The 115343-nt window shown below is 72.2% G+C and carries 100 protein-coding genes, 1 tRNA gene and 2 pseudogenes; 65 read left to right on the forward strand and 38 right to left on the reverse strand.

The window, feature by feature from the left end:
* Positions 1-236: 236 nt before the first annotated feature.
* Positions 237-1289, reverse strand: coding sequence for an Rv2578c family radical SAM protein (locus BA175_RS03015; protein ID WP_069169622.1), 1053 nt, complete (start codon positions 1287-1289; stop codon positions 237-239).
* A 148-nt stretch (positions 1290-1437) separates the two neighbouring features.
* On the opposite strand from BA175_RS03015, the gene BA175_RS03020 reads away from it, so the two are divergent.
* Positions 1438-1881, forward strand: coding sequence for an SRPBCC family protein (locus tag BA175_RS03020; protein ID WP_069169623.1), 444 nt, complete (start codon positions 1438-1440; stop codon positions 1879-1881).
* A gap of 200 nt (positions 1882-2081) precedes the next feature.
* Positions 2082-4529: an MFS transporter gene (locus BA175_RS03025; protein ID WP_069169624.1), complete on the forward strand. Its 2448-nt coding sequence runs from the start codon at positions 2082-2084 to the stop codon at positions 4527-4529.
* A 169-nt stretch (positions 4530-4698) separates the two neighbouring features.
* Here the strand turns inward: BA175_RS03025 and BA175_RS03030 are convergent, their stop codons facing one another.
* Positions 4699-5589 (reverse strand): LysR family transcriptional regulator, encoded by an 891-nt coding sequence (locus BA175_RS03030; protein WP_069169625.1) that lies wholly within the window; start codon positions 5587-5589, stop codon positions 4699-4701.
* Positions 5590-5719: 130 nt separating this feature from the next.
* Here BA175_RS03030 and BA175_RS03035 point away from each other — a divergent pair, with 130 nt between their 5' ends.
* The 9 genes from BA175_RS03035 (at position 5720) to BA175_RS03075 (ending at position 17893) form a co-directional block, all read left to right on the forward strand.
* The gene (locus tag BA175_RS03035; RefSeq protein WP_069169626.1) at positions 5720-6721 is read left to right on the forward strand and encodes an aldo/keto reductase; all 1002 of its coding nucleotides are present in this window, start codon (positions 5720-5722) and stop codon (positions 6719-6721) included.
* Between the two features lie 188 nt (positions 6722-6909).
* Positions 6910-7743 carry a M55 family metallopeptidase gene (locus BA175_RS03040; protein ID WP_069169627.1) on the forward strand — a complete coding sequence of 278 codons (834 nt, stop codon included), beginning with the start codon at positions 6910-6912 and terminating at the stop codon, positions 7741-7743.
* Complete coding sequence (locus BA175_RS03045) at positions 7736-9079, forward strand: M20/M25/M40 family metallo-hydrolase (RefSeq protein WP_069169628.1); 1344 nt, start codon at positions 7736-7738, stop codon at positions 9077-9079. Before BA175_RS03040 ends, BA175_RS03045 begins: the two co-directional genes overlap by 8 nt.
* Positions 9080-9098: 19 nt before the next feature.
* Positions 9099-11099, forward strand: a complete 2001-nt coding sequence (locus tag BA175_RS03050) for a S9 family peptidase (RefSeq protein ID WP_069169629.1) — start codon at positions 9099-9101, stop codon at positions 11097-11099.
* Complete coding sequence (locus BA175_RS03055) at positions 11096-12040, forward strand: S66 peptidase family protein (protein WP_069169630.1); 945 nt, start codon at positions 11096-11098, stop codon at positions 12038-12040. The genes BA175_RS03050 and BA175_RS03055 overlap by 4 nt, the downstream gene beginning before the upstream one ends.
* 215 nt (positions 12041-12255) lie before the next feature.
* Entirely contained in the window at positions 12256-14037 is a 1782-nt protein-coding gene (locus BA175_RS03060) for a CocE/NonD family hydrolase (protein WP_069170302.1), read from the forward strand.
* 114 nt (positions 14038-14151) lie between these two features.
* Positions 14152-14724, forward strand: coding sequence for a dihydrofolate reductase family protein (locus BA175_RS03065; protein WP_069169631.1), 573 nt, complete (start codon positions 14152-14154; stop codon positions 14722-14724).
* A 105-nt stretch (positions 14725-14829) separates the two neighbouring features.
* Positions 14830-15396, forward strand: a complete 567-nt coding sequence (locus BA175_RS03070; protein ID WP_069169632.1) for a GNAT family N-acetyltransferase — start codon at positions 14830-14832, stop codon at positions 15394-15396.
* 232 nt (positions 15397-15628) lie between these two features.
* A complete protein-coding gene (locus tag BA175_RS03075) occupies positions 15629-17893 on the forward strand; it encodes an N-acetylmuramoyl-L-alanine amidase (protein ID WP_438947315.1) in 2265 nt (754 codons plus the stop codon).
* A gap of 86 nt (positions 17894-17979) precedes the next feature.
* Here BA175_RS03075 and BA175_RS03080 read toward each other — a convergent pair whose 3' ends face one another.
* The 3 genes from BA175_RS03080 to BA175_RS03090 all read right to left on the reverse strand — a co-directional run bounded on the left by BA175_RS03080 (position 17980) and on the right by BA175_RS03090 (position 20825).
* Positions 17980-18333 carry a VOC family protein gene (locus tag BA175_RS03080; protein WP_069170304.1) on the reverse strand — a complete coding sequence of 118 codons (354 nt, stop codon included), beginning with the start codon at positions 18331-18333 and terminating at the stop codon, positions 17980-17982.
* Positions 18334-18414: 81 nt separating this feature from the next.
* The gene (locus tag BA175_RS03085) at positions 18415-19224 is read right to left on the reverse strand and encodes a methyltransferase domain-containing protein (protein WP_069169633.1); all 810 of its coding nucleotides are present in this window, start codon (positions 19222-19224) and stop codon (positions 18415-18417) included.
* Between the two features lie 104 nt (positions 19225-19328).
* On the reverse strand, positions 19329-20825 hold the full coding sequence (locus tag BA175_RS03090) for a bifunctional phosphatase PAP2/diacylglycerol kinase family protein (RefSeq protein WP_069169634.1): 1497 nt from the start codon (positions 20823-20825) through the stop codon (positions 19329-19331).
* Between the two features lie 213 nt (positions 20826-21038).
* Between BA175_RS03090 and BA175_RS03095 the strand changes: the two genes are divergently transcribed.
* From BA175_RS03095 to BA175_RS03110, 4 genes are all read left to right on the forward strand, one after another.
* A complete protein-coding gene (locus BA175_RS03095) occupies positions 21039-21812 on the forward strand; it encodes an IclR family transcriptional regulator (protein WP_069169635.1) in 774 nt (257 codons plus the stop codon).
* A complete protein-coding gene (locus BA175_RS03100; RefSeq protein WP_069169636.1) occupies positions 21809-22657 on the forward strand; it encodes an SMP-30/gluconolactonase/LRE family protein in 849 nt (282 codons plus the stop codon). The genes BA175_RS03095 and BA175_RS03100 overlap by 4 nt, the downstream gene beginning before the upstream one ends.
* A 97-nt stretch (positions 22658-22754) precedes the next feature.
* A complete protein-coding gene (locus BA175_RS03105) occupies positions 22755-23993 on the forward strand; it encodes an aminotransferase class I/II-fold pyridoxal phosphate-dependent enzyme (protein ID WP_069169637.1) in 1239 nt (412 codons plus the stop codon).
* 13 nt (positions 23994-24006) lie between these two features.
* The gene (locus tag BA175_RS03110; protein ID WP_217493207.1) at positions 24007-25047 is read left to right on the forward strand and encodes an MBL fold metallo-hydrolase; all 1041 of its coding nucleotides are present in this window, start codon (positions 24007-24009) and stop codon (positions 25045-25047) included.
* A 152-nt stretch (positions 25048-25199) separates the two neighbouring features.
* On the opposite strand, the gene BA175_RS03115 is transcribed toward BA175_RS03110, so the two are convergent.
* Together BA175_RS03115 and BA175_RS03120 are read right to left on the reverse strand one after the other, a co-directional pair.
* Positions 25200-25820: a DedA family protein gene (locus BA175_RS03115; RefSeq protein WP_069169639.1), complete on the reverse strand. Its 621-nt coding sequence runs from the start codon at positions 25818-25820 to the stop codon at positions 25200-25202.
* Positions 25817-26593 carry an MBL fold metallo-hydrolase gene (locus tag BA175_RS03120; protein ID WP_069169640.1) on the reverse strand — a complete coding sequence of 259 codons (777 nt, stop codon included), beginning with the start codon at positions 26591-26593 and terminating at the stop codon, positions 25817-25819. The genes BA175_RS03115 and BA175_RS03120 overlap by 4 nt, the downstream gene beginning before the upstream one ends.
* Before the next feature lie 179 nt (positions 26594-26772).
* Here BA175_RS03120 and BA175_RS03125 point away from each other — a divergent pair, with 179 nt between their 5' ends.
* The gene (locus BA175_RS03125; protein ID WP_069169641.1) at positions 26773-27195 is read left to right on the forward strand and encodes a hypothetical protein; all 423 of its coding nucleotides are present in this window, start codon (positions 26773-26775) and stop codon (positions 27193-27195) included.
* Between the two features lie 83 nt (positions 27196-27278).
* Complete coding sequence (locus BA175_RS03130) at positions 27279-29603, forward strand: phage holin family protein (RefSeq protein ID WP_217493208.1); 2325 nt, start codon at positions 27279-27281, stop codon at positions 29601-29603.
* An 11-nt stretch (positions 29604-29614) separates the two neighbouring features.
* Here the strand turns inward: BA175_RS03130 and BA175_RS03135 are convergent, their stop codons facing one another.
* Positions 29615-30667 (reverse strand): LacI family DNA-binding transcriptional regulator, encoded by a 1053-nt coding sequence (locus tag BA175_RS03135; protein WP_069169642.1) that lies wholly within the window; start codon positions 30665-30667, stop codon positions 29615-29617.
* Positions 30668-30806: 139 nt separating this feature from the next.
* On the opposite strand from BA175_RS03135, the gene ligA reads away from it, so the two are divergent.
* The 4 genes from ligA to secD all read left to right on the forward strand — a co-directional run bounded on the left by ligA (position 30807) and on the right by secD (position 36938).
* Positions 30807-32909, forward strand: coding sequence for an NAD-dependent DNA ligase LigA (ligA, locus tag BA175_RS03140; protein WP_069169643.1), 2103 nt, complete (start codon positions 30807-30809; stop codon positions 32907-32909).
* Between the two features lie 190 nt (positions 32910-33099).
* Positions 33100-33939 (forward strand): rod shape-determining protein, encoded by an 840-nt coding sequence (locus BA175_RS03145; protein WP_069169644.1) that lies wholly within the window; start codon positions 33100-33102, stop codon positions 33937-33939.
* Between the two features lie 68 nt (positions 33940-34007).
* Positions 34008-34589: a hypothetical protein gene (locus BA175_RS03150; protein WP_069169645.1), complete on the forward strand. Its 582-nt coding sequence runs from the start codon at positions 34008-34010 to the stop codon at positions 34587-34589.
* Positions 34590-34625: 36 nt separating this feature from the next.
* Entirely contained in the window at positions 34626-36938 is a 2313-nt protein-coding gene (gene secD / locus BA175_RS03155; RefSeq protein ID WP_069169646.1) for a protein translocase subunit SecD, read from the forward strand.
* A gap of 88 nt (positions 36939-37026) precedes the next feature.
* On the opposite strand, the gene BA175_RS03160 is transcribed toward secD, so the two are convergent.
* Complete coding sequence (locus BA175_RS03160; RefSeq protein ID WP_069169647.1) at positions 37027-37836, reverse strand: helix-turn-helix domain-containing protein; 810 nt, start codon at positions 37834-37836, stop codon at positions 37027-37029.
* Positions 37837-37895: 59 nt separating this feature from the next.
* Between BA175_RS03160 and BA175_RS03165 the strand changes: the two genes are divergently transcribed.
* Entirely contained in the window at positions 37896-38201 is a 306-nt protein-coding gene (locus BA175_RS03165; protein ID WP_069169648.1) for a 4a-hydroxytetrahydrobiopterin dehydratase, read from the forward strand.
* A gap of 395 nt (positions 38202-38596) precedes the next feature.
* Here BA175_RS03165 and BA175_RS03170 read toward each other — a convergent pair whose 3' ends face one another.
* From BA175_RS03170 to BA175_RS03180, 3 genes are all read right to left on the reverse strand, one after another.
* Positions 38597-39430 carry an aldo/keto reductase gene (locus BA175_RS03170; RefSeq protein WP_069169649.1) on the reverse strand — a complete coding sequence of 278 codons (834 nt, stop codon included), beginning with the start codon at positions 39428-39430 and terminating at the stop codon, positions 38597-38599.
* Between the two features lie 135 nt (positions 39431-39565).
* Positions 39566-41365: an AMP-dependent synthetase/ligase gene (locus tag BA175_RS03175; RefSeq protein ID WP_069170305.1), complete on the reverse strand. Its 1800-nt coding sequence runs from the start codon at positions 41363-41365 to the stop codon at positions 39566-39568.
* Between the two features lie 229 nt (positions 41366-41594).
* Positions 41595-42494, reverse strand: a complete 900-nt coding sequence (locus tag BA175_RS03180) for a LysR substrate-binding domain-containing protein (RefSeq protein ID WP_069169650.1) — start codon at positions 42492-42494, stop codon at positions 41595-41597.
* Between the two features lie 179 nt (positions 42495-42673).
* On the opposite strand from BA175_RS03180, the gene BA175_RS03185 reads away from it, so the two are divergent.
* The 3 genes from BA175_RS03185 (at position 42674) to BA175_RS03195 (ending at position 45130) form a co-directional block, all read left to right on the forward strand.
* Entirely contained in the window at positions 42674-43705 is a 1032-nt protein-coding gene (locus BA175_RS03185; RefSeq protein ID WP_069169651.1) for a bile acid:sodium symporter family protein, read from the forward strand.
* A gap of 393 nt (positions 43706-44098) precedes the next feature.
* Complete coding sequence (locus BA175_RS03190; RefSeq protein WP_069169652.1) at positions 44099-44635, forward strand: DUF2231 domain-containing protein; 537 nt, start codon at positions 44099-44101, stop codon at positions 44633-44635.
* A 162-nt stretch (positions 44636-44797) separates the two neighbouring features.
* On the forward strand, positions 44798-45130 hold the full coding sequence (locus tag BA175_RS03195; protein WP_069169653.1) for a hypothetical protein: 333 nt from the start codon (positions 44798-44800) through the stop codon (positions 45128-45130).
* A 150-nt stretch (positions 45131-45280) separates the two neighbouring features.
* On the opposite strand, the gene BA175_RS03200 is transcribed toward BA175_RS03195, so the two are convergent.
* Positions 45281-46279 carry an NADP-dependent oxidoreductase gene (locus tag BA175_RS03200; protein ID WP_069169654.1) on the reverse strand — a complete coding sequence of 333 codons (999 nt, stop codon included), beginning with the start codon at positions 46277-46279 and terminating at the stop codon, positions 45281-45283.
* Positions 46280-46403: 124 nt separating this feature from the next.
* Here BA175_RS03200 and BA175_RS03205 point away from each other — a divergent pair, with 124 nt between their 5' ends.
* Positions 46404-47276, forward strand: a complete 873-nt coding sequence (locus tag BA175_RS03205) for a LysR family transcriptional regulator (RefSeq protein WP_069169655.1) — start codon at positions 46404-46406, stop codon at positions 47274-47276.
* 67 nt (positions 47277-47343) lie between these two features.
* Here BA175_RS03205 and BA175_RS03210 read toward each other — a convergent pair whose 3' ends face one another.
* Both BA175_RS03210 and BA175_RS03215 read right to left on the reverse strand, forming a co-directional pair.
* Complete coding sequence (locus BA175_RS03210; RefSeq protein ID WP_069169656.1) at positions 47344-47625, reverse strand: hypothetical protein; 282 nt, start codon at positions 47623-47625, stop codon at positions 47344-47346.
* Positions 47615-47908 (reverse strand): hypothetical protein, encoded by a 294-nt coding sequence (locus BA175_RS03215; protein WP_069170306.1) that lies wholly within the window; start codon positions 47906-47908, stop codon positions 47615-47617. The genes BA175_RS03210 and BA175_RS03215 overlap by 11 nt, the downstream gene beginning before the upstream one ends.
* A gap of 176 nt (positions 47909-48084) precedes the next feature.
* On the opposite strand from BA175_RS03215, the gene BA175_RS03220 reads away from it, so the two are divergent.
* Positions 48085-48912 carry a helix-turn-helix domain-containing protein gene (locus BA175_RS03220; protein ID WP_069169657.1) on the forward strand — a complete coding sequence of 276 codons (828 nt, stop codon included), beginning with the start codon at positions 48085-48087 and terminating at the stop codon, positions 48910-48912.
* The gene (locus BA175_RS03225) at positions 48909-49118 is read left to right on the forward strand and encodes a DUF397 domain-containing protein (protein WP_069169658.1); all 210 of its coding nucleotides are present in this window, start codon (positions 48909-48911) and stop codon (positions 49116-49118) included. Before BA175_RS03220 ends, BA175_RS03225 begins: the two co-directional genes overlap by 4 nt.
* Before the next feature lie 94 nt (positions 49119-49212).
* On the opposite strand, the gene BA175_RS03230 is transcribed toward BA175_RS03225, so the two are convergent.
* Positions 49213-50088, reverse strand: a complete 876-nt coding sequence (locus BA175_RS03230; protein ID WP_069169659.1) for an NAD(P)-dependent oxidoreductase — start codon at positions 50086-50088, stop codon at positions 49213-49215.
* A gap of 122 nt (positions 50089-50210) precedes the next feature.
* On the opposite strand from BA175_RS03230, the gene BA175_RS03235 reads away from it, so the two are divergent.
* Positions 50211-50591 (forward strand): winged helix-turn-helix transcriptional regulator, encoded by a 381-nt coding sequence (locus tag BA175_RS03235; RefSeq protein ID WP_069169660.1) that lies wholly within the window; start codon positions 50211-50213, stop codon positions 50589-50591.
* 145 nt (positions 50592-50736) lie between these two features.
* Here BA175_RS03235 and BA175_RS03240 read toward each other — a convergent pair whose 3' ends face one another.
* Together BA175_RS03240 and BA175_RS03245 are read right to left on the reverse strand one after the other, a co-directional pair.
* A complete protein-coding gene (locus tag BA175_RS03240) occupies positions 50737-51021 on the reverse strand; it encodes a hypothetical protein (RefSeq protein WP_069169661.1) in 285 nt (94 codons plus the stop codon).
* Positions 51022-51421: 400 nt separating this feature from the next.
* Complete coding sequence (locus tag BA175_RS03245) at positions 51422-52006, reverse strand: DinB family protein (protein WP_069169662.1); 585 nt, start codon at positions 52004-52006, stop codon at positions 51422-51424.
* A gap of 159 nt (positions 52007-52165) precedes the next feature.
* On the opposite strand from BA175_RS03245, the pseudogene BA175_RS31365 reads away from it, so the two are divergent.
* Positions 52166-53171, forward strand: a pseudogene (locus tag BA175_RS31365) (site-specific integrase).
* 24 nt (positions 53172-53195) lie between these two features.
* Here the strand turns inward: BA175_RS31365 and BA175_RS03255 are convergent.
* The gene (locus BA175_RS03255; protein ID WP_069169663.1) at positions 53196-54188 is read right to left on the reverse strand and encodes a GlxA family transcriptional regulator; all 993 of its coding nucleotides are present in this window, start codon (positions 54186-54188) and stop codon (positions 53196-53198) included.
* Between the two features lie 52 nt (positions 54189-54240).
* Here BA175_RS03255 and BA175_RS03260 point away from each other — a divergent pair, with 52 nt between their 5' ends.
* Positions 54241-54636, forward strand: coding sequence for a cupin domain-containing protein (locus BA175_RS03260; protein WP_069169664.1), 396 nt, complete (start codon positions 54241-54243; stop codon positions 54634-54636).
* A gap of 85 nt (positions 54637-54721) precedes the next feature.
* On the opposite strand, the gene BA175_RS03265 is transcribed toward BA175_RS03260, so the two are convergent.
* Together BA175_RS03265 and fdhD are read right to left on the reverse strand one after the other, a co-directional pair.
* On the reverse strand, positions 54722-55261 hold the full coding sequence (locus tag BA175_RS03265; RefSeq protein WP_069170307.1) for a hypothetical protein: 540 nt from the start codon (positions 55259-55261) through the stop codon (positions 54722-54724).
* 400 nt (positions 55262-55661) lie between these two features.
* Positions 55662-56510, reverse strand: coding sequence for a formate dehydrogenase accessory sulfurtransferase FdhD (fdhD, locus tag BA175_RS03270; protein ID WP_069169665.1), 849 nt, complete (start codon positions 56508-56510; stop codon positions 55662-55664).
* A gap of 428 nt (positions 56511-56938) precedes the next feature.
* On the opposite strand from fdhD, the gene BA175_RS03275 reads away from it, so the two are divergent.
* The 17 genes from BA175_RS03275 (at position 56939) to BA175_RS03355 (ending at position 79162) form a co-directional block, all read left to right on the forward strand.
* Positions 56939-57889 carry a beta-ketoacyl-ACP synthase III gene (locus tag BA175_RS03275; RefSeq protein WP_069169666.1) on the forward strand — a complete coding sequence of 317 codons (951 nt, stop codon included), beginning with the start codon at positions 56939-56941 and terminating at the stop codon, positions 57887-57889.
* A gap of 623 nt (positions 57890-58512) precedes the next feature.
* Positions 58513-59694 carry an ROK family transcriptional regulator gene (locus tag BA175_RS03280; protein ID WP_069169667.1) on the forward strand — a complete coding sequence of 394 codons (1182 nt, stop codon included), beginning with the start codon at positions 58513-58515 and terminating at the stop codon, positions 59692-59694.
* A 328-nt stretch (positions 59695-60022) separates the two neighbouring features.
* A complete protein-coding gene (locus tag BA175_RS03285) occupies positions 60023-61543 on the forward strand; it encodes a sugar ABC transporter ATP-binding protein (RefSeq protein WP_069169668.1) in 1521 nt (506 codons plus the stop codon).
* Positions 61540-62580: an ABC transporter permease gene (locus BA175_RS03290; protein WP_069169669.1), complete on the forward strand. Its 1041-nt coding sequence runs from the start codon at positions 61540-61542 to the stop codon at positions 62578-62580. Before BA175_RS03285 ends, BA175_RS03290 begins: the two co-directional genes overlap by 4 nt.
* Before the next feature lie 53 nt (positions 62581-62633).
* Positions 62634-63671 carry a substrate-binding domain-containing protein gene (locus tag BA175_RS03295; RefSeq protein ID WP_069169670.1) on the forward strand — a complete coding sequence of 346 codons (1038 nt, stop codon included), beginning with the start codon at positions 62634-62636 and terminating at the stop codon, positions 63669-63671.
* Between the two features lie 47 nt (positions 63672-63718).
* Positions 63719-64951 (forward strand): Gfo/Idh/MocA family protein, encoded by a 1233-nt coding sequence (locus BA175_RS03300; protein WP_069169671.1) that lies wholly within the window; start codon positions 63719-63721, stop codon positions 64949-64951.
* 12 nt (positions 64952-64963) lie between these two features.
* Positions 64964-65968 (forward strand): sugar phosphate isomerase/epimerase family protein, encoded by a 1005-nt coding sequence (locus tag BA175_RS03305; protein ID WP_069169672.1) that lies wholly within the window; start codon positions 64964-64966, stop codon positions 65966-65968.
* 679 nt (positions 65969-66647) lie between these two features.
* Positions 66648-70358, forward strand: coding sequence for a ThuA domain-containing protein (locus BA175_RS03310; RefSeq protein WP_069169673.1), 3711 nt, complete (start codon positions 66648-66650; stop codon positions 70356-70358).
* A gap of 91 nt (positions 70359-70449) precedes the next feature.
* Positions 70450-71568: an inositol-3-phosphate synthase gene (locus tag BA175_RS03315; protein ID WP_069169674.1), complete on the forward strand. Its 1119-nt coding sequence runs from the start codon at positions 70450-70452 to the stop codon at positions 71566-71568.
* A gap of 32 nt (positions 71569-71600) precedes the next feature.
* Positions 71601-72815: an SCO3242 family prenyltransferase gene (locus tag BA175_RS03320; protein ID WP_175420758.1), complete on the forward strand. Its 1215-nt coding sequence runs from the start codon at positions 71601-71603 to the stop codon at positions 72813-72815.
* Positions 72812-73675, forward strand: a complete 864-nt coding sequence (locus tag BA175_RS03325) for a sugar phosphate isomerase/epimerase family protein (protein WP_069169676.1) — start codon at positions 72812-72814, stop codon at positions 73673-73675. Before BA175_RS03320 ends, BA175_RS03325 begins: the two co-directional genes overlap by 4 nt.
* The gene (locus BA175_RS03330) at positions 73669-74292 is read left to right on the forward strand and encodes an EboA domain-containing protein (RefSeq protein ID WP_069169677.1); all 624 of its coding nucleotides are present in this window, start codon (positions 73669-73671) and stop codon (positions 74290-74292) included. Before BA175_RS03325 ends, BA175_RS03330 begins: the two co-directional genes overlap by 7 nt.
* Positions 74292-75140: a TatD family hydrolase gene (locus BA175_RS03335; RefSeq protein ID WP_069169678.1), complete on the forward strand. Its 849-nt coding sequence runs from the start codon at positions 74292-74294 to the stop codon at positions 75138-75140. The genes BA175_RS03330 and BA175_RS03335 overlap by 1 nt, the downstream gene beginning before the upstream one ends.
* 3 nt (positions 75141-75143) lie before the next feature.
* Entirely contained in the window at positions 75144-76319 is a 1176-nt protein-coding gene (gene eboE, locus BA175_RS03340; protein ID WP_069169679.1) for a metabolite traffic protein EboE, read from the forward strand.
* Positions 76316-77704: a nucleotide pyrophosphatase/phosphodiesterase family protein gene (locus tag BA175_RS03345; protein ID WP_069169680.1), complete on the forward strand. Its 1389-nt coding sequence runs from the start codon at positions 76316-76318 to the stop codon at positions 77702-77704. Before eboE ends, BA175_RS03345 begins: the two co-directional genes overlap by 4 nt.
* A 41-nt stretch (positions 77705-77745) precedes the next feature.
* Positions 77746-78810, forward strand: coding sequence for a sugar phosphate isomerase/epimerase family protein (locus BA175_RS03350; RefSeq protein WP_069170308.1), 1065 nt, complete (start codon positions 77746-77748; stop codon positions 78808-78810).
* A 264-nt stretch (positions 78811-79074) separates the two neighbouring features.
* Positions 79075-79162: transfer RNA gene (locus tag BA175_RS03355), tRNA-Leu, on the forward strand.
* 128 nt (positions 79163-79290) lie between these two features.
* Here the strand turns inward: BA175_RS03355 and BA175_RS03360 are convergent.
* The 3 genes from BA175_RS03360 to BA175_RS03365 form a co-directional block, all read right to left on the reverse strand.
* On the reverse strand, positions 79291-80778 hold the full coding sequence (locus tag BA175_RS03360; protein ID WP_069169681.1) for a SulP family inorganic anion transporter: 1488 nt from the start codon (positions 80776-80778) through the stop codon (positions 79291-79293).
* A gap of 8 nt (positions 80779-80786) precedes the next feature.
* The gene (locus BA175_RS32080; RefSeq protein WP_302622477.1) at positions 80787-80912 is read right to left on the reverse strand and encodes a hypothetical protein; all 126 of its coding nucleotides are present in this window, start codon (positions 80910-80912) and stop codon (positions 80787-80789) included.
* Between the two features lie 251 nt (positions 80913-81163).
* Positions 81164-81616: a hypothetical protein gene (locus BA175_RS03365; RefSeq protein ID WP_139131365.1), complete on the reverse strand. Its 453-nt coding sequence runs from the start codon at positions 81614-81616 to the stop codon at positions 81164-81166.
* An 851-nt stretch (positions 81617-82467) separates the two neighbouring features.
* Here BA175_RS03365 and BA175_RS03370 point away from each other — a divergent pair.
* The 8 genes from BA175_RS03370 to BA175_RS03405 all read left to right on the forward strand — a co-directional run bounded on the left by BA175_RS03370 (position 82468) and on the right by BA175_RS03405 (position 91676).
* Positions 82468-83493, forward strand: coding sequence for a LacI family DNA-binding transcriptional regulator (locus BA175_RS03370; RefSeq protein ID WP_069169683.1), 1026 nt, complete (start codon positions 82468-82470; stop codon positions 83491-83493).
* The gene (locus BA175_RS03375) at positions 83490-85028 is read left to right on the forward strand and encodes a sugar ABC transporter ATP-binding protein (RefSeq protein ID WP_069169684.1); all 1539 of its coding nucleotides are present in this window, start codon (positions 83490-83492) and stop codon (positions 85026-85028) included. The genes BA175_RS03370 and BA175_RS03375 overlap by 4 nt, the downstream gene beginning before the upstream one ends.
* Positions 85018-86982 (forward strand): ABC transporter permease/substrate-binding protein, encoded by a 1965-nt coding sequence (locus BA175_RS03380; RefSeq protein ID WP_069169685.1) that lies wholly within the window; start codon positions 85018-85020, stop codon positions 86980-86982. The genes BA175_RS03375 and BA175_RS03380 overlap by 11 nt, the downstream gene beginning before the upstream one ends.
* A 32-nt stretch (positions 86983-87014) precedes the next feature.
* The gene (locus BA175_RS03385; RefSeq protein ID WP_069169686.1) at positions 87015-87944 is read left to right on the forward strand and encodes a ribokinase; all 930 of its coding nucleotides are present in this window, start codon (positions 87015-87017) and stop codon (positions 87942-87944) included.
* Entirely contained in the window at positions 87941-88330 is a 390-nt protein-coding gene (gene rbsD, locus BA175_RS03390) for a D-ribose pyranase (protein WP_069169687.1), read from the forward strand. Before BA175_RS03385 ends, rbsD begins: the two co-directional genes overlap by 4 nt.
* A gap of 345 nt (positions 88331-88675) precedes the next feature.
* A complete protein-coding gene (locus BA175_RS03395; RefSeq protein WP_069169688.1) occupies positions 88676-89686 on the forward strand; it encodes a questin oxidase family protein in 1011 nt (336 codons plus the stop codon).
* A gap of 254 nt (positions 89687-89940) precedes the next feature.
* Complete coding sequence (locus BA175_RS03400; protein ID WP_069169689.1) at positions 89941-90879, forward strand: ATP-grasp domain-containing protein; 939 nt, start codon at positions 89941-89943, stop codon at positions 90877-90879.
* Complete coding sequence (locus BA175_RS03405) at positions 90876-91676, forward strand: ATP-grasp domain-containing protein (RefSeq protein WP_069169690.1); 801 nt, start codon at positions 90876-90878, stop codon at positions 91674-91676. The genes BA175_RS03400 and BA175_RS03405 overlap by 4 nt, the downstream gene beginning before the upstream one ends.
* On the opposite strand, the gene BA175_RS03410 is transcribed toward BA175_RS03405, so the two are convergent.
* The 5 genes from BA175_RS03410 to BA175_RS03430 all read right to left on the reverse strand — a co-directional run bounded on the left by BA175_RS03410 (position 91651) and on the right by BA175_RS03430 (position 96075).
* Complete coding sequence (locus BA175_RS03410; protein ID WP_069169691.1) at positions 91651-92307, reverse strand: class F sortase; 657 nt, start codon at positions 92305-92307, stop codon at positions 91651-91653. The two genes, BA175_RS03405 and BA175_RS03410, sit on opposite strands and share 26 nt — an antisense overlap.
* 79 nt (positions 92308-92386) lie before the next feature.
* Positions 92387-92740, reverse strand: a complete 354-nt coding sequence (locus BA175_RS03415; RefSeq protein ID WP_069169692.1) for an LPXTG cell wall anchor domain-containing protein — start codon at positions 92738-92740, stop codon at positions 92387-92389.
* A 101-nt stretch (positions 92741-92841) separates the two neighbouring features.
* Positions 92842-94884, reverse strand: a complete 2043-nt coding sequence (locus BA175_RS03420; protein ID WP_069169693.1) for a sensor histidine kinase — start codon at positions 94882-94884, stop codon at positions 92842-92844.
* Positions 94868-95578, reverse strand: a complete 711-nt coding sequence (locus tag BA175_RS03425) for a response regulator transcription factor (protein WP_175420759.1) — start codon at positions 95576-95578, stop codon at positions 94868-94870. The genes BA175_RS03420 and BA175_RS03425 overlap by 17 nt, the downstream gene beginning before the upstream one ends.
* The gene (locus tag BA175_RS03430) at positions 95578-96075 is read right to left on the reverse strand and encodes a hypothetical protein (RefSeq protein WP_438947307.1); all 498 of its coding nucleotides are present in this window, start codon (positions 96073-96075) and stop codon (positions 95578-95580) included. The genes BA175_RS03425 and BA175_RS03430 overlap by 1 nt, the downstream gene beginning before the upstream one ends.
* 231 nt (positions 96076-96306) lie before the next feature.
* Here BA175_RS03430 and BA175_RS03435 point away from each other — a divergent pair, with 231 nt between their 5' ends.
* Positions 96307-96816, forward strand: coding sequence for a DinB family protein (locus BA175_RS03435; protein WP_069169695.1), 510 nt, complete (start codon positions 96307-96309; stop codon positions 96814-96816).
* Positions 96817-96846: 30 nt separating this feature from the next.
* Here the strand turns inward: BA175_RS03435 and BA175_RS03440 are convergent, their stop codons facing one another.
* On the reverse strand, positions 96847-97044 hold the full coding sequence (locus BA175_RS03440; protein WP_069169696.1) for a hypothetical protein: 198 nt from the start codon (positions 97042-97044) through the stop codon (positions 96847-96849).
* A 321-nt stretch (positions 97045-97365) separates the two neighbouring features.
* On the opposite strand from BA175_RS03440, the gene BA175_RS03445 reads away from it, so the two are divergent.
* Positions 97366-98985 (forward strand): hypothetical protein, encoded by a 1620-nt coding sequence (locus BA175_RS03445; protein WP_254667799.1) that lies wholly within the window; start codon positions 97366-97368, stop codon positions 98983-98985.
* 332 nt (positions 98986-99317) lie between these two features.
* Here the strand turns inward: BA175_RS03445 and BA175_RS03450 are convergent, their stop codons facing one another.
* Positions 99318-99959, reverse strand: coding sequence for a YceI family protein (locus BA175_RS03450; protein WP_069169697.1), 642 nt, complete (start codon positions 99957-99959; stop codon positions 99318-99320).
* Positions 99960-100336: 377 nt separating this feature from the next.
* On the reverse strand, positions 100337-101227 hold the full coding sequence (locus BA175_RS03455) for a septum formation family protein (protein ID WP_069169698.1): 891 nt from the start codon (positions 101225-101227) through the stop codon (positions 100337-100339).
* Between the two features lie 512 nt (positions 101228-101739).
* Between BA175_RS03455 and BA175_RS03460 the strand changes: the two genes are divergently transcribed.
* Positions 101740-102132 carry a hypothetical protein gene (locus tag BA175_RS03460; RefSeq protein ID WP_069169699.1) on the forward strand — a complete coding sequence of 131 codons (393 nt, stop codon included), beginning with the start codon at positions 101740-101742 and terminating at the stop codon, positions 102130-102132.
* 273 nt (positions 102133-102405) lie between these two features.
* Here the strand turns inward: BA175_RS03460 and BA175_RS03465 are convergent, their stop codons facing one another.
* Positions 102406-103314, reverse strand: coding sequence for a hypothetical protein (locus tag BA175_RS03465; RefSeq protein WP_069169700.1), 909 nt, complete (start codon positions 103312-103314; stop codon positions 102406-102408).
* A gap of 750 nt (positions 103315-104064) precedes the next feature.
* On the opposite strand from BA175_RS03465, the gene BA175_RS03470 reads away from it, so the two are divergent.
* The 3 genes from BA175_RS03470 to BA175_RS03480 all read left to right on the forward strand — a co-directional run bounded on the left by BA175_RS03470 (position 104065) and on the right by BA175_RS03480 (position 107875).
* A complete protein-coding gene (locus BA175_RS03470; protein ID WP_069169701.1) occupies positions 104065-104664 on the forward strand; it encodes a hypothetical protein in 600 nt (199 codons plus the stop codon).
* A gap of 914 nt (positions 104665-105578) precedes the next feature.
* Entirely contained in the window at positions 105579-106847 is a 1269-nt protein-coding gene (locus BA175_RS03475; protein ID WP_069169702.1) for an SDH family Clp fold serine proteinase, read from the forward strand.
* The gene (locus tag BA175_RS03480) at positions 106847-107875 is read left to right on the forward strand and encodes a hypothetical protein (protein ID WP_069169703.1); all 1029 of its coding nucleotides are present in this window, start codon (positions 106847-106849) and stop codon (positions 107873-107875) included. Before BA175_RS03475 ends, BA175_RS03480 begins: the two co-directional genes overlap by 1 nt.
* A gap of 87 nt (positions 107876-107962) precedes the next feature.
* Here BA175_RS03480 and BA175_RS03485 read toward each other — a convergent pair whose 3' ends face one another.
* Both BA175_RS03485 and BA175_RS03490 read right to left on the reverse strand, forming a co-directional pair.
* Positions 107963-108544: a GNAT family N-acetyltransferase gene (locus BA175_RS03485; protein ID WP_069169704.1), complete on the reverse strand. Its 582-nt coding sequence runs from the start codon at positions 108542-108544 to the stop codon at positions 107963-107965.
* Positions 108545-109040: 496 nt separating this feature from the next.
* A complete protein-coding gene (locus BA175_RS03490; RefSeq protein WP_069169705.1) occupies positions 109041-110177 on the reverse strand; it encodes an FUSC family protein in 1137 nt (378 codons plus the stop codon).
* 275 nt (positions 110178-110452) lie between these two features.
* On the opposite strand from BA175_RS03490, the pseudogene BA175_RS03495 reads away from it, so the two are divergent.
* Positions 110453-110804: pseudogene (locus BA175_RS03495) on the forward strand (IS5/IS1182 family transposase); the annotation flags it as partial.
* Positions 110805-110813: 9 nt separating this feature from the next.
* Here BA175_RS03495 and BA175_RS03500 read toward each other — a convergent pair.
* Positions 110814-111329 (reverse strand): DinB family protein, encoded by a 516-nt coding sequence (locus tag BA175_RS03500; protein WP_069169706.1) that lies wholly within the window; start codon positions 111327-111329, stop codon positions 110814-110816.
* Positions 111330-111407: 78 nt separating this feature from the next.
* Here BA175_RS03500 and BA175_RS03505 point away from each other — a divergent pair, with 78 nt between their 5' ends.
* Positions 111408-111611: a DUF397 domain-containing protein gene (locus BA175_RS03505; RefSeq protein ID WP_175420732.1), complete on the forward strand. Its 204-nt coding sequence runs from the start codon at positions 111408-111410 to the stop codon at positions 111609-111611.
* 235 nt (positions 111612-111846) lie between these two features.
* On the opposite strand, the gene BA175_RS03510 is transcribed toward BA175_RS03505, so the two are convergent.
* A complete protein-coding gene (locus tag BA175_RS03510) occupies positions 111847-112113 on the reverse strand; it encodes a hypothetical protein (protein ID WP_069169707.1) in 267 nt (88 codons plus the stop codon).
* Positions 112114-112350: 237 nt separating this feature from the next.
* On the opposite strand from BA175_RS03510, the gene BA175_RS03515 reads away from it, so the two are divergent.
* Positions 112351-113970: a M4 family metallopeptidase gene (locus tag BA175_RS03515; protein WP_069169708.1), complete on the forward strand. Its 1620-nt coding sequence runs from the start codon at positions 112351-112353 to the stop codon at positions 113968-113970.
* A 192-nt stretch (positions 113971-114162) separates the two neighbouring features.
* Here the strand turns inward: BA175_RS03515 and BA175_RS03520 are convergent, their stop codons facing one another.
* Positions 114163-115020 (reverse strand): glycoside hydrolase family 16 protein, encoded by an 858-nt coding sequence (locus BA175_RS03520; RefSeq protein ID WP_069169709.1) that lies wholly within the window; start codon positions 115018-115020, stop codon positions 114163-114165.
* Positions 115021-115343: the final 323 nt, after the last annotated feature.

Genomic DNA, 115343 nt, shown 5'->3' on the forward strand with positions numbered 1-115343 from the left:
GAGGATGTGGGGGCGTGGGGGCGCAGGGGGCGGGGGGCGGGGGTGCGAAATGCGCGGAGACGGAGGACGTACGGGGTGCGGAGGCGCAGGACGTACGGGGTGCGGAGGTGCAGGACGTACAGGACGCGCGGAGGTGCGGCACGGGTGGACACGCGGAGGTGGCAGGCTGACACCCGGACTCCGACCGGCCGACGCGCCCCGCAGCGGGATGACGCCCCGTCAGCACAAGGCCGCACTCAGAGCAGGGTCAGCTGCGTGGGCCTCCGGTCTTCGCCCTCCGGCGCCGGGGTCCTTCCCGGTACGGCGATCCGCCGGGACTCGCCCCGGTGCGCGGGGCCGATGCCGAACTCGGCGGCCAGCTCGTGCACCCGTCGCGTGATGCGGCGTTGGTACCAGGTGGGGGCGTACGCCCCGTCCGCGTACATCCGCTCGTAGCGCCGCACCAGGTGCGGGTGGTGCCGGCCGAGCCACTGCATGTACCACTCGCGGGCGCCGGGCCGCAGGTGCAGTACCAGGGGCGTCACCGAGGCCGCGCCGGCGGCGGCGATGGCCTGGACCGTGGCGCGCAGCTGCTCGGGACCGTCGCCGAGGAAGGGGACGACCGGAGCCATGAGCACCGAGCAGTCGATCCCCTGGCCCGCCAGGGCGCGGACGACGTCCAGGCGGCGCTCGGGGGAGGGAGTGCCCGGCTCCACGGTGCGCCACAGCTCGCGGTCCGTGAAGCCCACGGAGACGGAGATGCCGACCTCGGTGACCTCGGCCGCCTGCCGCAGCAGGTCCAGGTCGCGCAGGATCAGGGTGCCCTTCGTCAGGATCGAGAAGGGGTTCGCGTGGTCCCGCAACGCCTCGATGATCCCGGGCATGAGCCGATAGCGGCCCTCTGCCCGCTGGTAGCAGTCGACGTTGGTGCCCATCGCGATGTGCGCGCCCTGCCACCGTGGGGAGGCGAGATGGCGGTTCAGCAGCTCACCGGCGTTGATCTTGACCACGATCTGCGAGTCGAAGCCGAGGCCGGTGTCCAGGTCCAGATAGCTGTGCGTCTTGCGGGCGAAGCAGTACACGCAGGCGTGTGAACAGCCCCGGTACGGGTTCACGGTCCACTCGAACGGCATCCGCGAGGCGCCGGGCACCCGGTTCACGATCGAGCGGGCCCGGACCTCGTGGAAAGTGATCCCCCGGAACTCAGGGGTGTCGAAGGTGCGCGTGGTCACCGCGTCCGCGGCGAAGAGCGCGCCGGGCTCGGGTTTCGCGCTCTGTGCGGTATTTTCTGCCAGGTTGTCCCAGCGCATGGACGCCTCCTCGGTAGTGCTGCGCCGAGAATAGAACATCTGTTCCCTTGATCGTGCGTGCCGGGATGCCGGCCCCGATTTTGAGGGGCCCTGCCCGAGGTGGTTGGCTCAGCGGCACCCGGAACAACCGAGTGCTGGAGGAGCAGGCATGGCGCAGGTCGAGGCCACGACGGAGCGGATCATCGCGGCGGACGCAGAGACGGTGTTCGACGCGCTGGCCGACTACAAGGAGGTCCGGGGCAAGGTGCTGCCCGGCCACTTCAGCGAGTACGAGGTGCGCGAGGGCGGGGACGGCGAGGGCAGTCTCGTCCATTGGAAGCTCCAAGCCACCAGCAAGCGCGTCCGTGACTGCCTGCTCGAGGTCACCGAGCCGTCCGAGGGCCGACTCGTGGAGAAGGACCGCAACTCCTCGATGGTCACCACCTGGACCGTCACGCCGGCCGGTGAGGGCAGGTCCCGGGTGGTCGTACTGACCGTGTGGAACGGGGCGGGCGGCATCGGCGGGTTCTTCGAGAAGACCTTCGCGCCCAAGGGGCTCGGCCGGATCTACGACGAACTCCTGCGGAACCTCGCCGCCGAGGTCGAGAAGTAACGCTGCTCCGCCCGCTGTTGGCGTCACGGCCGGCCTCACCGGAACGGGTGGTTTTCCGGGACGGCCGGTTGTGCGCCGCAACGCCTCCCACCGGCGCATAAGCCCTCGGTGCGCGCCGTGTGCGCGCCCGTTCTCGTTTGCCCCGCCTTGCCGCCGGGTGCGACAAATGTGCGGCGCAGGTGCGACGAGGGGAGCGTCACGTGGTGGGTGGGATCACTCTGGTGAAGGACGGGCCGGACGGTCCGGGAGGTGTCACGGCCGCGCCCGCACCTCCGTCGCCACCGGACGTACCGACCGCCGCACCGTCCGCCTCCCCACCCGAGGAGGTCACTCCCCGCCGGGTCCGGCTGGTCTTCCTCGGGCTGATGCTCACCCTGCTGCTCGCCGCGCTCGACCAGATGATCGTCGCCACCGCTCTGCCGAAGATCGTCGGCGAGCTGCACGGCCTGGACAAGATGTCCTGGGCGGTCACCGCCTATCTGCTCGCCTCGACGATCGGTCTGCCGCTCTACGGGAAGCTCGGTGACCTCTTCGGACGAAAAGGCGTCTTCCAGTTCGCGATCGTCGTCTTCGTCATCGGCTCCGCCCTGGCGGGCTGGTCGCGCACCATGGACGAACTCATCGCCTTCCGGGCCGTCCAGGGCATCGGCGGCGGCGGACTCATGATCGGCGTCCAGGCGATCATCGCCGACATCGTCCCGGCCAGGGAGCGAGGCCGCTACATGGGCCTCATCGGGGCGGTCTTCGGGCTCGCCTCGGTGGCCGGCCCGCTCCTCGGCGGCTTCTTCACCGACCACGCCTCCTGGCGCTGGTGCTTCTACATCAACGTGCCGTTCGGCCTCGCCACCCTGGCCGTCATCGCGCTCGTACTGAAACTGCCGAAGCCCGCCGTCCGCCCGCGCCTCGACGTACTGGGAGCCCTGCTGCTGGCCGTCGCGTCCACCTGCCTGGTGTTGCTGACCAGCTGGGGCGGGACGGAGTACGCCTGGACCTCCCGGACCGTTCTTGGGCTCGCCGCCGGTGCTGCCGGAACCACTCTGCTCTTCCTCGCCGTCGAGCACCGGGCCGCCGAACCCCTCATCCCCCTGCGGCTGTTCCGCGACTCCGTCTTCAACGTCACCTCGCTGGTGGGCGCGGTCGTCGGGGTCGCGCTCTTCGGGGCGGCCAGCTATCTGCCGACCTACCTCCAGATGGTCGAGGGTGTGTCCGCCACCGAGTCGGGGCTGCTGATGCTGCCCATGATGGGCGGCATCGTCCTCTCGTCCGTCGTCTCCGGACAGCTCGTCTCGCGTACGGGCCGCTACCGCCTCTACCCGCTGGTGGGCGGAGCCGTGTCGGCCGTCGGCATGTGGCTGCTCTCCCTCCTCGACACCGCCACCTCGGCGCTGCAGTACGGCGTCTGGCAGGCCGTCCTGGGCATCGGGATCGGCCTCGTCATGTCCATCCTGGTGCTGGCCGTGCAGAACTCCGTACGCCCCTCGGACCTCGGTACCGCCACCAGTGCCCACAACTACTTCCGGCAGATCGGCGGCAGCGTCGGCGCCGCGATCTTCGGAACCCTGTTCGCGGGACGCCTCGCGGACGCCCTGGAGGTGCGGCTCCCGTCCGGCGCGGACCTGCCCGACCCGGAGTCGATCACCCCGCAACTGGTCCATGCCATGGAGCCGGCGCTGCGTGACGCCTACATCCAGGCGTACGCCGACGCCATGCCGCGGATCTTCCTGTACCTCGTGCCGGTGCTCCTGCTCGGCCTGTTCCTCGCCTTCTTCCTCAAGGAGAAACCGCTGGTGTCCCACCACACCCCCCATCCCGCCGCCGAGCCGTCCGCGACGCACACGGCGATCCCGGCGGCGCGTGTCGACGCGGGTCCCCCGAACCCCGCCCACCTCCCGGGGGTCCCGGTCCGCGGGAGCGTCCAGCACTCCGACGGCACCACGGTGGGCAGGGCCGCGCTGACCCTCATCGACGGACAGGGACAGCAGGTCGGACGGGGGGCCAGCGGCGCCGACGGGCGGTACGCGCTGAGCGCTCCCGGCACCGGCTCGTACGTGCTGATCGCCGCCGCGGGCGGCCACCAGCCGCAGGCGGTCAGCGTCACCGTCGGGGAACGGCCCGTGGACCTCGACGTCGTGCTCGGTGGGGCGGGACGGCTGGCCGGCGCGGTCGTCACACCGGACGGTGCTCCGGTGCGGGACGCCGCCGTCACCCTCACCGACGTGCGCGGCGAGGTCGTCGCGACCACCCGCTCCGGGCGGGAGGGCGGCTACGTGATCGCGGAACTCGTGGCGGGGGAGTACACCCTGGCTGCCAGTGCCCCGGCCTTCCGCCCCGCCGCCCTGCCCGTCAGTGTGCAGGCGGCCCGCGAGACGCGGCAGGACATCGAACTGGCCGGCGGCGCCGTCCTGCGCGGAGTCGTAAGGGCCCCCGGCGGACGGGCGGTGGAGGACGCCCGGGTCACCCTGCTGGACGCGGCCGGCAACGTGGTCGACACCCTGACCACCGGGCCCGACGGGGCGTTCCGCTTCGTGGACCTGTCGACGGGCGAGTACACCGTCATCGCGGCCGGATACCCGCCGGTCGCCACCGTGCTCCAGGTCCCGGGAGGGGGGCGCACCGAACGGGATCTCCAGCTGGGGCACGAGGACTGAGCCCCCGCCGTCACGGCGGCGTGCGGGCCGGGTCGGCGCACCCGCTCCGCATGCCGCGGGCCGTGCCCGGGAGGGTGCGAGGACGGCTGTGGACCCGTACGGCCGGCTCGTACGGGAGCTCCGCGGGCGGTGGCCGGCTCCCCGGCCTCGGCGGAGAGGGCGGCCGGTCTCAGCCCGGCAGAGCCTCCCGTACCAGCGCCAGCAGCGCCCTGGCCCCCGGGCTCATGGCCCCGGCCGGCGGCAGGACCACCACGCTCTCGTACGCCGGGGCGTGCGCGCCGAGCTCCACCGCCACCAGGCCCGCGGCCTCCGGCTTGCGCGTGAAGTGGCGCGGCACCACGGCGATGCCGAGGCCCTCGTGCACCAGCTCCAGCAGGCTGTGCACGTCGTTGACCTCCAGCGCCACCGTGCGGCGCACCCCGGCTGCGGCGCACGCCTCGTCCGCCGCACGCCGCGGGCCCCAGTCCGGGTGGAAGTCGATGAACGGCTCGCCCCGCAGAGCGGCCCACGCGACCCGCGGCCCCTCCCGGGCCATGCGGTGGTCCGGCCCGCAGAGGACGACCATCTCCTCCCGCGCCAGTGGCAGCAGCTCACCCCGCCACTCCGGCGGGCTGACGGTGGCCGCGAACGCGAGGTCCAGGCGCCCGCCGGCCACCCCCTCCAGCAGGCTGGACGTCCCCTCCTGCCGCAGCCGGATCTCCATGTGCGGGTGCTTCCGGTGGAAGGCCGCGAGCAGCCGTGCCGGGCTGACACCGGCCACACACTGCTCCACCCCCAGCGTCAGCGTGCCCCGCAGCAGCCCCCGGACGGCGTCGACGGCGTCCCGGGCCGCCCGCGCCCCGGCCAGCGTGCGCTCCGCCTCCACCAGCAGGGCCTGTCCCGCCTCCGTCAGCCGTACCGTGCGGGTGGTGCGGCTGAACAGAGGCGTCCCCAGCTCGTGCTCCAGCGCCCGTACGGACGCCGACAGCCCGGACTGGGACACGGCGAGACGCTCCGCGGCACGGGTGAAGTGCCGTTCCCCGGCCACGGCGACGAAGTGCTCCAGCTGACGCAGTTCCATGATTGAGCAATCTAGGCGATGAATCCCAGCGGAATCTCCTGTTGGACCGCTGGATCGTTCTCCGCCAGGGTGGGGGAAGGCGCACCGGATCCGGCGCGTTCTCCGGCCCCCTCTCCCGCGGAGTGCTCGCATGTACGTTCCGTCCCCCGACCGCTACACCGCCATGCCCTACCGGCGCACCGGCCGCAGTGGCCTGCTGCTTCCCGCGCTGTCGCTCGGTCTCTGGCACAACTTCGGAGGCGACCGGACGCCCGAGACCCAGGCCGCGATCCTGCGCAGGGCCTTCGACCTGGGCATCACCCACTTCGACCTGGCCAACAACTACGGCCCGCCGCCCGGGGCCGCCGAGACCGCCATGGGCCGCGCCCTCAGGACGGACTTCGCCCACCTCAGGGACGAGATCGTCATCTCCACCAAGGCGGGCTACCACATGTGGGAGGGCCCCTACGGCGAGTGGGGCTCCCGCAAGAGCCTGCGCGCGTCCCTGGACCGGAGCCTGACCCGGCTCGGACTCGACTACGTCGACATCTTCTACTCGCACCGCTTCGACCCCGACACCCCGCTCGAGGAGACGATGGGCGCGCTCGACACGGCGGTGCGCCAGGGCAAGGCCCTCTACGCCGGAGTCTCCAACTACTCGGCCGAGCAGACGCGCGAGGCCGCCCGGATCCTGAACGAGCTGGGCACCCCCCTCCTGATCCACCAGCCGCGTTACTCGATGCTGGACCGCTGGGTCGAGGACGGCCTCCTGGACACCCTGGACGAGCTGGGCACCGGCTCCATCGCCTACTCGCCGCTGGAGCAGGGCATCCTCTCCGACCGCTATCTGGGCGGCATTCCGGACGGTTCGCGGGCGGCGGGCGCGAGCCCCTTCCTCTCGGCCGACGCGGTCACTCCCGAACTGGTGGACCGCCTGGGCGCGTTGAACGCACTGGCACGCGAGCGCGGCCAGTCGCTGGCCCAGATGGCCCTGGCCTGGGTGCTGCGCGGCGGCCGGGTCACCTCCGCGGTCGTCGGCGCGAGCAGCGTCGCCCAGCTGGAGAACAGTGTGGCCGCGGTAGGCAACCTGGAGTTCGCCGAGGAGGAGCTCGCCCGGATCGAGGAGACGGTGAAGGGCACCGCCCGCTCCTGACCCCCGGCTCGGGGCGCAGCCCCTCCGCCGTACGCGTGCTTCGGCGGACGGCACCACCGGACTGGACCAGTGACAGATCTCCGGGGCTCTGGTCCGGTGCTGCCCCGGCGCGTACGGTGAGGCGGCACGATGATCCTCTTCCCGCCCGCGGGCCGGGGAGCGACCGACCAGCGACAGGACCGCGCACCGTGAAGATCCTCGTCAGCGCCGACATGGAGGGCGCCACCGGAGTGACCTGGCCGGCCGACGTGCTGCCCGGCACCCCGCAGTGGGAGCGCTGCCGCTCCCTGTTCACCTCCGACGTGAACGCGGCGGCACTCGGCTTCTTCGACGGGGGCGCCGACGAGGTGCTCGTCAACGAGGCCCACTGGAGCATGCGCAACCTGCTCCTGGAGCGGCTCGACGACCGTGTCCAGATGCTCACCGGCAAGCACAAGTCGCTCTCCATGGTCGAGGGCATCCAGCACGGTGACGTCGACGCCGTCGCCTTCGTCGGCTACCACACCGGCGCCGGCACCGAGGGCGTGCTCGCCCACACCTACCTCGCCAACTCCATCACCGGCGTCTGGCTGAACGGCGTGCGCGCGAGCGAGGGCCTGCTGAACGCCCATGTGGCGGCGGAGTACGGCGTACCCGTGGTCCTGGTCACCGGAGACGATGCGACCTGCAAGGACGCCGACACCTACGCGCCGGACGCCCGAAAGGTCGCGGTCAAGGACCACGTCTCGCGCTACGCGGCCGTCTGCCGTACGCCCGCCAGGACCGCGGCCGACATCCGGGCCGCCGCCGCGGAAGCGGCCGCGCTCGCCGTACGGCACACCCCCGTGACGGGCGACTCCTTCACGATCGAGCTGGAGTTCGATGCCGAGCATCTCGCGGCGGCCGCGACGGTCGTCCCCGGCGTGGCGCCGACCGGTGAGCGGCGCGTCGCCTATACCAGCGGGACCATGTACGACGGAATCCGCACGTTCAAGGCGGTGACGACGATCGTGTCGTCCGCCGTGGAGGAGCAGTATGGCTGAGGCGCCCCCCCTGCCCGGACCGGTCGACGACCGGGCACTCGACGAAGCGGTGACGTTCACCTCCGAACTGATCCGCATCGACACCACCAACCACGGCGACGGCAGCTGCCGTGAGCGGCCGGCCGCGGAGTACGTCGCCGAGCGGCTGGCGGGCGCGGGGCTCGACCCCGTTCTGCTGGAGCGCACCCCCGGACGGACCAACGTCGTCGCGCGCATCCCCGGCAGCGACCCCGCCGCCGACGCCCTCCTCGTCCACGGCCACCTGGACGTGGTTCCCGCCGAGGCCTCCGACTGGACGGTGCACCCCTTCTCGGGCGAGGTGCGGGACGGCGTCGTGTGGGGACGCGGCGCCGTCGACATGAAGAACATGGACGCGATGGTGCTCGCCGTCGTCCGCGCCTGGGCACGCGCCGGTGTCCGCCCGCGCCGCGACATCGTCATCGCGTACACCGCCGACGAGGAGGCGAGCGCGGACGACGGCTCCGGCTTCCTCGCCGACGCCCACCCCGGACTCTTCGAGGGGTGCACGGAGGGCATCAGCGAGTCTGGGGCCTTCACCTTCCACGCCGGCCCGGGGATGTCGCTCTACCCCATCGCCGCGGGCGAACGCGGCACGGGCTGGCTCACGTTGTCCGCCGAGGGCAGGACGGGGCACGGCTCCAAGGTGAACAGGGCCAACGCCGTCACCAGGATCGCCGCCGCCGTCGCCCGGATCGGCGCGTACGAGTGGCCGGTGCGCCTCACCCCGACCGTGCGGGCCGCCCTCACCGAGATCGCGGCCCTCCACCGCATCCCCGTCGACCTCGACGCACCCGGTCTCGACGTGGACGAGTTGCTGGGCAAGCTCGGCCCCGCCGCCGACCTCGTCGCGCCGACCGTCCGCAACAGCTCCAACCCGACGATGCTGGAAGCCGGTTACAAGGTCAACGTCATCCCCGGCCGGGCCACCGCCCACATCGACGGCCGGATGGTTCCCGGCGGCGAGGAAGAGTTCCGCGAGACCCTGGACCGGCTGACCGGCCCGGGCGTCACCTGGGAGTACCACCACCGCGAGGTTCCCCTGGAGGCGCCGGTCGACTCACCGACGTACGCGAAGATGTGTGCCGCGGTCGAGCTGTTCGACCCGGGCGCCCACGCCGTCCCGTACTGCATGTCGGGAGGCACGGACGCCAAGCAGTTCTCCCGCCTCGGCATCACCGGCTACGGCTTCTCCCCGCTGAAGCTGCCGCCCGGCTTCGACTACCAGGCGCTGTTCCACGGCGTCGACGAGCGGGTCCCCGTCGACGCCCTGCACTTCGGCGTCCGGGTCCTGGACCACTTCCTGCGCAGCGCCTGACCCACGGGGGGAATCGACGATGGTGACCACAGCGGCGTACGGCACATGGCCCTCACCGATCGACGCGGCGCTCGCGGCCGCACACGACGGGCGGCCCGAGTTCGTCGGCAGTGTCGGTGACGAGGTGTGGTGGACGGAACCGCGCCCCGCCGAGGGGGGCCGCCGTGCCCTGGTGCGGTGCCGGGCCGACGGCACCACCGCCTCCGTGCTCCCGGAGCCGTGGAACCCGCGCAGCCGCGTCATCGAGTACGGTGGCGCGCCGTGGGCCGCCGTCGCGCGTGAGGAGGGCGGGCCGCTCGTCGTCTTCGTGCACCACGCCGACCAGCGGCTGTACGCCTACGCGCCGGACGGGCCCGACGAACCGTGGCCGCTCACCCCGGTCTCGGCCACCGGCGGCGGACTGCGCTGGGTCGATCCGCAGCTGCGGCCCGGACGCGACGAGGTGTGGTGCGTCCTGGAGGAGTTCACCGGCGAGGCACCCACCGACGTACGGCGGGTGATCGCCGCGGTACCGCTGGACGGCTCGGCGGCCGACGACCGGGGCGCCCTGCGTGAACTCAGCGACGACCGGCACCGGTTCGTCACCGGGGCCAGACTCTCCCACGACGGCCGCCGCGCCGCCTGGATCGCGTGGGACCACCCCCGGATGCCGTGGGACGGCACCGTCGTGATGATCGCCGAGGTGACCCCCGAGGGCTCCTTCACCGCCGTGCGGCCACTCGTCGGTGACACCGGCGAATCGGTCGTCCAGGTGGAGTGGGACCGGGACGGCTCGCTGGTGTTCGTCTCCGACATCAACGGCTGGTGGGAACTCCAGCGCGTCAGGCCCGACGCCGTCGCCGGCGCCGTCGTGCCCAGCACCCGGCTCTGCTCCGGCCGGGCCGAGGAGTTCGGCGGGCCGCTGTGGAGGATCGGCCTGCGCTGGTTCCACCTGCTCGACAACGGCCTGATCGCCGTCGTCCACGGCCGCGGCACCACCGCGCTCGGCGTCCTCGATCCCGAGACCGGCGAACTCGTCGACGCGGTCGGCCCTTGGACCGCGTGGGCCGAGACGCTCGCCGTGCACGACACCAGGGTCTTCGGTATCGCCGCGAGCCCCCGCACCTCCTTCGAGGTGGTGGAGCTGGACACCGCGACCGGTCACACCCGGACCATCGGCGCACCCCACAAGGACGTGGTCGATCCCGCCTACTACCCCGAGCCGCGGACCCGGACCTTCAGCGGCCCGGACGGCCGGGACATCCACGCCCATGTGTACCCGCCGCACCACCCCGAGCGGACCGGCCCGGACGGAGAACTGCCGCCGTACGCCGTCTGGGTGCACGGCGGGCCCACCGGCCGCTCCGCGGTCGTCCTCGACCTGGAGATCGCCTACTTCACCTCACGCGGGATCGGGGTCGTCGCGGTCGACTACGGCGGCTCGACCGGCCACGGCCGCGCCTACCGCGAACGGCTCCGCGGGCAGTGGGGCGTCGTCGACGTCGAGGACTGCGCGGCCGTCGCCCTGGCCCTGGCCGCGGAGGGCTCCGCCGACCGTGACCGGCTGGCGATCCGGGGCGGCAGCGCGGGCGGCTGGACCGCCGCCGCCTCCCTGACCGCCACCGACGTGTACGCCTGCGGGGCGATCAGCTACCCGATCCTGGACCTGGAAGGGTGGGCGACCGGAGAGACGCACGACTTCGAGTCGCAGTACCTGGAGTCGCTCGTCGGCCCGCTCGCCGAGGTGCCCGAGCGCTACCGGGAACGCTCGCCCATCCACCACACCGACCGGCTGACCGCCCCGTTCGTCCTGCTCCAGGGACTGGACGACCCGATCTGCCCCCCGGCCCAGTGCGAACGGTTCATCGCGGCGATCCAGGGGCGCGGCATTCCGCACGCCTACCTCGCCTTCGAGGGTGAGAGTCACGGGTTCCGCCGCGCGGACACCCTGGTGCGCGTGCTGGAGGCCGAACTCTCCCTGTACGCACAGACGTTCGGCATCGCCCGCGCCGACGTGCCCCGGCTGGAGCTGACGGAGTGAGCCTGGTGGCCCTCGCCCGCCCGGCCAGACTGCGGCCCGGGGCCCGGGTCGCCGTCGTCGCGCCCAGCGGCCCCGTACCCGCCGACCGCCTGGCGAGCGGGCTGGACCTGCTGCGCGGCTGGGACCTCGACCCGGTGGCCGGCTCCCACGTCCTGGACGTGCACCCGTCGCTCGACTACCTCGCCGGTACGGACGAGGCCCGTGCCCGGGACCTCCAGGACGCCTGGTGCGACCCGTCGGTGGACGCGGTGCTGTGCGCCAGGGGAGGCTACGGCGCGCACCGCATGGTCGACCTCCTGGACTGGGCCGCGATCCGGGAGGCCGGACCCAAGGTGTTCGTCGGCTACAGCGACATCACCGTGCTGCACGAGGCGTTCGCGCTGCGGGCGGGGTTCTCGACCCTGCACGGGCCCATGGCCGCCACCGAGGTCTTCCTCAAGGACGGGGACACGCAGGAGGCACTGCGCTCCACCCTGTTCGAGCCCGAGTCGGTGCGCACGCTCGGCCTGGACACGGCGGCCGCCCTGGTGCCCGGCACCGCCCGGGGGATCACGTACGGGGGCTGCGTGAGCCTGCTCGCCGCCGACGCGGGTACGCCGTACGCGCGCACCTCGGCGCGGGGCGGGCTGCTGGTGATCGAGGACGTCACGGAGGACCCGTACCGGCTCGACGGCATCCTCACCCGGCTGCTGCGCAGGGGCGCGTTCGACGGGATAACCGGTGTCGTCTGCGGCTCGTGGGCGCAGTGCGGACCGTACGAGCAGGTGCGGGCGGTGCTCGCCGACCGGCTCGGCGGGCTCGGGGTGCCGGTGGTCGAGGAGCTGGGTTTCGGTCACGGCCCCACGGCGCTGACGGTCCCGCTGGGCGTGCCGGCGGTGCTGGACGCGCCGGCGGACGGCGGCCGCTGCACGCTCACCGTCGAGGTGCCCGCCCTGGTGTGAGGCGCGGGAGCAGGCCGCACGGCACCCCCGGACCCCGGTGCGGGCCGTGGGGGCGAAACGCCGTTGCCGCACGGCCCGGGTGGCGGCCCGTCGGGAAACGCCCGTCCGCGCGTTGACAGCGGTATGACCTGTGTCACAGCATGGTCCGGCCCGGTCCTTACTAGTCGGTAAGGTTCCTCGGTACGGAGGTCCATGTGTCGCGTGCTGTCTCCAGGATCCGCAGTCCCCTCACCCTCCTGGCCGGGGCGGCGCTCCTGACCCCCCTGGCCCTGCTGGGCGCCACGGCCGCGTCGGCGGCGTCCGGATACACCGTCACCCCGCTGGAGTTCACGGTCCGGGCCGGGGACCGCACGTGCACCGTCGACGCGGACCTCTACCGGCCGGACGGCGTCGACGCCGAGCACCCCGCCCCGGCGGTCCTGGCGACCAACGGCTTCGGCGGCAGCAAGGCCGACGGGTCCACCGACGCGCTCGGCAGAGCCTTCGCCTCCAGCGGCTACGTCGGACTCGTCTACTCCGGCCTGGGCTTCGGCGGCTCCGGCTGCCTCATCACGCTCGACGACCCCGCCACCGACGGCAGGGCGGCCTCCGCGCTCGTCGACTTCCTCGCCGGGACCCGCCCCGCCGACGACGGAACCACGGCCGACTTCGTGAGCGACGACGGCCCGGGGGACCCCCGGGTGGGCATGATCGGCGGGTCGTACGGCGGCGCCGTCCAGCTGGCCACCGCCTCCGTCGACCACCGGGTCGACGCACTCGTCCCGCTCATCACCTGGAACGACCTGGCGTACTCGCTCGCCCCCAACGCCGCCGGAGCGTCCCGGGGGGTCTCCTCGGACACCGCCGGTGTCTTCAAGTGGCAGTGGACCAACGGCTTCTACCTGATGGGCGAGGCCCAGCCGCTCCTGGCCCCGAGCCTGGACCCGTCCCGCTTCGGCAACCCCGCCTGCCTCCACTTCGCCCCCCGGGCCTGCGACACCATCCGCTTCCTGAACTCAGGCCGCTTTCCGGCCGGCAGGACCGGCGCCGTGCTGTCGTACGCGCGCAGCGTCTCGCCCGTCTCGTACCTGTCCGGCGTCACCGCCCCCACCCTGCTCGTCCAGGGCCAGGCCGACAGCCTGTTCACCCTCAACGAGGCCACCGCCACCTACCGGACGCTCAAGGCGCGGGGCACGACGACGAAGATGATCTGGCAGGCCTGGGGACACAGCGGCGGCCAGGTGCCGGGCGAACTCGACCTGTCCGCAGGCAATCTGAGGACCAGCTACACGGGGCAGCGGATCCTCGGCTGGTTCGACCGCTACCTCCGCCACGTCCCGGACGCCGACACCGGCCCCGACTTCGCCTACTACCGTGACTGGGCGGCCGGTTACGGCACCGCCACCGGTGTACCGGCCCTGTCGCGGACGATGTACCTCTCCGGTGACGGCACCCTGGTGGACAGCAGGGCGAAGGTCGTCCGGGGCAGCCGTCGGTACACGAACGGGCTCCTGCCGACCAGTCACTCCGAGAGCTCGCTCGCGGGCATCGTCGGCCTGACCGACCCCGCGCCGTACGACACCAAGGGCACCCACCTCGGCTGGACCAGCGCTCCGCTCACCGAGCCGCTGGACGTCGTGGGCGCGCCGAAGGCCACCCTGAAGGTCCTCTCGCCGAAGGCGGAGCGGGTCCGGAACAGCGGTGACGCCGCGGACAAGCTGGTCCTGTTCGCCAAGGTGTACGACGTGGCGCCCGACGGCACCCGGACGCTGGTGAACCGCCTGGTCGCGCCGGTACGCGTCCCCGACGTCACCCGCCCCTTCACCGTGGAACTCCCGGCCGTCGTCCACCGGTACGCGACGGGCCACCGGCTGAAGTTCGTGATCGCCGCCAGTGACACGGCGTACTTCGGCAACCGGGGCGTCAAGCCGGTCACGGTGGTCAGCGCCCCGCAGGACACGGGTGTGCTGGAACTGCCCGCCGTCGGCCGGGCGGCGCGGAACGCCGCCGGCCGATGAGTTTCCCGGGGTTGCGCGGTCAGTCGGTGATAGTGGGTGTCCTCCGGTCGCGAGCCGGCCGGAGGACACCGGCCGAACCTGCCGAAACCGGCCCGACAGCCCAGGAGAGACCTCATGCGCACCCTGATCAGCACCGCCTTCATCTCGCTCGACGGTGTCGTGGAAGCGCCCGGCGGTGAGCCCGGCTACCGGAACGCGGGGTGGACCTTCAAGGACGTGGAGTTCCTCCCCGAGGCCTTCGACATCAAGGGCCGGGAGCAGAAGGAGGCGACCGCGATGCTCATGGGCAGAGTCAGCTACGAGGCGTTCAGCGCCGTCTGGCCCGGCATGGAGGACTTCGCCGACTACAAGGTGATGCCGAAGTACGTCGTCTCCACCACTCTCACCGGGGACGACCTGGTCACGGACTGGGGCGGGACCACCATCCTGCGCTCGCTCGACGAGGTAGCCGCGCTGAAGGAGACCGAGGGCGGCCCCGTCATCGTCCACGGCAGCGCCACGCTCAACCGCGGCCTCTCCGACGCCGGCCTGATCGACCGCTACCACCTGCTCGTCTTCCCGCTTCTGCTCGGTGCGGGCAAGCGGCTGTTCAGCGCCACGGACAAGGACACGCAGAAGCTGAAGCTGGTCGAGCACGAGGCGTACGCCAACGGCCTGCAGAAGAACGTCTTCGACGTGGTCCGCTGAGGGCCGCCCGAATACCGGCTGCGCGTGACGGTCCGGCGCCGCTAAGGTGGCGCCCTCGATGTGCACGGCCGTCAGCGCCTGCAGCCGAGAGCGAGGTGGGGCGCCGTGAGTGACCTGTGGACCGGCGGACGGGTACGCCTGCGAGGGGTGGAGCCCGGGGACTGGGAGGGCTTTCGCGACCTCGCCCGGCACACCCCCGACGTCCGCACCTCCGACCTGGTCGAGCCCCCGCGCTCCGCCGAGGCATTCCGCGCCTGGACCGCGGACCGGGCCGTACGTCCGCCCGGGGGTGAGGCGTTCCGCCTGGTGATCGAGGTGCTGGCCGACCAGGCCTTCGCGGGGACCGTCACAGTCGGGGAGACCGACAGCCGGGCGGGACGCTTCCGCACGGGTGTGGCGATCGCCCGGGAGCACCGCCGCAGGGGATACGCGGCCGAGGCGACCGGCCTCGTCCTCACCTACATGTTCGCCGAACAGCGGCTCAACAAGTGCGAGGTGGAGGTCCACGCCTTCAACGACGCCTCCCTCGCCCTGTACCGCGGGCTGGGCTTCGTCGAGGAGGGACGACTGCGCCAGCACGAGTTCCTCGCCGGCGCGTACCACGACGTGGTGCTGCTCGGCATCACCGCGGCGGAGCACTGGGCCACCCATCCACGTCCGTCGGTGCGGTGATCCGCGCGTCACCGCACCGCTTGGGGCCCGCCGGCGGTGTGAGGTGCGTCACCTGAAGCGGCCGAAAAGGTATTCCCTACCCGTCTTTCATGAACTCACACCCAATTCTCGGGACCAGCTGAGCGTGCGCACGGCCGGCGGTGTACGTTCTGGCGGAACCTGTGAGGTACGTGCTCCGTGTGGGGCCGCAGGGTGACGGAACGAGGGGTGGGGCTGCGTGAAGCGGCATCGGATATGGGGTACGGCTGCGGCCGTGGTGACCGGGCTGACCGGCGTCCTGATCTTTCAGGGTGCGACCGGCGGAGCGGACGGCGGTACCGGTGACGGCGGCGGGCGGAAGCCGGTCGCCTCGCACGCGTCCACCGCGCAGCTGCGGACCACCGGCGACGGTTCGGGTGCCTCGCTGGGCCGCCGCGACGCGGAACGGTTCAGCATGCTGGGCCTGACGTGGACGGATCCCGGTGCCCATGTAGCGGGGCGGGTCGAGGTGCGTACCCGCGCCCTGGATACCCGGAAGTGGTCGCCGTGGCTGCGGCTGGACGGGAACAGCGGCCAGGGCGAGAACGGGGCCGCCCGCGGTGGCACCGAGCCGGCCTGGGTGGGGCCGTCCGACGGAGTCGAGGCCCGTGTCGTCTCGGACAGGGGAACGTCGGCGGGACTGCCCGCCGGTCTGCGGCTGGACATGGTCGACCCGGGGACCGGCGGGGCCGGCGGTGTCGAGCCCGCGGCCTTCGCGGTCGAGGCGACGGACGAGCCGACCACCGAGCCCTCGGTCTCCACCGAGCCCCAGCCCGAGATCACGTCGGACCCCCCGGTCACCCCCGACCCGGAGCCGACCACCGAGCAGCCGGTGAGCGAGTCGCCCTCCGCCTCCGAGTCCCCTTCCACGGACCCGGGCACACCGTCCGCCTCGCCCTCGCCGTCCGTCACCGTGACGCCGACGCCCACCGACACGGCTCCCCCCGCCCCGCCGAGCACCATGCCCCGGCCGCCCATCACCTCCCGGGCCGGCTGGGGGGCCGACGAGTCGATCAGCCCCGAGGAGCCGGGCTACCTGCCGGGCGGGAAGATCAAGGCGGTGGTGGTCCACCACACCGCCGAGTCCAACGCCTACACGTGTGCCGAGGCGCCGGCGGTGGTGCGCGGCATCTACGCCTACCACGTCAAGCAACTGGGCTGGAAGGACATCGGGTACAACTTCCTCGTCGACAAGTGCGGCACCGTCTACGAGGGCCGCAAGGGCGGCGTCGACCGCCCGGTCCAGGGCGCCCACGCCTACGGTTTCAACGCCGAGACCGTCGGCATCTCCGTCCTCGGGACCTACACCGACGCCGCACCTCCGCAGGCCGCCCTGCTGTCCGTCGCCCGCATCGCGGCATGGAAGCTGGGGCAGTACGGCGTGGACCCCGCGGGCACCACCACGCTGACCGCGGGTGACGTGGGCACCAACTACTTCCGCAAGAGCTGGGCCAAGGGCGCCCAGCTGTCCTTCCCGGTCATCCACGGTCACCGGGACGGGTACAACACGCAGTGCCCCGGCGACGCGTTCTACAACCAGCTCGCCACCGTCCGCACCCTGGCGGCCGGGCCCGTCACCGGTCTGAGCGTCAAATCCCTGACCGGCGCGGGTAGTTCGGGCGGGAAGTACTACACCAAGGCAGGGATCACGGTGAACTGGTCCGCCACCACCCCGTCCGTCCTGATCAAGCAGTACGCACTGCTGGTCGACGGCAAGGCGGTGGCCACCACCAGCGGCACGACGACCTCGGCCACGGCGTCGCTCGCCGTCGGCACCCACACCGTGGCCGTACGCGCCACGCACCTCTCGGGCAGGGCGACCACCAGCACGGCGGTCACCGTGATCGCGGAGACCACCGTCCCCGCCTTCACCGTCAAGCCGTCCCTCGCCCTTCGCGCCGGCACCGTGAACACCGCCGCCGTACCCGTGAAGCTGAGCTGGAAGGCGACCGACGGCGCGGCTCTCAAGGAAGTGCGGCTGGCCTCCCCGGCGAAGACCTACGGCCCCACCACCACCAGTGCCTCGCACACGGCCGCGTCGGCCGTCGCCACGACGTGGAAGCTGACCGCCTACGACTACGCGGGGAACGCCGCCTCCGCCTCGGTCTCCGGCACCCCGGTGATCCTCCAGGAGAGCTCGGCCGTCAAGTCCGGTACCTGGGCGGCCAAGTCGTCGAGCAGCTACCTGGGCGGGAAGTCCTACTCCAGCTCCTCGAAGAACGCCTCGCTGACCTGGACGTTCACCGGCCGATCGGCCGCCTGGGTCGTCTCGCGTGCCTCGACCTCAGGACAGGCGTACGTCTACGTCGACGGAGCCAAGGTGGCGACCGTCGACCTCAGGTCGGCCACCACCAAGTACCGGGACGCGCTGTGGACCAAGACCTGGAGCAGCAGCGCCAAGCACACGGTCAAGGTCGTCGTGGTCGGTACCTCGGGCCGGCCCACCGTCACCACCGACGGCCTGGTCTACCTCAAGTAGAGGACGGCCCCCGGCCCCGGCGTGACGCCGGCGGCCGGGGGGCCGCGTGCGCCCCGGGCAGGCCGGCCCGGGCCCGGTCGCGCCGGTCAGGCCGGGACGTTCCGGTCGACGTACTCGAAGACCGAACCGTCCGGGTGCAGCGCGATCAGGTTGCGGCCGGCCGGAGTGGGGACCGGGCCGGCGATGACCCTCGCGCCCACCCGGGTCAGGGCGGCGTGGGCCTCGTCGACGTCCTTGACGGCGATCGTCGCCGTGACCTTGCGCAGCACCTCCAACTCCGATTCCGGGCCGCTCATCAGGAGAAAGCAGCCGATCGCGGCGACCGAGACCCCGCCGCGCTCGAAGCGCAGCGCCGGAGTGCTGGTCAGGCCCTCGTAGAAGGCCACCGAGGCCTCCAGGTCGTCGACGCAGATGCGCAGCGTGGTTCCCAGGATGTCCATGTCCACAGGGTAGTTGGCGGTCCGCCGCCATGTGATCGATTCCCTCCCCGGGCCCGTACGGAACTCCGCGGCCCGGCGGTGTCAGGCCCGGCAGAGCACCTCACCGTGGGGCACCATGAACCACCCGTCGGGCTCCTCGCCCCAGGCGCGCCAGGCGTCCGCGACCTCCGTGAGCACTGCGGCGTCCGCGTGCCCGCCGTCCACCGCCGACCTCGCGTACGCCGACGTCGTCGTACGGTCCGCCCAGAGGCCGCTCCACCAGGCACGGTCCGCAGGGGTGGCGAAGCACCAGACGGCCGCGCTCGGCGTGATGTCGGTGAACCCGGCCCGCCGCGCCCAGGACAGCAGCCGCCGGCCCGCGTCGGGCTCACCGCCGTTGGCGCGGGCGACCCTGCCGTACAGCTCCTGCCACCGGGTCAGTCCGGCGGTCTCCGGATACCAGGTCATCGCCGCGTAGTCGCTGTCACGCGCCGCGACGACGCCACCGGGCCGGCACACGCGCCGCATCTCGCGCAGCGCTCCCACCGGGTCGCCCACGTGCTGCAGGACCTGATGGGCGTGGACCACGTCGAAGGAGTCGTCGGGGAAGTCCAGTGCCTGGACGTCCCCGACGGCGAACTCGACGTTGTCCACGCCGCGTCCGGAGGCGACCCCGGCCGCCCGGTCCAGGACGCCGCGCCCGGTGTCCACGCCGGTCACCCGGCCCGGGGACACGAGCTCCGCGAGGTCGGCCGTGATGGTCCCCGGCCCGCAGCCGACGTCCAGGACCGCCTGGCCGGGGCGGAGGCGGGGGAGCAGGTAGGCGGCCGAGTTGGCGGCGGTCCGCCACTCGTGGGAGCGCAGCACCGACTCGTGGTGCCCGTGGGTGTAGACGGCGGATTCCTTCGGCATGGCCGGGCGTCCTCTCTGACCTCAGTCGCAAGCGGGAGGACGACAGTACGCCGCGATGTCGCATCATGAGATACGCATCTCATCATGCAGGACCAGCGAGTGGCTCAGATCGGCATCGGACAGTAGACCGTGAGGGCCTCCGGCAGCTTGTCGATCACCAGGTCGCCCTCGCAGTGGGCCACCTCACCGTCGTACGCGTACGGAGTGCCCGGGGCGAGGCCGGAGATCCGCACCCTGCGCCGCCGTACCGCCGCGTGGACGGGTGACCGGGTCAGTGGGCCCGCGACGGCTGCCGCCAGGAGACGGAGTCCTGGCGTCCGGCCGCCGTGCACCACCCGCACGTCCAGCAGCCCGTCTGCCAGGTTGTGCCGGCGGCCGGGTGCGGGGCCCACCCGCTGGAAGAGTCCGTTGCCCACGAAGAGCAGCCACAACGGCCGTGTCCTCCCTTGGAGTTCGGCGGTCAGAGGGCGTGAACCGCGCAGTGCCTCGGCTGCGGCCAGGACCCCTGCGGGCCAGCCGCCGATCCGGGGGGCCCAGTGCTCCCGGGTCCGTACGAGCTCCGGGTACACCCCGAGGCTGAACGCGTTGAGGAAGTAGCCGTCCGCCCCTTCCGGCCCCCGTGGGCCCGGCCGGAAGCGGCCCAGGTCGGCGCGTACCGCGTCGCCCGCGGTGAGGGCCCTCGCCGTGTCCTGCACCGTCTCGATGCCGAGGTCGTACGCGAAGTGGTTGAGGGTCCCGCCGGGGAACACGGCGAGCGGCAGGCGGTGGGTGGCGGCTACGGCCGCCGCCATGTTGACGGTCCCGTCGCCCCCGCAGACGCCGAGCGCACTGCCCCGGCCCGCCGCCTCCTCCATGCATGCGGCCAGGTCGGCCGGGGCGCACTCCACCACCTCGGCCAGGGGGAGCGTGTCGCGGATCACGGCCGCTGTCGCCGTCGCGGAGCCCGACTTCTGGTTGACGACGACCACGAGGCCCCGCCCGGCGGGCAGGGCCGGGGCCTCGCCCGGGGGCCGGCCCGGGGCGGGCAGCTGGCCGCGCGTCGGTACGACCCCGCGCAGCGCGAACGCCGCACCGACGCCGAGCGCCGCTCCGGCCAGCACGTCGCTCGGGTAGTGGACCCCGGTGTAGACGCGGGACGCCGCCACGGCGGCCGCCACCGGCGCCACGACCGCGCCCCAGCCCTTGGACTCCAGGGCGACACCGGTGGCGAACGCGGCCGCCGACGCGGCGTGGCCGGAGGGGAAGGAGGTGGTGAACGGCTGCCGCTTCAGCTGCCGTATCACCGGCACCATGTCCAGTATCGGCCGCTCCCTGCGGACCGCCCCCTTGCCCACCGTGTTGATGGCGACGGAGGCGACGGCCAGTGAGGCCACCCCGCGCAGTGCCGCCCGGCGGGACCGTGCGCTGCCGCCCAGCGCCGCCATACCCGCTGCCGCCCCGAACCACAGCAGGCCGTGATTGGCGCTGCGGCTCAGCCGGGGCAGGACGGGCGCGGCGCCGGGCCAGTGTCTTTCCGCCACGCTGCGGAACGCGGCGAGATCGCGCCCGTGGAGCCAGGCGCGCAGGCGGCCCGGGAAGGGATGGGTGCTCGTAGTCGGCATGGGACAGCGAATACCCTGACGCGGGGCCGTGAATCAGGAGGCGCGCCCACCGGGCCTCGGTGAAAGCGTGAAAAATCGTCTTACGCGGGTCGAAGCGCCTGTGTCCTGCCGCACCAGTACGTCACGGACGTTGCCCGGACAAGTGCCAGCCGGTTAGCCTGCGTTCGTGATTCCGGTCATTGACCGGAGTGTCGAACAGAATGGTGGGCGAACATGGGGCGACTCGTCCCCGCGGTGACCAGGGCGCTGGACGTGCTCGAACTCTTCCTCCAGGGCGAGGGCACTCTCTCCGCCCCCGAGGTCACCCGCGCACTGCAACTGCCACGGACCACCGTCCACGAACTGCTCACCACCCTCGCGGCCCGGTCCTACCTGGTCACCGTTCCGGGGCAGCCGGGCCGCTACCGTCTCGGCGTACGCACCTACCAGCTCGGCAGCCGCTACGCGGAGCAGCTCGACCTGGCGGCCGAGGGGCAGCAGGTGGCCCGCGAGGTCGCGGAGACGTGCGGCGAGACGGTCCACGTGGCGATCCTGGAGGACACCGAGGTCATCTACATCGCCAAGGTGGACTCCACCCACGCGGTCCGCATGGTCTCGGCCGCCGGCCGCAAGCTTCCCGCCCACTGCACCTCCGTGGGCAAGCTGCTGCTGGCCGCGCTCCCGGAGACGGAGCTCGACGCCCGCCTCGACGGACGTGAACTCGTCGCGATGACCGACAACAGCCTCACCGACGCGGCCGAGCTGCGGGCCGCGCTCGCCGTCGTCCGCGAGCGCGGCATAGCGGTCGAGCACCGCGAGTCGAACCCGGACGTGAGCTGTGTGGCGGCGCCGGTCCGCGACCGGTCCGGACGCGTCGTCGCCGCGCTCTCCATCTCCGTACCCATGATCCGCTGGAGCGAGGAGCGCGAGGCGGAGCTCGCCCGGCTCGCCGCGGGAGGCGCCGACGCGCTGTCCGGCCGGCTCGGACACCACGGGGGTCAGGGATGACCCCCGTCTGGGAGGTGGCCGTCCGTGAGCGGGCGGAGCTCGGCGAGGGCCCTACCTGGGATCCGGCGACCGGGCGGCTGATCTGGGTGGACATCCTGTCCGCCCGTGTCCACACGTACGACCCGGCCACCGGGCGCCGTACGGTCATGGCGACCGAGCAGCACGTCGGCGCCGCCAAGCCCCGTGCGTCCGGCGGTCTCGTCGTCACCCTGCGGGACGGCACCGGGCTGTACGACGCGGACGGCGCCTTCTCGTGGCTGGTCCACGAGCCCGTCCCCGGCCGGCGGGGCAACGACGCGGCCGTGGCGCCGGACGGCGCGCTCTGGGCCGGCACCATGCGCTACGACGAGCGCCAGGGCGGCGGCAGCCTCTCCCGCGTCGCCCCGGACGGCACGGTGGCGGTCCTGCCGGACGCGGTGACGGTCAGCAACGGCACCGGCTGGAGCCCGGACGGCACGCTCATGTACTACATCGACACCCCGACGCGGCGGATCGACGTGTTCGACGTGGACGGCCCGCGCGTCGCCGGCCGCCGCCCCTTCGTCACCGTCGAGCCGGGCCACGGATGGCCCGACGGACTGACGGTGGACGCCGACGGCTGCGTCTGGGTCGCCTTCTGGGACGGTGCCGCGGTGCGGCGCTACACTCCCGACGGCCGGCCGGACCGGGTCGTGGAGCTGCCGGTGCGGCGCCCCACCGCGTGCGCGTTCGGCGGTCCGGGCCTGCGCGACCTGTACGTCTCCACCGCGCGGACCGGGCTGGACGCCCCTCATCCGCTGTCGGGCTCCCTGCTGGTGGTGCCGGACGCGGGGTACGGCCTGCCGGGGACGCCGTTCGCGGGATGACCTTCCGCAGGGCCGGTCCCCCGGGTGCGGGGGCACTCCGCCGCGAACCTCCGTATAAAGGGGCCTGGGGGTGTCGGCAGGCGGAGGAGGGCCCCGGATGCGGTCGAGCGAGCGGAAGCGGTCCCGTCCGGCCCCGGAGAACCACGGCCCGGTCCGCTACGGTCCCCCGGCGCCCGACCCCGGTCTCCCCGTGCTGCCCGAGCTCGCGGGCGTCCTGGCCGCGTCGGCGTCCCGCCCCCGGCCCGAGCCCCCGGGGGGCGGGACGGCCCTGCGGGAGGCGGCCCGCACCTACTGGCGCAGGCGCGGTCTGCCGTGCGCCCCGCACGACGTCGCCGCCGCCCCGGGCGCCCAGCCCCTCCTGCTCGCACTCGTCGCCGCGCACGGCGGGGACGTGCTCATGCCCCGGCCCTGCCCCGCCTCCTGGATACCCCAGGCCCGACTCCTCGGCAGGCCCGCGTACCAGGTGCCGACCCCGGCGGAGTGCGGCGGAGTCCCCGATCCGTACGCGCTGCTGGAGACCGTGCGCCGCGTGCGTGCCGAGGGCGGAAGGCCCCGGCTGCTCCTGCTCTCGGTGGCCGACGACCCGACCGCGACCGTCGCACCGCCGGAGCTGGTCAGGGAGGCCTGCGAGGCCGCGGTCGCCGAGGGGCTGCACATCGTCAGCGACGAGACCTGGCGCGACACCCTGCACCGCCCCGAGGAAACCGTCGTGTTCAGCCCCGCCGAGATGTGCCCCGACGACGTCACCGTCCTCACCGATCTGGCCGGTTCGCTGACCCCGTCCGCCTGGCCGGCCGCCGTGGCGCGCTTCCCCGCCACCCGGCGCGCCGCCGCCCACCGGGCCCGGGTGCTCGACATCCTCACCGCCCTCGGCGCCCTCGTCGCGGAACCGGTCGCCCGTGCCGCCGCCCACGCGCTGGCCGAACCGGAGGCCGTCACCACCCGCAGCAGGCAGGCCGCCGCCCTCCACGCCCACGTCGCCTCCGCCGCCCACCGGGCCGTACTCGCCTCCGGCGCGCTGGCCAGGCCCCCGCAGGCGGGGCGCCACCTCTACGCCGACCTCGCCCCGCTCCGCACCCGGCTGACCGCCCTGGGTGTCACGGACTCCATGGAACTGGAGGAGTACCTCTCGGGCCGCCTCGGCGCGCCCGTCCCCGGCGGGCACCGGTTCGGGGACGAACTGGGCGCGCTCCGGGTGCGGCTGGGCACCGGGCCGCTGCTGGGCTCGACCCCTCAGGAGCAGACGGAGTCCCTCACTGCGGTGGAGCCCCTGGAATTGCCGCATGTCGCACGAGCCCTGAGCATCTTCGCAGGAGCCTTCGACGCACTCCGATGACGGGAGCCCCTCGATGACGGAACAGACCGAGCGCCCGCCCGCCGGTGCCGGCCCGGCACTCACCGGCCGTCCCGTCGACGCGCCCCGCCCGCTCGGTGAACTCCGAGCCTGGCCCCGCAGCTTCGCGGACCGGCTCACCGCCCCGCTCCCGGGTGTCAGGGGCATGACCCGCCTGGCCCGTGAGCGCGCCCTGCGGCCCAACACCGAAGGTCTCCGGGGCATCCACCGCCTGCCGTACGCCCCCGCCCCCCTGCCCGCCGCGGGCGAGGACACCCTGGCCGTCACCTGGGCCGGACACGCCAGCTGGATCGTCCGTGCCGGTGGGCTCACCGTCCTCACCGACCCCGTCTGGTCGCGCCGCATCCTCGGCACCCCGGCCAGGATCACCCCGGTAGGCGTCGCCTGGGAGGAACTGCCCCCGGTGGACGCGGTCCTCATCAGCCACAACCACTACGACCACCTGGACGCCCCCACACTCCGCAGGCTTCCCCGGGACACCCCGTTGTTCGTCCCCGCCGGGGTCGGACGCTGGTGCCGGCGCCGCCGTTTCACCTGCGTCACCGAACTCGACTGGTGGGAGTCGGTGGAACTGGACGGCGTCCGGTTCGACTTCGTGCCCTCCCACCACTGGTCCAAACGCACCCTGCTGGACACCTGCCGCTCCCTGTGGGGCGGCTGGGTGATCGGCGACCGGTGGGGGCGGCGGATCTACTTCGCCGGGGACACCGGCTACGGCCACTGGTTCCGGGAGATCGGCCACCGCTATCCCGGACTCGACCTCGCCATGCTCCCCATCGGGGCGTACGAGCCGCGCTGGTGGCTCTCGGACGTGCACACCGACCCCGAGGAAGCCGTGCAGGCCTACGAGGACCTGGGCGCCCGTGCGATGGCGCCGATGCACTGGGCGACGTTCCTGCTGTCCGCCGAACCCGTCCTCGAACCCCTGACCCGGCTCCGAACCGCCTGGCGCCGGGCCGGTCACCCGCGCGGGAGCCTGTGGGACCTGCCGGTCGGCGGCTCCCGCGTCCTGGGCGCCCGAGAGCCTGTCGGGTGACCCGCGAAGGAGCGGCCGCGCCCCGGTACGTACGCCCCCGCCTGGCGTAGGCCCGCGGCTCCGCCACGCGGGCTACCGGCGCCCGGGACCGCACCCGACGGACCGCGTCCGCCTCCCGCCCGCAGGCCGCCCGACGGGCCCGGGAGGCCGGATCAGTGCGCGAAGCACGTCCGCAGACGCCGCCAGAGCGCGGGTGTCCCGCTGATCAGCAGCGCCAGGAGGACCGCCGCGACCACCCCCTGCCAGGGTTCCGGGAAGAGCGAACCGCCCAGGATCCCGATCAGCTGATACGTCGCCGCCCACGCCAGACACGCGGGCACGTCACCCTGGGCGAACCGCCGCAGAGGCATCCGGCCGAGGAGACAGGCCAGCATCACCGGTATCCGCCCGGCCGGCACGAGCCGGGACAGCACCAGCACCGCCGTGCCGTGTTCCTCCAGCTTGTGCCGCGCCTGCGCGAGACGGTCCGGAGCGGCCCGGCGGGTGATGGCCTGCAGCCACTTAGAGCCGTTCGTCGACCGCACCCCGCGCTGCCCCAGCCAGTACAGGCACAGGTCGCCGAGGAACGCGGCGCCCGAGGCCACCCCGAACTCCACGAGCAGGGCGAACGGTGACATCCGGTGGAGCGCCACCACGGCGGCCGAACTCACCAGCGCCCCCGTCGGTATCACCGGCACCAGGGAACCCAGTGCCACGAGCAGGAACAGCGACGGATAGCCCACGGCCTGCTGGGTCGACTCCGTCGGCAGTTGCCGTACCCACTCCTGTATCACCTACGGGCCTCCGGTCTCACCTGTTCGCCGTGGCCCAGCAGGTGGACCGCCACCTCCGGTGCCACCCGCGCCGCGTGCCGGACGAACTCGTCGCCCGGCGCATGGAACTCGTGCGGCCGGACCGCGTCCATCCCGATCGGCCAGTACGTGCCGTAGTGCACCGGCACCGCCGAGCGCGGGGCCAGCAGCGCCAGCACCCGGGCGGCGCGCGCCGCGTCCAGATGGTGGTGGCCCAGGTACGGGCCCCAGCCGCCGACCGGGAGCAGGGCCACGTCCACCGGCCCGACCGCCTCGGCCATGCCGTCGAACAGCCCGGTGTCCCCGGCGAAGTACGTGCGCGTCCCGCCCTCGACCACGTACCCCAGGGCGGGGACCCGGTGGGGGCCCACAGGGAGGCGCCGGCCGTCGTGCAGGGCCGTGACGGCCCGGACCAGCACCCCGCCGACGCGCACCTCGTCGCCCGGGCCGACCTCGGCGATCCTCAGCCCCCGCACCCGGCGCAGCACCCGCAGGCCCGGTACCGCCCCGGGCGCGCCCCTGGGCACGATCAGCAGGCTGCCGGGAGCGAGACGGGCCAGGGAGGGCAGATGCAGGTGGTCGGAGTGGAGATGGGAGATCAGGACGGCGTCGGCGACCGCGGCCTCGGGAGGTGGCACGTCGCCCCTGCGGCGGCGCAGATGCGCGAACCGCCTCACGAACAGCGGGTCTGTCAGGAGTCTGGTCCCGGAGTCCTCGATCGTGCAGGTGGCATGGCCCCACCACGTGACCTCCACGGTCCCGCCTCCTCGCCCGTTCCGCCGCCGTCACCCGTACGCGTACGAGCGTAGGTGCTCCGCGCCCCCGGCACGCCGGTGCACTCCTTTCCGCCGGTTCCGGTGCGGGCACGCGTGGTCACGGAGGGCTATCGGCCCGGTATCGTCGGGCCCAGTGTCCGAACGCGGGGGGAGGGGCCATGGGGGACGTCGACGTCGACGGCGGCGTACGGGTGGCGGCCATCGCCAGTCTCACACCGCTGGAGGAGCTCGACGAGGACCCCTTCCTCGTCGACACCCGCGGCCAGCACGCCATGTGCGCACGCTGGGCCGCCGACCGGGGGTACGTGGTCACCCGGCAGTTGCGCGTCTACGCCCTGCGCACCGACCACCACGCCCTGTGGGCCGACGTCGACGAGGGAGAGGTCGAGCTCTTCCTGGCGCCCAACGACCGGGTGCTCGCCCGGGCCCTCCTCTCCGCGGCGGACTTCGCGGCGGAGTGCGAGCGGCGCGGCGTACGGCTGGAGCTCGCCGGGCTCGAGGAGCCCGCCTACACCGCGCGCGACAAGGCGGGTGTCCACCGCAGGCTGTCCATGCCCACCGCGGGGTACGACGGTTCCTGACCCCCGCCGGGCGCCGGGGGCGGCTGTGACAGGGTGGACGCGGGCCCACGACGACACCCGGGCCCGGACGTGAGGTGGACGGCGTGGTTGACGGGCGATGGCGTACGGCGGGAAGGACCCTCCTGCGCGTGGTCGCGGTGTGGGCGGTCTCCACGCTCACGATGCTGGCGCTCGCCGGGATCCTGCCCGACTTCCAGCTCCAGTCCGACGACGGTGACAGCGTCACGAGGACCGCGTTCACCGCGGCCTGGGGAGCGGGCGCCTTCGGTCTGCTCTCCGCAGTGGTGTGGCCCGTCCTCGTCAGGGCGCTGCTCGTCGTCCCCGCCCTGGTCCTCGGCGCCCTCGTCTTCTTCCTCAACGGTTCCCTGCTGCTGATAGCGCTGCGGCTCATCCCGGACGGACGCGGGGCCGCCGGCCCGGAGAACGCCGTCGTCGTGGCGGCCGTCATGTCCGCCGTCGCCTCGGCCACCTCCACCGCCCTCGCGGTCCGCGACGACGACGCCTACCGGCGGAGGCTCTCCCGCCTGGCAGACCGCCGCCGCCGGCGCGAGGGGACACCGGGAACCGCGGACGGCGGGCGCGGCGGACCGCCCGGAATCGTGTTCGTGCAGCTCGACGGCGTGGGTCACGACGTCCTCGTGCGGGCGGCCGAAGCCGGCATCATGCCGACCGTGGCGGCCCGGCTGTCCGACGGGGCGGGCCACCGGCTCACGCCGTGGACCACCGACTGGTCCAGCCAGACCGGCGCCAGTCAGCTCGGCATCCTGCACGGCACCACCTTCGACGTGCCCGCCTTCCGCTGGTACGAGAAGGAGACCGGCACCCTGATGGTCTCCAGCAGGCCGGCCAGCGCGCTGGAACTCCAGCGCCGGGCCGTCGCCCGCACCCACGACGGCGGCCTGCTCACCATGGACGGGGCGAGCCGGGGCAACCTCTTCAGCGGCGGCGCCGACCAGCTCGCCCTCGTCCTGTCGATGGCCGCCCGGCGCGGCAAGGGGCGGCGCTCGCGCGCCGGGTACTTCGCCTACTTCTCCGACCCGGCCAACGCCGTCCGCACGGCCGTGTCGTTCGTCGCCGAGGTGATCCGCGAGATCGGCCAGTCCACCGCGGCCCGGGCGAGGAGGGTGTCACCCCGGGTCAAACGCGGCGGGCTGTACCCCTTCATCAGGGCCTTCGCGACCGTCGTCGAACGTGACGTGGTGGTCTCCGCGGTGATCGGCGACATGTTCGCGGGGCGCACGGCTGTCTACGCCGACCTCGTGGCCTACGACGAGGTCGCGCACCACTCCGGCCCCCACAGCAGGGACGCCGAGAAGGTCCTGCGGCGCCTGGACCGCTCGCTGGGCCTCATCACGAAGGTCGCCGACCACACTCCCCGTACCTACCGGATCGTGCTGCTCTCCGACCACGGGCAGAGCCCGGGGGAGACCTTCGCCGGGCGCTACGGGCTCACCCTCGAGGACCTCGTACGGGCGGGCTGCGGGCTGCCCGTACCCCGCAGGGCACAGCGCACCCGCAGCGCCTCCGAGGCACGGGACGCCGTGCGGATCGCCCTGCACCGGCCCGTCGGCGACCGGGAGGCGGAACACCCCGCCACGCCGTCGGACCCGGTGGTGCTGGCCTCGGGCAACCTCGGGCTGCTGTCCTTCCCGGACATCGCGGGACGGGCCTCGCGCGAGGAGCTCGACCGCCGCCACCCCGCGCTGCTCAGCACCCTCGCCGGCCACCCGGGCATCGGCTTCCTGCTCGTGGGCAGCGAGCGGCACGGTTCCGTGGTGCTGGGGCGCGGCACCGAGGTCCCGGTGTCGGAACTGCGGGACGGGGAGGGCCCGCTCGCCGGCTACGGGCCGGGGGCGGCCGAGGCCGTGCGGCGCACCGACGGCTTCCCGCACGTCGCCGACGTCATGGTCAATTCGATGTACGACCCCGACACCGGATGCGTGCACGCCTTCGAGGAGCAGATCGGTTCGCACGGGGGGCTCGGGGGCGCGCAGTCCCGGCCCTTCCTGCTGTCGCCGCGCACGCTGACGGACCCGCTGGACGCCGTGGCTGCGGATGCCGCGTCCGGGACGCCGGCATCGGCCGGGCTGGTGGGTGCCGAGAGCGTGCACCGGGTGCTGGCGCGCTGGCTACGGGAGCTCTCCGGGCCCCAGGTACCGCTGCTGACCGAGGGCTACGGGAGCGCCGGGCCGGCGGACGAGCCCTTTCCGGGCGTTGCCGGGGGCAGTACCGGGCGGGAGGGCGCGGTGGCGCCGGGGGAGGACGCGCCGCCGGAGGGTGCTGTTCCGCCGGGCATGGGAGACGCCGCTCCGGGTGCGGGCGGCGCGGTGCCGTCGCCGGGCGGGAGCGATGCGGTGCCGGGTCAGGGTGCGGGTGCGGGCGGCGTCGGGCCGGGTGCCCGCGGCTGAGGGGCGACGCCTCATGCGGACGCGCGCCGCACCAGGGTCGGCGGGAAGACGGCGGACCGCGCGGGTCCGCCCGGTCCGCCGATCTGCTCCAGGAGGAGTCGGGCCATCTCCGCAGCCATCTCCTCCACGGGCTGCCGCACGGTCGTCAGGGGAGGATCACAGGCCACCGCCGCACTGCTGTCGTCGAAGCCGACGACAGCAACGTCCGAGGGCACCTCCCGGCCTGCCCGCAGCAGGACGGGCAGGGCTCCCAGCGCCATCAGGTCCGAGGCGACGAACACCGCGTCCAGGTCCGGCCGTTCCCGCAGCAGGTGCCGCATCGCCGAGGCCCCGCCCGCCTGGGTGAAGTCGCCCTCCGCGGTCACCACGTCCCGGACGCCGTGCCCGGTCAGCGCGTCCAGGAAGCCGGTCAGCCGTGCCCGCCCCGCAGGAACGTCCTGCGGCCCCGCGACCGTGCCGAAGCGGCGGCGCCCCAGGGAGACCAGATGGTCGGCGGCGAGCCGCGCCCCCGCACGCTGGTCGGCCTCCACACAGGTCAGCGGCGTGGGATCCCGCGGCCGGGCGGCCAGCACCGCCGGCAGCCGGGTCTCCCGGAGGAGGCCGGGCAACGGGTCCTCACCGTGCGACGAGATCAGCACCACCCCGTCGACGTGCCCCTGGCGCAGGTAGGAGAGCAGCTGGTTGCGGGAGGCCTCGTCGTCGGCCAGCATCAACACCATCTGGACGCCGGCCGGGCGCAGCACGTCGAGCAGTCCCGCGACCACGCGGCCGAAGTGCGGGTCGGAGAACATCCGGCCGACGAACGGCTCGGTTTCCGGGCGCCGTTCACGCTCGGACACCACGAGCGCGATCGAGTCGGTCCGCCGGGTCACCAGCGAGCGGGCCGCCCGGTTGGGGACGTAGCCCGTGGTGGCGACCGCCTCCTCCACGACCCGGCGCAGGGCCGGATCGACCGTCGGCGCGCCATTGATCACCCGGGAGACCGTGGCGCGGGAGACGCCCGCCACCGCGGCCACGTCCTCCAGGGTCGCCGGGCGCAGGGGCGGCGGCACGTCGACAGGCATGGAGTCTTTATACCGGTGCTCCGCGAGGTGCGTGGAAGGTTCCGGCACGTCAGCGCCCTGCCCTCCGGCCGGCGCCGGCGCCGGCCGGAGGCGTGCGGGGCAGGGGGCGTTGTCAGTGGTGGGCGGCAGGATGGTCGCCATGACGACGAACTCAGCTGTTGTGCTCGCCGACGCCGCCGCCTACGCCGCCGCGGTGGACCAGGCGACGCAGGCCGCCGCCGCGTACTACGCCACGGGCGAGAGCACCCTCGACGACGACGCGTACGACCGGCTGGCGCGGGCCATCGCCGCCTACGAGCAGGAGCACCCCCAGGACACGCTGGCCGCCTCCCCGACGGGGAAGGTCGCGGGCGGGGCCGCGGTGGGGGACGTGCCGCACACGGTGCCGATGCTGTCGCTGGACAACGTCTTCTCCGCCGAGCAGTTCGTCACCTGGACCGCCTCCGTCGAGCGCCGGATCGGCAGACCCGTCACGATCTGGAGCGTGGAGCCCAAGCTCGACGGTCTGGCCGTCGCCGCGCGCTACCGCCGGGGGCGCCTCGAACAGCTGATCACCCGCGGTGACGGGACGGCCGGGGAGGACGTCTCGCACGCCATCGGTACGGTGACGGGACTTCCCGGGCAGCTGAGCATTCCGGCCACCCTGGAGGTGCGCGGCGAGATTCTCATGACCGACGAGCAGTTCGAGCAGGCCAACACGGTGCGTACGCAGCACGGCGGCGCCCCCTTCGCCAACCCGCGCAACGGTGCGGCGGGCACCCTGCGCGCCAAGGACCGGCCCTACCGCGTCGAGATGACCTTCTTCGCCTACGGTGCCCTCGCCCTGCCCGATTCCGGCGAGCTGACCGCCACCCTGGCCGAACTCCCGCACAGCGAGGCCCTGGAGTACGTCGCCGGGCTCGGTGTCCACACCGCGGCGGACACCGCTGTGGCGCCGCGCACCGTCTCCACGGCCGAGGAGGTGCAGGCCCGTGTCGAGGAGATCGCCGCGTTGCGCGCCTCGCTGCCCTTCGGGATCGACGGCATCGTGATCAAGGCGGACCTCGCGGCCGACCAGGCCGACGCGGGTTCCGGCACACGGGCACCCCGCTGGGCCATCGCGTACAAACTCCCGGCCGTGGAGAAGGTCACCCGGCTCCTGGACGTCGAGTGGAACGTCGGCAGGACGGGCATCATCGCACCGCGCGCCGTGCTGGAGCCCGTGGAGATAGACGGATCCACCGTCGGTTACGCGACGCTGCACAACCCGGCCGACATCACGCGCCGCGATCTGCGCCTGGGCGACCAGGTGATGGTCTACAAGGCGGGCGACATCATCCCCCGTATCGAGGCGCCCGTCGTGCACCTGCGGACCGGGGCCGAGAAGCCGATCGAGTTCCCGGAGTCCTGCCCCCGGTGCGGCTCGGAGATCGACACGAGCGAGCAGCGCTGGCGCTGCACCCGGGGCCGCGACTGCCGCCTGGTCGCCTCCGTCTCGTATGCTGCGGGCCGCGACCAGCTGGACATCGAGGGCCTCGGCGGCACCAGGGTCGTCCAACTCGTCGAGGCGGGCCTCGTCCGGGACTTCGCCGACCTCTTCACCCTGGAGCGGGAGCAGTTGCTCTCCCTGGAGCGGATGGGGGAGACCTCCACAGACAACCTGCTCGCGGCCATCCGGACGGCCCGCGAGCGCCCGCTCTCCCGCGTCTTCTGCGCCCTCGGCGTACGCGGCACCGGACGGTCCATGTCACGGCGTATCGCCCGCTACTTCGCGACGATGGACCGGATCGTCGCCGCTGACACCGAGACGCTGCAGCAGGTCGACGGCATCGGCAAGGAGAAGGCGGCGGGGGTCGTCACGGAGCTGGCCGAACTGGCCCCGCTGATCGCCAAGCTGGTGGCGGCCGGGGTCAACATGACGGAGCCCGGTGCCACTCCGCCGCCGGTGGCCGGGGCCGAGCGCGAGGACGGCGAGGACACCGCCGGGGAGCGGACGGCAGGGCTGCCCCTGGACGGCATGACCGTGGTCGTCACCGGCGCCATGACCGGCGCCCTGGAGAAGCTTTCGCGCAACGAGATGAACGAACTCATCGAGCGCGCCGGCGGGAAGGCCTCCTCCAGCGTCTCCAAGCGCACGAGTCTGCTGGTCGCCGGGGAGAAGGCCGGATCCAAGCGGACCAAGGCCGAGGACCTGGGCGTCACGATCACCGCGCCGGACGCGTTCGCGGAGCTGATCTCCGCCTACCTGACTCCCCAGGTGTGACCGGGACGGGCGGCCGGGGGGTGAGGGGCAGCGAAGAACCGGCCGGCGCCACGCCGGGACCGAACCTTGGAATCGTCGAGGGAGTGGCTTTCCTATGCCCGATATTGCATAGTGAGGGTTCGGTCATGCCTCGCTATCAGCGGGTCATTGAGTGGTGAACGGCCGCGACGGCGGGCCGGGGCGAGGGGCTATGCGTTCTCTGCGTGACGGACAGCGGCGCAGCCGGCCCGTTCACCCGGTGCGGGGCGGACACACCGGTGAGGCGCGCCACCACGGGACGCCGCGCGGACTTGCCATCGACCTGGGCAGCTCGGCGGCCCGTGCCTGGGTCCCCGGCCGAGGGCTCGTCGCCGGCTCCCCCTGGGACGACGGCACCGGCAGGCCGGTCCGGCGCGGCCGCATCGTCGATCCGGAAGCCTGCGGCAGACTGCTCCGGCACCTCGCCGACAGCACACTGGGCGAGGACCGCCACGGCAGCGTGATCGTCCTCAGCCACCCGGTCCTGGCCGGGCCGGAACACCGCGGCCTCGCGAGACAACTCCTCGCCGCGCTCGGCCCGTCCGGCGTGGTGGTCCTCAACAGCGCCCGGGCAGCCGCGGCGAGTGCCGGGCCCGGGTCCGGAGGACCGCTGCTCGTGGTCGACATGGGCGCCGAGCTGACCGAGGTCACTCTGCTCGTCGACGGGATGGTCGCCGACGCCCGTCAGGCCGAGACGGGCCTGAGCGATCTCGAACCGGCCGCGCTGCCCACCGAACTCGTCCGGAACGTGCTCGATATGATCATGGACATGTGGCGGCAGGACAAGCACGGAGCGGTACGCGGCGCGCTGCGCCGGGGCCCCGTGCTCACCGGAGGGGGCGCGCTGCGCCCCGATGTCACCCACCGCATCGCGGGACGTCTCGGTGTCCGGGTGCACCTCGGCGAGGACCCGTCGACCGCCGTCGTACGGGGCGCCGGGCTGATCCTGGACGCCGTGCTGCACTCCGCCGGTGCGCGCACGGTGTCCGCCCTCCTCGGCCGGCCGAGGTGAGCCCCCTCCCGGGGGCACCCCGGGGGAACGCGCCCCCACGGGGGCGGCCGGACACACCGCGGCACCGGGTGCGCGACGTCCTCGCGACGTTGCTGCTCGCCGTCCTCACCGTCGTGGGCGGCGCACCCGCCGCCGCGGACGCCGTGCCCCCGCCGCGGGTGTTCACCGGGCACACGCCCGCATCTGTCACCTCTCCCGCCCCTGCCCCGGCACCGGCGACGGACGCCGTCCGGCGCGCCGAGGGCTCCGGCGTGCAGGCCCTCCCCGCCATCGCCCCACCGACCCCCTCGGTCTCCGCGCCACCGCGCCCTCCGGGTCTTCTGCCGGAGGCAGGCGTGCCCGAGGCGGCCCGGGTGGACGGTGCCGGGTGGTGGGCGGAGGCCGTTCCCGTTCCCGCCCCCCGGGCGGGTGCCGGCCGCCCGCACGCGCCGCACCACTTCCCCCCGCCCGCCCATGGCGCGCTGCCGCCCCGCACGCCCGGCCTGCTCGTACCGACCACCGTCCACCGGGGGCCGGCGGGCGCCGCCGTCCTCGTACCCGGCCGCACCGGGGCGGCGCTGCCCGGTGTGCGCGGTCCTCCCGGGTGCGGGGCCGGTCAGCCGGCCCCGCACCGGTCCTGCTCCACAGACCCGTCGTCCCGCGTCCTCTGAGAGGAGGGCGGACGGCGCCCTCCCGGAGGAATCCCCATGACTCGCGCCACCACGGTGCGGGCGGTTCTGGCTGCCGCCGTACTGCTCGTCTCCGTGTTCATCACGTTGACCATGTCACCCAGACTCGGCCTGGACCTCCAAGGGGGCACCCGCATGGTGCTCCAGGCCAAGGACTCGGACACCGCGAAGGCGGACCGGGCCGCCACCGACCGCACCCTCGAGGTGCTCCGCCGGCGCATCGACTCGCTCGGTGTCGCCGAACCGACCCTGACCCGTTCCGGTGAGGACCGGATCATCGTCGAACTGCCCGACGTACAGGACCCGCGCGAGGCCGCCGACGTCCTCGGCAGGACCGCTCAGCTCACCTTCCACGCGGTCCGGGGACCGGGGACGGAGCAGAAGCCGGAAGGGGCCACGGAGAAGGACGGACCGACACTCCCCGACGAACAGGGCGGTCTGCTCTCCCTGGGCCCGGTGGCCCTCTCCGGCGCGGGTGTGAAGGACGCCTCGGCGACCTTCGACGCCCAGCAGGGCGCGGGATGGACCGTCTCGCTCGACTTCCACAAGGACGCCGGCAAGAAGTGGACGGCGCTGACCGGGGAAGCCGCCTGCAGCCCGGCCGGTGACGAACGGCGCCGGGTCGCGATCGTCCTCGACGGCAAGGTCATCTCCTCGCCCCAGGTCGATCCGTCGATCGGCTGCAAGGCCGGCCTGCCCTCCGGGTCCACCCAGATCACCGGCTCCTTCAGCGCCGAGGAAGCCCGCGATCTCGCCCTTCTCATCGAGGGGGGTGCCCTCCCCGTACCCGTGGAGATCGTCGAGCAGCGGACCGTGGGCCCGACACTGGGTGCCGCCGCCATCGACGCCAGTGCCAGGGCCGCCCTCATCGGCGCCGCGGCCACCGCCCTCTTCATCACTTTCATGTACCGGCTCTTCGGCGGTCTCGCCGCCCTCGCCCTGGCCGCGTACGGGGTGATCTCCTACGCCGCGCTCGTCGTCCTCGGTGTCACCCTGACCCTGCCCGGCCTCGCCGGGTTCGTCCTCGCGATCGGTATGGCGGTCGATGCGAACGTCCTCGTGTTCGAACGGGCCCGCGAGGAGAGCGCGGCCCACCCCCAGCGGTCGCTGCGCTCCGCGCTGACCGCCGGGTTCCGCAACGCCTGGAGTGCGGTCGCCGACTCCAACGTCACCACCCTCATCGCCGCCGGCCTGCTCTTCTTCCTCGGTTCCGGACCGGTCAAGGGCTTCGGTGTGACCCTCGCCATCGGTGTCCTCGCCTCGATGTTCTCGGCGCTGGTCATCGCCCGCGCGCTCACCGAGACGGCGACGTACTCCCGCTTCGTACGCGACTACCGGGGCGTCAACGGCATCGCCCGGCCGGGACGCATCCGTACCTGGCTGACCGCGAGGGATCCGCAGCTGTTCCGGTCGCCGCGCCGCTGGCTGCTGGTCTCGGCCGCCCTCGTCGCCGTCGCCGTCCTGGGCATCGCCCTGCGCGGAGTCAACCTGGGGGTGGAGTTCACCGGGGGCCGGCTCGTCGAGTACTCCACCAGCCGCCCCGTGGACGTCGACACGGCCCGTGAGACCATCGCCGCCGCCGGATTCGGCGACGCGGAGGTCACCACCGCGGGTGAGAGCGACCTTTCCGTACGGACCGGGAAACTGGACAACGACGGGGAGCACGCCCTGCGGTCCGCCCTCGCCGCGGAAGGCGGTGAGACCACCAAGGTGCGCGACGAGCTGATCGGGCCCAGCCTCGGCGACGAGCTGCGGCGCAACGCCCTGATCGCGCTGGCCGTCGCCGTGTTCGTCCAACTCGCCTACCTGGCGGCCCGGTTCCGGTGGACGTTCGCCGTGGCCTCGGTCGGGGCGCTGGTCCACGACGTCGTCATCCTGGTCGGCGCGTTCGCCTGGCTCGGGCGCCCCGTCGACGGGATCTTCCTGGCCGCCCTGCTCACCGTCATCGGTTACTCCGTCAACGACTCGGTCGTCGTCTTCGACCGCGTACGGGAACTGTGGGCCAGGAGCCCGCGCACCCCCGTCGCCGACGTGGCCAACCGCGCCGTACTGCAGACCGTGCCGCGCACCGTCAACACCGGCATGGGCGCCCTGTTCATCCTGATCGCCCTCGCGGTGCTGGGCGGCGACTCGCTCGCCGACTTCGCCCTGGCCCTGCTCATCGGTATCTGCGTGGGCACGTACTCCTCGGTCATGACCGCCGTCCCGGGTGCGCTCGTCCTGGAGAGGAGCCGCAAGGCCCCGCCCCCGGCCCGGAAACGGGGGCCGCGGCGTGCGCCCGGGTCCCCGCGGGCGCCCCGGGACCCGCTCGACAACGGCGCGCGCGTGTAGCGCGCCCCGGTCTCCGGGCCGGCCGGGACCCCGGCCGGCCCGGGGCGGACCGTCCGCCGCGGGGTGGTGGGCCGCCGGGCCCCGCCCGTCACGGCATGAGCGTGTGCAGGTGCTCCGCGGTGGCCCGGTCGGCCGGAAGGAACGTCTCGATGGCCAGCTCCGCCACGGTGACGTCCATCGGCGTGTTGAAGGTCGCGATGGACGAGAGGAAGGAGAGCTCACGCCCGCGGTGGGCGATCCGCAGGGGCAGCGCGAGCGAGGGCAGCCCCCCGCCCGCTCCGGTGGCCGGCCGGTCCTGCGGCGGGCCGGGGGCGGGGTAGGCCGCCACCTCGTCGTAGAGGGAGCGCAGTTCGGGGGAGCGGTGCAGGGCGATCTGCCGTTCCATCTGCGCGAGCAGATCGGCGCGCCACTCCGGCAGGTTGAGGATGCGCGGGGCCAGGCCCCCGGGATGCAGCGTGATCCGCATGGCGTTCAGCGGCGGGGTGAGAAGCTCCGGCGACACGCCTTCCAGCAGCAGCCGCATCCCCTGGTTCGCGGCCACCACGGTGTAGGTGGCGTCGACGACCAGGGCCGGATAGGGCTCGTACCCCTGCAGCAGGCGCTCCAGCGCCGCGCGTACGGCGTCCATCGCCGGATCGTCGAGTGCCGTCTCCCCGAAGCGGGGCGCGTAACCGGCCACCACCAGCAGCGCGTTGCGTTCCCGGACCGGGATGTCCAGGTGCTCGGCCAGCCGCAGGATCATCTCCTCGCTGGGGCGCGCACGGCCCGTCTCGACGAACGAGATGTGCCGGGCCGAGGAGTCCGCGCGCAGGGCCAGTTCCAGCTGGCTGATCCGTCGTTGCTCCCGCCAGCCGCGCAGCAGCGGCCCTACCCCCGTGTCGAGCGCGACAGTCGTCATACGGAGACCGTAGCGTCACGGGCACCGCTGTTCACACCGACCCAGACAGGAGCCGCCTGATGGCCGCTGAACCGCTGTCCGCGCACGACATCGAGACCGCGCTGCGCGACCTGCCCGGCTGGCAGGTGGAGGGGGACCGGATCACCCGGACCTACCGGCTCCCCTCGCACTTCGCCGCGGCCGCGCTGACCGTCCACGTCGCGCGGATCCAGGACGAGATCGACCACCACTCCGACCTGACGCTGGGGTACAACACCGTGCGCCTGGCGGTGAACTCGCACGACGCGGGGGGCAAGGTGACGAGCAAGGACCTGGGGCTCGCCGGCCGGGTGGAGGCGATCGCCGCCGGGCACGGCGCCGAGTAAGGGCTGTCCCGCACTTCCCGGCGGGCGCGCGACGACAGCTACGGCACCTCGCCGCGTTGTCGGGACGGCCCCGTACATCCCGTATGCGGACGTCCCTCCGCCGTGCGATGCCCCGCATCCGACGCCGTGCGCCGATCCACCGGGAAGAGCGGGACAGCCTCAGCCAAGCACCCCCGTGACGTCGGACTGCGGGCGATCGGCTGCCCGGGGACGTGGCTGTCGCACCGCCTCCGCGTACGCGGAAAGGGTGCACCCGCCCCGCCCTCGCCACGGCCTCGGTGGCGGGGAACCGCGGTCGTCCGCCGGGCAGGTGGCATCGGACGGGTGGTGGCGGTGAGCCCCCGCCGCACGGGGAGGACGGGCTCACCCGGGGCGGAGGCTCCGTGCCGCGCCCGTCAGGCGCCGGCGTCGAACGTGGCCGGGTCGGCGCCGATGCGCTTGCCCTCGTCGAGGGCCGCGAACGCGGCCAGGTCGTCGGCGTCCAGCTCGAACCCGAACACGTCCAGGTTCTCCACGATCCGTGACGGCGTCACGGACTTCGGGATCGCGACATGCCCGGTCTGCAGGTGCCAGCGCAGCACCACCTGGGCCGGGGTCCGGCCGTGCTTGTGGGCGATCGCCCCGACGGTCGGGCCGCCCAGCCCCTTGCCCTGCCCCAGCGGCGACCAGGCCTCGGTGACGATGCCGTGCCGGGCGTGGAAGGCACGGGCCTCCGCCTGCTGGAACTGCGGGTGCAGCTCGATCTGGTTGACCGCGGGGACGATGGACGTCTCGCCCATCAGCCGCTCCAGATGAGAGGGCAGGAAGTTCGACACACCGATGGACTTCGCCCGGCCGTCGGCGTGGATCCTCTCGAGGGCCTTGTACGTGTCGACGTAGGCGTCCTTGACCGGCAGCGGCCAGTGGATGAGGTAGAGGTCGACGTAGTCCAGGCCCAGCTTGTCCAGCGAGGCGTCGAAGGCGCGCAGCGTGGAGTCGAAGCCCTGGTCGGCGTTCCACAGCTTGGTGGTGACGAACAGTTCCCCGCGCGGCACACCGGAGGCGGCGACGGCCTTGCCGGTGCCCGCCTCGTTCCCGTAGATCGCGGCGGTGTCGATGCTCCGGTACCCGGACTCGATGGCCGTGGTCACGGCCGTCGTCGCCTCGTCGTCCGGCACCTGCCAGACACCGAAGCCGAGCTGCGGCATCTCGAGGCCGTTGTTCAGGGTGATGGAGGGGACCTTGCTCACGAGCGGTCGATCCTTACGTCGTCGGTTGCTACTCCCCACGCCAACGATCGGCGAAGCCCGCACATTCCCGCCCACGGGCAGGTTCCGGATAGGAGGCGGGAACCCTCCTGCGCCGTCCGCGAAGACGCCGGGTACTCAGCGGTAGAGCGCGTCGATCTCGGCGGCGTACGCCGTCTCGATCGCCTTCCGCTTCAGTTTCAGCGACGGTGTGAGCAGCCCGTGCTCCTCCGTGAACGGGTGGGCCAGGATACGGAACGTCCGGATGGACTCGGCCTGCGAGACGGCCGTGTTCGCGGCCACCACCGCCCGGCGCACCTCCATCTCCAGATCGGGGTCGCGCACCAGGGCCGCGGCTCGCATCGGCGTCCTGCCCTGCATGATCAGCCAGTGGTCGACCGACTCCTGATCGACGGTGACGAGCGCGGAGATGTACGGCCGGTCGTTGCCCACGACGACGCACTGCGCCACCAGCGGATGCGCGCGCACCCGTTCCTCCAGTGCGGCCGGGGACACGCTCTTGCCGCCGGACGTCACCAGGATCTCCTTCTTGCGCCCCGTGATCGTCAGGTACCCGTCCTCGTCGAGGGAGCCCAGGTCACCGGTGGCCAGCCAGCCGTCCCGCAGCACGGCGGCGGTGGCCTCGGGGTCGCCCAGGTATCCGGAGAAGACGTTCGCGCCGTGCACCCAGACCTCCCCGTCCTGCGCGATGTGCACGGTCGAACCCGGGATCGGCCGGCCCACGGTGCCGTAGCGGGTGCGCTCGGGCGGATTGGCCGTCGCCGCGGCGGTCGTCTCGGTGAGGCCGTACCCCTCGTAGACCGCGACGCCCGCCCCGGCGAAGAACAGGCCGAGCCGCCGTTCCATGCCGGAACCGCCCGACATCGCGTGCCGCACCCGGCCGCCCATCGCGTCGCGGACCTTCTTGTAGACCAGCTTGTCGAAGAACTGGTGCTGCATGCGCAGCCCCGCGGAAGGACCGGGCCCGGTACCGAAGGACCGCTCCTCCAGCGCCTCCGCGTACTTCACCGCGATGTCGACGGCCTTGTCGAACGGTCCCGCGCGGCCCTCCGCCTCGGCCCTGCGCCGCGCGCCGTCGAAGACCTTCTCGAAGATGTACGGCACCGCCAGGATGAACGTGGGCCGGAAGGTCACCAGATCCGGCATCAGCGCCCTCGCCGACAGCTCCGGCTGGTGGCCGAGCTTGACCCGGCCCCGCAGCGCCGCGATCTCCACCATGCGGCCGAAGACATGGGCCAGCGGCAGGAAGAGCAGCGTGGCGGCCTCCTCGCCCGGCTTGGCGTGGAACACCGGGTGCCAGCGGCCGACCATGGTGTCGGCTTCGAACATGAAGTGGGCGTGCGTGATCACGCAGCCCTTTGGGCGGCCGGTGGTGCCCGAGGTGTAGATGACGGTCGCCACCGACTCGGGTGTCACCGCGCGCCGGTGCCGGTGCACCACCTCGTCGTCGATCGGGGCCCCCGCCTCGACGAGCTCGGACACGGCGTCCGCGTCCAGTTGCCAGAGCCGTTCGAGCTGCGGCAGCCGGTCGATGACCGAGCCGATCGTCATCGCGTGGTCCTCGTGCTCGACCATGACGGCCGAGACCTGGGCGTCGTGCAGCATCCACAGGACCTGTTCGGCCGACGACGTCGGGTAGACCGGCACCGACTGGGCGCCCACCGTCCACAGCGCGAAGTCGAAGAGCGTCCATTCGTAGCGCGTACGGGACATGAGGGCGACCCGGTCGCCGAACCTGACGCCGTGCGCGATCAGCCCCTTGGCGAGGGCCAGGACCTCGTCGCGGAAGGTGGCGGCGGAGACGTCCCGCCACTGTCCGTCCGCGTCCTTGCGGCCCAGGGCGACCCGGTGCGGATCGTCCTCGGCGTGGTCGAAGACGGCATCGGCGAGACCACCGACGTGAGGGGCGGCGGCCAGGGGTGGGACAGTGAACTCGCGCAATGACCTGCTCCTTGTGGCGCTCCGCACAGCGCCGCGACGCTACCCCACGTGGGGCGGCCGCGGGAGGGTCCGAAGTCTCCGGAAAACATCACATCCGCACAGGCCGGCCACGGAATACCGGCCCAGATGGGCAAGGCCCGGGCACGGTTCTGACTTTCGGGTAAGTAAGCGGCGCCGGAATCTCCACCGAATCTGTACGCGGCTCTTACCCCTGCCCACGCTCCGGGGGCGGGGACCCGGTGGTCCCGCGGTGCAGCCGGTCGGCGCCGGCGAGGACGGCCGCCGCCAGAGCGTCGGCCGCCTCTTTCGCGGCGTCCCCGCGCCTCCCGTGCAGGAGGACGAAGTCCACGTCACCGAGGTCGGGCAGCCCCGCCCTGGCGGACACCGGGACGAGCCCGGGAGGGATGAGCCCCCGGGTGTGCGCCATCACGCCCAGTCCGGCGCGGGCCGCCGCCACGAGGCCGCTCAGGCTCGTACTCGTGCACGCGAACCGCCAGGACCGGCCGTGCTCCTCCAGCACGTCCAGGGCACGGGCCCGGGTGATGCCGGGAGGCGGGAAGGCGATCAACGGCAGTGGACGTTCCGGATCGACGTGCAGCCGCGGGGCCCCGATCCAGACCAGCGCGTCCCGCCACACCAGCTCGCCGTGCGTGTCCCCGCTCCGCCGCTTGGCCAGCAACAGATCGAGTCGGCCCGCCGCGAGGCGCCGGTGCAGCGTGCCGGACAGCTCCACGGTCAGTTCCAGGTCGACCTCGGGGTGCTCGCGCCGGAAGGACTCCAGGATCTCCGGCAACCGGGTCAGGACGAAGTCCTCGGAGGCCCCGAAGCGCAGTCGCCCGCGCAGCCGCGTCCCGGCGAAGAACGCCGCCGCCCGCTCCTGGGCCTGCAGGATCGTGCGGGCGAACCCGAGCATGGCCTCGCCGTCCTCCGTGAGGTCCACCCGGTGCGTGTCCCGGCTGAACAGCTGCCGGCCCGCCTCGGCCTCCAGGCGGCGCACGTGCTGGCTGACCGTGGACTGCCGGACGCCGAGGCGGCGCGCGGCCTGGGTGAAGCTCAGCGTCTGGGCCACGGCGAGGAAGGTACGGAGCTGGACCGGGTCGTACACGGGTGCAGGCTATCCCGCGCCGGCGCGCTCATCACGTTTCGCGATGGCAGTCAGAGCGGTGTACCGGATTCCCGATCGCCTCCCTCAGGAGCACGATGGGCAGGGCATGGACCACGCCGCGAGCAGGGCACGACCCGCCGAGGGCAAGGGCACGACCCCGCCGAGAGAGCACGGAGCACATGAGCCGCCGCATCACCCGCCGCATCCCGAAGCCGCCGTCCTGGCTGCCGGTCGACCCGTACCTCCTGGCGCTGATCGGTACGGTGGTGCTCGCCGCCCTGCTGCCCGCCTCCGGCGCCGGTGCCGACCTGGCCGGCGGCGCGTCCACCGGGGCGGTCGGCCTCCTCTTCCTCCTGTACGGGGCACGCCTGTCCACCGCCGAGGCACTGGACGGGCTGAAGCACTGGCGGCTCCACCTCACCGTTGTGGCCTGCACCTTCGTGGCGTTCCCCCTCCTGGGTCTCGCGAGCCGGGGGCTCGTCCCGTACGTGTTGACCCCGCAGCTCCAGGACGGCTTCCTCTTCCTCTGTCTGGTCCCCTCGACGATCCAGTCGTCGATCGCCTTCACCTCGATCGCCCGAGGCAACGTCCCTGCGGCGATCTGCGCCGGCTCCTTCTCCAGCCTCGCCGGCATCCTGCTCACCCCTCTGCTGGCCGCACTCCTGCTCGGGGGCAGTGCGGGAGGCTTCTCGGCGGACGCGCTGGTGAAGATCGTCCTCCAGCTGCTGGCACCCTTCCTCGCCGGGCAGCTGCTGCGCCGCTGGGTGGGCGGCTTCGTCGCCCGGCACCGCAAGGCCCTGGGGTACGTGGACCGCGGTTCGATCCTGCTCGTCGTCTACACGGCGTTCAGCGAGGGCATGGTCGCCGGCGTGTGGCACCAGGTCACCCCGCTCCGCCTCGGCGCGCTCCTCGCCGCCGAGGCCGTACTGCTCGCCCTCATGCTCGCGCTGAGCTGGTACGGGGCGAAGCGGCTCGGCTTCGGGCGGGGAGACCGGATCGCCATCCAGTTCGCCGGATCGAAGAAGAGCCTCGCGGCGGGGCTCCCCATGGCCAGCGTCCTGTTCGGCGCCCACGCGAGCCTCGCGGTGCTGCCGCTCATGCTCTTCCACCAGATGCAGCTGATGGTCTGCGCGGTGATCGCCAAGCGCCGCTCCCGCGACCCCCTGCCGGCTGCCCCGGCCCGGGGCGCCCCGGCGGAGGCGCTGAGCTGAGCGGTGCGGTGCGGGCCGGGTGAGGAACCGTCGGGTGCGCCCGGATCTCCGGCCACCTGCCCCACTGGGCTCCCCGGACCGTTCGTCCGTCGGTACCGGGCCGCCCGGAGGGCCGTCACACAGTCGGCGGATCGGCACACATCAGGGCACCGCCCGCGAGGCAGCCGCGCCGACGGCGGGAGAAGCGTGGAGGGGGCGGGAGAGGCGGCCGTGAAGGGGGGCGGCGGTGGTCGGATGCGTACCTCCACGTGCCGTCGCGGGGTTTACGCCTCTGCGTCGGTCAGGAAGAAAGCTGACGGTGAGCGGCCCCGCTTTCCCGTACGGCAGGTGCGGCGCCCTCATGTCGGTACGGGCAGGGCTGTCGTGACCCGCGTCTTCCGAAGGAGTTGCCCGATGGGCCCCACACAGATCAACGGAGTCCCCGCACATCCCTTTCTCGTCCACTTCGTGGTGGTGCTGGTGCCGCTTGCCGCGCTGGCTGTGGTGGCGTGTGCGTTGTTCCCGCAGGTGATGCGGAGATTCGGTCTCGCCCTGCCCGTTCTGGCGCTGGTGGCTCTCATCGCGGTCCCTCTCGCCACCAACGCGGGGGAGTGGCTGCAGGAACGTGTGGACGAGAACGCTCGCGTGGAACAGCACACGGAGATGGGTGAGGATCTCCTGCCCTGGGCTGTGGGCCTGTTCGTCGTGGCCACAGCACTCTGGGCGGCCTACCGCTGGGCGTTCCTGCCCTCCGCCGTGGGTGCCGAGGGGCGGCGCGGCACGGGCAGGAAGCCCAGCCCGTGGTGGCGGGTCGCCGCGATCGTGCTCTCGCTCGTCGTGGCAGGTGGAGCGGTCGTGCAGGTCTACCGCATCGGCGACTCGGGTGCGAAGGCGACATGGGGGGCCGGCGGGTCCTCTCGGCCCGGCGTCCCGGCTGTCACGAACGCGTGACGGCCGGGAACCGCGATGCGGACGCCCTCGACCGTCCCTGCCGTGCCCGGGAGAGCGACGCCGAGGCCGCCGCTTGGAGCCGGCCTTTGCGTGTCCGTTGCGAGCAGTACGATAAAAAAAGCGTCCATATGGCTAAAAACGGACATTGGAGGTGGGTTGACGGTGGAACCCGATCGCATCGATCGCATCGTTGCCGTGCTGCGCGCGCGGGGTGTCATGGCCCACCGTGCCGACGAGGGTGTGGACGAGTTCGGAATCCGTGTCGTCATCCCTGACGGCAGCGAGGCGCTGTGGTCGGTGGGCGCGGGCGGGCTCGATGCCCAGGTGCTGCGCGACGGCGTCCTCATGGGCTTCGTCCCACACATTCCGGACTCCGAGATGTTCACCGAGTCGCAGACGGTCGAAGCGATCGCCGCTACGCGTTACTCCGAAGAGGCGCTGCATCCCGCAAGCCGCCTGGATCCGGAGGCGGGCCCGGAAGGCGAGGGTACGTAACCCCGCAGTGCGCCGGGGCGTGCCGCACGGGTACCACCGCAGTGCGGAGCGCGTCCGCGTGAACCGGGGGACGGTCAGGTGGCGACCGGCGTTGCGTACCCCGGGGGTGGCGGTGATGCGCGGCGGCCCGCTCCCGCCGGAGCCCGGCGATCACGGGACCACCGTCAGCACGATCTTGCCCTGGATGTGCCCCTGCGCGGCTCGCGCGTGTGCGCTGCCCGCCTCGGGCAGCGGGTACGTACTGTCCACCCCGACCCGGAGCGTCCCCTCGTCGAACAGGCGTCCGATCTCGGCAAGCTGGGGGCCGTGGGACCGCACCTGGATGGTGGAGACCGTGACGCCCAGACGCGCCGTCTCTTCCGGGTCGTACCGGGCGAAGAACACCGGAAGCAGGGTGCCACCGCGCTTGAGCACGGCGAGGAAGCGTGAGCTGTCCGGGCCGCCGACGGTGTCGATCACCAGGTCGACATCGCAGACCACGTCCGCGGCCCGCGTCCTGGTGTAGTCGATGAACTCGTCGGCACCGAGCGTGCGCAGAAACCGTTCATGCCGGCCCGAGGCCACCGCGATGACGTGTGCCCCCTTCCATTTCGCCAGCTGCACCGCGAAGTGACCCACTCCACCGGCGGCCCCGTTGACCAGCACGGTCATCCCCGGCGTGATCGGCACCGGCCGGTGGAGCTGCCCGGTGAAGGGGGACGGCACCTCGTGGCCACGTTCGACGAGGTACTGCCAGGCCGTGAGCACGGCCATCGGCGCGCCCGCCGCCCGCACGTGGTCGACACCGGCAGGCTTCGGCGCCAGGTCCGAAGCAGGCGCGGCCACGTACTCGGCGTACGTCCGGCCGTCGAACCCGGGGAACCGCAGCATGCCGAAGACCTCGTCGCCCACGGCGAACGCGGTCACGTCCGGAGCGACCGCCCGGACCACGCCCGACATGTCCGTCCCGGGGGTCAGGGGGTACTCCAGCGTGGGCCTCAGCTCGGCCGGCATGACCTTCATCCCCTCACGCAGGTACCAGTCCGGCGGGTTGATGCCCGCCGCGTGCACCCGGACGAGCACCTCGCCCGGACCGATCTCGGGCATCGGCACCTCCTCGTACCGCAGCACTTCCGGCCCGCCCGCTTCGTGGAACTGGATCGCCTTCATCGCCTCTTGCTCGCTTTCCCGGGGAAACGTTGTTCCTCCAGTCAAGGCTCGCGACGGCACCGCCGTCCAAGACCGGTCCGGCAACCCGATCATTCCGAAACGGCATGATGCGTACCCTGGAACGGTGAACGATTCCGGACAGGACCTGGAACTGCGGCTGGTGCGCTACTTCACCGCGGTGGCGGCGCACCAGCACTTCGGCCGGGCCGCCGCCGACCTGCACGTGGCCCAGCCGGCGCTGAGCCGCCAGATCCAGCGGCTCGAGAAGTACCTCGGCGCACGACTGCTGGACCGCGTGCCCCAGGGCGCCCGGCTCACCCCGGCCGGCCAGGCGTTCCTCCCCCGGGCGCAAGCCCTGCTGCAGGCCGCCCGCCAGGCCGAACTGGCCGTGCGTGAACAAGCCGAGACCGGACGAATCACCCTCGGCTACGTCGAAGACCTGGTGATCACCGACGTCGTGCGGGAACTGCGCCGCCTCCACCCGGACGCCGAGATCGCCACCCGGCACCTGAGCTGCCGCGACGTCGGGGCCCTGTCCGACACGCGCGTCGACGCCCTGATCGCGAGGGCGCCGCTGCCGCTCGCCGACGACGTGTCCACCGTCCCGCTGTACGAGGAGCCCCGGGTGCTCGTGGTCCCGCGCGGTCACCCCCTGGCCGAGCGCGCCTCGGTGACCGCGGAGGAACTGGCCGGCGAGGAGGCGGCACCCTGCCCGCTCGAGACCTCGGACTGGACTTCCTATCGACTGCTCGGAGCCGGGGTGCCGCCGATCGAGAGCTACGAGGACAAGCTCGAACTCGTCGCGAGCGGCCGGGCGATCGCCGTGCTACCGGTCGGCGACCGGCGTAGCTCCCTGCGTCCCGACCTGGTCACCGTGCCGGTCGAGGGCGCTCCTCCCAGCCAGGTCGTGCTGGTCAGCCGCACGGGCGACGCCAATCCGATGATCGGGAGTCTCCGGCGGGCGGCCGAGTCCGTCCTGGCCGCCCCGGCAGCCTGACCGGGAACCGGCCCACTCCTCCGGCGCCGCAGCGCGGTGCACCACGTGGTGCTCGCGCGCGCCCTGGTCACCGGGTGCCGTCCTCCTCCCCGCGTGCGCGCGGCGCAGCCCGTACGCCGCCGAGTCCGAGGCCGGTGCGGCTGCGGGCGTTGGCCTCGGCGACGCGGGCGCTGAGCAGCTCGGCCGGGCGGGCCGGGCGCACGCGTGCCGGGTCCGCGTCCCACTCGCGGCCGCCGCCGAGCGGGCGGAGCTGGACGTACGGGCCCTCATGGCCCGTCACCAGCCCCACCCGGCCGCTGCCCTCGTCGTGCACGGCCACCCCGAGAGGGGGCACACCGTCACCGGCCACCTGCCGCCCCGACCTTGATCACGGCAGCCAGGGCGTGCGCCACAGCGGCGGAACAGACGCCGAGATGGACCAAGGCGTACCGGGCCGCCCGTCCCTCGTCACCGCCGTCCGTGTCCGGCCAGGGGGTACGCACATGCATCGCGGGCAACTGGACACCGGCTTCGCCCAGTGCGGCCGCGAGGGCGTCCCGCGCGTCGACGGCCTCCTGGATCCCGGCCGTTGCCGGGTGCCCCGACCGGCGCGTCCTGCGGGGCAGCGGCGGCTTCTGCGACGGTGACGTCATGGCGACTTCCTTCGGTTGGTCCTGCACGGGTTCTCCTGCGGCGGCCCCCACGCCTGTGACTACGGTGGGTGAGGGCTGCGCTACGAGAGTGGCCCGGCCGGGAGCGCGACACACCGAGGGCGGGATGTGCTTCCCCGGCAGGTGAGTCACGTTCCACACGTTCCACGGAGGGCACGATGCCGACGAGGCGGGCGGTCACGGGCCGCAGCAGGGAACCACGCGCACGGTTCGCGGAGGAGTTGCGGCTGCTGCGCACCTCGCGCGGCGACAGTCTGCGGCAGCTGGGCGAACGGCTGGGCTGGGAATGGTCGTTGTTCGGGAAGATGGAGAAGGGCGAGACGGTCGGCGGCCCGGAGGTCGTGCAGGCGCTCGACCAGTACTACGGGACGCCGGGGCTGCTGCTGGCTCTGTGGGAGCTGGCGGTCAGCGACCAGACGCAGTTCAAGGAGCGGTACCGGCGGTACATGGCTCTGGAGGCGGAGGCCACGAGCCTGTGGCACTTCGCGGTGAGCGTGCTGCCGGGGCTGCTGCAGACGCCTGGGTACGCCCGGGAAGTCCTGGCGGCGGGCGGAATCAAGGGGAAGGAGTTGGATCAGCAGGTTGCGGCTCGGACAGGGCGGCGCGAACTGCTGCTGGGTGACGATTCGCCACCGTTCCGCACGATCGTGTCCGAGGCGGTCCTTCGCACGCAGCTGCACGACCTCGGGGAGTGGCAAGGGCAGTTGGAGTATCTGGGGGAGATGGCCGAGCGAGGCCGGGTGACGGTCCAAGTGCTGCCGTTCCGTGCGGGGCCGCATGGTTTGGACAGCACCGATGTCTGGTTCCTGCGCCTGCCGGGTGGGCGTACCGTGGCCTACACGGAGAATGCCTACAGGGGTGAACTCATCGAGGCGGATGGGCCGGTCGAACGACTGCAACGGGCCTACGATGCGGTACGAGACCTGGCCTTGTCCCCGGCCGAGTCGCGGAAGTTCATCCTGCGTATGTTGGAGGAATCACCTTGAGGTCCCTTGACCTGAGCGCCGTCAACTGGCGCAAGAGCTCCTACAGCAACTCGGACGGCGGTGCCTGCATCGAGGTGTCCGACGACGTCGCCGCCCTTGTCCCCGTACGCGACAGCAAGAACCCGCAGGGCCCCGCGCTCACGTTCTCGGTGGACGGCTGGGCTTCCTTCGTGGCCGCCGTGAAGGGCGAGGCGTTCGAGGGCTGAGCGCCGACCGCACGCAACGGCTCCTCGCCGACCGTGACCGGTCGGCGAGGAGCCGTTGCGTGTCCGTGCGGGCCCTCAGCCGGCCCGCATCGCCTCAGACCGGCTGTCTGATGCTCTCGATGATGCGGGAGAAGCCCTCCTCCCCGTGGCCCGCGTCGATCTGGCGTCGGATCAGACGTTGCACCATGGCGACCACCTCGGTGCTGATGCCCTGGTCGGCACTGGCGTCCAGGAGGTCACCGAGGCCGGAGAACTCGAGGCTCTGCTGTCCTTCGACGGTGTAGTCCCCACCGTCGACGACGGCGGCCAGCCCGTCGAGGGCGCCGGTCATGGCGGTCAGCCACGGCGCGGCCATGGCGGCGAACCGGCGGGCGGTCATGCCTGCGGGTGCGACCATGGCGGCCCCGTGCATGAAGCCCGCGAACATGACGTACATGCCTGCGAGCAGGGCGAGGTCGTACAGGGACGCGAGCCCGGGGTCCTCACCGAAGTAGGTCGCGGCTCCCCACAGTTCGAGCAGCGACCTGTACCGGTCGAAGGCGTCGGCAGATCCGCTGTAGAGGACCGACGCCCCGGGATGACCGATCATCTGCGGCACGGCCATGATGCCGCCGTCCAGATACGCGATCCCGGCCCGGGCGGCCCAGTCGGCCATCTCCCGTGCCTGCGCCGGTGTCGTCGTGGTGACGTTGACCAGGGTGCGCCCGGCCAGGTCGCCGGTGAGCGGTTCGAGCACCTCCCGGACCGACGCGTGGTCCAGCAGGCACACGATCACCAGCCGGCCGGCCCGGACCGCGTCGCCGGCCGTGGCGGCGGCCTCCGCGCCCTGCGCGGCGAGGTCCTCGGCCTTCTCCGGTGACCGGTTCCAGACGGTCGTCCCGTTTCCCGCCTTCAGCAGGGCGCCCGCGAGGGCGCCGCCCATCGCTCCCAGGCCGAGCACGCTCACCTGAAAGCTGTTGTCCGTCGTCATTGTGCAGGGTCCCCCTCGTGTTCGGCGTATGACTGAATCCTCCCCAGGGCCGGTAGAGTTGACCAGTACGGACTAATTGGTGAGGTACTCACCCACGGGTAAGTACGTCGTGGAGGGGACGGATGGCAGCATCAGCGCGGCGCGGTCCCTATGTCTGCGGAATCGACGCGGCGATGGACGTGGTCGCCGGCAAGTGGAAGCCTCTGATCCTCTGGGAGTTGCACCACTACGGGACCCGCCGGTTCGCCCAGCTCCGACGCGGTCTGCCGGGCGTCAGCGAGAAGATGCTGATCCAGCATCTGCGGGAGATGGAGGAGGACGGGCTCGTGCACCGGGAGGTGTACCCCGAGGTGCCTCCGAAGGTTGAGTACTCCCTGACGGAGCACGGCGTATCACTCAACACCGCCCTGGCGCCTTTGGGGGCGTGGGGCACCGCACGGGCGGGACGGATCGGGGCCGAGAGGGTCACCGTGGACGAGGTCGCGGCGGTGCGGCGACCGTAGCGGGCCGCTCGTGGACCGGGTGCCGTGCACGACCCGACGCGCACCCGCACGCGCGTCACGCGGGACGATCCAGCACCGTGCCTGCCGCGGAGGTGACGTCCCGGACGGTCCCCGTGCGCCTCCTGGGCCGACGGAAGGGCTCAGTTCAGAGACCGAGGTGGGCGGCCCACAACGCCCCGGCGCGGTCGGCGGCATCGGCGATCAGTGCCGCCAGTTCGGGTCGGTCGGGCACGGGGAACGAGACGTAGGCGCCCCGGCCACCGGCGACCGGCCGGCCGTAGGCCTTCACTGCGAGGTGGCCGTCCGGGAGGAGCCGGACGTTGAGCGTGCTCAGCTCGAACGCCTCACCGCGTCGCGTGTCCGTCCAGCGGAGCGGCTGCGGGATCGTGACGTTGATCGCCAGCGCGCTCACTTCCAGGTCGCTGCTCATGGACGCATGCTCTCACGCGGGTCGCCACCGGTGGCCCGCCGTCGCGAGAACGCGCACGAAGAGGCTGCGGTGTCCGGACGGCTTTGCCGACGTGGCACGGGTGGTCACGGTCTGCCAACTGGGGCACAGCGAGCGGCCCCGGCCGCAGGACCTCGCCGGCGGCCGGTCGCCCTTCGTCCGCGGTGAGGGACGGAGCGACGGCCGCATCGGCCTCGGCCTCTCGTGACGGCCCGCTGCGCCGACTGCGGCATGAGCCGTCCCACCACCTTGCGGTCGAGCCGCGAACGACGGCAGTAACGGAGCAGCCAACCCCCAGCGTTCATCGGGGACCAGATGCTTCGACAGGTCAGGACCCACGGTCCGCCACCATGGCGAACAGCAGATCGCTCGGCGCAGCCTTTTATGCTTCGACTGATGCGGCTGACCTGGCAGCCCGCTCGATCCTCGCGTGATAGGCGGCGCGGGCTGCCTCATCGATCTGCATCTCATGTTCAGGGCGCAACCCGGTACGGCCGTCGACGCCTTCGCGCAGGATATCGGCGTGCCCGGCATGCCGGTTGGTCTCACCGAGTACGTGGACCATGACGGCGAACAGGTTCGTGTGGGAATAGGGCTCCGTCCACCACGGCACGTGGCCGGGGGCATCGAGGGGAAGCTCGTTGATCGTCGCGTCCGAGTGCTCCCACGCGCGCCGGTAGGAGCCGACGATCTGATCGCGCGTCTCGTCCTCGGTCGCCCACAGGTCGCTGCCGTCATGGTCCTGCCACCGGGGCAACGGTTCCGGAGAGGGACGGTCGAAGACCTCGCCGAAGTACCGTGCCTCGACGCCGGCCACGTGTTTGACCAGGCCGAGGAGGTTGGTCCCCGACGCCGTCAAAGGTCGGCGGACGTCGTACTCGGAGAGTCCCTCGAGTTTCCAGAGCAGTGCCTTGCGGTCCCGCCGCAGTCTCTCGTGCAGGTTTTCCTTGGCGAATTGCTCGATCATGCGGCATGAGCCTGCCATGGGCTGCTCGTGGTCTCAAGATTCCTTACGACGGCACCCACTACAACCTGGGACGGTCCCCGTGGCGGACGTTCGTCGTGGAGACCGCCGGCGCCGGCGTCCCTACCAGTCTTCAGCCGGGCGACACCTAACTTGATCTTTATCCGTGGCAAGGGGGAAGCGGCGCCCACCGTCGTGCAACTGCCGGCCGGGAAGGTGTTGACCGTCCGCGCGACTGCGGACGCCTTCCTCGACTCGCTGCGCAATCCGAACACGGTCCGCAGCTGTGGGGCCGGGGTCGGCCAGACCGCCGAGCGGATCGGGGAGGGCTGCCCCCTGGGGTCGGTCGCGGACGACGAGATCGGCGAGGCCCTGGAACTGCTGTGGGGCACCGCGGCGGTCAACACCTGGAACGCCCGGCGGCGGTGCTGTCCTGGCTGGGCTGGTGCAAGGAGTACGGCTACGACGGCCCGGCGGTCCCGGCCTGGACGAAGCGGCACGCGGTGCCCGACTCCGAAACCCCGGCCCGCTCGAAGATGACTGTGGACCGGCTCATCGTCCCCGCCGCGAGGTCCACCTGCGGGAGAAGACACTGTGGCGAATGCTCTACGAGACCGCCGCCCGCACGGAGGAGATCCTCGGCGTGAACATCGAGGATCTGGACTTTCGCCGCGCGCCGTTGCCCCGTCAAGGCCACGGGTGCTCGCAGCAAGGCCCGCCGCCGCGGACAGGCGCGCGAGGACTTCGTGCTGGAGACCGTCTACTGGGACGCCGGCACCGCCCGGCTCCTGCCCCGCCTGCTGCGCGGCCGTACCCGCGGCCCGGTGTTCGTCACCCACCGCCGCCCCGGCCCGGGGAAGGTCGTCGCCCGCGTGACGCGTGCCCGGACACCGGCCTGGCCCGCCTCTCCTACGGCCGAGCCCGCGCCCTGCTCGATGAGCACACCGCCGTGCGCGGGCCGGGAACCGGCTGGGACCTGCGCGAGTACCGCCGTTCCGCCCTCCACCACCTCGGCGAGCAAGGCGCCTCCCTGCTGATGCTGATGGCGAAGTCCCGGCACAAGAAGCCGGAGAACGTCCGCCGCTACTTCAAGCCGTCCCCCGAGGCGATCTCTGAGCTGACCAGCCTGCTCGCCCCCGGCGACAGCAGACGCTGGAAGCACACGTGATTCGTCGCTGGGGGATACCCGCTGTCAGTTCGCCTCTGGCCCGAACCGGCGCTTGTACGCCGACGGTGTGATGCCGGTCGCGCGGCGCATCAGTGTGCGCAGATTGGCAGCGGTGCCGAGCCCGCTGCGTCGCGCGACCACCTCGAACCGGGACTCACCTCGCTCGATCAACCGGCACGCCAGAGCAAGCCGTTCCCCGGTCAGCCACGCCAGCGGCGTCGTGCCCAGTTGCGCCTGGAAGCGGCGATGCAGAGTCGCCGGACTGACCGCCGCACGCGCCGCAAGGCCAGACACGGTGAGCGGTGAGTCCAACCGTTCCTGAGCCCAGACCAGGACAGGCGCCAGGGACTCGTCCGGCAGGTCGGGCATGGGACGTTCCACGAACTGCCGCTGCCCACCGTCCCGGTGCGCCGCGAAGACCAGCCGCCGGCTCACAGAGTTGGCGACCTCCGCGCCGTAGTCGCGTCGGACCACATGCAGCCCGAGATCGAGCGCGGCTGCACTTCCTGCCGCGGTGAGGATGTCACCGTCATCCACGAACAGCACGTCTGTTTCGAGCTGGACAGCGGGGAAGCGGGCCCGGAAGGAATCCGCCCACTGCCAGTGGGCGGTGGCTCGGCGCCCGTCGAGGACTCCGGCCTCGGCCAGTGTGAAGGCGCCGCTGCAGAAGCCGACCAGGCGCGCACCGCGGGAGTGTGCCCGGCGGACGGCATCGAGTACGGCGGGACGGCGGGGGACTTCGGTGTCCGGGCGGTTGGGGACGATCAAGGTGTCCGCCGCGTCGGCCGCCTCCAGGTCGGCGACTCCCGTGAGCGTGAAGAATCCGTCTCGCATCAGGGTTCGGGGCTCGGGGGAGCAGAGCCTGAAGTCGTAGAGATCACGGCCGATCTCCGGTCTGCGCAGACCGAAGACCTCGGTCGCGCACCCGAGCTCGAAGGGGTTCGAGTTCTCGTCCACGATCACGACGACCCGGTGTACGCCCGCCGCGTCAGCTGCGTGCGAGGATTCTTTCGCCATGTGCAATTCCTAGCACTCACGGCGGCCGTGCGAAACGGCTCAGGATGAGCCCATGAGTAGCGAACCCATCCCCCTCAGCAAGGCTCTGGCCTCCTTCGATGCCCTGTGGAGCCCTCGCATCGTCACGCGCGTCAACAACTATGACGTCCGCATCGCCAAGGTCGAGGGCGAACACATCTGGCACGTCCACGACGACACCGATGAGTTCTTCCTGGTACTCGACGGCGAACTGCACATCTCCCTGCGCGAGCCCGACGGGGAACGCACGGTCCTGCTCCCGCAGGGGGCGGTCTTCACCGTCCCCCGAGGCACAGAGCACAAGCCGTACGCTCCATCCGGCGCCGCAATCCTCATGTTCGAGCCCACCGGGACGCCCACTGTGGGTGATCGCCACGACGAGATCCCTGAGCATGTCGACTCGACGACCGGGCACGCCCTCACCACCTGACCCTAGGCTGCTCAGCCTGTCACCGGATGGGTTACGGTCACCGAATGCCCGGCGAGGGCGACGCGGGACTCAATCCTCGGCGGTGTCAGCTGGAAGGAGTACCGGCCGAGCACGTTGACGTGGTGGCGCACGAACAGCGAATGCGCCAGACTTGGACCAGGCAGTACTGATCCGCGCCGTTCAGTTTCTCCTCGTGTCCCAGGGGCATGGGCAGGGGTTCGCGCATTCCCGCCAGGGGGGAGGTGAAAACCCCGCCTGCAGGGTTGAACACCCACTGCCACCGCATCCGATACGAGCCGGACGAGGGCAGGATCAGGGGGGTTTCCTTCTGCCCGCCGTCGATGGTTTCCAAGGCGAGGTCACCGCCGGGAAGCTCCACCTCCACCTCTTCCGTACCGGACCACTCCTCATCGTCCGGCGGAGGGGCGGCTGACCAGCTCTCCAACCGCACGGAGGTCCGGATCACCTGGGGCGGCACCTGCAGATACACCATGCCAGGGGCAGAAAGGAGCCATGGTGAGCGATCCGCATGGGGTGCATACGTATCGATACTCGTGTCGACCAGACCGAAGATGCGGTAACTCGGGGAAACCGTGGTTTCGTAGAAATCCAGAAGCCTACTCATGGGCACCTCATACGTGATTCGTCGAGTCGCGAGCAGCGTCATGCCCGACGGCTGCCGACCTGGTGGGGGTCTCCGAAGACCCACGGAGCCGTTCGTGGCCGCTCGGCCCGCATGGAGTGCAGGACCAGCCGGTGGGGGTGCCGGCTGGTCGTAGGTGCCCGCAGGTGGCACTCCAGCAGTGGTTCGTGTCCTGAGCCGAGTTTTCGGTGGAGGCGGGCAGACCAGCGGCCGGGCGGCGGCGGACGATGTCCCGGGCCGGCTCTCCTCCGGTCGTGAACCCGCGCTCGTCGGGACCCTCGCGCCGGGCAGCGGTCGCGGTCGGACGTCCAGGCCTTGGGCAGGCGGAACTCCTGGTCCAGCCCAGCCCGGGCCCGACGGCCCGTGCAGTGGGCGGAGCGCCTCAGCTCCCGCCCGGCGGGGCCTCCAGGGCGATGCGGTGGTCACCCGCGTACACGTTCATGGACGGACCCCGCAGGAAGCCCACGAGGGTCAGTCCGCTCTCGGCCGCGAGGTCCACGGCCAGCGACGACGGTGCGGAGACAGCGGCGAGCATCGGAATGCCGGCCATCACCGCCTTCTGCGCCAGTTCGAACGAGGCGCGCCCCGACACCAGCAGGATCGCCCGGGAGAGGGGCAGCCGGTCGTCCGTCAGGGCCCGGCCGACCAGCTTGTCCACCGCGTTGTGGCGGCCGACGTCCTCCCGGATGTCGAGCAGCTCGCCCTCCGCCGAGAAGAGCGCCGCCGCGTGCAGGCCCCCGGTGCGGTCGAACACGCGCTGTGACGCGCGCAGCCGGTCGGGCAAGGTGGCCAGCAGTGCGGGTGTCACCCGGACCGGGGGAGTGTCACCGACCGGATGACGGGTCGTGGTGCGGACGGCGTCCAGGCTGGCCTTGCCGCACAGCCCGCAGGAGGACGTGGTGTAGACGTTGCGTTCGAGTGTGATGTCGGGGACCACGACGCCCGGCGCGAGTTTCACGTCCACGACGTTGTAGGTGTTGACCCCGTCAGCCGTCGCCCCGGCGCAGTACACGATCGACTGCACCTCGGAGCCCGCGCCGATCACACCCTCGCTCACCAGGAAGCCCGCCGCCAGCGCGAAGTCGTCGCCCGGGGTGCGCATCGTGATGGCGAGCGGCCTGCCGTTCAGCCGGATCTCCAGGGGCTCCTCGGCGACGAGGGTGTCGGGCCGGGTGGTGACGGCCCCGTCCCGGATGCGGATGGTGCGGCGACGCTCGGTGACCCGTCCCATAGCCGTCAATCCCGATTCTGTACGTGGTGGAAGCCGGAATGGCCCTTGCTACAGAGATTGCCATGGCTCACCGGTGGTCATGGGGCGAGGTGGCCTCGACGTTCCCGTTGTCCTGCACGTGGAGGGTGACATCGCCCCGACGCGTAGGAGGCGCAGGCCGTGTGACGTCGTCGTCCGTCCGGTGAGAGGGCCGAGCGAGCGTGTCGGATCGACCATATTGTCTGCCGTGTGCCCGGAGCCGGGGCGAGGGCGGTGACGGTGAGTGTCCGGCCGGGGCGTTCCGGGATGTCTCGGCGGAAGTTCCCGGAGGGCTGTCCCGGACGCTCCAAGCCTGGGGCCGGATTCCTGTCGGGTTACGTGCCTCTGTACCGAGCGGTAGCAACCAAGACTGGTGAACTCCTGCCATACGTAGCGAGGGGAACCCGTACATGACCGGCTCACGTGTCGTGGCGCTCGGCCACTACCAGCCCGCCAAGGTCCTCACCAACCACGACGTTGCGGCCATGGTCGACACCAGTGACGAGTGGATCACCAGTCGTGTCGGCATCAGGACCCGGCATCTGGGAGGCCCCGACGAGCCGGTCGACGAACTGGCGGCCCACGCGGCGGCCAAGGCCCTCGCCACGGCCGGACTGCTACCCGCCGACATCGATCTGGTCCTCGTCGCCACGTCCACCGCGATCGACCGCTCGCCGAGCATGTCGGCCCGCGTCGCCGCACGCCTGGGCATGGGCTCACCTGCCGTGATGGACATCAACGTCGTCTGCTCCGGGTTCACCCACGCGCTGGCCACCGCGGACCACGCGATCCGGGCGGGTGCGGCGAGCCGTGCCCTGGTCATCGGGGCCGACAAGATGGGCGACATCGTCGACTGGACCGACCGCTCCACCTGCGTCCTCATGGGGGACGGAGCCGGCGCGGCCGTGGTCACCACCGACCCGGACGCGGGGGACCGGCCCGGGATCGGCCCCGTCCTGTGGGGCTCGGTGCCCGAGATGGGCAACGCCGTACGGATCGAGGGCACGCCCCCGCTGTTCGCGCAGGAGGGGCAGTCCGTCTACCGCTGGGCCACCACGCAGCTGCCGTCGATCGCCCGCGCGGTCTGCGAGCGTGCCGGTCTCACGCCCGAGGATCTCGCGGCCGTCGTCCTGCACCAGGCCAATCTGCGGATCATCGAACCCGTCGCCAGGAAGATCGGAGCGGTCAACGCGGTCATCGCCAAGGACGTGGTGGACTCCGGCAACACCTCGGCCGCGTCGATCCCCATGGCGCTGTCCAAGCTGGTCGAGCGGGGCGAGGTGGAGAGCGGTGCTCCGGCCCTGCTCTTCGGCTTCGGGGGGAACCTCTCCTACGCCGGACAGGTCATCCGCTGTCCCTGAGGGCGGTTCGGGCAGCCGCTCTCGCTGCGTACCCTCCTGGAGGCCGAGGCCGCCCGGTTCGCGGCGGCCGTCTCCGGCAGGGCGGGCGTCGAGGCACTGGAGGAGCGCCGCTCGAAGGGTGAGCGGGCGGCGGCCGTCGACGACGGACCTCGCGGTCGCCCGGGAGCCGCCTTCCACGCCGAGGTGAGGGGACCGACCGGCAACGTCGTCCCTCGGAGCCTGCCGCCCGGGAGGCCACCGGGTACGCCGGTACTGCACACGGGTCGCCCGCCGGCGCGGAACCGGGCCGTGGAGCGGGCACCGCGCGCCGGCCGAGGCGATCTCCTCCCACGACGAACAGCGCGCGACCGAGGTCGTGCGCTGCCCGCACGGAGCGCACCCGCACGACGTACCACCTGCGTGCGAAGCGCCGAACGTACGGAAGAGAAGGCCGGGGCCGCGAGCCCCGGCCTTTCGCGTGCCCGGGTCCCGGAGCGGCCGTCGGGTCGCACCTTTGTCCTGAGTGTGGAGAAAGTTGGACCTGATTCCTGCGCAACTTCTTCCCACTCGGGTAAACCGCTGCTACGTTCCCCTCGAAAGCCCGACGGACTGGCCGATGTGGCGGGGAGGGACGCGTGAGACGCATGACGGCACGACCCGCGAACACGCACCAGGCGCGACTGCTGAGGCTGTTGCGCGACGACGGGCCCAACTCCCGTGCGCAGCTCGGTGACCGGATCGACCTCTCCCGGTCCAAGCTCGCCGTCGAGGTGGACCGTCTCCTGGAGACCGGACTCGTCGTCGCCGACGGCCTCGCCGCCTCCCGCGGCGGACGCCGGTCGCACAACATCCGGCTCGCACCCGAACTGCGCTTCCTCGGGGTCGACATCGGCGCCACCTCCGTCGATGTGGCCGTCACCAACGCCGAGTTGGAGGTTCTCGGACACCTCAACCACCCGATGGACGTACGCGAGGGGCCCGTCGCCATCTTCGAACAGGTGCTGGCCATGGCGGCCAAGCTCCGGGCCTCCGGGCTCGCCGAGGGGTTCGACGGCGCCGGCATCGGCGTACCGGGACCGGTCCGCTTCCCCGAAGGCATCCCGGTCGCACCACCGATCATGCCCGGCTGGGACGGCTTCCCGGTCCGGGAGGCGCTCAGTCAGGAACTCGGCTGCCCCGTCATGGTCGACAACGACGTGAACCTGATGGCCATGGGGGAGCAGCACGCGGGCGTCGCCCGATCCGTGGGCGACTTCCTCTGCGTCAAGATCGGTACCGGTATCGGCTGCGGCATCGTCGTCGGCGGCGAGGTCTACCGCGGGACGACGGGAAGCGCCGGCGACATCGGCCACATCCAGGTGGAACCCGACGGGCGTCCCTGTGCCTGTGGCAACCGGGGCTGCCTGGAAGCCCACTTCAGCGGCGCCTCCCTCGCCCGCGACGCCGAGGACGCGGCCCGTGCCGGCCTGTCACCGGAGCTCGCGGCCCGGCTGGAGACGGCCGGCAAGCTCACGGCCGTCGACGTGGCGGCCGCCGCTGCGGCGGGTGACGCCACCGCCCTCGACCTCATCCGGGAGGGCGGCAACCGGGTCGGCCAGGTCATCGCGGGACTCGTCAGCTTCTTCAACCCGGGGCTCGTCGTGATCGGCGGCGGGGTGACCGGGCTAGGCCACAACCTGCTGGCCAGCATCCGCACCCAGGTCTACCGGCAGTCCCTGCCACTGGCCACGGGCAACCTTCCCATCGTGCTGGGTGAGCTGGGGCCCGCCGCCGGGGTGACCGGCGCGGCCAGACTCATCAGCGACCACCTGTTCTCGCCGGCCTGACGTCCGGGCCGGCGTGCGTTCGGCACCTGCTCCGCGGTCTTCCCCCGCAGGCAGCCGTGTCCGGAGCACCGCCCCGCAGCAGTACCCGTAAGCCGTCTCCACCGAGCACCGCCCCCAACCGCAGTCTCCGTCAGCAGCCTCTACGAGCACCGCCCCGCAGCAGTCTCCGTAAGCAGCACGTACCGAGCACCGCACCACCCCGCACACCACCAGCAGTCCCGTCAGCAGTACGGCACCGCCGGCACTGCGCCCTGCCCGCTCACCGGCCCTCCCCGCACTCTCGGTTCCGCCCGAGCAGGGGAGACCCCATTCGCCGAGGGGATTCGTCATGGCACCAGAACCACCCCTGCTCACGATGTCCGGCATCACCAAATCGTTCCCCGGTGTGCGCGCCCTCGACGGCGTGGACCTGGAGGTGCAGGCCGGCGAAGTCCACTGCCTCCTCGGTCAGAACGGCGCCGGCAAGTCCACCCTCATCAAGGTGCTGGCCGGAGCCCATCAGCCCGACGGCGGCACCATCACCTGGCACGGCGCACCCGTCCAGCTCTCCTCACCCATCACCGCGATGCGGCTGGGCATCGCCACCATCTACCAGGAACTTGACCTGGTCGAGAACCTGTCCGTCGCCGAGAACATCTTCCTCGGCCACGAACTCACCACCGCCGGCTTCGTCGTCCGCACCCGCGTGGCCGAGATCGAGGCCTCCGCACTCCTCGCACGCCTCGGCCACCCGGAGATCGATCCCGGGCGCCCGGTCGGTGACCTGTCGGCGGCACACCAGCAGATCGTCTCCATGGCGCGGGCCCTCTCGCACGAGGTGGACCTCATCGTGATGGACGAACCGTCCGCCGCGCTGGACCCCGACGAGGTCGCCAACCTCTTCCGGATCGTCGACGGCCTCGCCGCCGACGGCGTGTCCGTCATCTACATCTCGCACCGGCTGGAGGAGATCCGCCGCATCGGTGACCGGGTGACCGTCCTCAAGGACGGCCGCACCGTCGCCGTCGGGCTCCCCGCCGAGTCCACCCCCACCCGGGACATCGTCGCCCTGATGACCGGCCGCGACGTCGAGCACGTCTTCCCCCCGCGGCCCGCGTCCGGCGTACCCGACACGGCGGAGCCCGTCCTCACCGTCGAAGGCCTCTCCCGGAAGGGCGAATTCGAGCCCGTCGACCTGGAGTTGAGGCCGGGAGAGATCGTCGGTCTCGCCGGCCTCGTCGGCTCGGGACGCTCCGAGATCCTGGAGACCGTCTTCGGCGCCCGCAAACCGACCACGGGCCGTGTCACCGTCGCCGGAAGAGCCTTGCGCCCCGGCAGCGTCCGGGCCGCCATCGCTGCGGGGATCGGTCTCGCGCCGGAGGAACGCAAGGCGCAGGCCCTCCTGCTGACCGAATCGGTCACCCGCAACGTCTCCGTCTCCTCGCTCTCCCGCTTCGCCCGCGCGGGCTGGGTCGACCGGAGAGCCGAGCGCAAGGCCGCCAGGACCGCCACCCGCGAACTCTCGCTGCGGCCCGACAACCCGGACGCCGCCGTCCGTACCCTGTCCGGCGGCAACCAGCAGAAGGCGGTTCTGGCCCGCTGGCTGCTGCGCGGCTGCCGGGTCCTGCTGCTGGACGAACCCACCCGTGGTGTCGACGTCGGCGCCCGCGCCGAGCTCTACGCCGTGATCCGCCGGCTGGCCGACGAAGGCCTCGCCGTTCTGCTCGTCTCCAGCGAAGTGCCCGAAGTGCTGGGCCTCGCCGACCGGGTGCTGGTGCTCCGCGAAGGCCGGGTCGTGCACACGGCCGACGCCCGGGAGCTCGACGAGCACCGCGTACTCGACCTCGTCATGGAAGGGAGCCCGACATGACACAGCCCGCACCGTCGGCGCAGCACCACGGGCCGGATTTGGCCAAACCCGCCGCGCCGCCCCCGAGACAGGAGAGGGGCCCGCGCGCACTCGGTCTGCGTGCCGACGTCCGCAACCTGTCGCTGCTCGGCGTCCTCGCCGTCCTCGTCGCCGTCGGCGGCTTCACCGAACCGGACGCCTTCCTGGACACCGGGAACCTCCAGCTGATCCTGACGCAGTCCTCCGTCATCGGGGTCGTCACCGTCGGCATGACCTTCGTCATCACCAGCGGCGGCATCGACCTGTCCGTCGGCGCCATGGTGGCTCTCGCCTCCGTCTGGGCGACCACCCTCGCCACCCAGGAGTACGGCTTCGCGGGCATCCTGTTCACCGCCGTGGTCGTGGGAGTCGCCGCCGGACTGGTCAACGGGCTGCTCATCGCGTACGGCGGCATGGTCCCGTTCATCGCCACTCTCGCGATGCTCGCCTCCGCCCGCGGGCTCGCCCTGCAGATCACCGACGGCAAGACGCAGATCGTGACGGTCCAGTCCGTCCTCGACCTGGGCCTGCCCGACGCCTACGTCCTCGGCATCCCGCCACTCGTCCTCGTCTTCGCCGCGGTGACCGTCGCCGGCTGGCTGATCCTGAACCGGACGACCTTCGGGCGCCGTACGGTCGCGGTCGGCGGCAACGCCGAAGCGGCCCGGCTCGCCGGCATCGACGTACGCCGCCAGCGGCTCTACCTCTATCTGCTCTCCGGCCTGTGCTGCGGCATCGCCGCCTTCATGCTGATCATCCTGTCCGGGTCCGGCCAGAACACCAACGGCAACCTGTACGAGCTCGACGCGATCGCCGCCGCGATCATCGGCGGCACGCTGCTGAGCGGGGGCCGCGGAACGATCGTCGGCTCCGTACTCGGTGTCCTGGTCTTCACCACGATCACCAACATCTTCGCCCTCAACAATCTGCAGAGCGATGTCCAGCAGATCGCCAAGGGCGCGATCATCGTCGCCGCCGTCCTGGTCCAGCGCCGCACCTCGCGCCACGGCGAGACCTGAACCACCCCGCCCGCTGTTCCGTATGCCACGCACCGGATGAAGGGTTGACAGCCATGCCAGAAACCAGCCGCAGAGGACTGCTCTTCGGCACCGCGGCCGTCTCCGCGGGAGCCTTCCTCACTGCCTGTACCAGTAACGAGCCCAAGGAGAAGGCGACCGCCGCGAACAACCAGCCCGCGGCCGACGACAAGCCCGGCACCCCTGTCACCATCGGATTCGCCGGACCCCAGGCCGACCACGGCTGGCTCAACGCGATCAACGTGAACGCCAAGTCGCGCGCGGAGAAGTACTCCGAGGTGACCCTGGAGATCACCGAGGGCTCCAACGACACCGCCGCCCAGATCGGTCAGGTCAAGACCCTCATCAACAAGAAGGTCGACGTCCTCGTCGTCCTGCCCGCCGACGGCAAGGCGCTCACGCAGGTCGGCCTGGAGGCCATGAAGGCGGGCATTCCCGTCGTCAACCTGGACCGCGTCTTCGCCTCCCCGCAGGCCTACCGCTGCTGGGTCGGCGGCGACAACTACGGCATGGGGCTCAACGCCGGTCACTACATCGGCGAGCAGCTCAAGGGGAAGGCCGGAGCCAAGGTCGTCGAGCTCGCGGGCATCGACAACCTCGAACTGACCAAGCAGCGCAGCCAGGGCTTCGCCGACGCGCTGAAGAACTACCCCAACGTGAAGCTGGTGGCCCGTCAGGCCGCCGACTTCACCGTCGAGTCGGGTCAGGCCAAGATGGCCCAGCTCCTCCAGGCACAGAAGCAGTTCGACGCCCTGTGGAACCACGACGACGACCAGGGCGTGGGCGCCCTGCGCGCCATCCAGCAGGCGGGCCGGGACGAGTTCATCATGGTCGGCGGTGCCGGTGCGAAGTCCGCGATGGACGCCATCAAGGCCGACAACAGCGTCCTGAAGGCCACCGTCCTGTACCCGCCGACAATGGCCGCGTCCGCCATCGACCTGGCCCGCGCCCTCGGCCAGAACAAGGGCATCGCCGGCCTCTCCGAGATGGAGATCCCGACGTCCCTGACCCTCTACTCCGCCGTGGTCACCAAGGACAACGTGGACCAGTACCTGCCGACGGGCTTCAGCTGATCCCGCCCCACCGCCGCCACCGAACCACCGACGAGGAGGAAGCCCGCATGGCCCGTAGGGAAGAGACGGAGCAGGAGACCGAGGCACCGCCGCCGGCAGGGGGGCCGACGACCGCACTCGGCGTCGGCATGGTCGGATACGCGTTCATGGGAGCCGCCCACTCACAGGGCTGGCGGACCACGGGACACGTCTTCGACCTCCCGGTGAGACCCGCTCTCGCCGCGATCTGCGGACGCGACCGCACCGCCGTCGAAGCCGCCGCCGCCCGGCACGGCTGGGCGGCGGCGGAGACCGACTGGCGTGCCCTGATCGCCCGGGACGACGTGCAGCTGGTCGACATCTGCACCCCGGGCGACAGCCATGCGGAGATCGCCATCGCCGCGTTGGAGGCGGGCAAGCACGTGCTGTGCGAGAAGCCGCTCGCCAACACGGTCGCCGAGGCGGAGGCCATGGCCGCGGCGGCCGAGCGGGCGGCGGCCCGCGGCCAGGTGGCGATCGTGGGCTTCAACTACCGCAAGGTGCCCGCCATCACGTACGCCCGCTCCCTGATCGCGGAGGGCCGGCTGGGCACCCTGCGGCACGTACGGGCCACCTACCTCCAGGACTGGCTGGTCGACCCCGGTTCGCCGCTCACCTGGCGGCTGGAGCGCGAGCACGCCGGATCGGGAGCGCTGGGGGACCTCGGGGCGCACATCGTCGACCTCGCCCAGTACCTCGCCGGGGAGCTGCTGGTCGGCGTGTCGGCGGTGAGCGAGACCTTCGTACGGGAACGGCCCGTGCTCGCCGGCACCACGGCCGGGCTCACGGGCGCCGCCGGCGGCGCCACGCGGGGCGCGGTCACCGTCGACGACGCGGCGCTGTTCACCGGGCGGCTGGCCTCCGGCGCGCTGGCCTCGTTCGAGGCGACCCGGATGGCGGCCGGCCGCAAGAACGCCCTGCGGCTGGAGATCAACGGAGAGCGGGGCTCGATCGCCTTCGACCTGGAACGGCTCAACGAACTCTCCTTCCACGACCACACGGAGCCCGCGGCCTCCGCCGGCTTCCGCCGGATCCTGGTCACCGAACCCGAGCACCCCTACCTGGAGGCGTGGTGGCCGCCGGGCCACGGACTGGGCTACGAGCACACCTTCGTGCACCAGGCCCGCGACGTGGTGCGCACGATCGCCGACGGCACGCCGCCCGTACCGTCGTTCGCCGACGGCCTCCAGGTGCAGCGGGTGCTCGCCGCCGTCGAGGAGAGCGCCGCCAAGAACTCCGTACTCACCCCGGTCCCTCTCTAGGAGGTCGTGCGCATGCCCCGCCCCTTCACCCTCTTCACCGGCCAGTGGGCCGACCTGCCCCTGGAGGAGGTCTGCCGGCTCGCCCGGGACTTCGGCTACGACGGCCTCGAACTCGCCTGCTGGGGGGATCACTTCGAGGTCGACAAGGCGCTGGCCGACCCCGGCTACCTGGACGGGCGGCGGCAGCTGCTCGACAGGTACGGCCTGAAGTGCTTCGCCGTCTCCAACCACCTGGTGGGCCAGGCCGTCTGCGACAACCCGATCGACGAACGCCACCAGGGCATCCTGCCCGCCCGGATCTGGGAGGACGGGGAACCCGAGGGTGTGCGCCGGCGGGCCGCCGAGGAGATCAAGAACACCGCCCGCGCGGCGGCCGCGTTCGGCGTCGACACCGTCATCGGTTTCACCGGTTCCTCGATCTGGCATCTGGTCGCGATGTTCCCGCCGGTCCCCCCGCACATGATCGAGCGCGGGTACGAGGACTTCGCGGAGCGGTGGAACCCGATCCTGGACGTCTTCGACGCGGAGGGGGTGCGCTTCGCGCACGAGGTGCACCCCAGCGAGATCGCGTACGACTACTGGACCACGCACCGGGCTCTGGAGGCGGTGGACCACCGCCCCGCCTTCGGGCTGAACTTCGACCCGAGCCACTTCGTGTGGCAGGACCTCGACCCGGTCGGTTTCCTGTACGACTTCCGGGACCGGATCTACCACGTGGACTGCAAGGAGGCCCGTAAGCGCCTCGACGGCCGCAACGGGCGTCTCGGCTCCCACCTGCCGTGGGGCGACCCCCGGCGGGGCTGGGACTTCGTCTCGGCCGGGCACGGAGACGTGCCGTGGGAGGACGTGTTCCGGATGCTCCGGTCGATCGGGTACCAGGGGCCGGTCTCGGTGGAGTGGGAGGACGCGGGCATGGACCGGCTGACGGGGGCGCCGGAGGCGCTGGCCTCGCTCAAGCGGTTCGACTTCGACCCGCCGAGCGCGTCGTTCGACGCGGCGTTCGGGGGCGGGGACTAGACCGGGGGGCGGAGCCCCCGGGCCCCTTCCGGGGGCTCCGCCCCCGGCGCCCCCGGGCCTCAAGCGCCGGCGGGGCTGGTTTTTCGGGGTCCTGCCCCGGGCCCCGCGCCTGCTGCGGCGGCGGGGCTCGATACGGCTCGGTCGGCCGGAAGGTGGTCCCGGGAGCCGGATGCGGTCCGCCGGGCCCGGAGAAGGTTCGAGGAGCCGCACCGGTGCCTCGACGGGCCGGAGGTGCTCGTCGAGCTGGATGGTGGCGCGCCGCGCCGGGCGTGGTGCGTCGAGCTGCGTACGGCCCCGCACCGGGCCGGGCGTGGTGCGTCGACTGCGGGGTGACTCACCGGGCCGAGGCGGTGCGCCGAACGTCGCATGAGGCCCCGCGCGCCGGAGGTGGCTCGGTGAACCAGGGCGGGACATGACCCCGTCCGCAGCCCGAGGGGCGGTCCCGCGGGCCGGTTCGGCGTGCCCCGGACCGGCTTTGTCCAGCAGCAGGGAAAAGGTCAACGCACAACCCGCACAAGGGCTTTCCGTCTCGGACGAACCCCGCTACGGTCCCCTACGTGTACAGAAGATGACTCGCGTCACCAGGGGCTCACCGGCCCCCGGTGACGAGCGCGGCAGTCCCCGCGCCGAACGGCAGAACGCACCCGCCCGAACAACCGGCACCTTCCGGAGGACGCACGTGCACAGAAGCAGCAGACGGCTCCGCGCCCGAAAGGCACTCGCACTTCTCACCGGCGGACTGCTCGCAGCCGCCACCCTCACCCTGGGTTCCTCGCCCGCCACCGCGGCCGACGCCCCGGTCTCGCCGGCCGCGCAGGACGCGGCCGCCGAGGACTTCCAGCAGGTGACCCTGGCCAAGGGCGCCGCCGAGACCGGCGAACCCATGTCGCTGGCCGTGCTTCCCGACCGCAGCGTGCTGCACACCTCGCGCAGCGGCGAGCTGCGGATCACCGACAGCGCCGGCAACACCCGCATCTCCGGCACCCTCCCCGTCTACTCGCACGACGAGGAAGGTCTCCAGGGCGTGGGGATCGACCCCGACTTCGCGGAGAACCGGGCGATCTACCTCTACTACGCGCCCCCGCTGGACACCCCGGCCGGTGACGCCCCCGAGAACGGCACCGCCGCGGACTTCGCCGAGTTCGACGGCGTGAACCGCCTCTCCCGCTTCGTACTCAAGGCCGACGGCACGCTCGACAACGCCAGCGAGAAGAAGATCCTCGACGTACCGACCTCGCGCGGCATCTGCTGCCACGTCGGCGGCGACATCGACTTCGACGCCGACGGCAACCTCTACCTGTCGACGGGTGACGACACCAACCCCTTCGCCTCCGACGGCTATTCGCCCCTCGACGACCGGCCCGACCGCAACCCGGCCTTCGACGCCCGCCGTACCTCCGGCAACACCAACGACCTCCGCGGCAAGATCCTCCGCATCAAGGTCGCCGACGACGGCTCGTACACCGTTCCGGAGGGCAACCTCTTCGCCCCGGGCACGGACAGGACCCGCCCCGAGATCTACGCGATGGGCTTCCGCAACCCCTTCCGCTTCAGCGTCGACAAGGCCAGCGGCATCCTGTACGTCGGTGACTACGGCCCCGACGCGGGCGCCGCCGACCCGAACCGCGGACCCGCAGGACAGGTCGAGTTCGCCCGGGTGACCAAGCCCGGCAACTTCGGCTGGCCCTTCTGCACCGGCGACAACGACGCCTACCGCGACTACGACTTCGCGACGAAGACGTCCGGGCCGGCCTTCGACTGCGCCGCCCCGAAGAACGACTCGCCGCACAACACCGGCCTGGTCGACCTGCCGCCCGCGCAGCCCGCCTGGATACCGTACGACGCCGGCTCCGTCCCCGAGTTCGGTACCGGCTCCGAGTCCCCGATGGGCGGCCCCGTCTACCACTACGACGCCGGCCTCGACTCGCCCGTCAAGTTCCCCGAGGCGTACGACGGGGACTTCTTCGCCGGTGAGTTCGGACGGCAGTGGATCAAGCGCATCGAGCAGGACGGCGACGGCACCGTCCAGTCGGTCAACGACCTCCCGTGGTCGGGTACCCAGATCATGGACATGGCGTTCGGACCCGACGGGGCGCTGTACGTCCTGGACTACGGGCTCTCGTGGTTCGGGGGCGACGAGCACTCCGCGCTCTACCGCATCGAGAACGCCACCGGCGGCCGCTCACCCGTCGCCGAGGCCGGCGCCAACAAGACGTCCGGCGTGGCCCCGCTCCGGGTGAAGTTCTCCTCGGCAGGAACCACCGACGGTGACGGAGACACCCTGACGTACGCCTGGGACTTCGGCGACGGCGGCACCTCCACGGCCGCCGACCCCTCCTACACGTACAAGAAGAACGGCACCTACACCGCCACGGTGACCGCCAAGGACCCGACGGGACGCACCGGATCGGCCAGTGTGCACGTGACCGTCGGCAACACCGCTCCCGTGGTGACCATGCAGTTCCCCTCCGACGGCCAGATGTTCGAGTTCGGTGACGAGGTGCCCTTCAAGGTGACCGTCACCGACCCGGAGGACGGTACCGTCGACTGCTCCAAGGTCGAGGTCAAGTTCACCCTGGGCCACGACAGCCACGGGCACGACATCACCACGGAGCACGGTTGCGAAGGCACCGTCAAGACCCGGATGGAGGGCGGGCACGACCCGAACGCCAACATCTACGGTGGTATCTCCGCCTCGTACACCGACGGCGGTGGCGGCGGCCAGGCCGCGCTGACCGGCCGGGACCAGGCGAAGCTCCAGCCCCGCCACCGGCAGGCCGAGCACTTCGACAGCTCGCTCGGTGTCACCACGCCGAGCAAGACGAGCGCGCACGGCGGCCGGACCGTCGGTGACATCCACGACGGCGACTGGATCTCCTTCACCCCGTACATCCTCAGCGGCAGCACCAAGCTCACCGCCCGAACCTCCTCCGCCGGCGCGGGAGGCTTCCTGGAGGTGCGCGCCGGATCTCCCACCGGCACGATCCTCGGCTCGGCACCCGTCCCGGTGACCGGCAGCTGGGACACGTTCCAGGACATCGACGTACCGCTGCGAGCCGTCCCGAAGAAGGCGACACAGCTCTACCTGGTCTTCAAGGGCGGCGACGGAGCGCTCTACGACGTGGACGACTTCATCCTCTCCGACAGCCCGGTCGACAGGACCGCCAAGCGCGTCCTGGTCTTCTCCAAGACCGGCGGCTTCCGGCACGACTCGATCCCGGCCGGCATCACCGCGCTGAAGGAGCTGGGCAAGGACAGCAACATCACCGTCGACTCCACCGAGGCGGCCGGCCAGTTCACCACCAGCAACCTGGCGCGCTACGACGCCGTCGTCTTCCTCTCCACGACCGGTGACGTCCTCGACGCCGACCAGCAGAAGGCGTTCGAGAACTACGTGGCCACCGGAGGCGGCTACATGGGCGTCCACGCCGCCGCCGACACCGAGTACGACTGGGAGTTCTACGGCGGACTCGTCGGCGCCTACTTCGCCTCGCACCCGCAGATCCAGCCCGCGACCGTCCGGGTGGAGAACCACGACCACCCCGCGACCGCGCACCTGGGTGACGCCTGGGACCGCACCGACGAGTGGTACAACTACCGCACCAACCCCCGGGACAAGGCCCAGGTGCTGGCCACGCTCGACGAGACCAGCTACACCGGTGGCACCATGAAGGGCGACCACCCGATCTCCTGGTGCCAGGCCTACCAGGGCGGCCGCTCCTTCTACACCGGCCTCGGCCACACCAAGGAGTCGTACGCCGAACCGGCCATGCGCCAGCACCTGCTCGGCGGGCTGCGCTACGCGGCCGGCCAGGTTGCGGCCGACTGCAAGCCCGACACCGGCTACCGCTCCCTCTTCAACGGCAAGACGCTCGACGGCTGGAAGCAGGCCGGTCCCGGAAAGTTCGACGTCGTCGACGGCGAACTGCGCTCCGTGGGCGGCATGGGCCTGCTGACCTACCAGGCCAAGGAACTGAAGTCCTACTCGCTGAAGCTCGACTGGAAGATGGCGGGTGACGACAACTCCGGCGTCTTCGTCGGCTTCCCGGAGTCCGAAGACCCGTGGTCCGCGGTGAACAACGGCTACGAGGTCCAGATCGACGCCACGGATGCACCGGACCGCACCACCGGGGCGGTCTACACCTTCAAGTCGGCCAACATCAAGGCCCGCGACCAGGTCCTGCGGCCGCCCGGCCAGTGGAACAGCTACGAGATCAAGGTCCAGGGCGAACGTCTCCAGGTCTTCCTCAACGGAGTGAAGATCAACGACTTCACCAACACCGACCCGGTCCGCAGCCTCAAGGACGGCTACATCGGCCTGCAGAACCACGGGGCCGACGACCAGGTGTCCTTCCGCAACATCCAGCTGAAGGAGCTGCCCTCGACGTAGGGCGGCCGCCCGTGCCGGCGGTGGGCGGGGCAGTGTCCCTGCCCCGCCCACCGCCCCCCACCCCGTTCTCATCCCCCCAGGGAGGCAGTCCGTGACCGCACAGGCCGTTCGTACCGGAGTCTGGTTCATCGGAGCACGCGGCTCCGTCGCCACCACCGCCACCGCGGGGTGCGCCGCCATCGCGGCGGGCCTCCACCCGGCGACCGGCATGGTCACCGAGACCCCGGCCTTCGCCGACAGCGGGCTGCCACCCCTGACCTCCCTCGTCTTCGGCGGCCACGACACCCTCGACTGCCCGCTGCCCAAGCGGGCCGAGGCACTCGCGGCCGGCGGCGTCCTCCCGCACGGGCTGCCCTCCGCCGTCCGTGCCGAACTCGCCTCCGCCGATGCGGAGATACGCACCGGCGGACCCCAGCCCGGCGACACCCGCACCGACGAGGAGCTCATCACCGCCTTCGCCGCCGACCTCGACGACTTCGCGCGACGCCACGCCCTGGCCCGGACCGTCGTCGTCAACGTCGCCTCCACCGAGCCCGCCCCCGGCGATGACGACACACGCCTGCCCGCCAGCTCCCTCTACGCGGCGGCGGCACTGCGCGCCGGCTGCCCGTACGTCAACTTCACCCCCTCCACGGGGCTGCACAGCCCCCGCCTCCAGGACGCCGCCCGCTCCTGCGGACTTCCCCACGCCGGACGCGACGGCAAGACGGGCCAGACGCTGCTCCGTTCCGTTCTCGCCCCGATGTTCGTCCAGCGGGCCCTGCCGGTACGCGCCTGGTCGGGCACCAACCTGCTGGGCGGCGGCGACGGAGCGGCGCTGGCCGACCCTGCGGCGGCCGCCGCCAAGAACGCGGGCAAGGCACGGGTGCTCGCCGACACGCTGGGCACCGCCCCGGAGGGGGAGGTCCACATCGACGACGTACCGGCGATGGGGGACTGGAAGACCGCCTGGGACCACGTCGCCTTCGACGGTTTCCTCGGCTCGCGCATGATCCTCCAGACCATCTGGCAGGGCTGCGACTCCGCCCTGGCCGCTCCCCTGGTCCTGGACCTCGCCCGGCTGCTGGCCCGCGCCCACGAGACCGGCCTGACCGGGCCGCGCCCCGAACTCGGCTTCTACTTCAAGGACCCTGACGGCGGCCCGGCCGGGCTGTCCGAGCAGTACGCGGCACTTCTCGGCTTCGGCGAGTGCCTGCGGGACGGCCGGTGAACCCGCTGCGGCTGCTCGCCGCCGCGACCGGGATGCCGGGACTGCTCGGCACCCGCCGCGCGGCGGCCCCGTACAGCCTGTCCGGTGTGCGCGGGACTGCGCCCGCACCGGACAGGCCCCGCACCCGCCCGCGCGGGCGCGCCTGGGCGGACCTCCTGCGGGTCTCCGCGCTGTTCACCGTCCCCGGGGACGCACTGGCCGGAGCCGCCGCCGCCGGCCGGCGGCCCGACCGGGGCACCGCGCTCGCCGTCGGAGCGTCGCTGTGCCTCTACGAGGCGGGGATGGCCCTCAACGACTGGGCGGACCGCGACGAGGACGCCGTGGACCGCCCGCACCGCCCGATCCCCTCCGGCCGCATCAGCCCCGCGGCGGCACTGACCGCGGCGGGCGTCCTCACCGCGGCGGGCCTGGCCCTGGCCGCCAGGGCGGGCCGGCCCGCCCTGGCGGTGGCATCCGGCCTGGCGGCCACCGTCTGGGCCTACGACCTGCGTCTCAAGCACACCCCGCTGGGCCCGGCCGCGATGGCGACCGCCCGCTCCCTCGACCTGCTGCTCGGCGCGGCCGCGACGGGGCGGGCGGGGGACTTCGCTCCGGCGAGCCCGGGCCGGGCGGTCACGGCGGGCACCCCGGGGGCCTCGGCTGCGGCGACCACGCGTACGGGTACGGGTGCGGCAGGGAAGCCGGGCCCCGCAGGCCCGGTGGCCGCCGGAGGTCCACCCGCGAGGACCACGCGTCCGGCGGCAGCCCCGGCCGCGGCCGGGAGGACCGCCCCGGTGCGGACCCCCCGCAGCACCGGGGCCGCGACGGTACGGCCCGTCCGGGCCGCCCTGCTGCTCGGCGCGCACACCTACGCCGTCACCGAGGTCTCCCGCCACGAGGCCCGGGGCGGCTCCACCGCGGCGCCCCTCGCGGCGCTCGCCGCCACCGCCGCCCTCGGTGCCGCCGCCGCCCGTGACCGGCCCGTACCGCCACCCGGCAGCGGGGAGAGACCCACAGCCACCGCGCACAGGCTCCTGCGGACCGCCCTCGCCGCCGCCTACCTGCGGACCGCCGCGACCCCCCTCCTCCACGCCGCCCTCAACCCCTCCCCGCCCCTCACCCAGCGCGCCGTCGGCGGCGGCATCCGCGCCATGATCCCGCTCCAGGCGGCCCTGGCCGTCAAGGCCGGAGCACCACTCAACGGGCTCGCGACCATGGCGCTCGTACCCCTCGCCCGGAAGCTCGCACGGAAGGTGAGCCCCACATGAGCCTCCGCCTCGGCTACGGCACCAACGGCCTGACCGACCTCCGCCTCGACGACGCCCTCGAACTCCTCGCCGGCCTCGGATACGACGGCGTGGGGCTGACCCTCGACCACATGCACCTGGACCCCCTCGCCCCCGACCTCGCCGCGCGCACCCGCCAGGTGGCACGCAGGCTCACCTCGCTGGGCCTCGGCGTCACCGTCGAGACGGGCGCCCGCTACCTCCTGGACCCCCGCCGCAAGCACGGCCCCTCCCTCCTCGATCCGGACCCCGACGCCCGCGCCGCCCGCACCGCACTGCTCGTCCGGGCCGTCGACGTGGCCGCCGACCTGGGCGCCCACGCCGTGCACTGCTTCAGCGGCATCACCCCGCCCGGCACCACCGAGGACACCGCCTGGCAACGGCTGGCCGACGCGTTCGCCCCCGTGCTGGACGCCGCCGCCCGCGCCGGCATCCCCCTCGCCGTCGAGCCGGAACCCGGCCACCTCCTCGCCACGCTCGGCGACTTCCACCACCTGCGCAGCCTGCTCGGCGACCCTGAACCCCTCGGGCTCACCCTCGACATCGGCCACTGCCAGTGCCTGGAGGCCTCGCCGCCCGCCGACTGCGTCAAGGAGGCCGCGCCCTGGCTGCGCCACGTCCAGATCGAGGACATGCGGCGCGGGGTCCACGAACACCTGCCGTTCGGTGACGGCGAGATCGACTTCCCGCCGGTTCTCGAAGCTCTCGACGCCACCGGCTACACCGGACTCACCGTCGTCGAACTGCCCCGCCACTCCCACGCGGGGCCCGACCTCGCCCGGGACTCGATCGGCTTCCTGCGCCGTGCCGCCCGGGCCACGGACGGAGCCGCACCGTGCTGACCGACCGCAAGGAACTCGACGCCCGGCTCAGCGACACGGCCGGAACGTGGCTCGACGACGCACTCGCCGAGGCGGCACACGCAGCCGCGCACCCCGGCGCGGACAGCGGGCCCCTCCCCTGGGAGCTGCGTTTCGCCGCGGCGGGACGACACTGCGGACGTGACCACGCCGACTCCGTACGCGCCCTGCTGCTCGTCGAGGCACGTGCCGCTCCGTCCACCGTCACGAGGCTCTACCGGCAGGGCACCGCGGCCGAACGCCGCGCCGTCCTCCTCGCCCTGCACCGGCTGGACCTCGGACCCGCGGCCGTTCCGCTCGTCGAGGACGCCCTGCGCACCAACGACCCCCGGCTGGTCGCCGCAGCCGTCGGCCCGTACGGCGCCGCCCATCTCGACGCCCACGGCTGGCGGCACGCCGTCCTCAAGTGCCTCTTCATCGAGGTCCCCGTCGAGACCGTCGACCGGCTCGGTGAGCGTGCCCGTGGAGACGCCGAACTGGCCCGCATGCTGCGCGACTTCGCCGCCGAACGCACGGCCGCCGGCCGCCCCGTCCCCGACGGCCTGCGGACCGTCCTCGCCCTCACGGCCCCGGCCCCCGCCCCCACGGAGGAGTCCTGATGCGTATCTTCGACCCGCACATCCACATGACCTCCCGCACCACGGACGACTACCAGGCCATGTACGACGCCGGGGTCCGCGCCCTCGTCGAACCCTCCTTCTGGCTCGGCCAGCCCCGCACCTCTCCGGCCAGCTTCTTCGACTACTTCGACGCCCTCCTCGGCTGGGAGCCCTTCCGCGCCTCCCAGTACGGCATCGCCCACCACTGCACGCTCGCGCTCAACCCCAAGGAGGCGAACGACCCCCGCTGCACCCCCGTCCTGGACGCCCTGCCCCGCTACCTCGTCAAGGACTCCGTCGTCGCCGTCGGGGAGATCGGCTACGACTCCATGACCCCGGCCGAGGACACCGCGCTCGCCACCCAGTTGCAGCTCGCCGCCGACCACGGCCTGCCCGCGCTCGTACACACCCCGCACCGCGACAAGCTCGCCGGGCTCCGCCGCACCATCGACGTCGTCCGCGAATCGGCCCTCGCCCCGGAGGCCGTCCTGCTCGACCACCTCAACGAGACGACCGTGCGGGACGCCCTCGACAGCGGCTGCTGGGCCGGCTTCTCCATCTACCCCGACACCAAGATGGACGAGGACCGCATGGTGTCGGTCCTGCGCGCACACGGCACCGACCGGATCCTCGTCAACTCGGCGGCCGACTGGGGCAGGAGCGACCCGCTGAAGACCCGCAAGGTCGCCGACACCATGCTGAAGGCCGGATTCGACGAGGACGACGTCGACAAGGTCCTGTGGCGCAACCCCGTCGCCTTCTACGGGCAGAGCGGCCGGCTCCAGCTCGACATCACCACCCCCGACGCGCTCCACGAGGGCAACTCCATCCTCCGCGGCGGGGAGTGAGCGATGCGCTTCCGCCACCCCGACGGCTCCACCGTCCACCTCGCCTACTGCACCAACGTGCACCCCGCCGAGACCCTGGACGGCGTCCGTACCCAGCTGCGCGACCACTGCGAGCCCGTCCGCAGACGCCTCGGCCGCGACCGCCTCGGCATCGGGCTCTGGCTCGCCAGGGACGCGGCCCGCGCCCTGGTCAACGACCCCTCCGCGCTGCGCGCGCTGCGCACCGAACTCGAGCACCGCGGCCTCGAAGTGGTCACCCTCAACGGCTTCCCTTACGAGGGGTTCGGCGCCGACGAGGTCAAGTACCGGGTGTACAAACCGGACTGGACCGACCCCGAGCGGCTCGCCCACACCACCGACCTGGCCCGGCTGCTCGCCGCCCTGCTCCCCGACGACGTCACCGAAGGCACCATCTCCACCCTGCCGATCGCCTGGCGCACCCCGTTCGCCACCGACCCGACGGCGGCCGTGACGGCACGGAAGGCCCTCACCACCCTTGCCCAGCGGCTCGACGCGCTCGCCGAACTCACCGGCAAGTCGATCGGCATCGGCCTCGAACCCGAACCCGGCTGCACGGTGGAGACCACCGCCGACGCCATCGGCCCGCTCACCGAGGTCGGCCACGACCGCATCGGCATCTGCGTCGACACCTGCCACCTCGCCACCTCCTTCGAGGACCCCGACACCGCGCTCGACGCCCTGCGGGCGGCCGGCATCTCCGTCGCCAAGGCCCAGCTCTCCGCGGCGCTGCACGCCGAGCACCCCCACCTGCCCGAAGTCCGCGCCGCCCTGGCCGCCTTCGCCGAGCCCCGCTTCCTGCACCAGACCCGCACCCTCACCGCGGCGGGCCTGCGCGGGACCGACGACCTCGACGAGGCGGTCTCCGGCGGCGCCCTCCCGGACAGCACACCGTGGCGCTCCCACTTCCACGTCCCCCTGCACGCACCGCCCGCGCCCCCGCTCACCTCCACCCTCCCCGTGCTGCGGTCGGTCCTGACCCGGCTCGTCGGAGGCGCCGTCCCCCTCACACGGCACCTGGAGGTCGAGACCTACACCTGGCAGGCGCTCCCCGCCGCACTGCGTCCGCGCACCCGCGCCCAGCTCGCCGACGGCATCGCCGCCGAACTCACCCTCGCCCGCGACCTGCTGACCGACCTCGGGCTGAAGGAGCTCCCTTGACCACCACCGCAGAGCCCACCCCTCTCCTCGTCCTGGACGTCGTCGGGCTCACCCCCCAGCTTCTCGAGCACATGCCGAACCTGCGGGCCATGGCCCGCGCCGGCGCCCAGGCCCCCCTGACGACCGTCCTGCCCGCCGTCACCTGCGCCGCCCAGTCCACCTTCCTCACCGGCACCACCCCTGCCGAGCACGGCATCGTCGCCAACGGCTGGTACTTCCGCGAGCTCGGCGACGTCCTCCTGTGGCGCCAGCACAACGGCCTCGTCGAGGGCGACAAGCTCTGGGACGCCGCACGGCGCGCCCACCCCGGCTACACGGTCGCCAACATCTGCTGGTGGTACGCGATGGGTGCCGACACCGACTGGACCGTCACCCCCCGCCCCGTCTACTACGCCGACGGCCGCAAGGAACCCGACTGCTACACCCGGCCCCCCGCCCTGCACGACGAACTCACCGGCAAGCTGGGGACCTTCCCCCTCTTCCACTTCTGGGGCCCCGGCGCCGACCTCGTCTCCTCGCAGTGGATCATCGACGCCACCCGGCACATCCTCGCCACCCGCACCCCCGACCTGGCCCTGTGCTACCTGCCCCACCTCGACTACGACCTCCAGCGGTACGGACCCGACGACCCCCGGTCCCACCGGGCCGCCACCGCACTCGACACCGCCGTCGCCCCCCTCCTGGCCGACGCGCGTGCCCAGGGCCGCACTGTCGTCGCGCTCTCCGAGTACGGCATCACCCGCGTGGACCGGCCCGTCGACATCAACCGCGCCCTGCGCCGGGCGGGCCTCCTGGAGGTCCACACACAGGACGGCATGGAGTACCTCGACCCCATGGCCTCGCGCGCCTTCGCCGTCGCCGACCACCAGCTCGCCCACGTGTACGTACGCCGGCCCGAGGACCTCGAAGCGACCCGGGCCGCCCTGGCGGACCTGCCCGGCATCGACCAGCTCCTGGACGACGAGGGCAAGAAGGCCCACCACCTGGACCACCCCCGCTCCGGGGAGCTCGTCGCCGTCGCGGAGAAGGACGCGTGGTTCACGTACTACTACTGGCTCGACGACGCCCACGCCCCCGACTTCGCCCAGCTCGTCGAGATCCACCGCAAACCCGGCTACGACCCCGTCGAGCTGTTCATGGACCCGCAGGACCCCTACGTCCGGGTCAAGGCGGTCTCGGCGGTCGCCCGCAAGAAACTCGGGATGCGCTACCGCATGGCGGTCGTCCCCCTCGATCCCGCACCGATCCGCGGCAGCCACGGCCGCCTGCCCACGAGCGACGACGAAGGTCCGCTCATCCTCTGCTCCACCCCCCACGCGTTCACCGGCCGAGTCCAGGCCACCGAAGTGAAGTCCCTGCTGCTCCAGCTCGCCGGACTGCACTGACCATCCGCTCCGCCCGCACACCGACAGGGAGACACGTGATCATGAGCCGCACCCCGAAGGATCCCGAGCTCGCACGCAGGCTCAGCCGCCGCAACGTCCTGGGGGTCGCCGCCGGTGCCACCGCCGCCACGCTCCTGAGCGGCGCCACCGCGCAGGCCACGAGCCCGCAGGGCACCCAGGGTGCTCAGGAGGTCAAGGGCAGGGGCAAGGGCCGCCCCGTGCTGCCGCCCGGCCGTCTCGGCATCCAGCTGTACAGCCTCCGGGACAAGGTCTCCACCCTCGGCTTCGCCCCCGTCTTCGCGGAGCTGGAGAAGTACGGCTACGACGAGATCGAGTTCGCCGGATACACCCAGGGCTCGGCCGGCCCTCTCACCCTCGCCCAGCTCAAGCGGCTGGCCAAGGACCACGGCCTCCACCCGATCGGCAGCCACGTCGGCTACTCCGACGACAACAACCCCGGCGCCTACACCTTCGCCCAGAACCTCACCAAGGTCCTCGACGACGCCGAGGCCCTCGGCCTCAAGCACATCGGCACCGCCTCGGGTCCCTTCCGCTACGGCTCCACGGTGGACGGCTGGAAGCGGGCCGCGGAGGACTTCAACACCTACGGCGCCGCCGCCCGCAAGCGCGGCATGAAATTCTACCAGCACAACCACGCCGAGGAGTTCTCCTTCGCCACCGACAAGCCGAACGTGCGCCTCTACGACGTCCTGCTCGCCGAGACCGACCCCGACCTGGTCTACCTGGAGATGGACATCTACTGGGCGTTCTGCGCCCAGTTCCGTTTCGGCAAGCGGCCGGACGGCACCCCGGCGCCCTTCAACCCCATCGACTACGTGCTCAAGCAGCCCGACCGCTACCCCCTCTTCCACGTCAAGGACGGCACCAGGGACGACACCACCCGCGACGGTTACCGCATGACGGACGTCGGGGACGGGGACATCGACTACAAGAACTTCATCGGCCGGGTCACCGCCCGCACCCACCGCGGCCGCACCTACCACCACTGGCAGACCGAGCACGACAACCCAGTCGAGTCGTTCGCCTTCGCCCGCAAGTCCAGTGCGCACCTGCACACGCTCCGTGAAAGCCGCTGCGGGGACTGACCCGCCGCCGTCGGCCGCCCACAGCGGTGCGGGAGCCTCACCGCCCCCGCACCGCTGTGCGCGGACCCGGGAAAGCGGTCGCGGACTCCGCGTACGCGAGGGGACACCCACCGTGCACGCGGCGCCGCGACCGCGTCCCGGTCGGCCCCCCCGCACCGGAGTGCACCGCACTGACCACCGGAAACGCGGGTGAAAGAGCCCCCGAACCCCTGGTATTGTTTTCTTTGTCGCCGCGGGGAACACCCCGTGAACGGCAGACACCTTGTCCGGGTGGCGGAATGGCAGACGCGCTAGCTTGAGGTGCTAGTGCCCTTTATCGGGCGTGGGGGTTCAAGTCCCCCCTCGGACACCAGCGGTAACACGAGAACCCCACTCCGGTGGGGTTCTTCCGCGTTGCGGGACGCCGGCGCGAAGGCCGGGGCCCGCACCCCGGGCCCCGGCCGCGGGCCCGGAGGTCCGCGGCCGGGGCGTGCACGGGGGTCAGCCGGAAGGGGCTCTCGCCGCCGCCGGTTCGCTCAGGCGCACGGGCTCCGTGCCCGGCGCGCTGTGCCGCGCCGCCCAGTTCTCCAGCGCCACCCGGCAGGCGTGGTCGAGGTGGGTGAGGCCGGCCAGGTCCAGCCTCACGGGCCGGTCCTGCGGCAGGGCCTCCAGGCTGTCCAGTATCTTCGGCAGCCGCAGGAACGTGGCGTTGCCCGACAGCCGGGCCCGGACGGGCCCGGTACCCACGTCGTCGACGTCCAGGCTGATGTGTGAGGCGTCCCAGGCCGTCTTGGCCACGGAGAGGGCCAGTCCGACCAGGACACCCTCGAACATGTTCACCGTCACGATCGCGACGGCCGTGACCACGAGGACCAGCACCTCACCCCGGTGTCCGCGCCACAGGTCCGCGACGGTGCGCAGCGGGATCAGTTTCCAGCCGGCGTGGACGAGTATCCCGGCCAGAGCCGGCAGCGGGACGATGCCGAGGGCCGACGGCAGCAGCGCCGCGAACAGCAGCAGCCACACCCCGTGCAGGACGCGGGAGGCCTTGGTCCGCGCCCCCGCACGGACGTTGGCGGAGCTGCGGACGATGACCGCCGTCAGCGGCAGCGCGCCCAGCAGGCCGGAGACGGCGTTGCCGGTGCCCTGGGCCATCAGCTCCTTGTCGTACCGGGTGCGTGGCCCGTCGTGGAGCCGGTCCACGGCGGCGGCGCTGAACAGGCTCTCGGCGGAGGCGATCAGTGTGAAGGCCAGCACCGTCCCGAGCACGCCGATGTCCGCGAGCTGACCGAGCGCCTCGCTTCCGGGCAGCTGGACGGCGCCGAACAGGCCCCGCACCTCGACCGTGGCGACGGGCAGGCTGAAGGCGAGCGAGACGAGGGTGGCCAGTACGACCGCGGTCAGCGCGCCCGGGACGGCCCTGACCCGTGCGGGCGCCCGCTGCCACAGCACCAGCACCACGACGGTCCCGGCGCCCACCGCGAGCGACGTGAGCGCTTCGGCCCTGACGACGGCCCCGGCCAGGGCCCCGGGGAGTTCCGTCACCTTGCCCAGGCCGGAGGTGGGGGCCTTGATGCCGGCCGCCGCGTAGAGCTGGCCCGCGATGATCACCAGCCCGATCCCGGCGAGCATGCCCTCGACGACGGAGACGGAGATGGCCCGGAACCAGCGCCCCAGTCTGAGGGCGCCCATGAGGAGCTGCAGCAGCCCTGAGGCCAGCACGATCACCCCGAGGGTGGCGAGCCCGTAGGCGCGCACCGCCTCGAAGACCAGGACGGTCATACCGGCGGCAGGCCCTGAGACCTGCAGGCTGCTGCCGCGCATGACGCCCGTGACGAGACCGCCCACGATGCCGGTGATCAGGCCCAGTTCGGCGGGAACGCCGGACGCGACGGCGACGCCCACGCACAGCGGCAGGGCGACGAGGAAGACGACGACGGAGGCGGCGAGATCGTGCAGCAGAGGGGACGATGCGAGGCGGTGGTCCATCCCGGCCCTCACCGCGTCCGCACGGTGTCGAAGGGCGTGTCGAAGGGCGTGCCGTGGGCCGGCAGGGGCCGCTGCCCGGGGTGTGCCGCGACCTGTTCGGGCAGCGGCCGGGTGTGTGCGATGGGGGGGTGCATACCAGTGGTTCCTCCTGGCGCGCGGATGGGTGCGCGTCGGCGTGCGTACGGGAACGGAGGCGGAGCAGGCACGTCGGCATGGCCCCACGACGCCGCACGCGAGGGCGCGCGCGACGTGTGCGGTCGGGGCTTCGGTCCGGGCGGGCCGGATCAGGGGTGACAGCGCGGCGAAGGCGAGGCACCCGGATGCGGTGGGTGGCCAGGAGCGGTCCGGACGGGAGGGCCGGGGTCGGTGCGAGCCGCGGATCAGCTCAGCAGCGGAAGACCTGGAGCACGGCGGGGGAGGGGGAGACCGGCGGTCTCGGAGCCCCGTACGGTTCGCCGGGGGCGACGAGTGCCGCGGTAACGGACCGGTCGCCGGCGGCGTCTGTGACCAGGGAGCGGGAGAGGTTCTCCGGGGCGGATCCGACGGCCGTGCGGTGGCGGTCCCGCGAGCGCAACAGGCCGTGGGAGCCGCCGTCGTCGGCCGGCATGTCGCACGGGACCAGCTCCCGCCCGGTCTCCTGGGCACCCCCGTCCGTGCGGGCGTACGTGCGCGCAGGAGGGACGGGAGGGGACGCGGGGGTGTGGTGGGCGAATACGGCGGATGCGTCGGACGCGTCGGATGCGCCGGATTCGGCGTGTGCGGACGGGGCGGGGAATTGCAGGGCGAGCAGGATTGCGGTCAGGAGCGTGAACACGAACCGGGCCGTCGCATCTCGCACCTGCGCCCCCTTCCGGACTCCGCTTCTTTCCCTGCACGCTAACAGGTGGGAAACATCTGGCGGGACAACCTCGTGTGAAGAGTCCGGAATTCGGCGGTGGAATGAGTGAAATCGACTGTGCCGCACGCTCTTTGAGCATGCAGCCTGCAGTCGGCGATGTCCTTCCCGTCTCCGTGGCGTCCGGGCCACGGGTGGCCGGGCCCTTCTCAACTCCCCTCTGAGCAGCCGATGTCGCTGTCCCGCCGTGCTCCTCCGCCGTCTCGAGCCGCTTTCTGACCACCTGTCCGATCGGCGCGGCTGCGGTGATTCCGAGGGGGCGTGAACAAGTACTGTGGGGAGCGGGCGGGCTTCTCCGGTAAACCGGCGCACCTCCCTTGTCGCGTACGTGTCCGGGAGTGCCGGGCGGACGGCGTCCGGAGCCGTCCGTCCGCCCGCGCGGATATGCGACGGCCATTCCCTGACGGTCATCGGCCGCCGGTGCTGTTCCCGCAGCTGTTCGTTTCCGCGGGGTCAACGCATTGCGGAGTTCCTGTGACGGTCGCGTCCGTATTCCTTTCCTCGCAGTCGGCTCTCCGTGTGATTCCTCCTGGCAGCCTGGGGCCCCGGGGCGGATGGGGCCGCCGTCGGCTGCCGTGCCGCGCGGCGCCCCCTGCGCGGGCGTGCCGTACCGCCTCCACGTACCACCACCTCCCGGCGGGAGCGTGGAAGCCGCCCATCACGATCCGGTCTCGGACACGGGAGCAGGGGTTGTTTTCAGCCGTGTAATCGTTTCCAATCATCCGTGTAATCGATTCCACGGCTTGATCCGCTGGTTTCGAGGCTCGCGGAAACCACAAGGAGGTGGTCCGGAAATGGCGAGCATCAAGGATGTCGCGGCCCAGGCAGGAGTCTCTGTCGCCACGGTCTCCCGCGTCCTGAACAGTCATCCCTCCGTCAGCCCCGGGGCGCGCAGGCGCGTCCTCGCCGCCGTCGAGGACCTCGGCTACCGGCCCAACGCCGTCGCCCGCTCGCTGCGCACCGACCAGACCCGCACGCTGGGCCTGGTCATCAGTGACGTACTCAACCCGTACTTCACCGCGCTGGCCCGCTCCGTGGAGGAGGAGGCCCGCGCCCTCGGCTACAGCGTGATCATCGGCAACGCCGACGAGCGGCCCGAGCAGCAGGACCACCACGTCCGCACGCTCCTCGACCGCCGGATCGACGGGCTCCTCGTGTCACCGGCCGACGGCGACTCCCCGCTGCTCGGGGACGTCGCGCGCACCGGCACACCGATGGTCTTCGTCGACCGCTGGATGCCCGGGGTGGACGTCCCCGTCGTGCGCGCCGACGGCCACCGGGCGATCTCGGACCTGGTTGCCCATCTGTACGCCCTCGGCCACCGCAGGCTCGCCATCATCGCGGGCCCCGCCGCCACCACCACCGGCAACGAGCGCGTCGAGGCCTTCCGGGAGGCGATGCGCGCGCACGGCCTCGCGCTGCCCGATGCCTACATCGGCCAGGGCGACTTCCAGGCGGCCAGCGGCCGGCGCGCGACCGAGCACTTCCTGTCCCTCCCCGAACCGCCCCAGATCGTCTTCGCCGCCGACAACCTGATGGCGCTCGGCGCGCTCGACGCCATCCGCGCACGCGGCCTGCGCGTCCCCGAGGACATCGGGATCGCGGCCTTCGACGACATCCCGTGGTTCCTGCACACCGGCCCGCCGATCACCGCGATCGCCCAGCCGACCGGTGACCTCGGCCGGGCCGCCGTACGGGCCCTCGTCGACATCGTCGAGGGCCGGCCCCCGCAGTCCGTCACCCTGCCCGCCCGTCTCGTCGTACGCAGCTCCTGCGGCGAGCCGGCCCTGCCCGCACCCGACCCGAGGAGCAACGTGTGAGCGAGTCAGTGGAGTTGCTGCGCATCGAAGGCGTACGCAAGACCTTCCCCGGTGTCGTCGCCTTGGACAGCGTCGACTTCGACCTGCGCAGCGGCGAGGTGCATGTCCTGCTCGGGGAGAACGGCGCCGGCAAGAGCACCCTCATCAAGATGCTCTCGGGTGCCTACCGGCCCGACAGCGGCCGGATCTTCGCCCAGGGGCAGGAGGTCCGCATCCACGGCGCCCAGGACGCCGAGAAGCTCGGGATCGCCACGATCTACCAGGAGTTCAACCTGGTGCCCGATCTGACGGTCGCCGAGAACATCTTCCTCGGACGCCAGCCGCGCCGCTACGGCCTGATCGACCGGCGGACCATGGAAGCCGAGGCCGAGGTGCTGCTGCGCCGGGTCGGGCTGGACGTCCCGCCCCGCACCAGGATCCGTGAACTGGGTATCGCACGGCTGCAGATGGTCGAGATCGCCAAGGCGCTCAGCCTGGACGCACGCGTGCTGATCATGGACGAACCCACCGCGGTCCTCACCTCCGAGGAGGTCGACAGGCTGTTCCGGATCGTGCGGCAGCTGCGCGAGGACGGCGTCGGCATCGTCTTCATCACCCACCACCTCGACGAGATCGCCGCGCTCGGCGACCGGGTCACGGTGCTGCGCGACGGCCGGAGCATCGACCAGGTCCCCGCTTCGACCCCGGAACCGGAGCTCGTCCAGCTGATGGTGGGGCGCAGCATCGAGCAGCAGTACCCCCGGGAACGGCCCGACGCCGGCCGGCCCCTGCTCTCCGTGTGCGGGCTCACCCGCCACGGCGTCTTCCACGACATCAGCTTCGACGTGCGGGCCGGTGAGGTCGTCGGTCTCGCCGGACTCGTCGGAGCCGGCCGGACCGAGGTGGCCCGCGCCGTCTTCGGCGCCGACCCGTACGACGCCGGCACCGTCGACGTACTGGGTGAGCGGCTCGGTAAGCACGACGTGACCGCCGCCATGGGCGCCGGGATCGGCCTCGTCCCCGAGGACCGCAAGGGCCAGGGCCTCGTTCTCGACGCCTCCGTGCAGGAGAACCTCGGTCTGGTGACCCTGCGCGCGGCGAGCCGGTCCGGTCTCGTCGACCTCAAGGGGCAGCGCACGGCCGCCGCCAGGATCGCCGAGCAGCTCGGCGTGCGGATGGCGGGCCTCGGCCAGCACGTCCGTACCCTCTCCGGCGGCAACCAGCAGAAGGTCGTCATCGGCAAGTGGCTGCTCGCCGACACCCGCGTCCTCATCCTCGACGAGCCGACCCGCGGGATCGACGTCGGCGCCAAGGTCGAGATCTACCAGCTCATCAACGAGCTGACGGCCTCCGGCCACGCCGTCCTGATGATCTCCAGCGATCTGCCGGAAGTCCTCGGCATGAGCGACCGGGTGCTCGTCATGGCGCAGGGCCGGATCGCCGGTGAACTGCCCGCCCACGAAGCCACACAGGACGCCGTGATGGCCCTCGCCGTCAGCGCGCCGCCTGTCACCACCCCCATCGAGAACGCAGAGGAGAGCCCCCGTGGCCACTGACACGCATCCGAGCAAGGCGGCCGCGGGCGGCGGCGCCGGACACACCGTGCGCCGCCTCCTGCTCGACAACGGCGCCCTCACGGCGCTGGTCGTCCTCCTGGTGGCGATGTCGCTGCTCTCCGGCGACTTCCTCACCACCCAGAACCTGCTGAACGTCGGCGTGCAGGCCGCCGTCACCGCCATCCTCGCGTTCGGTGTCACCTTCGTCATCGTCTCCGCGGGCATCGACCTCTCCGTGGGCTCGGTCGCCGCGCTCTCCGCGACCGTCCTCGCCTGGTCGGCGACGTCCGCCGGAGTACCCGTCTGGCTGGCGGTCATCCTTGCCGTCGCCACCGGCGTCGCCTGCGGTTTCGTCAACGGCGCACTCGTCGCGTACGGGAAACTGCCGTCGTTCATCGCGACCCTGGCCATGCTCTCGGTCGCCCGCGGCCTCTCCCTGGTGATCTCCCAGGGCAGCCCGATCGCCTTCCCCGACTCCGTCTCCGTACTCGGTGACACGCTCGGCGGCTGGCTCCCCGTGCCGGTCCTCGTCATGATCGCGATGGGCCTGATCACGGCGCTCATCCTCACCCGCACCTACATCGGCCGCTCGATGTACGCCATCGGCGGCAACGAGGAGGCGGCCCGGCTCTCCGGGCTGCGGGTCAAGAAGCAGAAGCTGGCCATCTACGCCCTCTCCGGCCTCTTCGCCGCCGTCGCGGGCATCGTCCTCGCCTCGCGCCTGGTCTCCGCCCAGCCGCAGGCCGCGCAGGGGTACGAACTCGACGCCATCGCCGCGGTCGTCATCGGCGGTGCCAGCCTCGCAGGCGGAGTGGGCAAGGCCTCCGGCACCCTGATCGGCGCCCTGATACTCGCCGTGCTGCGCAACGGCCTCAACCTCCTGTCGGTGTCCGCGTTCTGGCAGCAGGTCGTCATCGGTGTCGTCATCGCCCTCGCGGTGCTGCTGGACACGCTGCGCCGCAAGGCCGGTTCGGGGGCCGCGGCCTCCACCGGTTCCGCCTCACCGGGGGCGCCGGGATCGGGACGCAGGGGGGCCGCGAAGGCCGGCCTCGCGGTGGTCGTCGTGGCCGCCGTCGTCGCCGCGGTCTCCTTCTTCAACTCCGGTTCCTCCGGCACCACCACCAAGGTGGGCATGTCGCTCTCCACCCTGAACAACCCCTTCTTCGTCCAGATGAAGGCGGGCGCGCAGGCGGAGGCCAAGGCCGCAGGGATCGACCTGACGGTCACCGACGCCCAGAACGACGCGTCGCAGCAGGCCAACCAGTTGCAGAACTTCACCAGTTCCCAAGTGGACTCCATCATCGTCAACCCGGTCGACTCCGACGCCGTCGGGCCCGGCGTGCGCAGCGCCGACAAGGCCGGCATCCCGGTCGTCGCCGCCGACCGCGGGGTCAACAAGGCCGAGACGGCCACGCTCGTCGCCTCCGACAACGTGGCGGGCGGCAAGCTCGCGGCGAAGGCACTCGCCGACAAGCTCGGCGGCAAGGGGGACATCGTCGTCCTCCAGGGCACCGCGGGCACCTCCGCGAGCCGTGAGCGGGGGGCGGGCTTCGCCGAGGGCATCAAGGCGTACCCGGGCATCAAGGTCGTGGCCACCCAGCCGGCCGACTTCGACCGCACCAAGGGCCTGGACGTCATGACCAACCTGCTCCAGGGCCACCCCGGCGTCACCGGTGTCTTCGCCGAGAACGACGAGATGGCACTCGGCGCGGCCAAGGCCCTCGGCGCCAAGGCCGGGAAGTCCGTCTCCGTCGTCGGCTTCGACGGGACCCCCGACGGGCTGAAGGCGGTCGCCGCGGGCACGCTGTACGCGTCCGTGGCCCAGCAGCCGAAGGAACTCGGCAGGATCGCCGTGCAGAACGCGGTGCGGGCGGCCGACGGCAAGAAGGTCGCCGGCATGGTGAAGGTGCCGGTCAAGGTCGTCACCCGGCAGAACGTCGCCGACTTCTCCTGACCGCACGGGCCCACGGAAGGCAGTAGTAACTGATGTACGAGAACGAGGACTCCGCCCTCACCCGGTACGACCTCCTGGTCGTCGGTTCCGCCAACGCCGACCTGGTCGTCGGCGTCGACCGCCGCCCCGCGGCGGGGGAGACGGTGCTCGGTTCCGACCTCGTCGTCCACCCGGGCGGCAAGGGCGCCAACCAGGCGGCCGCCGCCGCCCGCCTGGGAGCCCGCACGGCTCTGCTGGCCCGGGTCGGCGACGACGCCCACGGCCGGCTGCTGCTGGAATCGCAGCGGGCGGCGGGCGTCGACACCGGCGGAGTCCTCGTCGGCGGGGCGCCCACCGGGGTCGCCCTGATCACCGTCGACCCGTCGGGGGACAACAGCATCGTCGTCTCCCCGGGGGCCAACGCCCGGCTCACCCCGCACGACATCCGGGAGGCGGGCCCGTTGCTGTCCGCCGCCCGGGTCGTCTCCGTCCAGCTCGAGATACCGCTGGACACGGTCGCCGAGACGGCACGCAGCCTCGCGCCCGGCACCCGTCTCGTCCTCAACCCCTCCCCGCCGGCCCCGCTGCCCTCCGAGGTGCTGGCCGCCTGCGACCCGCTGGTCGTCAACGAGCACGAGGCCCGCTTCATCCTGGGCGACGGCGCGGGGGCCACCCCCGAATCCTGGGCGCGGGACCTCACCGCGCTCGGCCCGCGCTCGGTGGTGATCACCCTGGGCGCGGCCGGCGCCCTGGTGGCCGACACCCGGGGCGGCGGCCCCGTGCACGTACCGAGTCCCACGGTCGGGGCGGTGGACACGACGGGCGCGGGCGACGCGTTCACCGCCGCCCTGGCCTGGCGGCTCGGCCTGGGGGAGGAGCTCCCCGAGGCCGCGGCGTTCGCCGTCCGCGTCGGTGCGGCGGCCGTCACCAGGAAGGGTGCGCAGGCATCCTTCCCGACCGCGGAAGAGGTCTCCGCACTGTGAAGAAGTCAGGCATCCTCAACCGCCACCTGGCGGGCGCCCTGGCCGAACTGGGCCACGGCGACGGTGTACTGGTCTGCGACGTGGGCATGCCGGTCCCCGCCGGCCCCCGGGTCGTCGACCTCGCCTTCCGGGCCGGCGTCCCCTCCTTCGCGGAGGTCCTGGACGGGCTGCTGGAGGAACTGGTGGTGGAGGGCGCGACCGCGGCCGACGAGGTACGGGACGCGAACCCCGAGACGGCCCGCCTCCTGACCGCCCGCCTCCCCGGCCTCACCCACGTCCCCCACGAAACCCTCAAGTCCCTCACCGCCGGGGCCCGCCTGGTGGTACGGACGGGCGAGGCGAAGCCGTACGCGAACGTGCTGCTGCGGTGCGGCGTGTTCTTCTGACCTGCGGGGGCCGCGCCTTCGGGCACCTCGGGTCGGGCTGCCGCAGGTCCTTCGGGACCGCCGGACGAGGGCACGACTCCGTGACCGGCGCCGCCGTGGAGCCCGGTCGCCCCGCTGCCCGGAGGACGCCCGACCCCACGGAGCGGAGCCCCGACAGGCCGTCCCCGTGCGGCGGTCGCCGGTAGCGGCGTCCGGTGCGGGGGCAACGGCTCACTCCGGGCCGACCACGTGTCCGCCGGCGGCGTACCGGGACCGACGGCCGACCCATCCGGACCGGAAGGCGTAAGCCGGTCGTACGACCTTTTCCCGTTACGCCCTGGCGGTGGCCCGTCTACCGTCCTGGTCATGGATCGGACGGGAAACCTCGACGAGGCACTTCAGCGACTGCACGCATCGGGACCGGAACGGCTCGGACGGCTGACCAACCACGCACCGATGGCGGTCGAGTCACTCGCGGCCCGAGGCCAGGCGCACGCGGTCCACAGATGGCTGGATCTGTACGCCCCCAGGCTGGAGGAGTTCCCGTCCGGCACCGGGCCCGTCACCGCCGCGGACTGGCAGGCGGCGCTGGGTGATCCGCGCCGGGCCGCCGACTGGATCGGCTTCTTCTCCCGCGAGGTCGCCGAGCGCCCCTGGCGCGACGTGCTCGCCCGATGGTGGCCGCGTCTCCTGCCCGGCATGTACGGAGGCTCGGCCCACCCGGTCATCCGGGTGGGCCACGCCGTACGCACCCTGGTGTCCGGCGAGGAGAACGGTCCTCGTCTGACCGAACTCGCCCACGGACTCGGCTACTGGGCCGCCCGCCACCGACCGGTGTCCGGCCTCGCCCCCCTGCCCGGCGCCGGCAGCGCCGCCGCCGCCCTCGATACGGTGCCACCCCTCACCGACCGGTCCGGTGGCTTTCCCGACCGGCTCAAACGGGTTTCCGGCCTGCCGGTGTGGGCGGCCGACGTCACGGACCCCGACGCGGCCCGGCTCCGCCTCACCGAACTGGTACGGGCGGCCACCCACCGGTATGCCACCCACGGCCACGGCGACCCCACGATGCTCGTCCACGCGGCGACCGCCCCCAACGCCGTGCTGCGCGTCCTGCCCGCACTGCCGCGCGTCCTGTGGGTACCGAGCCTGCGAGCCGCCTGGACGGCATCCGCCGCGGTCACCGCCATGTACGCGGCGGATGCGCCGGTGCCCTTCTCGCCGCCCGGCACCCTCACCGCCGAGGAGGTCGTCGAACGCGCCCTGGCGCACGGGGACGAACACGTCATCAAGTTGACCGACACCGCCCTGGACACCGGCGACGGACAGGCCCTCGCGGCGGCCCTGCACGCGATCGAGTGGAGCGAACCGCTCAGGTAGCCGGCCGGTCGCACGGGGATGCTGTGCGACCCCGGCCGATGGCCCTCGGGCGGGCGGGGGCCGATGCGACGGCCTGTCCTCCGGGCGCGGGCGCGGGGCGGGCCCGGAGGATCCCTCCTCAGGGGGGACGGCCCGCTCAAGGCGGGGGGTGAAGGTGACGTAGCGTATCCAGCTTGGGGGCGTTCGCAGGTGGGCGCCGTATGGATCGTTGCGCGCCGATGCCGAAATGCGGTGGGGCGCCGAGGAGTTCCTGGATGAAGCTCTGCTTCCTCGTCGAAGAGCTGTACCGGCATGACGGCATGCCACGTGATGTGGTCCGAAGGCTCAGGGCCCTGGGCCACGAGGTGGACGTCGTCCGGCCGGGCGATTCGCTGACGCGCGTCTCCGAGGACATCCAGGCCGGCACGCACGACGCCTGGGTCCTGAAGACCGTGTCCGGAGGACCGGGGCTCACCCTGCTCGAGGCGGCCGCTGCCGTCGGGCTCACCACGGTGAACGACGCGCGGTCGATCCGCCCCGTCCGCGACAAGGCCCTCACCTCCGTCATCGCACGACGGCACGGTCTGCCGGTCCCGGTGACGTACACCGCCACGCGGGCAGCCCTCTTCGCGGGCGTCCCGCAGGAACTCTTCCCCCTGGTCGTCAAGCCCGCCGAGGGCAGTGCGGGCCAGGGCGTACGTCTGGTCGCGGACCCGGCACGGCTGCTGCACGACGGTGCCGACGCGGGAGGGGGAGCGGATGGCGGGGACGGAGGCGTACGGCTCATCGCGCAGCCGTACGTGCCGAATTCGGGTGCCGACCTGAAGGTGTACTGCCTCGCGGGCGAACTCCACGCGACCCGCCGCCGCTCACCGCTCCACCCGCACCGCGAGGTCGAGGAGCGGGCCGTACCGCTCCAGGCGGAGGTGGCCTCGCTGGTGACGCGCGTCGGTGAGGTCTTCGGGCTCGACCTGTACGGCGTCGACATCGTCCTCGGCCCCGACGGCCCCGTGATCGTGGACATCAACGACTTCCCCAGCTTCCGGCGGGTTCCCGACTCCGTGGCCCGGGTCGCCGACGCCGTCCTCGCCCTGGCCCGCAGCGGCCGGAGCACCTGGGCGGCACCCGACCGCCCGGAACCGCTCGTCCCCGCCCAGGGACGTCCGCCCGGACCGGCGGAACTCACGCACGTGCCGGGCGAGACACTCCTGTGAAGGTCTGCCTGCTGACCGACAAACCGGACCACCCGACGCTCGCAGCCGCGGCGGCCCTCCTTACGGGGGACGGGCACGAGGTGGTGTGGCTGGACCCGGACACCCCGGCGGCGGGTCCGGCGGGCGGGGACCTCGCGGACGTCTACCTCCTCAAGGCGCACACCCCCGCCGCGCTGGCCCTGGCCCGGGGCTTCGAGGCGCGGGGCGCCCGGGTGGTGAACTCCGCCTCGGCGACCGCGCTCTGCCAGGACCGGAGCCGGATCGCGGAGGTGGCCGAGCGCGCGGGCGTTCCGATGCCCGCCACCCGCAGCCTGCGGTCGCTGTCCCTGCTCCGGCCGGGCGACCCACCGGCGGGGACCGGGTACCCGGTCATGGTGAAGAGCCGCCACAGCAGGCGGGGCGACCTCGTCGCCCGTGTGGACGGCCCCGACCGTCTGCGCGCACTCGCCGGGAGGTGGCCGGACGAACCCGTCGTGGTGCAGGAGTTCGTGGAGAACAGCGGCTGGGACCACAAGGTGTGGGTGGTCGCCGGCCGTCTGTTCACACGGCTGCGGCCCTCGCCCGGTACGATCCGGCCGCCCGCCGGTCCCGTGGTCGCCGACCTGCCCCGGGCCTGGGCCGAACTCGCCCTGCGCGCGGGGCGGGTCTTCGGCCTGGAGGTCTACGGCATCGACCTCCTCGACCGCAGGGGCGAACCCGTCGTCGTGGACGTCAACGCCTTCCCGGGCATCCGTGGCCCCGAAGGGGCGCCCCGGGCACTCGCCGACCTGGTCAGCGGACCGAGGCGTAGACGATGAGATTGTCCACGGGGTGCCCGGCCGCGTCGAAGTCGCCGTCGCACGTGACCAGCCTGAGCACGGGTTCGCGGGTGGCCCCGTAGACCTTCTCGGTGGGGAAGGCGTTCTTCTGCACGGTCTCGGTGCCGGTGACCGTGAAGCGGGTCCGTCCGCCGTTCCCGTCGCGGACGACGATGTCCGCGCCCCGGGTGATCTTCTTCAGGTCGTGGAAGACGGCCTTGCCGAACCGGGTGTCGTTGTGGCCGATGACGACGGCGGCCCCGGGCTCACCGGGGACGGCTCCGCCCGTGTACCAGCCGGCCGTCATCCCTTTCTCGGCGGGCGGCACCTCCACCGTCCCGTCCTGGTTCAGGCCGAGGCGCATCAGCGGAGCGGTCACCGAGAGGGAGGGGACGGACACCTCGACCGGGGCCGCCGCCTCGGTGCCTTTCGCCGGGGTGCCGGCTCGCGCCGGGCCGTCGCTCTGACCGGGGCCGTCCTTCCCTGCGGTCCGGCCGGTGGAGGCGGACGGTGAAGCGGCGGCCGGCCGTGCCGCGTCGGGGGACGAGCAGCCGGCGACCGGGGCGAGTATCACCAGGGTGGTCAGCGCGGGCAGGACGGCCTTGCTCAGGACGTGCGTGGTACGGGACATGAGGGCTCCGAGCGTCGGACAGGCGGGGGAACGGCAGGTGGCGCCGCCCCGCGTGCGGAGCGGCGCCACCCGTGGCGGATCAGCCGTTGCCGTGCAGGGCGGACCGGCGGCGCAGCACGATCGTGCCCGCGCCGGCGAGCAGGACGGCGCCGGCGGCCGAACCGTAGAGCGCGGTGGCGGAGCCCGTGTCCGCGACCGGGCGCTCACCGGCGGCGACGCCGCCGCGCGGCATCGGGCGCGTGGTGTCCGCTTCGGTCACGGCCGCCGAGGGAACCTGGGTCGGCGTGGACCTGGGCGCGGGCGAGGACGTGGCCTGACGGTCGGTGGCCGGCGTGGGCGAGTCGTCGGCGACCGCCGCGGCGGCGGGAGCGAGGACCGCGCCCGCGGCGACGAGGCCGAGCAGCGTGGTGCGCAGGAAGGAACGGGACGACATGGATACTCCGATTCCGGCCCGGCGTCGATGGTGCCCGCCGCGCTGATGCGCGGCGGGCTCCGGGCACGCCGACAGCCTGGACCGGAGTTATGAGGAAACTGTCAGCGTGCTGTGTCCATCGCATCAGGGCCGGATTCCGGCAACCGCAGGGTGAACACCGACCCCTCACCCACCGTGCTGACCACGTCGGCCGTCCCGCCGTGCGCCTCGGTGAGCTTGCGGACGATGGCCAGCCCCAGCCCGCTTCCGCCGGTGCGGCGGCTGCGGGACTTCTCGGCCCGCCAGAACCGCTCGAAGACGTACGGGAGGTTCTCGGGCGGGATACCGGAGCCGGTGTCGGCGACCTCCACCGCCACCCCGCCGTCCTCGCCGGCGTAGGCGCGCAGCGTGACGCGACCGCCCGCCGGGGTATGGCGTACGGCGTTGGAGACCAGGTTCCCCACGGCCTGCCGCAGCCGTACGGGATCGGCGGTGAGCGTGAGCGCCGGCGTGCCGGCGGCGACCGTCAGGGTCACCTCCGCCGCCTCGGCCTGTGCCTGGTGGGCCGCCGCGACGTGGGCGAGCAGGCTCCCGATCCGTACCGGTTCCGGATGCAGGCGCAGCATGCCCGCGTCCGCCGCCGACAGGTCCTGGAGGTCGTCGATGATGTGCTGGAGCTGGACCGCCTCCTCCAGCAGCGAGGAGACGAACGCCGCGTCCGGGGCGGCGACTCCGTCCTGCGCCCCTTCGAGCCAGCCCCGGATGTTGCTCAACGGCGTCCGCAGCTCATGGGCGACGTCACTGACCATCACCTTGCGCTGTTCCTCCAGCCGCGCGCGGTGCGCGGACATGTCGTTGAAGGCGGTGGCGAGCCGCCCGATCTCGTTGTCCGAGGTGACGACGACGGGCTCGGGTGCGGCGGCCACGCCGTCCCGCATGCGCTGGGCGGCGCCCGTCAGCGCCCGCAGCGGCCGTACGAGACGGATCCCGGCGAAGAACGAGGCGCCGACGGTCAGGGCCAGGACGAGCGCGGCGACCCCGACGATCCTGGCCGTGTTCGCCGGCGAGAGGTCCAGGCCCGGAACCGACGTACCGCCCGGGTCGCTGACGAACAGCAGGGCGGGCGCGGCGACGTAGGAGCCGAGCTGCTCGCGCCGCGCGGTACCGACGCACGAGTCGACGGCCCGCTCGTCCGCACTGTCGCGGACCGGGGGGGCCTCGGTGGGTGCGGTCGCCGGCGCGGGCACGGGGGTCGGCCGGAGCAGGGATTCCCGGGCCGCCCCGTCCCGGGGTGCCGGGGCCGGCCGGCCCGCCTCGTCCCTGGCGACCGGCTCCGCGGTGGCCGCACCGGTGTCCGTGCCCCACGCCAGGTCCAGGCCGAGCCGGACGGGCTCGCGGCCCTGGCGGTCCAGGCATGCGTCGACGAGGGCGTTGAGAGCGGTGAGCGCCTTTTTCTCCGTCCCGGTCGGACTGTCCAGTGCCTCGGTCGCACACCGGGTGCCCTGCAGCCGCCCGGGGTCGTTCCCCACCAGCTGTATGCGGGGGCGCCCGCTCGTGGTCTCGACGACGTTCGAGGCGATCCCGCCGGCGTTGAGGCACCGCACGGTCCGCTCGGCCGTGCGGCGCAGCGAGGTCCTCTCCGCCGGGGGGAGACGGAAGGGGCCGACCGCCCGGGGATCGACACGGTCGTTCCTCGACGTGAACGCACCGCCGGGGCCGGACAGTGAGACGGCCACCGGTGTACCGGCCGTAGGGGCCGTGTCCACCGAGAGGGGGTCCACCACAGCCGACGCCTGCGCAGGCAGGTCCGGCGGGCGAGGGGACGGCGCGGCGGAATCGGCGAGGATCTCCCGTCTCTGGGTGGTCAGGGTGATCCGGCGGTCCGAGGAGTCGGCCAGGGCGCGTACCGTCGGCCCGACGCCGTCCCAGGTCGGGTGCCGGGCCGCGTAACCGAGCAGGGTGTCGTGGATCCGGGCCCCCGCGGTCAGGTTCTCGCCCTGTTCCTGCTCGATCGCCCCGGACGTCGTCTGCACGGCCAGCCAGGCGGTCGCGGCGACCGAACAGGAAGCCACCAGTGCCGAGACGGCCAGCATGCGGCCCAGCAGGCTCTTGCGCAGCGGCAGCCGGCGGCCGTCCGCCTTGCCGCCCTCAGCGCGCCGACGCACGGGTGGCCCCCTTCCCGGGGTCGGTCAGTTTGTATCCGACACCGAACACGGTCAGCAGCCGCACCGGCCGCCGGGGCGCGGGTTCTATCTTCTTGCGCAGATTCATGATGTGCACGTCGACGGTACGGCTGCTGATGTAGCGGCCGAAGCCGTGCAGTTCCGCGAGCAGTTGCTCACGCGTGAAGACGCGGTCGGGTTCGGCGGCCAGTGCGGAGAGGAGCCGGAACTCCCCGGGTGTGCACTCGACATGGACGCCGTCGACGGACACCTCGTGACGTACGGGGTCGACGGCCAGCGCCCCGACCCGCAGCGCCCCGTCCTCCGGCACCGGGTCCTGCCCCCGTCGGCTGCGCCGCAACAGGGTGCGCACCCGGGCCATCAGCTCGCGCGGGCTGTACGGCTTCGTCATGTAGTCGTCCGCGCCCAGATCCAGCCCGAGCAGCAGATCGTCCTCCGTGGACCGTGCGGTCAGCATCAGGACCGCCAGCTCCCGCTTCTCGGACCGCAGGACACGTACCACGTCCAGCCCGTCGGCCCGCGGCATCATCACGTCGAGGATGAGCAGGTCGGGTGCCTCCTGCCGGACCTGTTCGAGCGCGGTGAGGCCGTCACCGACCACGGTCACCGCATGTCCCTCGCGTTCGAGGTACCGGCGTACGAGCTCGGCCTGTTTCACGTCGTCTTCGGCGACCATCACATGTGCGCACACGCCGCGATCGTAGAGGAGCCCGGCCGGCGGCCCACCGGGACGTGCGCGCCGGCGGTCGTCGCCGGAGCGTCCGCCGCCCGCTCCGTCCCCGTCCCCGCGGCGGGCACGGCCGGCGCCGCGGGCCGGGCGAACACCACGAGCCGGAGCAGCGCGAACCGCCCCACCCCGGCGAGCGCCGAGGCCGACAGGTAGACGCCCTGCTGGACGAGAGCCGAGGAGGTGGGCCGCAGGGAGTGCAGGGCGAGGAGAGCCCCCGTGGTGAAGGCGTAGCCTACGGCCACGGTCAGCCCGGACTGCAGGTGCACACCCCAGCCCCCGCGTCCGCTCCGGAACGAGATCCGGCTGTGCAGCTCGGTCGCCGCGAGCGTGGACACCACCGTGACGAGGGCGTTGGCGACCACCATCGGTAACGGGCCACTGAGCAGCACGAGCATCCCACTCGCGGCCAGCCCCACTCCGCCGCCGCAGACGACGAAGCGCACGAAGGCAGCGACGGGCGAGTGGGCCGTGGATGCCGGCCGACCACGGGGTCGCTGTGCAGGGGCGGTCACGGGCGAGCCTCCGGGGGTCTGGAACGATGCCTTGATCCCACCGCACACCCCACCACCGCACATCATCCGCACGACCCGGCCCGTCCCCGACTTCCCTCAGGGGCATCACCCAGGGGGCGGACACCGGCCGTTCACACGGATGCGGACGAAGGAGCACGACGCATGACCGGCGACCACCGCACAGGACCGCCCCGCTTCGGCGGCGAACGCGAGATGCTGCGCGCGTTCCTCGAATACCACCGCGCGACCCTCGCCATGAAGTGCGAGGGGCTGACCGACGGGGAACTGCGGCAGCAGTCGATGCCCCCGTCCACGTTGTCGCTGCTCGGGCTCGTACGGCACATGGCGGAGGTGGAACGTGCGTGGTTCCGCCGCGTGTTCGAGGACAACGACGCGCCCATGGTCTGGTCCGACGAGGTCGACTTCCAGGCGGCCTACGACGCGAGCGCGTCGACCAGGACCGAGGCGTTCACCGCGTGGGAGGCCGAGGTGGACCACTCGCGCCGCATCGAGCGGGAGTCCGGGTCCCTGGACAGGGCCGGACACCAGCCGAGGTGGGGTCAGGAGGTGTCCCTGCGGATGGTGATGGTGCACGTCCTCCTCGAGTACGGCCGTCACAACGGACACGCGGACCTTCTGCGTGAAGGGGTCGACGGGACCGTGGGAGCCTGAGCCCCTGGTGAGCCGGGCGGACGTCCGCCGTCACGCCAGCAAGGGACGCCCCTCCCGTGCCGCCGTGATGTGCTCGGGTCCGAGCGCGTCCTCGCCGTGCTCCGCGGTGAACGCCCGGACCCTGCCCAGGGGGGAGGCCGGGTCCGGTGCCTCCTCGCTCACCGTGACACCGAGGACGATCCCGGCGAACGCGATCCCTGTCTGCTGCGGGTCTTCCCGATCCTCCATGTCCGTACGGGAACTGTAGGACCGGGGTCCGACAGTGAGGACGTCGCCGGCGACGTCCGGGGGCCGGTTCAGCGCTGCGCGCCGCGGGTGCCGGTGGCCGGGGCCCGGATTCCGGCCGACGTCCCGCCGTGATCTTCACCGACCGGTCCGTCCGGGCGCCGGGACCCGTTCAGCCGTCGGCGTCCGCGGCCGGCCGAGGCGGCAGGTGGAGTGGCCGGGGGCGCTGGGCCGACCGGGCCGTGACCGTGTTCGCCTCCTTTCGTTGACCAGGCGTCGCCCACTCCGCTTCCTGCTGCACCGGGCGGCGCGAGGGGGCAGGCAGTGCAGACCGGTGACAGCGTGCACGGCATCCACCACGCCGACGGGCGGCGCCGGGGGACCGGCGTGCGCGCATACGGGCCGCCGCGTGCGGGCCCTGCGGGCGCGGGTACCCGGCCGCCCGGCCGGGCCGCCCGACCGCTGCCGTGGCTCGCGGCCGTCGCCGTGGTATTCCTCACCGTCCAACTGGCAGTCGTCGTACCGGGGTCGGACCTGGCCTGGGACGAGACGGTCTACGTCAGCCAGGTCGGCGGCAAGGCCCCGCCCGCGTTCTTCAGCGCCCCCCGCGCCCGTGGCATCTCGTACCTGGTCGCTCCCGTGGCGGCGCTCGGGGCGTCCACCACGCTGCTGCGGGTCTACCTCGCGCTGCTCTCCGCCTTCGCCCTGGCCGCCGCCCTGTGGATCTGGCGCCGGGTGCTGCCCGTGCCCGTACTCGCCTGCGCGGGCGCCCTGTTCGCCGGGCTGTGGCCCACGCTGTACTACGGTCCCGCCGCCATGCCGAACCTGTGGTGCGCCCTCGGTGCCCTGGCCGCCGCGGGCTGGACCGTCCGGGCCCTGAGCGGTACCGGCGGGCGCGCGGAGCCGGCCGGTGCGGGGGCGGCGGTCGCCCTGGTCGCGCTGATGCGGCCCGCCGACGGCTTCTGGCTGGCACTGCCGCTCACCCTCGCGGTGCTGGTCCCCGGGCGGCGCCGGCCGGACGTGTGCGCGGCGCTCGCCGGGGGACTCGTGGCGGGCTGCGCGCCGTGGGTGGCCGAGGCGTACGCACGCTACGGCGGCCTGAGTTCCCGGCTGTACCGGGCCGGCGAGATCCAGGGCGGGCTCGGCTGGAACGTCGCCGTGGAGGACCACCTGCGCGCCCTGGCGGGGCGGACCCTGTGCCGGCCCTGCGACATCTCCTGGGAGAGTCCGGTCACGGCGGTGTGGTGGGCGGTACTGCCCGTGGCCGTGGCCGGCGGGGTCGTCGCGGCCCGCCGGGCCGGGCGGGCCGCCGTCGCCCTGACGGCGACGGTGACGGGGGTGTCGTCGGCGGTTCCCTACCTGTTCCTGGTCGACTACGCCGCACCGCGCTTCCTGCTCCCCGCCTACGCGTTGCTGGCCGCACCGGCGGCCGAGGGCGTGGTCTCCCTGTTCACCCGGGGGTGGCGGGCACGGCGGCCGGCGGGCCTGGCCGTACTCTCGCTGGCCCTGGCGGGGCACCTCACCGTGCAGCTCTCCGTCCTCAGCCATGTGGTCCGCACGAGCCGAGCCACCACGACCGGTTTCGCCGCGGTCGCCCTCGCTCTGAACCGGCTGGGGGTCCGCCCGCCCTGCGTGGTGAGCGGCGACCAGGCCGTCCCGATCGCCTACTACGCCGGCTGCTCCTCCCGCCAGACCGGCGGCCATGACGCGAGTGTCACTCCTGACGCCCTCCGCGAGGCGGCGCGTGACGTTCCCACGGTCGTCCTGGTGTCCGAGGACCACGGGCTGCCCGCGTTCGTCGCCGGCCGGCGCCCCGTCCCCCTGCCCCGCCTACGCGGCGCCGGGGATCTCCGTGGCTACCTGCTGTCGGCCCGTCCCGGGGCCGCCGGGGACGAGCGCGGGGAGGTACCGCTCGGTGCGGGCCGTGCCGTCATCCTGCCCTGAACAACGGTTCCACGACGAGGAGTACGAGCATGCCGAGGACCACCAGTGCCCAGCCGAGCGGGCCCGTTCCGCGTCGTCGTCCGGGCCGACGCCCCTGAAGGTACTCCGTGCACGGCCCCGTGCGTGGCGCAGCGGCCGTCCCGCCGTGCGGCTTCCCCACCATGGCTGCGTCCTCCGGTCTCTGCGGACCCGTCCGGGTGCGGGCCCTGGCACCGGCCCGGCGGGTCCGGCGGAACACCGGCTCCGGCCGGGCCGTCGCGCCCGAGCGTACCGGCCGCCGACCGCCTTCCGCGGTACGGGTGCTGTACACGCCCGGGTGCCCCGGCGCCGGGTCAGCCGGACGGGGGCCTCCGGATGGCGGCTATGTCGAACTGCAGCCGGAGCTTCTCGCTCACCATGGCCCCGCCCTCCGCCAGTCTGGCGTTGTAGGTCAGGCCCCAGTCGGAGCGGTTGATGGTGGTGGTGCCGTCGAAGCCGACACGCTCGTAACCGAACGGATCGGTGACATGACCGATGTAGGTGAGTTCCAGGACCACGGGTCGGGTCACGTCCCGGATGGTGAGGGCGCCGGTCATGCGGTAGACGTCCTTGCCGGCACGTTCGACACCGGTGCTCGTGAACACCATCCGTGGATACCTGGCGGCGTCCAGGAAGTCCCGGCCGACGAGGTGCGCGTCGCGTTGTTCCACCCCGGTGTCGACGCTGGCCGTGGCCAGCTCGATCTCCGCCGTGGACCGCTCCGGGTCGATCCCGTCGAAGCGGAGGCGGCTCTCGTACTCCGGGAAGCAGCCGCGCACCGTGGTCACCATCGCATGCCGCACAGCGAACCCGATCCTGCTGTGCGCGGGGTCGATCATCCACTCACCCGTGAGAGCCGCCAGGCCCGGATCCGGCAGCACAGCGGCCCCGGAGGCCGCGGGAGCTGCGGACGGCCCCGCCCGACGGGGCGAGGAGTTGCGGCTGAAAAAGTTCATGAAGCAAGTAGTTACCGCTGGGTAAGAATCACTCGCAAGGCCTCATCAGAAGACCCGACCATCAGGGGGCGAACCTTCACAAGTCGGCGGGCCGGAGGGTGGAAGTCGTCACGGAGAGTGGGAACCGGAAGGAGGACCTCGGGCGCGCAGGCTCCGGGCCGGGCGACGGGGGACGTCGGTGCCGCCCGGGCCTCGCGGCGCGACCGTGCACGGGGGGACGGCATCGGCTCACGCCGCCCGGGTCACCTCGCCCACGCCCCCCTGCTCCGTGGTCCGAGTCTTGAGAGGGGCCGTCACGGAGAGGGGTGGCGCGCCGGTCGGTACGAACGCGACGGGCCGGGGGGCGGGCGCACCGGCCCCCGGCCGCTGCGGGGTGATCAGCCGGCCCAGACCTCGGCCTCGTCGGCCGGGACGGTGGTGGCGAGCTTCAGTTCCTTGCGGGCGGCGATCGTGGCATTCGGGTCGATGCCGGTGAAGGCCGGGTCGTAGGCGAGGAAGAAGGCGTCCGAGTCGCCGGCGGTCGAGGCCTTCTTCCAGTTGCCCGCAGCCTTCTCCAGTCGCGTACGGAGCTTGACGGTCTCCGGCTGCTGGATGCCCTCCAGCGCCGTGACATGGGTGGCGAGTGCGTCGGCGACGGCCTTCGCCTGTGCCTTGTAGCCGGGCAGGTCGTCCTCGACCTCCCCTTCGGGCTGGGTCATCCAGAGAGCGTCGTAGACGGCGTTCGCGCCCTTCAGGTACGCGGTCTGGTCGGCGGTCAGCGGCTTGCTCTTCAGGCTGCCGGAGAACGTGCCGGACTCCTTGGTGTACGCACAGCTGACACCGCGGTCGCCGGTCGCCCAGCTCTCCTTGGTCGGGTGGTAGTAGAAGACCGAGACACCCTTGGGCAGGGCCCAGGTGTCCGGGGTGAACTTCTGTGCCTCGACCGGGCAGCGCTCGTCGGCGATCACCGATACCGCGTCGTCGCCCGGATATTCCTTCTTGTCGATCGAGAACTCGCCGACGACCTGGCCCTGGTGCGCCTCCTCGCAGGGCACGATCTCGATGGCGGCTTCCTCCTGCACGCCCTCCCCGGTCGGCTTGGTGTTCGGGTTGTAGCAGTCGCCGGTCTCCAGGGAGAAGACCGACCGCTGACGCGCCACCTTCTTGGCCCCGTCCTTGGCACCGTCGATGGCGTCGGAAACATCGGAGCATCCCGTGGCGCCGACCGCGACCAGGGCGACCAGAACGGATATGCGGCGCAGAGAAAGGGACATGACACCCTGAGACATGACGTGTGCATCCTCAAACAGAGATCTTACGAGCGAATGTGCGCATCGTATGGCACCCCTGTGACAGTCCGGCGCACGGGCGCCCGGAGGCCCGGGGCGTCCTCGGTGCGGCCCCCGCCGGGCGGGCGAACGCAGGAAGGGCGGGCGGCAAACGGCCGGTCCTGGAAACGGGCGGCCCCGGCACCGGCGCCTGCGGCTTCGCCCTGCCTGCGGAACGGGCCTCCGTGCAGGGGTTCTCGACCCTTGGGGGCGGGGGAGGCGGACACATCGGCGACGCGTGTGGGAGCGGGACGTCGAGCGGCTGCGCGGAGGTACGGTCCTCACGAGCCCGGCGCGTACGGCGGCCAATCTCTTCCACGGGGCGGCTCACGGCAGCGTCCCAGCGCAGGGTCCCGCGCACCTCGCCCCCCTCGCGCACCCTCGCGCACCGGCCCGGGTGGGCCGGATGCCGGCCGGCGTCGGCCGGATCCGCGCCCGGCCCCTCTGTCGTACCCCCTCGCTACGCTCGGGCCATGAGCGTCTCTCTCTACTACCGCGCGAGCCGGGCGGTGCCACTGACGACTGCCGAGACGGCCGCTGTCGAGCGCATCGTCGCCGCCCACAGGTCGGCCTTCCCGTACCAGGACGAGGAGAGTCTGTACCTGTACGAAGACGATGTCCGGGAGCCGTCCGAGGTCGTGGCCGGATCCACCAAGATGCCCTTCGAGCCGGACCGGGTCGTGCCCGTCCTCGACCATGTACTGCGGTCCGTCAGCGAGTTGCGCCGGGCGCTGCCGGGAGCGGAGTGGCACGTGCACATGGACGACCTCGACGTCCCCTGGGACGGAACCGAGGGCTACGCCTTCCCCGGCATGCGCGACCCGGACCTCGCAGCCGAGCTGGACCCTCTCCGAGAGGACGGGTGAGGACCTCGTTCGCACGCTACGGCTCGGCGACCTCCCTCCTCCGAAGGGCGTGAGCTGGGCGGACTCCCCGGTCGTGGCCCCGGTCCGGGAACCGGCGTCGAGCCCGGGCCGGACCCGGGCTCGACGCTGCACCATCCACGGTCCAACTCGACGTTCCTACGGGCGCCGACCGGAGCAAGCAGGAGCCGGCCGGCGGCGAGGTCCGCGAGTGCGCTGCCTGCGGCGGCTCCGGGGCCGGTGCTCGCAGATCTTTGTGGTGGCCTGCCCCTGCGGCTACTCCGCCGTGGTCGCGGCCATCCACAGCTCCATGTCGGTGAGGACCAGCCGGCCCGGCCGCTGGGTAGCGGTGTCGGGGACGACGGTCCGCACGACGGGGCGGTCGCCCTTCTGCACGGTCACCTTCGCACCGTCGAACTTCGGTGCCTTCGTGCGGACGACCTCCCGCAGCCGCGACTCCAGGGCCGTTGCCGCCGCGTCGTCCTCGACCACGAAACACAGCACCTCGGTGTGCTCGGCCGCAGAGGCGGCCTGCTGGCCCGCAGCGGCCATGAGCACCGGTCCCGGGTCGCTGGACGGGTTGAAGTCCGCGCGGTAGACGTCGTCCCCCAGGCATGCGGCCGCGCGGCCGAAGTCCTTGTCGTCGGCCAGGGAGGACCCCTTCTCCGGTTCGACGGCCGACATGGGGTCGGAATCCCGCGCGGAGTAGGAGATATCGCCCTCCGACACCTGGAGCGTCACCCCCTTGTTGCCGGGATGCGACCAGACCTCTGCATCGCCGCTCTGCTTGTAGCCCTTGGACTTCAACGACGTGATGACGGCCTGCGTGTCGAAGTTGCCTTTCCAGTGACCGGCCTCGTCGGTGTCGACCGCGGTGGTGATCCGGGAGACCTCGAAGTCCTCTCCCAACAGTCCCGGCTCGTACGGGCTCAGCAGGATACTGCTCGGCTGTGAGACGGAGGCGAACCGCTCCGCGTCGTCCTTGCTCAACTTCCGGACGGCGGCGACGTCGAGGAAGGTCACCCGCTTCGTACCGGTGTCGCCGGCCAGGGTCCCCAGGCCCGTGAGCAGCTCGGACCCGCCGTCACCCTTGTCGTCGGAGCCGGACGAGCAGCCGGTGACGGCGACCAGGAGGGCAGTGGCAAGAGCGGCGGCGACGGCGGGTCCGCGTGCTGTTGTTCGCATGATCAGGCAGCGTATCTCGCCCTCGGGCGATGGGCCCGGCTGCCGGGACGATTGTCGGCCCATGCGGCCACGGGGTCGCCCCGACGCGTCTTCACGGGGCCGTACTTCGGGGCCCGGCGCGGGTTCCTCGCCAGGCGGCGGGAACGGCCGCAGCCGGTTGCTCACCTCCGTGACGTCGGCGGGCCTGGCCTCCGCTGCCTCGAGCGGCAGCCGCAGGACGAGATTCTCCGGTTGCACGTCCTGCGGTGCGTGGCTGTGATGCCGCGGTCTCTCACCGTGCCGTCCCGTCCGACGAGGATGCGGGACTCGGCCCCCGTGTGTGGGTCGACGGTCGTGGCGTCGGGGGCATCGGCCCGCCGGGCTCGGCCCGCGTGCGTGCACGCGCCGCCGACGCGTGCAGGCCGCGATGTGAACACGGGGACGGTGAATGCGCCTTTTGCTCGCGTTCATCGCTCTCGTCCGCTCCTCTGTGTGTAAGTCCGATCGGCTTCCCTTCGACGGCCGGCGTCGTTACCGGAAGAAGCGCGGCAGTGCGAGAGGGATGTCTCCTGTATATCGCCGCATTCCTTGATGAGTGCCGCGTTTCGGTGGTGCGGCTGGAGTCATCCTCCGTTCTCCCGGACGGTATTATCCGGAGGTGGGCCCGCGCTTACATGAGTGCGGGGTCGTTCGTATCAGGAAATCGTTGATCGTTTCCGTGGTAGAGTTTCGAATGAATTCACAGGACGCCACGATCAAAAGGGGAGCGGCGTGAAAACCGAAAAGGTCACGGCTCGACGTCTTACGGCCGAGGACATTGCAGAGTTGGGCCTCCAGGACGGCATCTTCGTCTCGGCAGGAATGGAAGGTCTTCCGCTCGACTGCTATGCCCCGGCTTTCCTTACGCAGCCGGGCAAGAATTTCGAGGGAGGGGCCTTCATCGCGCGGACCGTCTTCGGTGAGGAAGTGCATGTCCTCCCCGGTAACGCAGAGGAGCACGGGATCTGGGTTGCCGACGCGGAGGGGGAGGAGATCGAGGTTCTCCAGGCCGCCGGCGTTCTGCTGAACCTCGCCCTCTTCGTGCCCGAGGGGAACATGGAATCCCTGGATTCGCTCTACTCCGCCGCGCGTGACGCGTTCGGTGCGGGCGTCGTGCAGCGCTGGAGCGAGGAAGTCGTCGCGGTCCCGGACGTGAAGATCGACCTGTACGAGGAGCCGGCCCGGGCGCGGAAGAACACGAACGCCCAGAACCGCGACCGTCGCGCCCTGGACATCTACCCCACCCGCGTGCGGTTCCTGGAGCCCAGCGAGGGCTGGAAGTTCGTCGTCGAACCGCACAAGGAGATAGTCGACGAAACGCCGACGATCTGACCTGACGTAGGTCCGGGGCCACGCCGGTCGGGCGGCGGTCGGGACCCGGGTGGGGAAGAGCAGGTGGGGTCCGGCGATCCCCACGTCAGGTTTGTCGTCGGTAGTTCGGCAGGACGCTCGGCTGGAGTTCTCCAGCCGAGCGTCCTGCGTTCGGTCGTGAGGTGCGGCGGTGTGTGTTCCGAAGCGCGTCGGTCCCTCATCACGCCTGTCCATGTCGGCTCTCGCCGGCGCCCAGGACGGATGGGTGGAGCGCGGAGCGGCCGGCGGATCGACCGCGATCACCGACCCCGCGCCGGCTCACCGAACCGGGCCCCGCGCCGGCTCACCGAACCGGGCCGTGCCCGGACTGCTCCGGGCCCTGCCCCACCCGCGTCGACGACTCGGCGGTGGTCGCCCGCGCGGGGTCGGGCTGAGACGCGTCGTGAAAGGGCGCCCGGGGAAACGGACATGGCGTGGGCAGAGAGGATCGAGTGCACGGGGAGCGGCGCATCCCTGGCGGCGATGCGCCGACGCTGACGCGTCGGGGTCGTGCGTACGCGCCCTGCCCCGACCGATGCACACGGCCGGGACAGGCTGTGCACGCCTCGGGGGCAGGCGGCCGGTGCGGAGGGGTGTGGGAGATGCGTGCATCGCCGTCCGGGGTCACGCTGGGAGGGACAGGCCGCGCGTCATTTCCGTGGGGGGCGGGGAGCGGGCACTTCCGGGGGCGGCGGTCCCCGCCCATCCGGCGTCTGTCGGAGAACGGCCCGGAGATGGGGTGACGGCCGGCGCTCCGGGCTCGGCGACGCCGGTGCGGGAGCGACGGAGCGGGAGCGCGCTTCGGCGTCGACCCCGTGGACCGGCGAATGCGGGCGCCTGAGGGCCGAGATGCGCAGGGCATCGGACGTCAGTTCCAGGTGAAGGAGTACCTCCCGATGGGTGAGAAGAACAGCTCCGGCCAGCTCTTCGCCGGCAAGGAAGAGGCCAAGGCGCTCGATCCCGGCTTCCGGCTCGACGCCGACGAGATCACGGAGGCGGAACGCCAGGCTGTCGTCAGGGCCGGGGAACACCTGACGAAGCAGGCCGAGGAAGCCGGCATCGAGGGCGTCTGGCTTCTGATCAACGGCGAGTTCACCTGGGGTGACGGCGAGAGTACCGAAAGTCAGATCAGGAAGATGCTGTACAGCGCCTTCGCCTACCCGAGCCCCAAGGTGACCCTGGAGGATGCGCAGACGTCGAGCCCCGGCAGCCAGGCGGTGGACAGCCCGGAGCGCACGCTCAACGTCCTGCTGGACTCTCCGGGCGGCAATCTCGACGGCGCGTACACGACGGCCCTGTACCTGTCCGCGTACGCCACGAGGATCAACGTCCATGTGCCGGGACGGGCCAAGAGCGCCAGCACGCTTCTCGCGGTGGGTGCGCATCAGGTGTACATGTCCCCGTTCGGCGAACTCGGGCCCTTGGACACCCAGATTCCCGACCCGCGCAATCCCGCGAACACGGTATCGGCGCTCGACTGCTACCAGAGCGTCGACTACGTACGGAAATTCGGCTTCGCGACCTTCTCCTCGGTGCTGCCGGAAATCGTCAAGTGGACGGAGCGGCGGATACCGATCAGCGACCTGATCAACACCGCCTCCGATTTCTCCCTCGGCTCCATCAGTTCGATCCTTGAGGGTGTCAAGGCCCTGGACTTCGGTGGATGGGGGCGCAGCCTCAGGATCGGCGAACAGTACGCACGGAAACTCCTGGAGGCCAAGGCCCGCGAAGCCATGGTCCGGGAGTCCACATCGGGGGCCGAAGTCGAGACCGAGGCCGGGACCGGCGAGAAACTCGACCCGCAGCGGATCGACCGTATCGCCGACCAGCTCGTTTACGGGTATACGCACCACCCGTTCCCGATCGATTACTACGAGGCCGGGCGCCTCGGGTTCAACGTCGAACAGATGAAGAAGGAGGTCTACGAAGAAGCACTCAATGTCCTGGCCTCCTGCAAGGGAAAGAACTTCGTCGGCTTCCTCAGCAGGGCCGAGGCCGAGAAGGAGGCCGAGGCACGCCGGGCCGACCGGCCGACGTCGGCCGGCCGGGGCTCGTCCGCTCCCCGGGAACCCGTGCTGGCGGAGGACGGGCGGACCCAGCAGATGTCGCGCGGACGGGCCCGTCGAGGAGAGAGTGACTGGCGCGCGGAGGACGGCCAGGTCTGATGCGGGGCCACGCTGTTCTCGTCGGCAAGTGGCTGGTCCACAACTGGCCCTACCTGGCGCTCGTCGTCTGCGTTTTTCTCCCCATGCTCTGGATGGCGGCGTCCTTGGCGTTCCGCGCCGGTCTGTTCTGGCCGATCGAGGGGGTGGGGAAACCGGGTTCCGATCAGGTCGAGATGTTCAAGGTGTTCATCGGTGGCGGTCTCGCGACGGCGGTCACACTGGTCGGTGCCCTGCTCACGCGCGAGCACAACGCGCGCGAGCGCCGGCGCCTTCAACTGGAGACCGTGGTCAAGAGCTTGGAGTTCCTTCCGGCGGAATCCCCCCAGCGCGTCCCCGCCGTCCTGGCGACCATGGTGTTGCTCGGGCAGCAGCGCATAGCCATACGCATCCTGGGGCCCGCCTGGAACAAGGGGGTCGTGGACCCCCAGACGGCCACGTGGCTCATCAACCAGGTCCTCATCAGCGACAGGACGGACCGTAGCCAGATGGATGCCGACCGCCCGGACGAGACCGCGATGAACGAAGCGTCGGTATTGCTCTGGAAACACGCCGCGGACCTCATGCAGCCGAAGAGGCTGGACTACAGCTTTCCCGGGGACTTCCAGATCGGATGGGCCTTCCCGCGGTACCGCCTGGACGGGTTGCGCCGGGCCAAGAAGCGCCACTTGGTGAAGGAGAACATCCTGATGGCCTTGGGGACGATGCTGACGTCCCGGGACAGGGACTGGTGGTGCCACGGCGGAGTTCCGCCCGTGTGGCCGACGAACGTGCTTCTGGAATGCACCGAGAGGGACACCGATCCGAGTGCCCGCTCCTTCTCCGCGCTGTTGTTCGGGGCCGTCCACGACTGCTTCCCGCAGCAGGTGACCGACTACTTCACCCAGGACAGGGTGCAGAGAGCGCTGGACACGAGAGCGACCGCCGAGAAGGACTACGAGGTACCCGACGACTACCTCGATCTCGCGGACGAGATCCGGAGGAAGTGGAAGGCGGCGGTGCCGAACAGGCCCGGCAGGCTGCACTCGTGATGCCCCTGCGATGTATGCGGGCGGCGGGGGCGGCCGACGTCGCCCGCACGGGGCGAACCCCCGGGGCGGGCGACGTCCCGATGCGCGTCACCAGGGAAGATCGCTCTTCGTGGGGCAGTAGGGGAGAGCGAAGGGAAGGCCGAGGTCGGCGGGCAGGAGAGCTCCGACCCAGGTGTCCCTCAGGCCGTTCCGGTTGGTCTGCGCCGCACGCAGGGTGCCTTCCCTGAGGAAGCCGACCTTCTCCGCCACGGCCCAGGAGCCCATGTTCCCCGCCTCCGCCCGCCACTCCAGGCGCTGGACTCCTCGTGCGGTGAAGGACCAGTCGGCCAGGGCGCGCACCGACTCCGTCGCATACCCTCGCCCTCGGTGCTCCGCCACGGTCCAGTACCCGATTCCCCAGGTGTCGGAGTGGCGGTGCACGTTGACCGATGCCACGAGCACACCGCTTTCCCGGTGCAGCGCCGCGAAGTGGTACATCGTTTCGTCGTGCCAGCCACGAGGCACCACGTCACGCAGGTACGAGGCGGCGTGCTTCCGTTCGTACGGCTGGGGTAAGTCCGTCCACCGCTGGATGTCGGGATCTTGGCAGGCGGCGAAGACCGCGTCCTCGTCGCTGGGATCATGGGGCCGCAGAAGCAGACGCTGCGTCGTCAGAGTGACAGGTTCCATGGTCGGTCATTCTGGATCTCACCCACCCGAGGGGCCATTGATTTGTGGCCTGCGTCGGACCGTTGGGGGCTCGAACCGTGGTGACGGTTCCTGGTGGAAGGCCCGGCAAGGTGGGCGAGGCGGCGTACGGGAGGCGGTTCCTGAGGCACCGAGCCCCCCGGGGGCTTCTGTGTGGCGCGGTGGTCAGGGCAGGCTTGTGCGGTCGCGGAGTTGGCCGACCAGGGCGTGCACGTCGCGTGGGGCAGGTAGCTCGGCAAGAGGTGCCGGGGTGCCCGGCGCGGGTACGGCGGGAGCCCGGCGCCTGGGTCCCGAGATACTGAGATGCGGAGCCACCTCGTGCAGGCGGCAGACGAGTGGATCTCGATGCCCACCGCAGGCTGGTGCGCGACTACGCGCATCGCACCCCTCGGCCGAGTCCCGGGTCTGCCGGGCCATGGACGAACGCAAGTAGAGGCCGGGGCCGGCCTGCCCTCGGCGGGGCCGGCGCGGCGCGCGGTCAGGCCGGTTGTGCCGGTTCCTCGGCGGTGTGCTTGGCCAGCAGGCCCCCGAGCAGCATGACGAGCAGCCCGGCCCCGACACCGCACAGGGTCCAGAGCACGCGGTAGCCCTCGGCGGTGTAGTCGGTGGGCTGGGGCAGGTCGACCAGGATCAGCACGCCGGCGGCGATGGCCGCGCAGTAGAGCGCGTAGTTCCAGAAGCGGATCGCCGCCGCGTGCATGAACAGGACGAGTGCGACCATTTCCAGTGCGCGCTCGACCGCGAACAGCCTCAGTCCGTGTTCGCCGGTCGGGATCAGCAACAGCAGGGCGGCCGTGACGGCGCCGAGGAGCGCGCCGGCGAGGCGTTGCGCGGCGGTCAGGGTGCTCTGTTCCAGGCTCGGTTTCATCGCGACCAGGGCCGCGATCGGCATCCAGTAGCCGTGGGAGAGGTCGAGGCCGAAGGCGAGCGCCACGGTTCCGGCGGTGACCAGGGCGCGCAGGAGCGCGAACGCGACGAGGGGCCGGGTGAGCGGCCTTCGCGCGGTGTCGTCGGGGAGTTCCGGGACCGGCTGCGGTCGGTCCCCGCGTCCGCGGATCAGCCAGGCGATGCACGTCGCCGCGATCCACAGGGCAGCTCCGCCGACCCAGGCGAGGACCTGGGCCCAGGTGTAGCTGGTGATGCGGGCGTGGTGGTGGAGACTGGACGCGACCCCGAGGGTGATGACGAACCAGAGGTTCAGCAGCATGGCGGTCACGAACCTGCGCACGCCGAACGCGGCCGTCAGTCCGGCCACCAGCGTGACCGCGAAGGCGGCGAGGACCAGCCAGCCCCAGGCGTCGCCGCCGATGCCGAACCCGAGCGCGGTGAGCCCGGCGCCGACCAGGGCGAAGACCGCGATGTGCCGGGCGCGGTTCGCGAAGCTGCCGCCCGGGTCGTCCAGCCAGGCGAAGAGCAGGCCGAACAGTGCGCTGAGCAGGTACTGCCCGTGCCCGATCGTCCAGAAGACCACCAGCACCACCACGGCGATGTCCAGGAACAGCACGGCCCGCGGCCAGTTGAGCCCGGCCGGGTCGAGCCGGAAGATCCTCGACAGCCAGCTCGTGGGCGTGACCTTGCCCACCGGCTGTCCTACGCGTCCGCTCGCACTGGCCATGGCCGCCCTCGCTCGCCTCGTCCGCCCGGGTATGCGGCTTCGCCGCATTCTGCGACTCCGGCCGCAGCCGACGTGACGCGACCCGCAGAACCCTCCGGATCGCGCCCTCTCGTCCAGCCGTACGGCGCAGCCCGGCACTTCCGGTCGACGCGCCCCTTCCTCCTGGCCGGCCGATACGCGGCCACGGGAAGCGGGTGGCGCTCACCCGGGCTGCTTCGATGTCAGGACGCGACCAGGTCGAGTCCGGCGGATCATGTACCTTCTCGAGATTCCCCGTCACGGATCGCATCCGTGTCGGCCGTCTCGGCGGCGGACGCCCCCGCCCCCGCGCGACACCTCTGCGATGACAAGGCGTACTCCTTTCTCCGCAACCGCCCTCGCCTGCGCAGACGGCGGATCAGTCACACCTTCCCCGAGCCGAACGACCAGCGGGCCCACCGCGAACGCCGCGGCAGCAAGGGCGGACGGCCCGCCGGCTTCGACAAGACGATCCACAAGCGCGGGAAGAAAGCCGAACGGATTGTCCTGGCGCTCGAGAACTCCCGTGCCGTGGCCACCAGCTGCGGCAAGGACGCCTATGTGTTCCACGGCACCGTCGCCTCGATCCGGCTCTGGCTCCGTTCGTGACCCGCACGCTCAGGCGCCGGTCTGCCCATCGACGAGCTCACGCACGACGTCGAGGTGGCCGTTGTGGCGGGACGTCTCCTCAATGAGGTGGAGGATCACCCAGCGCAGGTCGACGTGGCGGCCGTCGCTGAGGGGACGCTCGGCCGTCGAGTTCAGCTCGTGGTCGGAGACCAGGCGACGATAGCGGGCACTCTGCTCCGCGTACTCGGTGAGAAGCCGGGGCAACGGGATGTCGACGGCTGTCCGCATCTCGGGGTCGGGATCGTCGTCGGTCGCCTCGGCGAGCGGCCCCGCGAGCTCCTCGCCCAGGAACATCACTTGGAACCAGTAGTACTCGACCCACCGCAGATGGCTGATCAGTCCGCACAGCGTCATCAGCGGTGATTTCGGGAGAGGTGCCTTGCGGGCGTCTTCGGCGGACACGCCCACACACTTGGCTCGCGCGGTATCACGGGCGTAGTCCAGGAAGGTGGCCAGCTGCGTACGCTCGTCCCACGTGGGAGGAGTGTCGGTTCGTTGAGTCATCGCGGGGATTTTCCCGCAGCTCGGAACGGGTGTCGACTCAATTGGCCGGAAGCACCGTCAAGTGCCACAGCCACCACTGTGCTCGGGGAGAGCCTGGCAAGATCCGCCGGGCAGTCCGCCTGGCGTGAGAGCAGCTACAGCAGCAGTGACGGCGGCGATTGTGTCGAGGTCGTTGCCCCGGCCACCCACGTGCACGTCCGGGACTCCAAGCAGGTCGGCGGCCCCGTGCTGACCGTCGACCCGGATGCGTGGGCCGGTTTCGTCGGGCTCATCGCCGGTTGAGCGACGAACGCGGCAGGGCCCCGCCGCACGCCGATCCGGCGGGGCCCTCCCGTACGGGCGGGGGCTGCTCGTCCACGTCCTGCTCGCGCCGGAACATCCGACACGCGGCCCGGCGTGCGCTGCGGTCCGGGTTGGACCGGAAGCTCTGGCCGGGGCACGGCACCTCGGGGCCCGGACCCCCGCCGGATGCTGCCGCTCGGCGCACACCGCCACTTCTGGCGGCGTGGCCGTCATGTCAGGTGAGGGGAGTCAGCTTCCTCGCCGTACTGCGGTGCTCGGCCCGCCCGTGCCGCCACAGCTGGACCGCTGTCAGCGTGAGCAGCGCGGCGAACACCACGAGGAAGACGCCCGCGATGACCGGTTGCCGACCGCCGGCCGCCGACTCGTCGAGGGAGAGCAGCGCGAGGGCCGACAGCACCATCCCCGCCGCGTACACCGAGCGGACGCGCCTCAACTGCCGTACCGCACGGGGAGCAAGAGCAAAACGCTTCACGAGAGCCATGCTGCCCCTCTACCCCGTTCGAGCGCGGTGAGACGTCCGGATCACGAGAAGACCCACATCTCCACCCAGTTGCCCGAAGGGCGGTCAGCTCGTCGCATAGCGGATGGAGTTGACCGCCCTTCGGACAACTCATGGTCAAATTCTTGTCGCAGGACTGTCAAAGCGGCTCTTCGGCTGGCACGCTCTCAGCCGCGCCACCCCTCTTATCAGCCACCCTGTTCCAGCCAAGGAGCCCGCGTGACACGCAAGCAGTCCTCGCAGCGCCGCACCACGCTCCGTGCCGCCGCCCTGATCGCCTCGGCGGCCGTGGTCGTCGTCGGAGTCCAGACCGGATCGGCCAACGCCGACGCGCAGCGTGAGGCCGGTGCCACCGCCGTCGCGTTCACCGGCAGTCAGCGCGCCGCCGCCGTGCAGGAAGCGCAGGCCGCCGCTGCCGGCACGGCAGAGGCCATCGGCCTGTCCGGCGAGGAGGCGCTGGTCGTCCGGGACGTCGTCAAGGACGCCGACGGCACGGTGCACACCCGCTACGAGCGCACCTACAAGGGCCTTCCGGTCCTCGGGGGCGACCTCGTGGTGCACCAGAAGAGGAACAACGGCGCCCGCTCCACCACCAAGGCGACCGACGCCCGAATATCGGTGCCGACCACGACCCCCGCCGTCGCCGCCACCGCCGTCGCCCGGTCGGCCGTCGCCGCCTCGGAGGCCAAGGCCCCGGCGGCCTCGTCGGTCCGCAAGGTGATCTGGGCCGCGACCGGCAGGCCCGTCCTCGCCTGGGAGACCGTCGTCACCGGCACCCGGACCGACGGCACGCCGAGCGAGCTGCACGTCATCACCGACGCGACGAGCGGCAAGCAGCTGTACTCCTACGAGGCCATCGAAACCGGCACCGGTAACGCCATGTACAGCGGCCAGGTCACCCTCGGCACCAGCGGTACGGGCCCCTTCACCCTGACGGACACCGGCCGCGGCGGTCACAAGACGTACGACCTCAACGGCGCCACCTCCGGCACCGGCGCGCTCTTCACCAACAGCACCGACGTCTGGGGCGACGGCACCCCGGGCAACCGTGCGACGGCGGCCGCCGACGCCCACTACGGCGCCGCGCTCACCTGGGACTTCTACAAGAACGAACTCGGCCGCAACGGGATCCGCGGCGACGGCGTCGGCGCGTACTCGCGCGTCCACTACGGCAACGCCTACGTCAACGCCTTCTGGTCCGACACCTGCTTCTGCATGACGTACGGCGACGGCGCCAACAACGTCAAGCCGCTCACCTCGATCGACGTCGCCGCCCACGAGATGTCCCACGGCCTCACGGCCTCCACCGCCAACCTGCGTTACAGCCGGGAGTCGGGTGGCCTCAACGAAGCCACCTCCGACATCTTCGGTACCTCGGTCGAGTTCTACGCCGACAACTCCTCGGACGTCGGCGACTACCTGATCGGCGAGAAGATCGACATCAACGGAAACGGCGCGCCGCTCCGTTACATGGACAAGCCCAGCAAGGACGGCAGGTCCGCCGACTACTGGTCCAAGAGCCTCGCCAACCTCGACGTCCACTACTCCTCGGGCCCGGCGAACCACTTCTTCTACCTGCTCTCCGAGGGCAGCGGCGCCAAGAGCGTCAACGGTGTCAGCTACAACTCGCCCACCTACGACGGTGCCGCCGTCACCGGCATCGGCAACGTCAAGGCGTACAAGATCTGGTACAAGGCCCTTTCCACCTACATGACCTCCTCCACCACCTACGCCGGAGCCCGCACCGCCACCCTCCAGGCGGCGACGGATCTCTACGGCGCGGGCAGCGCCGAGTACAACGCGGTCGCGGCGACCTGGACGGCCGTCAACGTGAAGTAACGGCTGCACGTTTCGCGGGGGTCGTGCGGCGGCGGATCGCCGCACGACCCCCGCACGTCCTCGCGCGGACCGTGGATCCGCTCCCTCAGGGCGCGGGCCTCTTCACGGGCTGTCACCTCGCCTGGACGCTCGGGAGATCTCTCCCGGCCGGTGGGATCGGAGGGGTGCGAGGGTGGCCGCCCGCACGCGGGGTCACGCGCGGCCCTCGCCGTAGAGGCGCACGTAGTCGACCGTCATCGACGCGGGGGAGGGTGTCGAGTCGTCGGGAGGGCCGGGCCAGTCGCCCCCGACGGCGACGTTGAGCAGCAGATGCATGTCCTGTTCGAAAACCCAGTCGCCGGGCGCGGGCAACGTCGAGGGAGTCAGGGTGAAGTACGGATCACCGTCGACGAACCAGGTGATACGGCGTGGCTGCTTGTCGACGGCGTAGGTGTGAAACGCCTGCGACGCGTCGGCCGGGAGTTCGGTGGTGCCACCGATGCCGTTCTCGTTGAAGTAGGTCGGCCCGTGCGCGGTGCCGTACACCGTCCGCGGTTCCTGGCCGACCACCTCGCAGATGTCGATCTCCCCCTGCCCGGGCCATTCGACTCCGTTGTCGCCCAGCATCCAGATCGCGGGCAGCAGTCCGGCGCCGGTGGGCATCTTCGCGCGGACCTCCACGCGCCCACGGGTGAGCGCCACCTTCCCCTCCGTGGTCAGACGGGCCGAAGTCCAGGGACAGGACGACTGCGTGAAGCACGGCAGATCGGAACCCTCGGGGGCCGGACGGGCGGAGATCACCAGGTGACCCGCACCGTCGAGGGCGGAGTTGGCCGCGTCGTCCGTGTAGTACTGGAGTTCGTTGTTGCCCCACCCCTCGGCATCCCGGTTGCCCGTTTCGGTGTTCCAGAACCTCTCCGACGGGCGGACGCCCGCCGCTCCGTCGAACTCCGCCTGCCAGAAGGGTGTTTCGCCGACCGAGGGGGAGCGCGGTTCCGCCGGAGCGGATCCGCAGCCGCTCATCAGCCCGACCAGCGCCGACACGAGCGCCAAGCGAGCACGTCGGTTCATCACACTGCTCCTGGAAGGGGTGAGGTGGTCGCACAGTCGAGCACGGTCCGCCTTCCCGCGCTACGGCGGTGTGGGCGAGGGGCACCAGGGCGAACCCGAGTCGACGCCCCGGACACGAACCCTACAGAACGGCGACTCGCAGAGGCACGGGAGGCTACCGCCAGGCACAGGAGTGCGGGAACATCCGCCGTCCGCGCTGCCGCGCCGGACTTCGATCGCCCGCGAAGCCGGACGCACCCGGCCTGATCTCCGGACCGTGTCCTACGGGTTCGGTCGCCGGCCCGCTCATGGGGCGGGGCCGGCGTGGGGATTGAGCGCGTCCC

The sequence above is a fragment of the Streptomyces griseus genome (assembly GCF_001715295.1).
Taxonomy (GTDB): Bacteria; Actinomycetota; Actinomycetes; order Streptomycetales; family Streptomycetaceae; genus Streptomyces; species Streptomyces griseus_G.

Bases quoted from the DNA above. Each gene is read 5' to 3' on its own strand.
- BA175_RS03215 (WP_069170306.1), bottom strand. From the start codon at position 47,908: ATGACGTCACCGTCGCAGAAGCCGCCGCTGCCCCGCAGGACGCGCCGG.
- BA175_RS03500 (WP_069169706.1), bottom strand. From the start codon at position 111,329: ATGACTCAACGAACCGACACTCCTCCCACGTGGGACGAGCGTACGCAG.
- BA175_RS03335 (WP_069169678.1), top strand. From the start codon at position 74,292: ATGCGTATCTTCGACCCGCACATCCACATGACCTCCCGCACCACGGAC.
- BA175_RS03520 (WP_069169709.1), bottom strand. From the start codon at position 115,020: ATGAACCGACGTGCTCGCTTGGCGCTCGTGTCGGCGCTGGTCGGGCTG.
- BA175_RS03415 (WP_069169692.1), bottom strand. From the start codon at position 92,740: ATGTCGTCCCGTTCCTTCCTGCGCACCACGCTGCTCGGCCTCGTCGCC.
- BA175_RS03290 (WP_069169669.1), top strand. From the start codon at position 61,540: ATGACACAGCCCGCACCGTCGGCGCAGCACCACGGGCCGGATTTGGCC.
- BA175_RS03220 (WP_069169657.1), top strand. From the start codon at position 48,085: ATGCCGACGAGGCGGGCGGTCACGGGCCGCAGCAGGGAACCACGCGCA.
- BA175_RS03350 (WP_069170308.1), top strand. From the start codon at position 77,746: ATGAGCCGCACCCCGAAGGATCCCGAGCTCGCACGCAGGCTCAGCCGC.
- BA175_RS03285 (WP_069169668.1), top strand. From the start codon at position 60,023: ATGGCACCAGAACCACCCCTGCTCACGATGTCCGGCATCACCAAATCG.
- BA175_RS03230 (WP_069169659.1), bottom strand. From the start codon at position 50,088: ATGACGACGGACAACAGCTTTCAGGTGAGCGTGCTCGGCCTGGGAGCG.
- BA175_RS03145 (WP_069169644.1), top strand. From the start codon at position 33,100: ATGCGTTCTCTGCGTGACGGACAGCGGCGCAGCCGGCCCGTTCACCCG.
- BA175_RS03280 (WP_069169667.1), top strand. From the start codon at position 58,513: ATGACGGCACGACCCGCGAACACGCACCAGGCGCGACTGCTGAGGCTG.
- BA175_RS03100 (WP_069169636.1), top strand. From the start codon at position 21,809: ATGACCCCCGTCTGGGAGGTGGCCGTCCGTGAGCGGGCGGAGCTCGGC.
- BA175_RS03465 (WP_069169700.1), bottom strand. From the start codon at position 103,314: ATGCGAACAACAGCACGCGGACCCGCCGTCGCCGCCGCTCTTGCCACT.
- BA175_RS03260 (WP_069169664.1), top strand. From the start codon at position 54,241: ATGAGTAGCGAACCCATCCCCCTCAGCAAGGCTCTGGCCTCCTTCGAT.
- BA175_RS03200 (WP_069169654.1), bottom strand. From the start codon at position 46,279: ATGAAGGCGATCCAGTTCCACGAAGCGGGCGGGCCGGAAGTGCTGCGG.
- BA175_RS03400 (WP_069169689.1), top strand. From the start codon at position 89,941: ATGAAGCTCTGCTTCCTCGTCGAAGAGCTGTACCGGCATGACGGCATG.
- BA175_RS03125 (WP_069169641.1), top strand. From the start codon at position 26,773: ATGGGGGACGTCGACGTCGACGGCGGCGTACGGGTGGCGGCCATCGCC.
- BA175_RS03160 (WP_069169647.1), bottom strand. From the start codon at position 37,836: ATGACGACTGTCGCGCTCGACACGGGGGTAGGGCCGCTGCTGCGCGGC.
- BA175_RS03510 (WP_069169707.1), bottom strand. From the start codon at position 112,113: ATGGCTCTCGTGAAGCGTTTTGCTCTTGCTCCCCGTGCGGTACGGCAG.
- BA175_RS03035 (WP_069169626.1), top strand. From the start codon at position 5,720: ATGTACGTTCCGTCCCCCGACCGCTACACCGCCATGCCCTACCGGCGC.
- BA175_RS03240 (WP_069169661.1), bottom strand. From the start codon at position 51,021: ATGAGCAGCGACCTGGAAGTGAGCGCGCTGGCGATCAACGTCACGATC.
- BA175_RS03370 (WP_069169683.1), top strand. From the start codon at position 82,468: ATGGCGAGCATCAAGGATGTCGCGGCCCAGGCAGGAGTCTCTGTCGCC.
- eboE (WP_069169679.1), top strand. From the start codon at position 75,144: ATGCGCTTCCGCCACCCCGACGGCTCCACCGTCCACCTCGCCTACTGC.
- BA175_RS03440 (WP_069169696.1), bottom strand. From the start codon at position 97,044: ATGGAGGATCGGGAAGACCCGCAGCAGACAGGGATCGCGTTCGCCGGG.
- BA175_RS03455 (WP_069169698.1), bottom strand. From the start codon at position 101,227: ATGTCTCAGGGTGTCATGTCCCTTTCTCTGCGCCGCATATCCGTTCTG.
- ligA (WP_069169643.1), top strand. From the start codon at position 30,807: ATGACGACGAACTCAGCTGTTGTGCTCGCCGACGCCGCCGCCTACGCC.
- BA175_RS03165 (WP_069169648.1), top strand. From the start codon at position 37,896: ATGGCCGCTGAACCGCTGTCCGCGCACGACATCGAGACCGCGCTGCGC.
- BA175_RS03435 (WP_069169695.1), top strand. From the start codon at position 96,307: ATGACCGGCGACCACCGCACAGGACCGCCCCGCTTCGGCGGCGAACGC.
- BA175_RS03275 (WP_069169666.1), top strand. From the start codon at position 56,939: ATGACCGGCTCACGTGTCGTGGCGCTCGGCCACTACCAGCCCGCCAAG.
- BA175_RS03190 (WP_069169652.1), top strand. From the start codon at position 44,099: ATGGGCCCCACACAGATCAACGGAGTCCCCGCACATCCCTTTCTCGTC.
- BA175_RS03065 (WP_069169631.1), top strand. From the start codon at position 14,152: ATGCGCACCCTGATCAGCACCGCCTTCATCTCGCTCGACGGTGTCGTG.
- BA175_RS03235 (WP_069169660.1), top strand. From the start codon at position 50,211: ATGGCAGCATCAGCGCGGCGCGGTCCCTATGTCTGCGGAATCGACGCG.
- BA175_RS03385 (WP_069169686.1), top strand. From the start codon at position 87,015: ATGTACGAGAACGAGGACTCCGCCCTCACCCGGTACGACCTCCTGGTC.
- BA175_RS03450 (WP_069169697.1), bottom strand. From the start codon at position 99,959: ATGAACTTTTTCAGCCGCAACTCCTCGCCCCGTCGGGCGGGGCCGTCC.
- BA175_RS03030 (WP_069169625.1), bottom strand. From the start codon at position 5,589: ATGGAACTGCGTCAGCTGGAGCACTTCGTCGCCGTGGCCGGGGAACGG.
- BA175_RS03320 (WP_175420758.1), top strand. From the start codon at position 71,601: ATGCCGGGACTGCTCGGCACCCGCCGCGCGGCGGCCCCGTACAGCCTG.
- BA175_RS03295 (WP_069169670.1), top strand. From the start codon at position 62,634: ATGCCAGAAACCAGCCGCAGAGGACTGCTCTTCGGCACCGCGGCCGTC.
- BA175_RS03090 (WP_069169634.1), bottom strand. From the start codon at position 20,825: ATGCCGACTACGAGCACCCATCCCTTCCCGGGCCGCCTGCGCGCCTGG.
- secD (WP_069169646.1), top strand. From the start codon at position 34,626: ATGACTCGCGCCACCACGGTGCGGGCGGTTCTGGCTGCCGCCGTACTG.
- BA175_RS03095 (WP_069169635.1), top strand. From the start codon at position 21,039: ATGGGGCGACTCGTCCCCGCGGTGACCAGGGCGCTGGACGTGCTCGAA.
- BA175_RS03395 (WP_069169688.1), top strand. From the start codon at position 88,676: ATGGATCGGACGGGAAACCTCGACGAGGCACTTCAGCGACTGCACGCA.
- BA175_RS03325 (WP_069169676.1), top strand. From the start codon at position 72,812: ATGAGCCTCCGCCTCGGCTACGGCACCAACGGCCTGACCGACCTCCGC.
- BA175_RS03110 (WP_217493207.1), top strand. From the start codon at position 24,007: ATGACGGAACAGACCGAGCGCCCGCCCGCCGGTGCCGGCCCGGCACTC.
- BA175_RS03045 (WP_069169628.1), top strand. From the start codon at position 7,736: ATGGCTGAGGCGCCCCCCCTGCCCGGACCGGTCGACGACCGGGCACTC.
- BA175_RS03080 (WP_069170304.1), bottom strand. From the start codon at position 18,333: ATGGACATCCTGGGAACCACGCTGCGCATCTGCGTCGACGACCTGGAG.
- BA175_RS03015 (WP_069169622.1), bottom strand. From the start codon at position 1,289: ATGCGCTGGGACAACCTGGCAGAAAATACCGCACAGAGCGCGAAACCC.
- BA175_RS03265 (WP_069170307.1), bottom strand. From the start codon at position 55,261: ATGAGTAGGCTTCTGGATTTCTACGAAACCACGGTTTCCCCGAGTTAC.
- BA175_RS03410 (WP_069169691.1), bottom strand. From the start codon at position 92,307: ATGTCCCGTACCACGCACGTCCTGAGCAAGGCCGTCCTGCCCGCGCTG.
- fdhD (WP_069169665.1), bottom strand. From the start codon at position 56,510: ATGGGACGGGTCACCGAGCGTCGCCGCACCATCCGCATCCGGGACGGG.
- BA175_RS03255 (WP_069169663.1), bottom strand. From the start codon at position 54,188: ATGGCGAAAGAATCCTCGCACGCAGCTGACGCGGCGGGCGTACACCGG.
- BA175_RS03360 (WP_069169681.1), bottom strand. From the start codon at position 80,778: ATGGACCACCGCCTCGCATCGTCCCCTCTGCTGCACGATCTCGCCGCC.
- BA175_RS03135 (WP_069169642.1), bottom strand. From the start codon at position 30,667: ATGCCTGTCGACGTGCCGCCGCCCCTGCGCCCGGCGACCCTGGAGGAC.
- BA175_RS03105 (WP_069169637.1), top strand. From the start codon at position 22,755: ATGCGGTCGAGCGAGCGGAAGCGGTCCCGTCCGGCCCCGGAGAACCAC.
- BA175_RS03020 (WP_069169623.1), top strand. From the start codon at position 1,438: ATGGCGCAGGTCGAGGCCACGACGGAGCGGATCATCGCGGCGGACGCA.
- BA175_RS03245 (WP_069169662.1), bottom strand. From the start codon at position 52,006: ATGATCGAGCAATTCGCCAAGGAAAACCTGCACGAGAGACTGCGGCGG.
- BA175_RS03050 (WP_069169629.1), top strand. From the start codon at position 9,099: ATGGTGACCACAGCGGCGTACGGCACATGGCCCTCACCGATCGACGCG.
- BA175_RS03480 (WP_069169703.1), top strand. From the start codon at position 106,847: ATGCGGGGCCACGCTGTTCTCGTCGGCAAGTGGCTGGTCCACAACTGG.
- BA175_RS03485 (WP_069169704.1), bottom strand. From the start codon at position 108,544: ATGGAACCTGTCACTCTGACGACGCAGCGTCTGCTTCTGCGGCCCCAT.
- BA175_RS03185 (WP_069169651.1), top strand. From the start codon at position 42,674: ATGAGCCGCCGCATCACCCGCCGCATCCCGAAGCCGCCGTCCTGGCTG.
- BA175_RS03490 (WP_069169705.1), bottom strand. From the start codon at position 110,177: ATGGCCAGTGCGAGCGGACGCGTAGGACAGCCGGTGGGCAAGGTCACG.
- BA175_RS32080 (WP_302622477.1), bottom strand. From the start codon at position 80,912: ATGCACCCCCCCATCGCACACACCCGGCCGCTGCCCGAACAGGTCGCG.
- BA175_RS03425 (WP_175420759.1), bottom strand. From the start codon at position 95,578: ATGGTCGCCGAAGACGACGTGAAACAGGCCGAGCTCGTACGCCGGTAC.
- BA175_RS03085 (WP_069169633.1), bottom strand. From the start codon at position 19,224: ATGCCGAAGGAATCCGCCGTCTACACCCACGGGCACCACGAGTCGGTG.
- BA175_RS03475 (WP_069169702.1), top strand. From the start codon at position 105,579: ATGGGTGAGAAGAACAGCTCCGGCCAGCTCTTCGCCGGCAAGGAAGAG.
- BA175_RS03460 (WP_069169699.1), top strand. From the start codon at position 101,740: ATGAGCGTCTCTCTCTACTACCGCGCGAGCCGGGCGGTGCCACTGACG.
- BA175_RS03305 (WP_069169672.1), top strand. From the start codon at position 64,964: ATGCCCCGCCCCTTCACCCTCTTCACCGGCCAGTGGGCCGACCTGCCC.
- BA175_RS03300 (WP_069169671.1), top strand. From the start codon at position 63,719: ATGGCCCGTAGGGAAGAGACGGAGCAGGAGACCGAGGCACCGCCGCCG.